This window comes from Paenibacillus sp. FSL P2-0173 (genome assembly GCF_038008045.1).
Taxonomy (GTDB): Bacteria; Bacillota; Bacilli; order Paenibacillales; family Paenibacillaceae; genus Paenibacillus; species Paenibacillus polymyxa_B.
The window spans coordinates 1-115,343 of record NZ_JBBOYK010000001.1 but is presented as its reverse complement, the minus strand read 5'-3'; the positions used below and the strand labels follow the sequence as shown (position 1 = coordinate 115,343).

The window sequence follows — 115,343 nt, the reverse complement described above, 5'->3', positions numbered from 1 at the left end:
GACGATATACTCGAATAGTTCTTTCGCTAATGCTTTATAATCCAATGGTCACAACACCTTCTCCCTAATACCTTATAGTATGAGATAATTAATCTTATAGTATAAGATAATAATAATGTCGGGTTACAAAGTCAATTAGAGAAAATATGGAATACAAAAAAACCTTCGTAACCAGCTTGCATTTTTACCAATTTTTCTACACAAAAGTCCAATGGAAATGACAAAAGAAAACTTGAGGAGCAGTTTGCAACAGATATGGAGAAATCTCATGAATCTTGAAAAGGACCGGATCAGTACGGCTCAAATAATATTACTTGGGCTTTTCTCACTTATCGGGGATATGTAAGAGACTGCTTCTAAAAGTAAAGCAGCAGCTCACTAGGACTTGAAAAATAAAGTCTTAGACTGCTGCTGCTTTTACCAACATTCACTTCTACCATTAAAATCAAAGATACTACTACTATTTTTAAAAGCATTTCTGATAGCAGCATTTCGCTGTTCAAGCAACCATCTCCCGCCACTCAACTGTGACCCATGATATCAACAAGATCAAACTATTAGGAACGGAGCGCTTTCCGAGCTACAAAAGGTGAATTTCCTTACAACCTAATAAAACCAGGATGTAAACAGATTGTTAACCGGTTTATAGATCATCATGACCAGAAGCAATGGGCTCGGCACATTGATTTTGTACAAGGAGCAGACCACTACACCAATGCCCGTGATCCAAAACAAGCCCCAGACCAGAAGGTCACGGCGCCTGCTTCCTCGTGTCAGCAAAGGCACATCGATGACCGCACAAACCGCTGCTGTTGCCAGAAAAAGCAGTAACACCATTGCGCTCACTCCTTGATATCTTCAATAAAAGATTTGTCTGTAATACCAATTCGGTTAATCGACACGCTGGCTTTGTAATGGATAGGTAGCGATTTTAGGTAATTGTCCCCTTTTTTCTGTTGTAGCCTAGCCCAAGCTTGGGGGTTGGCACGGTAGATCAACTGTCCAAAGCCCATAATATCCACATTATAGCGCTCATTAATTTGCTTAACTGCAGTTTTCATCCGCAAGATAATTCGTTCTTCCGATTTCCTTTCCAGCCCTGTAATAACGCGCTCTGCTTCCAGATTATCTTTGCTCATTACCTCTTCAACATTACACAAGGCCTTTACATGAATGTAAATATGTGGTTCACCGTCAATAATCTTGACTTTACGTTTGGTGTCTGTATGAAGTGCTTCAATGACGATGGGCCGTCCGTCGTCTCCTATTACAGAACCTGAGCTTTTGACAACGTTATTGGTGATATAATTGTAGCCAATCGTCTCGTTATCGCTTAACCACCCGATCATCTTATCCTTCCGAAATACAGCTATATTACTGTACTGTAATTTGGCTGTGGGCGAGCTATCTTCCACATTGCTCTTCTTTTCGCCCTCACTAACACTGCCTGACATCTTCACTCCAGTTAGCACCGGATTCTTCCCCTCGCACAACAAATCTTCAATAAATTGGTTCAAAGAAACAGCGACTGTTTTGCCCGATGTCTTATAAGATTTGTCCAGGGAATTATATAATTTACTTGCCGGTAATCTCTCTAGCGGGGTAAGGACCTTCAGAACATCTTCGGCAGTGGTGTCTTTGGCGACCATGGCATAGAAATCATTACGCGGCTCTCGGCTCCGCTTCAGCATATCAAGTGCCTCGCTAATTCCGGCCCGGGCAAGCTCCTCTCCGATCACCAGTATACGGATATGCCCATAGTAGCCAGCTCTCGCACTTTCCAGACTGTACTTGCGCTGGGCTTCATAAATCGTGGGGACCGTAAAGGTAGATACAATCACTGGCACCCCGGCACCTCCCGTCCCTCCCGCCGCCTGCGAGGCAATTGCTGAAGGAATAACCACCTGCAGTGTAACCTTATAGCCAGATTCAGCCTTATCTAGCCCCATTCCCAGCACAAAGGCCATTTCATTTAACTCCTGTCTTTCCCAGCAACCGCTGAGCAGCATAGGGACCAAAAGGGTAAGCAGCAGTCGCGAAACAGTTTTACGGTTTTTTGGGCTCATCTGCCGACTCCTTTTGCTTGGTTGTGCTTTGACGGTCAAGATTTTGAATCATACTTTCTGCCGGCCTTGTCTTTAAACGCGGCCAGGTAAAGCGGAAGATGGAATCCTTCAGATCATTTGAACGGTATGGACCGATCGGACTCATATAGGGCATGCCAAAAGAACGCAGACTCGCCAAATGCAGCACGATTAAAAAGATACCGAATAGTATTCCGTATAGTCCAATAAAGCCAGCTAGTCCGATAAGAACAAAGCGAATGATTCTTGCAGCGATCGACATGCCCGTCTCTGGTATCACAAAACTGGATATGGCCGTAATGGATACAATGATAACCATTGCTGATGAGATAAAGCCCGCGGCAACCGCCGCCTGTCCTATGACAAGTGTTCCAACAATGGATATCGCCTGCCCTATATTTTTTGGAATCCTCACTCCCGCCTCCCGCAAAATCTCATACGTTAATTCCATGAGTACTGCCTCCACAAATGCAGGAAAAGGAACGCTTTCTCTCTGTGCGGCAAGGCTGATAACCAGATTGGTAGGGATCATCTCCTGATGATAGGTCGTAACCGCCACATAAAATGAAGGCGCAAGCAACGTAATGAAAAAGGAAAGAAAACGGATGAACCGTAGCAAGGTGGCAATATCGGCCCGCTGATAATAATCTTCGGCAGATTGAAAAAAAGCGACAAAAAAGGTAGGCACCAACAGGACAAAGGGGGTTCCATCCACAAGAATCGCCACTTTGCCTTCCAGGATTCCCGCTGCGATAGTATCCGGCCGGTCGCTGTTATAGATCGTGGGGAACGGCGTAGCAGCCGTATCTTGAATAAACTCCTCAATATATCCGCTCTCCAGAATACTGTCCGTATCTATTTTGGCCAATCTGCGCTTCACCTCCTGCACCAGGTCAGGATTAGCGATGTTGGCGAGATACATAATGGATACACTGGTTTGAGTCACCTTACCAATTTGGAAGGTTTCTAGCCATAGCTGGCTATCTTTAATTTTCCTTCGAATCAGCGCCGTGTTTGTCCGCATATTTTCCGTGAACCCTTCCATCGGCCCACGTACAACTGATTGTGAGCTTGGTTCGCCTACATTGCGGTCCTCCCATCCAGGCAGTCCGATCCGTAGGGCGCTGGATGTTCCGTCAACCAGCACCATGATATTACCGGATAACAGCTCATGAACAAATTGCCCAAGGTCATGCGTGACGGATAGATCCCCCGCAATCAGCATACGTTTTCGCAAAAGCTCAATCTTCTGATTAGCATCAAGATCTCTCATTTGGTCAGGGGTACAACGTTCCTGAAGCGAAAATAATATGGAATTATGCAGAACCTGTGTATCCACAAGACCATCAATATAAAGCAAAGCGATATGCGTAGACTCATCCAATTCCAGCTTTTTAGTGATCAAATCGGTGCTTGTCCCGAGCAGTTGAACCAACTGCACCAAATTGTCCTCCAAGCGGTGTGATAATGTGCCAGTAATTGTATCCTTCATCTCACAACCTCCGCATTCCGTGAGCAAACTACAAATAGTATGACAGAAGAACTTGATAATTATCCCCTTAACATTCCTTTTCGACTATCAATTAATAATTATGTTATAAAATCACATACTAAAGGAAATGACAAAAGAAAACTTGAGGGGCAGTTTGCAGCAGATTTGGAGGAATCTCATGAATCTTGAAAAAGACCGGATCAGTACGGCTCAAATGATGTTACTTGGACTTTTCTCGCTAATCGGGGAAATGGCACTTGTGTATCCTGCAGCAATGGCAACCGGAGCCCACGAGGATGCGTGGATTGCCGCCTTGATTAGTATTCCGCTAGGACTTGCATGCGTAAAGCTGATGATATCTACATCAAATATTGATCCAACTAAAACGATTATTGAGCTTTCATTACAAGTATTAGGAAAATGGGTGGGTGGAGCTGTAGCGTTGAGTTATTTATTCTTTTTCCTGATTGCAGCCTCCACCTATATCAGAGAAATCGAAGATTTCATGTGCACACAGATTTACGAAGGGACACCCGGCGGGGTCATTCGCTTCATGGCGATTTTTCTGTTGGTGTATGGCTTGCGGCTGGGTCTTGAAACGCTGGGCAGAGCAGCCCAGATTTTTTTTCCTTTCTTTGCGTTTTTTCTGATTTGCCTAATCGTTCTCCTGTTCCCCGATGTCAAGATGGAGCGTATCCATCCTATTTTGAATACATCGTTTCCTGACATGCTGCACACCATTATGTTCGGTGTATTTTATCCCTTTGGAGAAATGTGCGTGTTCTTCATGGTGTATCCCTATGTCCAAAAACAAAGCAATACGAGCCGCAATATATTCATTTCTTTGTTGATCGGAGCTGTTGGACTCAACCTCATTTTGTTTCTCTCCCTAACAGTACTCGGGGCATATTTCTCAGAACACGAATTTTACGCTGCCTATATTCTTGCCCAGAGAATCAACATTGCTAATTTTTTGCAGCGGATTGAGGCTTTAATGGCCACCACGTGGATCATTAGCACCTATTTCAAAACAGCGCTTTTCTTTTACGCATTTGTTTTGGGGACAGCTCAGCTACTAAAGCTAAAATCCTATCGGCCATTGATCTTTCCAGTGGCATTTCTGATTTACGGACTGTCGCATCTGATTGCAAAAAATATTATTTTCTACGTCAAGGAGATCCCCGCCTACTGGGTAGATTGGGATTTCACCCATGCCATCGCTTTCCCGTTAATCCTGCTCGTTGTTTATCATATCAGGAAACGTATCAGTCACAACAACCAGCTAACGTAACTTTCGGGGCATATTCGGCAATCTTACGCACTTCTCCCTCCACAATTGCAAACCTTCTTCCATCTTCCATGCTCTCCGTGATCGCAGAGTTCATTCAATTAGACCTTTTGTAGAGTACCTTGATAGAGTACTTTACAGAAGGTCTAAAGGACGTACTTTTTTCTTAATCGACCAATTCAAAGTCCTTTATCGTTGCATTCGGTCTTAAAATCTTTTCCTGGTCAAATATAGCTAGCAGTTCATCATTTTTAACTTTGACAGGCCAATTATGATTAGCAAGAGCTCCTTTGCCCAAAGTAATAATATCGGCTGTACAATGTTCGACCATCTGACTTGCTTTAGATGGGTCTTCCAGGTGTCCATTAGCCATCACTGTAATGTTTCCATACTTCTTGGCAAGTTCAGTAAGAGATTGTCTACTACTGTCTGGAAAGGCTGGTTGCCAAGCCTCATATTCCGTGACATGGATATAATCAAGCCTCGACTGTCCTAACTGTTGGAAAATCACTTTTGCCTCTTCTTCTTTACCAGCCCACTTATACTCATAATCATTTACTTTCCCTTGGGAGATTCGAATCCCAACTATAAAGTTTTCTCCTACGGCTTGCCGAACTGCACTCGATACCTCAACCAATAAACGAACACGATTGCTGAGGGAACCTCCGTATTCATCCGTTCGCTGGTTTGTATAGTCCGTAAGAAACTCATCCAGTAAATAACCATTTGCACCGTGAATTTCTACGCCGTCAAATCCAGCTGATTTGGCACGATCAGCAGCATTCACAAATCCCTGAATTACGTTTTCAATATCTTTCTTCGTTGCTTCCACAGGCATCGGAAAAGCTCCTTCACCGCCATAAAACGCAAGTTGCTCTCCTTGTGGTTGCACTGCTGATGGAGCCAATTTATTTGATTCGAATCGGTTACCTTGAGATAAAGCACCCGCGTGTTCTAACTGAACAATAATTGCTCCGCCAGCCTTATGAACAGCTTCCACCACCTTTTCCCACGATTTAGCCTGTTCGTCAGTGGCCATCCCGGGCTGGTTGAAATAACACTGACTAAACAGCTCATCTGTATAGGTTCCGTTGCAAAGCCTTCTGGAGAAGCACTCGTGCGTGTCATAGGTGCAACACCTAATCGATTTTTCAGCACTATTTTTTAGTTCTACAAAATTAAATCGTCCAATCTTCCGTCCCGAATTTTGCTGACCCAAGCAGGATCAACCAATAATGCATACAGTCGGTCTTAGAACCCTGTAGTATACTGTGTAGGGATTGCAGTTTCTTTTTTCAATTTTGAAGCGGCTTCCAGTGACCAATAAGGATTTCTCAACATCCCTCTACCCACAGCAACCAGATCGGCCTCTTCATTTCCGATAACTGCATTCGCCAAAATTGGATCTTCTAGTCTTCCAACGGCCATCACCGGAATATCCAGAGCTTCTTTGATTTCTTTTGCCAAGGGGACTTGATATGCTGCGTGAGTTCCTGGTCTGCCCCATGCAGCTATAGGTCCCTCACCGCCAGATGAAATATCAAACATATCTACTCCTGCCTTTTGATATTCCTTGGCAAAAGCAATGCTTTCCTTAATACCATATCCACCTTCTACGTATTCTTTGGCAGAAATACGCATCAAGAGCGGCATATCTTCCGGCATCTCGCCCTTCGCTGCCTGAATGATCTCCCGACCAAAAAGGGTAAGGTCTTTACCGTATCTATCTTCCCGTTTGTTCGTAAGCGGCGAATGAAATTGATGAATCAAATAGCCATGTGCACCATGAATTTCAATGGTGTCGAATCCAGCCTTGACAGCGCGAGCTACAGCAGCACGAAATTTCTCAACTAGTCCTTTAACCTCTTCTGTTGTAAGCGCGCGAGGTTGTTTTGAATTTTCATCAAATGCAATGGCAGATGGCGCTACAGGAACTTCAGCATCTTCCGCCTTGCGTCCGGCATGCGCGATCTGGATTCCCACTTTGGCACCGTAGCTGTGACAAGCATCTACAATCCGTTTGAGAGCAGGAATCTGCTCATCTGACCATAAACCAAGATCAAAATCGGAGATACGACCATCCGGCTCTACATCTGTCATTTCAATCATGATAAAACCAGCTCCGCCTACCGCTCGGCTAACGTAGTGTATATAATGCCAATCTGTGGCGATCCCATCCTTTTTGTCAACCGAATATTGGCACATTGGAGGCATAACTACGCGATTTTTCAATTCCAAACCTTTAATTGTATAGGGACTAAATAAATCTTTCATGTGAGAAAGACTCCTCTCTGAGTTATATTATGAATACATCAATCAAATGCATGCACAAGCATATATATTAACATGTTTGTTTCATTTGTCAACTTTAGGTATGATTTCAAAACTTCAAAGTAAAATACGCCATTTACTCGTTGGTCCTCATCTTCAGATTTTTTGCAATGCATCAACAACTGAATCGTCACCAGTAATCAGATCAAAAGCTCGCTTGTATGTGTTCTTCTCATCTAAAGCTGCCACAATGGCACGGGCTACATCCTCACGAGGGATACTGCCATAGGTGATATTCTCCGCAGCAGCCTGCGCAATTAATTAATGTATCTGCACGGCCCAAATGGTCTATGGTGAAATTCACCAATGACTGAACTTCTGCATTGACATCTTGTTCTAATTAAATATTAAGTAACCGAATGGTTTAGCACATTACCAAATTAAAAAAACATGCGCATGCATTTAATTTAGTGAAAAAATTACTTGCTGTCAAGTTTTGAATGCAAATATGGATTGCTTATTTTTCAAAAAAATACGTGGATGATTTGAATAAACTTTGCTTTCTCTTTTCATTCTAAGTTCTCATCCTTTTCGGCACGTTAAACTGTGAGCGCTTCTGGTATCCACTAGGAAGCGCTCGTACTGTATATTAATTTGGATGTGGAGGTAAATCTACATTCTCATGCTCTTCATAAAAAAGCTCAATGCATTGGACACCCACTTCTTGGGATGAAGAACAAGCTGAATTTCCAGCTTGAGCTCGGCATGCTCAAAGGGTAACACCTTTAGCTCTTCCCGTTCAATCTCCTCCAGCGCAGCCATTAGAGGTAGAATGGATATACCCTCTCCAGTTTTGATGCTCCGTTTGATCGCTTCGGGATTACCCAGCTCCAGGCTCACGCGATAGGTGATTCCATTTGCTCGAAGCACTCTCTCCAACAGTTGTCTGTAGTTGCACGTATGCTCGGGCATAATCCACTCCGCATCTACCAGATCATCCAGGCCGATTCTCTCTTTAGCGATAAGCGGATGGTTCGGATGGACAATCAGTACAAGCGGTTCTTCTCGAATCGTAATCCACTGCAAGGCCGAATTGCTTGAATCGTCCGCGAGGATCAGCCCGACATCGGCCTCCCCTTCCCTGACCTGGTGCAAAATCATCTCTTCGCGATCCGTATGCAATCGTATGTTCAGATCAGGGTATTCTTTGCGAGTCGCCTGCATATACGGCGGCAGAAAATACGAAGCGATGGAATCCATAGTACCGATCGTCATGGAGCCCCCGCCCTGCTTAGCCAATTTTTCTTTCGATTGCTCAAAAAGCTCCAGCATTTGTCCGGCAAGCTTGAATAGCTCTTCCCCGGCGGAGGTAAGACGAATCTTGTTGTTGCTGTAGCGCTCGAACAATTTGACTTGATACGTTTTCTCCAGCTTTTGAATCTGGGTCGTGACGCTGGATTGTGCGTAACCGAGCACTTCTGCTGCTCTTGTAAAGCTTTCACGAATGGCAACTTCCCGAAATGTTTGAAGATAAATGAAATCCAATCTGGCCACCCCATCGGAAATTTTGATTAGAATCATCGTTTATTATAGATAACTCTGATGCTGTCTCCTATGTTACATTAGATTTAATTCAACGGGAAGGGATAACTGATGATGATGAACGAACAACATATTCATGGGATTTTCATACCGCTGATTACACCTTTTACACGTGACTATAAGTTGGACATCGATTCGTACCGGAAGTATGTTACCTATCTTGCAGGCCATGACATCCAGGGTCTGGTCGTTAACGGTACGACAGGAGAGTCGCCAACCGTATCCTGGGATGAAGTGAAGCAAATGGTACAGGTGACGCAGGATGTTCTGAAGAGCATGAACAAAACCATTCCGATCGTCATTGGCACGGGAACGAACGATACTTATTCAACGGTGCATCGGACGGAAATGGCGGCTGAATTAGGAGCGGATGCAGCCATGGTGGTCACTCCGTATTACAACCGGCCGACGCAGGAAGGAATCTTGGAGCATTTCCGTGTCGTATCTCGTGTAGGCCTGCCTGTGCTTGTATATGAAATTCCTGTTCGCACGGGCAGTCGCATGACAATAGATACAATACGCAAAGTGCTGGACCTGGATGGCGTAATTGGGCTCAAGGACAGCACGGGCGGTCTTGATCTGCTTTTAAAATTGACCCAGTACGAGACCAAGCCTGTCCTCTGCGGAGAGGATGCCTATTTCCATGCCATGCTATGCCAGGGAGCTGCCGGTGGTATGCTTGCATCCGCTCATCTCAATATCCAGGAGTATGTGGATATATACCAACGTTTTGTGGCTGGCGACATGAACGGGTCGCGAGACAGTTTCATGCTACTGGAACCGGTGATCCAGCATGTATTTGCAGAGCCAGCCCCGGCCGCGATCAAGTGGTGGCTTACCCAGAAAGAGATTATTGCCGCCGAGCAATTGCGTCTGCCACTTATGCCACTGTCGGATCAGGTGAAGCAGGGTCTCCTGAATTCAATCGTATCCTGATAAATCAGCTTATCTCAGACTACCCAATCATAACGTAGAAGAAGCATCTCCTGGACAGGAGATGCTTCAATTTTTAGCCGGAACTGACAACCTTCAGAAAAACGAATTTAAGAAGATACTCTCTATGGTAGAACGCTGTATCGGTGTTTTCATCCTAATGAGGTCCGCAATCTGAAAAGCTTACAAGCAATAGCTAGATGGTTGTTAGTAAATCCAGTTGCAGCATTAAGGGAATTCTTTATGTAAGCGAAATTATTGCAAAAAGAAGGCTGCCGGTGAATTTCACCGACAGTCCTTCTCTTCCAAGCAGTATACTCCTCACTCCTATTCGCTGGACAGCTCCTTGAGCGATTTGACTTTACCATGGGGATGCTGTTCTTGCTTTCGTGACTTCCAGGCTGCTTCTTTCCTTTTCTTCTGGTGAGCCATAACAGATATCCTCCTTTGGAAATTGTGATGTATACTACTTTCTTAAGTTGTCATTTCTCAGCTCTGTTCATTCATAAAACTAAATTCGTTGGATTTTTGTAATAATTCAGGGGTTCCAAACCGTTTCAAAGGAATAGCTGGGAGCATGGCTTCATGTATTCTGGGTTTGCTGGAGATTGCATTAATTGAGCAAACGGCGCTAACTCAAGCGCTGCACTGGGAACAATTTTTAAAAAAACAGCCGATTTCTCCTTAACATACTAGAAATCGGCCTTTGCCTTCCGAAAAGAGGATTTAGTACATATAATACAACACAAATAATCAGAAATATCGGTGATGCGCCCGAAAGATTGGAAGGTGTGTAAGAAGGCTACTTATCGGCTGAACCGCTAGTTTCCGAGAAATAGTTATGTAAGTGATAAAAAATTCATACATTAGCTGTTATTGTAACTCCCTAAAGGACATGTTTTTTAAGAGACTATGAAGAACTTGCATTCTTCATAGTCCTGTTTAATGAACTATTGATCAATTATTCAGCAAATGATGCAAGTGAACTGCCTTCCCACATTTCCCCCTTATTCAGTGTCCAACCATCATTATAAAGATTGTAGGCACCTTTATTAGCTGCGGGGCTCCATCCCTCATCCCAAGCTAAGAAATAAATGGTTTTCGGATATTTTTCTTTGATGGCATTGATAAATAAAGAATAATCCATACTACCATTGGTTGCCTGCGGACCGACTTCTGTGAAAGCAAAAGGCTTATCAAGAGCTGTTAGCTCGTCATATCCTTGAATCGAATAAGGATCTGAGAAATAAGCGTCTAATCCAACAATATCAACATATGAAGATCCAGGGTAAAAGTCTGTCTTAAAGTTTCGGTTGGCGTCTGGTGCGTATACCCATATCAGGTTGTCCAATCCTCTTGTATCGGTCATATAATGATAGACTTTTTTATAAAGCTGTTGATATAAAGTGATACGTTCGCTATCCTCTTGGTTATAGTCGGTAAGTCCCCACCAGAACCATTCTCCATTCATTTCGTGAAGAGGTCTGAAAAGAACAGGAACACCTTCATCTTCTAACTGCTGAAGGCCGTCGGCAATTTTGCTTAACATAGCGTCTAATCGCTGGCCCTCTTCAGTTGATGAGTCTAGGATTCTTTCATACTGACTGTTTGAGATTGGGGTTTTATAATTTCCAGAGTTAAACGCAGGGTTAGCCAGATGCATACTGATCTGAGGTATACCTCCGTTCTTCCAATGAGAGATTAAATCGGTGTTACAACTATAATCGATCGAATCGGCAATATTAGAAGTCTCCATCCATCCTCTTGAATAATCACAGCCATACACGGCAGGGGACTGTCCTGTTGCATTTTCAATTCGATTAGCTTCGGTCATAGAAAATGACGCATTTGTGTACCCGCCGAATGCTCCTGACACTACGCGGTTTTCCGATGACAGATTAGCGAGCCAGTTCATCACTTCCTTGGTTGTGGCTTGTCCATTAGGATTCACCGTATGTGCAGATGCTGTCTGTGAGAAAGTCGAAGCGATTAACAGAATCCCCAATATTCTTATGTACCACCTCCTCTCTAAAGGAACGGCTGGTCGATTTCTACCATCGTATTCATTTAATTGATTTCACTGTGATATTTCTCCCTATGACACTTCTGATTGCAATCTACATTATTTTTCATTCTAGGAAGTTGATACCAACTTCCTAGAAAATTTTACTTTTACGAATAAAAGCAGCTCAATTATATCGACCTCAAATGAATAGATTAAAATAGTTCTAAAAGAGTAAAAAATAGTTCTTATAACAACTATCATTCAACTTCACAAAGAATGTTAGAGATAAGAATATGCTTAAAGTAATATTTTCCTTTTCATTCTTATGAAAATATTCTTTTCAAATTATTGTTATTATGTGCTATATAGAAGACTTTATGCCCGCACATTTGACACGCCATGTTATAAAAATCAAAAGAAATAAATAGCGGCTAACCAACGTCTATCAAAATAAGTTGATTACATCTGAAGGCTTAGCGTAGATTTTCGCTAAAACAAAAAAGCCGCCAAAATGGCGACTTCTTATGCGTATATGTTGTTGTCTCTCCTTGCAGTGCTGAAGTCTGCACCTGTGTTCGATAAACCTATTGTTCCTCGTTAGCTTTTATTCTTCAACTTCAACAATGATGTTAACCATAGATGCATCGTGATTTTTAATGCGAAGTGGTGCTGTGAAAGCAGATAATATCTTTTTACCAATTAATGGTGCAGGGTTTATGTCTTCGTAAATGAGCATTGTCGGCTCTTCATATTTTTCATGGTCTAAGAAGGCATGGTGAACAAAATAGCCGTTTCTTTTGGCTTCTTCCAGATTTTCAATGCTCATGGTATCAATGGCCACAGCTTTGCAGTTCGGCAAATTTTTACGGATGAATTCCGCTGCTTTGGGAGAGACGGCTGGGAAATTATTAGCGTATTTCTCAAAATCCGTATCTCGGTGTTTCCAATAGCTTGTATTAAAGATGAGAATATCCGCTTCATGCAGCTCTTCATATTCCTGAAGCATTTCAAGGGTAATAAAGCCGTTCGGATCAAGAGGACAATCAATTAACAGCGGTTTTCGATAGATGAATTCTTCAATCGGAACAGCATCTATTCCCTTACCGTTATTTAAATGATGCCACGGTGCATCGACATGGGTGCCGACATGAAGATACATACTTAACACACTTCCATTCCAGGCATCCCCTTTGTCCAAACGCTCTCTAGGCTCTAACTTCACTTCTGGCAATCCTGGATAAACAGGCATTCCTTCATATATTGGGTAACCGATTTCAACGTATTTTGACATACTAAGATGCTCCTGTAATTTTAGTTTTAAGAATCCATTATAGGGGATATTCGCCTAATGTGTAGCTTCCGAAAAGTATAAGCGGAGTACAAACAGACAAACTGATAAAAAGACCATACCCCTACAGGTCAACTCCCTCATTTTAATTTATATTTTATATTCAATCGCCCTATCTTTCCTGAAATCGTACGACCACTTCTCCTTGATTGTCCTTTTAAGAAAGATAATATAAAAATAATAAACGATTATCCTAAGATATTAAAATAGGTATCTCTCCAAGCAGATTCTTTAAGTTAATAGAATCCCACGGCATATGCTCCGTTATACCTAATCCAACTACATCTGTTTCTTCAGATAGTTCTTTAATCAGATTAAGTAGCTGAGGCATTTGCATTGTTCCCGCAGGAGAAAAATTATAAGGTGCTTCAGGGTTGGCGAATAATAAAGAACGAAATGCTTTTGGGTCAAGCACATCTAAATCAAGGTGAATAGCTAGGTGCTTAATGCCACTTTCTTTAATCCACTCTCTTATAGATTCAGTACTATTCGTTAACTCTTTGGTTCCTGCAGTTTTAATTCCTAGTCTTTGAATCACTTCTGTGTCTGATTCTACAGGAGCTATACCTAGTCTTTGAAACGCTTCTGAAATGACTTCTGATTCTTGTTCTGTAGGAGCCGCTAATCCTGCGATAAAGACATTTTCAGGTTTTAGTGGGATTTTCACATGTTTTGTGAACTCCTCATCTCCTTCTCCCAAAAGATTTCCGAGCGGTAATGTATGACCGTTATCATAGCCCACATATCTAACTAAATCACTGTGAGCATCGATCCAAATTAAACCTAATTCCCCACCGTATCGTTCGTTCAAATAGGCAAATGGAGCTTGTTCCACTAAGCAGTCACCACCAAACATTACAATGCGATCTGGCTTATGAGCATCAATGATATGCTGAGCAGCCTCTAACTGTTCAAGTAGCTGTTTTCTCCCATTCATACCGTTTTCTTTTTCAAGCGGAGTACCCTTATAAGCTTGAACTGGAACATGAATAAGAGGTTGTTCATTATCCGGAGCTAGCCAAGCAAGCAGTTCGGCTCCAAAAGAGTAATTAGGATTGTTTCCCCCTTGCCATTGTGGCATTAACAGGCGTATTGTTTTTTTAGTCATGTTTTTCTCTCCTTTACTTCAAAAGTAAGGTTAGTATAAACTGAACACAAATAAAAACGTAGTACGCACTATTTTGATAGGTACTACCCGAAAGGATAGTGTAAACATGAGTATGGCTGAATTTAAAGGTAAAGTTAAAAATATTCAAGATACACCTTTTGGTTATACAGTTTCATTGATTGGTGGTAAATGGAAAATGGTTATTATTTATCTCCTAGCCGAAAACCGAACAGTTCGCTTTAATGATCTGAAAAGACAGATAGGGGCTATTACTTATAAAACATTGAGTTCACAACTAAAAGAATTGGAAGCGGATGGTCTGGTGAATCGAAAAGAATATCCTCAAGTCCCCCCTAAAGTCGAGTACAGTCTCACAGATAAAGCAGAAACGCTATTACCTGTTTTGGAAGGGTTATGTGAGTGGGGAACAAAAAACCAAAATAATTAAATCCAGTTTTCTACTAAAAATCCTGTATGCGAAAAATTGTCCTGTTTTCCAACACTGCTATCCCAAGTTAAACTCTATGGTTAACAGCAGTGACACTTTGTTTATTTAGCTCTAAATGCTGAAGATGCTGTATTCATATACTTCCTCTTATTCTCCAACCGAAGAGGAAAGGCGGCCTTCCATAATGGCTCTGATTTATTCGGTCGGCATCTTCGGGTGTCTATCGTGCGTCAGCAGAACGTTGATTCCCTGTTCCACGTCCGTCAGCTGTGTGTAACAAAAACCTTGTACGACAGGTGAATGCAGCAATGACTGGACATCAGCATGCAGCCGTTCTAGAAATTCTATTATCTTAATTATCGCTTCAAGCCAGATTTATCTCCCGAATCACTTCAAGCGGAACCTTCGGTTTTCGGTCTTCCGTCAACAATCCGTTGACTTCCTGCTGTACATCGGTTACCTGTGTATAGCAATAGCCCGAGAGATAGGGGGTCGCTTTAATTGCTCCGGTGACTGCACGGAAACGTTCGATAAAAGCTTCGACTGAATTCACCTGGTTTCCGTATCCCCAGCCCATGTCCGTCTGGAAGGCAATGCCGCCGAATTCGCTTATGATAATTGGTTGTCCCCGGTAGGCATATCCTTCTGCAAAGGCATATTTCCAATTGTTAAAGGAGATGCTGTTGTTTACAATGCTTTCCTTGTCCTGATATCGCTCCAAAAACTCTTCGCCCGTCTCCACATAATCATGAAGGGTTAAAATATCCGAGACTGTATGCTCCCATCCGTCATTGGTAATCACCGGACGATACGGATCAATCGTCTTCGTCAGATGATAGATGGTTTGCGTGAACTGCTGCTGCCTTACATCATGTCCAATGGTCGATATGCCCCACGATTCATTGAACGGGACCCAAGTTATGATGCTCGGATGATTGTACTGCTGCGGCACGATTTCCAGCCATTCCTTCGTAAAGCGGCTAACCGCCTGATCATTGAACTCAAAGGTCGCCGCCATTTCCGACCAGACGAGCATGCCTTTCACATCACACCAATATAAAAAGCGAGGGTCTTCCAACTTCATATGTTTACGAACCCCGTTATATCCCATCGCGGCTATTTTATCGATATCTTCGATAAGAGCTTCTTCAGACGGCGGAGTCAGATGTGTTTCCGGCCAGTAGCCCTGATCCAGAATCAGCCGCTGGTAAAGAGGACCATTATTCAATAGAACCTGTCCGTTTTCAATCGATATTTTCCGCATGCCAAAATAAGAATACACCCTGTCGCACTCTTTCTCATCCTCATACAGAATAAACTCTACATCGAACAAGTTTGGCGATTCCGGTGACCACAAGCACTGCTTCCATGGACCACCGGCTTCATGAAATACATGGACCTCTACCGTTATCCAGGGCCTGTCGGCAGATAGGCTGACCTTTTTCACATGCTGTCCTTTCAACGTAATCCGTGTCTCTAGGCGTAAATTATCTTTACCCTCGATACCCATGAGCTGAAAGTCAAAGCGGATCATATGACGGTCGATATCCGGTGTTATCTTGACCTCATTGATTCTTACCTCATTCACATATTCAATCCACACACTTTTCCAGATTCCGGTGCTCTGTACATAAAAGCATTCAAAGTTTTGATCCACCCAACGCTGCTTTCCCCGGGGCTGCGTGCAGCTCTGACTATCCTCCACTTTAAGCACGATGCTATTCTCCGAGTCGTAAGTGATATAGGGTGTGATGTCGAAAGAAAACGCAGCATAACCTCCTTCATGCTCACCAGCCATAAATCCGTTCACCCAGCATTTCGCTTTATAATCTACACCCTGAAAATGTAGAATTGTTCTTTTCGCTATTGCCTCCTGCGGGACCTTCACGCTCCTGCAGTACCAGATCACCGGATGGAAGGTCTCGACTCCGATCCCGCTTGCCTTGGTTTCATAAGTAAAAGGTACGAGGATTTTGGCTCCCTTCGGAAAATGATGATACCATTGCTCGCTTTCACCCACTTTGCCGTCGTCGAAGGCGAAATCCCACACCCCATTCAAATCCAGCCACTCTTTACGTACAAATTGCGGCCTTGGATAATTTTTGATATAAGCGTTTGTAGTCATACAGTTTCCACCTATCCTTTGATATATAATTAGTCACCTTAGCCTGATGACTTTACAGTGCATTGCTATCATCTGTAGGTCCGATCGTCATCCTTTACCTCCGCTTCGAAATACAAACAATAAAATCGATTTGTTACACTATTATTGTATCTTTAGGGGATTATATAGTGATGCATTTTTAATGTCAACGCTTTCAAGTTAATTTTATGTAACTAATAAACTGAATAAGGCTTTAGCTACAGAGCACCTGCAACTAAAGCCTATCCATTTCACCAATATCTCAATCCATGACATAATTCACAGTCATTTTGATATTCTGATCATAATCTCCAAATTGCTTTCCGAACAGGTTGAGCCCACCTTGATGCACCGCATCTGGCTTAATTCCGATCCGCAAACGCAATTTGTGGCTGTTTTGCAGGTTGAGCTGATCCAGTGTAACCGAGGAAACCTTCTCCATATCCAGCGCAGTCTTCTCTTTATCTACTCGCCAGGTCTTGAGCAACCCATACTGGGTAGACCACTCATACCACCAGGCAGGATTCAGCTTGCCGCGCCTGTCTCCAAAATCACCGGGACACGTCCACATGCCAATCTCCACGCCATTAACCCACAAGGAAATATCAGAAGGCCAATTGTTGTCATAGTTTGGTGCTTCAGAACACATTTCCATCGATAGCTCAAGCGATTCTATTCGCGCTCCTGCCGGTATTTCGAGCGGCATTAAATACTCGACATAGCCCTTGCGGAACCATATCATCTGGGCTCCGATATGCTTCGGGTGGAAAAAACTCGCCGGTTCGTCCTCGCGTATGATCATCCCGTCTGCATTGGCCATACCGCACGTCGGTGAAACCTCACAATCGCTATAATGACCGATCGGCATGTCCACTTCGTAGATCTGTACATCCCCTTTGGGTACTGCTTTTTCAAGATTTAGCGCAATATGAATGTCATCATAATTGCGGCTGCACATCTTCATCGCGCCGCGAGAGGCAGGCAGCAGCTCTGTATTAATCAGTCTAGCAGCCTCCAGAACCTTGATATTGTTGGCTACCGTAGACACCGGAAGTTGAAGAGCTTCCGCTATTTCTACAATATTAAGGTTTTTAGAAATCAAGAGGCGGAGAATATCAACTCGGGAACGGGTGGATAAAGCATGCGTAACCGTTACCAGCTTGTCCGGATCATCAAAACTAAGCTCAAGCATTGCATCACCCATCTCAATTTACTGTGATTATATTACAATAAGTTTACTTGTATGCTTTGAAACAGTCAATAATATTGTATTAAATTATTAATTTTGTATTAAATACCGATCATGTCCGATTTCTCTGGTTCAAGAACCCATAGGAAAGACAGCGATTTTTGAGCGGAACCCTGTATACAAATGCAACACGTTATTCCTTTGCTTTATGCAATAAAAAGCCGCTGATCTTCGGATTAAGATCAGCGGCTGATGCTCTCTTCATTTTAAACTTTCTTTAATACCCATACTCCATACGGTTCCAATGGTACGGTACCAGTAAGCCTCCTACCGGAAAGGAGTTCCTCCGTCTCAACACTCAGTTTAACCTGAGCCGTTTCTCCGCTGTAATTCAGTAGAAATACCAGCTCTTCTTGTACATCCGCACGAATAGCGACTTCTACCGTCGAAGGAGCTTTGCACCACCCCGCAAGCGGAGATGTCACCGGCAGCTGTCTTAGGAGCTCAGCCGCTAATGCTAGGTCAAAAGCTGCACCCCAATAGTAGACCAGTCCCTTGCCGACACGGTTGAGGGTCAAGGCCGGTTTCCCTTCATAGTAGCTTGATGCGTACTCTGCGAGTACTTCTACCGTATCAGCATGAACATTCAATATATCGTTGAAGCCTGGAGCCCAAAAATCAAGAGCTTGATCCTTAAATCGCACCGATACAGGTGATGCCGTCCCATTTATCATCGTAAAGTCCTCTACGTGGACGCCGCTCATTGCGGCTGCAGGGCCTGGGAGTGGCTGCATGCGGCAGTGACCGAACTCGTTCTTATAACCGGTGCGGCAGCCGAAGATCAGGATGCCCCCATCCTCTACATATTTCTGTAACATAGCTGCCGTACTGTCTCGTAGGATCGCCGGATGCGTGTATACCAGCACCTTGTAATTGGCCAGTTCCCGCAGCTGTTCTGATTCCATACCCGGACGGATTGTAACCATATCCGAAGGTATATGTCCATACTGCAGTGCCTTGTACCAGCCGAGCTCACTTTGCTTTGTCAAGGGACCATACCATTTATCCAACTCGCCATCCCACTCGTTATCATAGTCACGAAGTAGAGCAACCTCTGCCACGTAACGTTTGCCAAGAATCCGCCCTCCAACCTTTTGCAGCTCCTTTCCGACGCGGCCTGCTTCTGCGACCCGACGATTCGGCTGATTGTGATAATCATTAATTCCATGCCAGTACATTTCCGTACCAAACGTTGCCGTTCTCCAGCGGAAATACAAAATCATGTCTGCCCCGTGAGCAATGCTTTGGTAGGTCCACAATCGCATCTGCCCCGGGCGCGGAGATGGCATCTCCATCCTGTTCACCCATCCTCCTGGACCGGATTGCTGCTCCATCACGCAGAAATTTGGTGACATCCCTCTGACGTTACTTAAAGTAAGCCCCCACTTGCGATCCAGCAATGGCTTCTCCCCTTGGTCCGGATAAATGGTACTGAATTGAGGGTAAGAATCGTACGAGAAAAAATCAAGCAGTTGATCCGTCATTTTATGGCTATCCAAATGCCCGAATACACCGTTGGTTGTCACCCACTGATTAGGCGCCACTGACCGAATTATGTCCACTTGTAGCTTGGCAAACGAAATGGTGTTATCGGATATAAATCGCTTCTCGTCCAAAGCCTGATGAGGATTCGTTGACCCGGATACGGTCGGACGAGTTAGATGGACCTGATTCCAGCTGTCGTAAGTTTGATTCCAAAATACAGCCCCCCAGGCCTTGTTGAGTTGCTCCAACGTACCGTATTTTGCCTCTAGCCAGCGCCGGAAAGCCTGATGATCTGCCTCGGCATAGAAGACGTTTATCTCGCAGTTCAGCTCATTATCAATTTGCCACCCAATGATGGCCGGATGATCTTTGTAATGTTGTGCCATCTCTCTTGTAATACGTGCGCAAAGCTCCAAATAAACGGGACTGCTGTAGTTATAATGCCGACGCTGACCGTGTTGGAACGTGACCCCTTCCATGGATACGTTCAGCACCTCGGGATACTTATAAGTAAGCCATGCCGGTGGCGTAGCTGTTGGTGTGCCCATGATCACTTGAATCCCGTTCGCGTCTGCCTGCTCCAAGAAACGGTCAAACAGCGTGAATTCGAACTTTCCTTCCTCCGGCTCGAAGATCGACCAAGCAAATTCTCCAATCCGAATGATGCTGAAGCCCAGTTCCTTCATTCTTATGAGATCGTCCGACCACAACGATTCGTCCCAGTGTTCAGGATAATAACAAGCTCCTAAATGAAAGCGATCTAAAGATAAGGATTTCGGCATGCTCCAATTCTCCTTCAGTAGAAGTGATAGTACAAAAATGTGATTCTCTGATAATCGTATCTATTGTAATATAAGAATAAAAGGATTAGAATAACTCGATTTTGCTAATTGAATTACTTTTTTGCTAACTTACTCAAGGAGATGGATACATGATTAAAATAGATTGTTATCTTCCTTCACCCATTCTAAAAGGTATACTGTTTCCCGAATCGTTAGGGCATTACAAGAACTTCCCCAATCATGGGGAGCGAAGGAATGCAGGATTACTGAAAGATTACAATTTACATATCATTTTTGCAGGCAAAGGCGCTATTGTGCATGATGGGAAGGAAATCGAGCTTACCCCTGGCATGGGCTTTCTTTTCGGCAAGCATACGACGCAGCAATATCGAACTAAACCCGAGGATCCCTGGGATGTCCGATGGATTCATTTTGACGGGCAGGATGTAGATTCGCTATTACAAGGTCGAAGCATGCACGAACCGTATCTGTTCTCGCTCCACCGGCCAGAACGTTTAAAACCGCTGATGGAAGAAATGTTGCAACTTGCCCAAACTTACCGTCACGACTATGATGTACAGATCTCTTCCCTGCTTTATGAAGTCCTTCTGGAGATCGTCCATCATTCCCACCAAATTTTCGGCACCTCTCCCGGCGGCACCGTCCATGAGAGGATTCGTCATACGGCGGAATATATTCGTATGCATTGTCGAAACATGCTCGATTTGAAGACAATGGCTGCAACGTCAGGTTATAGCTCCTTTCATTTTAGCCGACTCTTCCATCAGATCATGGGTAGTACTCCAGCTCAATATTTGCTCCAATGCCGAATAACGCTGGCCAAACATTTGCTTGTATCTACGGCACTCACTGTAAAGCAGATTGCACTGGAAACCGGCTTTCATCAAAGCAGCTATTTTATCAAGAGATTTCGGGAGCATACAGGCATCACGCCGGAGCAGTTCCGCCAGCTGAGAAGGATGGGTTAGTACAATCCAAAAACTCCTTCAATAGCTGGGCGTGTGTGTATGGCAGCGTACAAATCGAAATTACAAATTATGCAGTTGAATAAAAGAATAAGCGGCCGCTTAGGACGTTTGGTTAACATGTCCTACGCTACCGCTTTTGTTAATGTTTTTTATTTCGCTTATATTTGGGATTAATTTGTCTGTTTGGATATCGCTCCGAAATATTCTACAACTACCTCACGGAATTCCAGAGCAGCCCGCGAAATATACCGACTCCTGTGCCATAATAAAGCGATCTCCCGTACCAATTCGTGATTTTCTACTTGGAGATACTTAAGATGTTCCCGTGAATTCCTTGCCGTGCTTGGTATGAAGGCTATGCCAATTCCAGCTTCCACAAGCGTACTAAGCCTTGCAGGTTCATCCCCCTCATACACATATTTAGGTACAAATCCTTCCGATTTGCATATAGAGTCCACTAAATCGCGAGTACCGTAGCCTCTCTTTACACCGACAAACCATTCATCCTTTAGATCTGTCAACGTTACACTGCTTCGATCTGCCAGCCGATGTCCCTTTGGAACAGCTACAAGGATTGGGTCGATAAACACGATTTGGCATTCGATGTCATCTCCCTCTATTGGAGGTGAGGACAAGCAAAAATCGACCTCGCCTCTATGAAGAAGCGTTACCATTTCCTGCGTAGTCAGCATTTGCACATGAAATTGAATATAGGGTCGCTTTTTCCGAAACTCTCGAAGGATATTGGGTAATGTGCTAGCGGTGGTCACCGCCAATTCGAGAGTGCCATGTTCCGGGCTGGATAAATCACTAAGCTCCTGCTTCCCCTGCTCCAATTCAAATAAAGCCCTCTCTGCACGGTGAAGGAATCTGCTTCCGAACTCATTCAATCGCAGTTTCCTCCCTGTTCGATCGAATAGAGGAACCCCCAGATCTTCCTCCAGGCGCTGAATCGTTTTGCTCAGCGACGATTGAGTAACATGCAGACTCCGTGCAGCTTCGGTCACATGTTCCAAACGAGCTACCGTCAGAAAATATTGCAGTTGAAGAAGTTCCATTATGATCCCCCATTCATTCCCCCAAGTCAATGAGATTATAACATCAAATGCGTTGGAATAAATAATCGGTTTCAAGTACGATGACATTAATTCGCTATGGGGGGACCAGAAATGAGCATTCGCAGCTGGTGGTTAATGATTTCAGTTGGTCTAGGGATACTATTGAACCCATTAAATTCTTCGATGGTTTCTGTTGCTATTCCAAGTCTGCAAAAAGTGTTCCAACTTGACTTTACAGGTGTTTCCTGGATTATTTTTTCTTTCTACATTGCAAGTAGCATCGCTCAACCTGTCATGGGAAAAGCCAGCGATTTATTCGGTCGTAGAAAGATATTTCTTACCGGGCTTGTTGTAGCCTTCATTGCATCATTATTGGCTCCATTATCACCAAATTTCGGGTGGCTCATCGTGTTCCGCATTGTGCAATCCATCGGAACAAGCATGATGGTTGGGGTTGGAATGGCTATTGTTCGAATTCATATTACAGAAAAACAAGCAACTGCGTTGTCTATTTTGTCCATATTCCTATCTGGAGCAGCAGCAATTGGCCCCTTTATTGGCGGAGTCTTGATTCATTGGTGGAATTGGCCTGCTATCTTTTTCATCAATATTCCGTTTGTGGTGGCCAGCTTTGTATTGGCTTGGAGGAATATTCCTAAGGATGAACTGCCAACATCCTTAGCACGCAACATGTCCTTTCGTAAATGGTTTGAATTGATTGATGCATCAGGGATTCTGCTCTTCACAGTGGCTTTGGTTACCCTACTCGTTGGATTACTCTCAGCACAATCATTTGGACATATCTCATTAGGAAATGTCATTGTCGGGCTGATAGGTCTCGTTGCGCTGGGGATATTCGTACGACATGAGTTAAAAGCGACATCACCCTTTATCCCTTTACGCACATTCGCCAAGTACCCTGCAATGACTTGGGTGAATGTTGAATTCATGCTCGTTAATGTACAATATTACTCGCTCTTTTTCGGGCTTCCGTCCTACTTGCAAATGGTACGTCATGTCAGCGAGTTCCAAACAGGCATTCTCATGCTAAGCTTAGGCTTGTGCTCGCTAATTACTTCTCCAATTGCAGGACAATGGATCGATAAATCAGGACCCAGACCGGCATTGCTGGTGTCCGCAATTCTGATGACATTGGGGTCAGTGTGGCTCGTGACATTGAATCCAACTTCACCGGTTATCAGCGTGTGTTTGGCTTTAGCTGCATTCGGAATTAGCAACGGTTTGAACAATGTAGGTATGCAAGCAGCCCTGTTCCAAAGTTCTCCAAAAGAAATAATCGGTGTAGCATCCGGATTATTTAACACATCCAGATATCTGGGAACCATTATCTCTTCATTATTGATAGCTATCGTAATGGGAGGTACGTTTAGCTTCAAGGGATTTCAAATGCTTGGGATCATCCTTACGGTAATTGCATTGTCTTTGGTATTCATGAGTCGGCGGCACCGGGAGTCAGCGCAATTGCATGAGTCGTAGGTTCACTAAGTTCATATCTCAAACCATTGCGCGGCACCCATCAGCATACACCAAATGTCATTTATTTGGCGTAAAGATCTACTACAACAAGTTTTAATTCAGCGACATTGCTACATAAAACTTCGCTACATTCAAACCACAAAAGCCGTAAATCTCCGGGGTTATTGGAGACTTGCGGCTTTTGTGGTTTGTTTAGATTGCCCCAAAGCCATTTGAAAGCTTTGGGGCCCAGTTTCCCTATTTTGAACTCGGAGCTTGTTTTTAATGCCTTGAGTGAAAATTAGGTGGACATTATTCCATTTTCGTCTGTTACTAGTAAATTCGCTAGCTCTGTTTCCAACAACGCTTTAACGGTTTCTGGATTTTCTTCAAAAGGAAGTTCCAGTGAGATTTGCAATACATTTTCCACATGCTGAACAGTAAAGAAAATGATTGGATCCCGATAGATGTCCCTCTCTTCTGGCTCGATATTTTTAAACAGCTGATATTTATCTGACGCTTCGCCAAGGTAATTGAAGACAATAGGTAGCTTATTCAGGCTATGCTTCAGATACCTGTTAGACTGCGGATACAACGAAGCCATTTCATCATTGTATATGAGATTTAGAAAATTCAGGTTACGCGATACGGCCAACTGCATACTGTTTCTGATCTCATGCCCATGTTCATCCGCATCTGTAAGCAGTACAGGGATTTGGTCTATAAATTCACCTATAATATCAAAATACTGCTTGTCCTCGTATGCCCGTCCATAATTGGTGAGAAGAATAGGAATCTCGTCCACTTGCAAATATCTGCGGAAAAAGCGGTTAGCTAGGCGTATAGCCAAGTCCCACATGTGTCCGATTGCGTCAGAATCATTCCAATCTGCAAGTTCTACTGTCACATCTGTGCCCGTTGTATGGTTGCGCTCATCAATTGCGAGGACTACAGCATCCGAAGCAGCAGCAAATGCGGACAAGTGAAATTTGTCAACAATCTCTTGATCGCCCATGCCCTGAGGTCCTTTCCGGACCTGACTCACATAATCACGGTAGCTTCCTGCTAGTTGCCCTTTTACATTGCTCATATCTTCATATGCACGGTACAACTCACTCTTAACGACCTCTCCGCTCATGCCATCATAGATGAGATGTGAACAAGGGAGCAGCAGCAAATGATCCCTTAAATTGAGGCGGACAAGCGCAATGCGATATAATAAGTTTCCGGTTGTTTCATAAGGGTTCATAAAGAATGCAGGCAATATATGTGAGAGTATACGATTTTGCATCTCTGCACCGTAGTTCGATAAATCTATCATTGGAATGTCCATGCGCTCCTTCATGGACAACATTTCCCATTCCCATCCGACATCCGTTTGGACCAACACACTTCTAAAGAGTTCATGGCGCTCTATCAGGCGTTGCATGATTGCAGATAACCGTTCTACATCCAGCAGGTAACTATCAAAAGGAATGACACCTCCTGAGGATTGCGGATGCTCCAAATGATAATGTTGAGCGGGAGCAAGCGCATAGCGTTGTAAAGGCTCTCCTGCCAGCATCGTGCTGTTCCATTGGTCATTCATCCGCAGCAGATATTCCAGCCATTCCTCAGCATGCCGCTTTGCAGCCTCATCGTCTACCATCATATCTGTGTACAGCTTTTCACAGTCAGGTACTTGAGCAGCTGCTTCAAAAGGAAGCAAATGATGTGGATGAAGATCAGGATGAAGGCGTGACAAAATGACTTTCTTCAGGGCCTCTGCTTGTATAGAATCGAAAGGATCTATGTGCAAAGTTAATTGATCTCGCCCTTCAACAGTTGTTGATTGGAAATGAGCATATACGTCATAAGCCTTTTCGATGATGTCGATTGCCTCGGCAATATCACGTATTAACATATCCGGCATCGAAGTGTCTGCTCGCATATACTCTGACATTTGGCGAATAGTCTGATATTGAAACACCTGATTAATCCCTATTTCAATGCCAACAGCCTCAGCCTGTGAAACCAATTGAATGGCTTTTAGGGAGTGTCCGCCTAAATCAAAATAGTTATCATCAATGCCAACAATACTGACACCCAGATTCTGTTTCCAAATATCTACCATATGCCGTTCCATGTCGTTTCGCGGGGCTGCATATTCAACACCTGTTTGAATGTCTCCTTCTGGCACAGGAAGCAATTTACGATCAATTTTTCCGTTAGTGGTCAACGGCATCTTCTCCAATTGAACAAAATAGCTTGGCAGCATGTACATCGGAAGATTGGGAACCAACGCTGCTTTAAGTTCCTGAATGGTCAGATCCCTATCAGCCACAAAATAAGCACATAAATCTTTTTGTCCTGATTCATTCTCACGAGCAATAACCACCGCTTTACGGATCGCAGGCAGGTTCATTATTTGCGCTTCCACTTCTCCAAGTTCAATTCGGTAACCCCGAATTTTCACCTGATGATCCATCCTGCCTAAATATTCAATATTTCCATCTGCCATCCATCGCGCCAAATCTCCTGTGCGGTACATACGTTTTCCTGGTTTGAAGGGGTCTGCTATAAATTTCTCATCTGTCAGCTCACGATTTCCCATATAACCTCGCCCTACTCCATCACCACCGATGTAGATTTCACCTGCAATTCCTATCGGAACCAACTTCCGATTCATATCCATAATATATACGTGCTGGTTAGCCATTGGCTTGCCAATCGGCACCGTATGTGTCCAAGCTGTCATCGTCTCCCCGTCAATGTCGTACGCAGTTGTGTCTACGCAGCACTCGGTAGGACCATAAACATTAGTTATTTGCGGACGATATCCGGGCCGGGTGCTCAAAAATGTTTTAACGAGATGACCGGGCAGCGCCTCTGCTCCAAAAATAAAATGCTGTACATTCAGATCTGCAACGGAGTCTTGCATTTCCGTCAGCATATGCATGTGTGCCGGTGTACCATCAGTAAAATCAATCCGTTGGGATCTGAAATAATCAGCCAAACGATGACCATTGGTGCTAATCTCTCTCGGCACCACGTGAAGCGCATGCCCGAGAAGCAGACATGGGAAAATTTGTTTCACTGATGCATCAAATACATACGGCGATAGCCATGCCATCCGCATTGGCGATTTGTATTTCTTATATACTTGTTGTCTAAATGCGGTTGTCATATTAACGACATTAGAGTGTTGAATCATCACTCCTTTGGGTTTGCCCGTTGTACCTGAGGTATACATCACATAAGCCAAATGGCCAGGGTCACATACTTCAGCCAAGTTGGAACAGTCTTCTGCGGATAGCCTGTGACTATCAGGTGAAATGACCAGCACATCCGACGGTACCTTCGCGGCCATTTCTGGCTTGGCAACCATAAGCCTAATATGGCTGTCTTGTAACATATAGAGCATACGTTCCTCCGGAAACTCAGGGTCGATAGGTACATATCCCCCACCAGCTTTTAAAATACCAAAAATCCCCACAATCATTTCGATAGAGCGCTCCATAATCATTCCGACCAATTGATCCGCCTGGACTCCTTCTGCTCTTAGCACGCGAGCCAGTTGGTTTGCACGCACATTTAATTCGTTATATGTGATCTGGCTATCTCCAAAAACTACAGCTACTTGATCTGGAGTCTTCTCTACCTGTTCTTCGAATAATTGATGAATGGTTTTTTCACATGGGTATTTCACCGCGGTATTTCCCCAGACATCCAATATCATTTCGATTTCCTGCGGCGTAATGATCTCAATTTCAGAAAGCTTTGTCTGTGGTTCATCTACAACAGCTTTAATCAACTGGATGAAGTGATCGGCCATTCGTTTAATCGTGCTTCTCTTGTACAGGCTATCGGCATATGTGAAGCTGAAAACCAAACCTTCAGAGCTTTCCATGGCCGTAAGTGTCAAATCGAATTTTGCCATATTCTGTTCGCCTGGGCACAGAGTAACCTGTAAGTCTTGGAATTCCGTCGTACCAGAGTCCATGTTATCTAGCTCAAAAAGAGTATCGAACAGCGGATTTCGGCTCAGGTCCCTCTGTACATTCAGCTTCTCCACCAGCAATTCAAACGGATAATCCTGATGCTCAAAGGCGTCAAGCACCTGGTCCTTTACTTCCTGAACATATTCATAAAATGACTTGTCCCCTTCAGGAAAGCTCCGCAATGCAAGCGTGTTGACAAACATACCGATGACCGGCTGCAAATCATGATGCTGTCTACCTGCAATAGGTGTTCCAACAACAATATCCTCCTGACCGCTGTACTTGAACAATAGAGTCTTGTAGGCTGCCAGTAATACCATAAATAAAGTAGCTCCCGCCTGCAAACTGATTTCTTTCAAACGGTCCACGTCCTGAGGTGAAATGGCAAAGGAAACAGTACTGCCCGAAGTGCTACGTGTTGCAAGTCTTTCAAAGTCGACTGGGATACCCAAAATCGGAATATCGCCGCTCATTTGCTTGAGCCAGTATTCTTCTTGTTTTTCCATCCATGAGCTACCAATATCTCCTTGCTGCCATACCGCATAATCCTTGTATTGAATTCGCAAGGCGGGCAACGTTTTTTCTTCATACAGTGCGGGCAGCTCGTTCAGCAATATACTCATGGATACACCATCTGAAATCACATGATGCATGTCAAACATAAACCAATGACGCTGTGGAGATTCTTGCAAAAGAGCAGCTCGAAGTAACGGTGCCTTCCCAAGATCAAAAGGTCTGATAAATTGTCTCATCATTGCTCTTGCTTCGTTCTCGCCGTGTCCCTGCATAACCTCCAAAGTGAAATCGATATGGTCGTGAATCCGTTGTACCAGTTTATCATCTACGAATTCAAAAGAGGTTCGCAATGTATCATGACGCTGAACTAATTGCTTAAGCGCTCTTTCTAATCTTAAAAAATTCAGTTCCCCTTCCATCAAAAGCATGGCAGACATATTGTAGTTATTCATGCTGCTCAAAACGTATAGTCTATTTTGAGTTATAGATGCTGGATAACTGTCTCTCAATTCGGCAACAGGAATCGCTGCAAATGGATTTGGAGACAATTCATAAACAGCCTGCGCCATTTGCTCAATTGTTGGAAAGTCAAATACATAACGCAGCGGTAACTCGATATTCAGTTCTTTGTGAATTTTTGCGGCCAACGCTGTCGCACGAAGTGAATGTCCGCCAATGGCAAAGAAATTATGATGAATTCCGACGGACGGAATGTCGAGTACCTCTCTCCAAATTTGTGCTAACTTCACTTCCATGGCAGTGCGCGGCGCTGCATATTCTGCAGTCAAATCAGCATGTTCCTCGAATGCCGGCAGTGCCTTGCGATCAATTTTCCCGTTCGGTGTCAGCGGCATGTTCTGCAGTTGTATAAAATACGACGGTACCATATAGTTCGGCAATTTTTCATTCAGCAAATTCAACATCATACTGCCGCTGATTTCTTTTTCAGCTACGTAGTAAGCAGCCAAATGATAGTCTCCCTGCTGATCTGCACGAGCCATGACAATAGATTCTTTAACACCGTCCACCTTAATAATTTGCGCTTCAATCTCACCGAGCTCAATCCGATACCCGCGGATTTTGACCTGATGGTCAATCCTACCCAAATATTCAATGTTCCCATCTGGCAACCATCGTGCCAAGTCACCTGTACGGTACATTCGCTCATAGCCAACTTCCTCTGCTGCAAACAGATTGGCTACAAATTTTTCTTTTGTCAGCTCTGGACGGTGTAGATAGCCGCGTGCCAGCCCCGGACCGGATACACACAGCTCACCAGGGACTCCTGCAGGTGAAAGATTTCCGTGTATATCCATCATATACACGCGGTGATTAGATACAGGCCGCCCGATGGATATGATTCCACCTAACTCAGAATTTTCTTCCGATACCGGCCAAAGAGACGTTGCAACGGAATTTTCGGTAGGACCATACGCATTGTAATAAGCCACCCGGTCCTTCCATTTGGACACCAGTTCTGCGGTAGAGGCCGATCCTGCTGTAAGCAAAACACGCAAATCAGGCATGCGATCCGGGTTCAGGTATACAGCATAGTTTGGCGGCAGCGTTGCAATTGTAATTTTGCAGGCAGCCATGTACTGCTCGAAACGTTCATAATTCAAAATAGTCTCGGAGGAAGGTATATACAATGTCGCTCCGCATAGTAAAGACTGGATTATTTCCGAGCATGACGTATCAAACGAATAACTGGCAAACATGACAACCCGATCGGACAAGCCAATACTCAACTTTTGCTCGAAGTAGGTTTTAAGATTACTAAGACCGTGATGCTCAAGCATGACTCCCTTAGGTTGACCCGTCGTCCCGGACGTATAGATGACATATGCTAGATCGTTTGGACCCGATACAGCCTCCAGATTCGAACCGTTTTGATGATATACGGACAGCATTTCCCCGCGTACATCCGCTTTTCTTGTATCGGAAGCAACTCCGTCCTGTTCACCGTCAAGCACCAACACCTTGCCTCCAAACAGCACCTTTTCCGTCAGGTGCTGTTGCGTTAACAACAGTTCGGTACCTGAGTCGTCTAACATGTAGCGGATGCGTTCCTCCGGATAGGTTGGGTCTATCGGGATATATGCTCCCCCCGCCTTCAAAATTGCCAATATGCCCACAATCATATCTACGGAACGCTCTGTCATCAGACTAACCAGACTATCGGCTTTCACGCCATAGCTGCGTAAAGTACGGGCCAACCGGTTAGCGCGCTCGTTCAATTCATGGTAGGTCAATTGTTGACCTTCAAAATATACCGCTGTCTGATCCGAAGTCTGCAAAACCTGTTCCTCGAACAGTCCGTGAATTGTTTGTTCACGCGGATACTCTGCCGTGGTATTTCCCCACACCTGGATGATGTGCTCCCGCTCCTGCATAGTCAACAGATCCATTTCCTCAATTAAACTATCCGGATTCGCTATAATTTGATCCAGCAACTGCAGTAGATGTCCTTGAATCTGCGACACACTCTGATGATCATATACCTGGGCATTATAGGTAAAATCAATCCGTAGCGTATCTCCCTGAAATACTATGATGCTTAAATCATAGCTTTCTTGCTCAGTATTGGCCTCTTCCAAAGTAGTCTCAAACACCATTCTATGGCCAAAGAGTGCCAGTTGTTGCACTTTCGTTGTAACCATTTCAGACATTGGTAAATGTTCATATACCGCAGATTCATCGGTTTGCTGCTGCACTTTTCTCATCAACCCGATAAAGTTCGCTCCTGCTTTGGTTCGAATGCGGACTGGTAAGGTGTGGTTACCCAGTCCAATTAAATGCTTCGATTCCAATATATCTGTCAAGGGACTTGATATGGAGCAAGCGAACACCACATCATCTGTACCGCTATACTTTTGCAATAAAATTCCCCAGGCTGTCTGCAGCAACGTATTTGTCTTCACCTGCTCATTCAGTGCAATTCGCTGCAGCGCCACCGTTCGTTCAACATTCAAATTAATCTCCAGATGCTCTGTCTGATATGGACTGCGCCCCATCAGATTGGCATATGGCAATTGAGGTGCTTCTTCATAGCCTTCGAGCAGAGTACTCCAGTAGCGAGAAGCCTTTAGGGTGTCCCTATGTTTTTTTAGAATCCCTTTGTCTTCTTCCGAAATCAGCGCCAATTCGCCCAGCTTAGTATTGGGATCGGCTACAACGGTTTTGACCAACTGTACAAAATGCCTTGCCATACTTTCTATCGTTTCCCGTTTAAACAAAGATGTAGCGTACAGAAATTGGAGCTGGATAGATGCTTCCTCCTCACTGACTTCAAGCGTCAGGTCGAATTTCGCAGAAACCTGCTCTATGCCAAAAGAGCGGAAGAACAACTTGTCCAACTTCACTTCTTTTTTCTCCACATTCTGCAATACAAACATCGTGTCGAACAACGGATTACGGCTCATATCTCGTTTCAGGTCGAGCTTTTCCACCAGCTCCTCAAACGGATAATCCTGATGCGCATATGCTTGCAGTGCACATGTCTTGGCGTCCTCAATGCAGTTATAAAACGTCTGTTCAGCGTGAGGATGATTACGTAATGCGAGCGTGCCGACAAACATACCGAGCATAGACTCCAGGTCAGCATGCGGTCTACCTGCAATCGGAGTACCGACAATGATGTCTTCCTGCCCTGTGTAATAATGCAACAATGCTGTGTATGCAGCCATAAGTACCATGTACAGCGTAGAATCCGTGTGCACCGCCAGTTCTTTTAAAGACTGGGTCAATTCCTGTCCCATTTCAAATTCAACAGCGTCACCTTTCGTACATCGTGTTGCCGGACGCTCAAAATCAGTTGGCAAATCCAGTTGAGGCAAATCACCACTAAATCTATTCAGCCAGTACTCTCCCTCACTCTTTATTCGCTCCTGCTGAGTTTTGCTATGCTGCCACACAGCATAGTCCGTATATTGAATACGCAGCGGAGATAATACTTCACCGCTATATAAGCGGGCAAAATCACCAGCTAATATTTCAATGGATACCCCGTCTGAAACGATGTGGTGCATATCAAGCATCAATAAGTGCTGCGGCTCCTGTCCTTCTTCGTCCAATCCCCATTTGACCAGCTTTACACGTAGCAACGGAGCGATCCTCAAGTCAAATGGGCGCACAAAGGAACGGGTATGTTCTTTTGCTAAATTCTCAAGCATAAGTTCATTGGATTCTGTCCGCAGTTCTGATATTGTGGCATATTCCAACTCAAAGTGAATCGTATCGTGCACCCGCTGCATCGGCACACCATTCACCAGTTCAAAGCTTGTCCGTAGGGCCGCATGACGTGAAATTAATTGATGGAATACCTCTTCCACCTGTTTCATATCTATCGGACCGATTACTCTCAGTGCTGATGTGGTGTTATAGCTTATTCCATCCGGATCCAGCTGGTGAAGCACATACATCCGTGTCTGTGCGAAAGAAAGCGGGTAAGTGTCGCGTTTTTCAGCCACCGGAATGGATGCATATGTGATTTGATCCTGTTCTTCAAGCAAGGCCGCCAATTGCTCGATCGTCGGTGCCTCAAATATGTTTTGCAATTCCATCGGTTTATTTAAATCTTTGCGAACTCTAGAAGTCAGTGTCGTCGCCCGTAGCGAATGACCACCAATTTCAAAGAAATTTTCGTTGATGCCTACTTGCGGTAGACCCAGTACATCCTGCCAGATGTCTACCAATTTTATTTCCATCCACGTTCGGGGTGCAACATGGTCGGCCAAACGATCTTCTGGTATCGGCAGTGCCTTTCGATCAATTTTACCGTTTGGCGTAAGAGGTACGTTCTGCAATTGAATGAAGTGTGAAGGGACCATATAATTCGGGAGTTCTTCATTTAGCATCTTGCGAAGCTCGCTCCCCGTCACTTCCCGTTCCGCCACGTAGTAGGCAACCAGTTCGTGTTGGTTTTGGCTGTTTGCATGTGCCAGTACGATGACCTCTTGCATGCGATCTGCCTTCAGCATAGCCGCCTCAACTTCACCCAGTTCAATCCGGTAACCGCGAATTTTGACCTGATGGTCAATCCGGCCCAGGTACTCAATGTTGCCGTCAGGCAACCATCTTGCCAGGTCACCTGTCCGATACATGCGTTCATAGCCCGCTTCCCCACCTACAAACGGATTGGTCACAAATTGTTCAGCCGTTAATTCCGGACGGTGCAGGTAACCGCGTGCCAGTCCTGGGCCGGATACGCACAGTTCACCGGGGATTCCAGATGGTGAAAGCTGTCCATGTGCATCGACCATGTACACGCGGTGATTCGGTACAGGACGTCCGATTGATATAGCCCCCCCTGCTTCGGGACCTCTTGGTACAGGCCAGACAGACGTTGCTATGGAATTTTCCGTTGGACCGTAGGCGTTAACATAGGTCACACCGTCTCTCCATTTAGTAACCAGCTCAGTGCTGGTCGCCGATCCGGCCGTGAACAGGATGCGTAGTTCCGGCATTCGTTCTGGGCTCAAATATATGGCATAGGTTGGGGGCAGCGTTGCAATTGTAATGTGATGATCCGCCATATACTGCTCAAACTTGTCATAGCTGAGAATGGTTTCTGATGTCGGGATACATAAAGTGGCCCCGTTGAAGAGCGCCTGAAGCATTTCCCAGCATGCCGCATCAAAGGAAAAGCTGGCGAACGATACAACACGGTCGGAACTGCTGATTCGCAATGTCTCCCTGAAATACGTATGCAGATTGCAGAGTCCACGATGCTCGAGCATGACTCCCTTAGGCTGGCCTGTCGTTCCAGACGTATAGATTACATACGCTAGGTTATGAGGACCGGATGTGGCTTCCAAATTCGGACCATCCCTGTGATATGCGGATATAGCTTTTCCTTTTGCCTCAGCCGTACTTGCATCCGCACTGCCTTCGCCCATTTCTGCATCCAACAGCAGTACCTTGTCCCTAAATTCCACTTTTTCAACCAAATGCTGCTGCGTTAACAGCAGTTCCGTACCTGAATCGTCCAGCATATAACGGATGCGGTTCTCCGGATAAGTCGGATCGATCGGAATGTAGGCGCCCCCTGCTTTCAAAATACCCAAGATGCCGACAATCATGTCAATCGATCGCTCTGTCATCAGGCCGACTAGGCCGTCTGCCATCACACCGTTACTGCGTAAAGTACGCGCCAGACGGTTCGCTCGCTCATTTAATTCACGGTAGGTCACTTGCGCTCCTTCAAAATATACAGCTACCTGCTCCGGTGTTCGCAAGACCTGCTCCTCAAACAACCCGTGAATCGTCTGCTCACGTGGATATGCTGCTGTCGTGTCACACCAAGCATCCAGCATTTGCTCGCGTTCCTGCGCGGTTAATATATCCAGCTCGCAAATCCGGCCAGCTGGATTGATCTTGATTTGCTCCAGCAGTTGCAGCAAATGCCCCTGGATCTGCTCTACCCTTTCATAATCATATACCTGGGCATTGTAACCAAAATGAACTCGTAGCGTCTCTCCCGGTAACACCACGATGTTAAAATCATAATTCGTCTGCTCAACCGCTCCTGCTCCGGTTATTTTAAAATCAGCTTCCTCCCTTTCACCTAATTGCTCAATTTGTTCATCCACCGGATAGTTCTCAAATACCATAATATGATTAATCAGTTCCACTTTTTGCTCTGCCTGTGCCTGAATCTCATAGAGTGGGAACGTTTCGTATGATCCCGAAGCAAGCGCCTGCCGCTGAGTTTGCTTCATCAGCTCTGTAAATGCAGTTGCTTGTCCGCCTTGAATACGGACGGGGACCGTGTTAATGAATAGTCCAATCATCTGCTCTACTCCGGCAATGTCCGCTGGACGTCCAGATACCACGCTCCCGAAAACGACATCCTCTGTGCGATTATACTTTTGCAACAAAACACCCCAGGCCGTTTGCATCAGCGTATTTATCGTTACCTGTTCTTGCTTTGCCAATTGCAGTAGGGCCGTTGTCAGGTCTATACCCAAATCAAATTCCAGATATTCGGCCTCATATCCCTGGGTCTTCCCTGTTTTGGCCTGCGGCAAAACCGCCGTCTCCTCATAGCCTCGCAGGTAACCGCTCCAATACTCCGCTGCTTCCTGACGGTTCTGTCCCTCCAGCCATTCGATGTATCGGCTGTAGGGTGTTACCACAGGCAATTGCGGTTGCTTCCCTTCTGCTAGGGCGGTATATCCTCCAAAGACTTCGTTGGTAACCAGCGACAAACACCAGCCATCCATTATGATGTGGTGGAAGCTCCATACAAAATGGTATGAATCATCTGATGTACGCAAGATAGATACACGCATCAGTGCATCCTTTGCCAGATCAAAGCCCCTCTGCTGATCTCGACGCGTGAACTCCTCGATATACTGCTCTTGCGCCGACTTCTCCTTCTCACGTATATCCTCTACGTACAGTTTTCCGCGTTTATTCCGGTACACCACTTGCAGCGGCTGGTCCTGCAAATCGCTCCGGAAGTTGGTCCGCAGAGCTGAATGACGCTGTACCAACAAGTCCAGACTGGCGGCGAATGCAGCGAGATCCAGCGCTCCCTTCAATTCAAAGGTGGACTGCTCCACATAGGCGATCGACTGGGAATCCAGCATGTTGTGAAACAGCATGCCTTTTTGCATCGGCGTCATGGGGTACATATTCTCAAGCTCTCCGTCAGGCTGAATCTGCTCCACCATCTGGTCCAGTTCTTCAAGGCTTAAGTCCGAAAGCAGCACATCACTTGGTGTCAATTCGGAGTGCTCCCGAGATGCACAATGCTGAACCACTTCCAGCACGTTCTGCTTGAATTGCTCTGCTAGTTGCTCAGCAGCATTTTGTTGGAGTGCCTTAATGTTGTATTGAATACTTAGTTCCAGCATGCCATCTGTAACGAGTCCTCCCACGTCCATAACACAGGACATTTGGGTCAATTCATGAGTATTAGCTCCGCTGGAATATGGAGAAAAATGCATGCCGCTATGCTGCAGTGTCTGATCAAATTCGCCCAAATAATTAAAGCTGATCTGTGGCTCGGCGTATGTTGCCCCGGACGGTCCATTCTGGCTGAGATATCTCCAGATGCCATACCCAATTCCTTTATGTGGAATGCTGCGCAGCATCTCCTTCATCCGTTTGATGTGCCCGGAGATATCATCTTCCCGGTTAATCCGCAGCAGTACCGGGTATTGACTCGTAAACCAGCCAATCGTCCGTGATATATCCGTATCTTTTATGATTTCTTCCCGGCCATGGCCTTCGAGAAGAATCGCAACCTTTTCACTGCCAGTCCAAGCGCTTAGCGTCTTGCCGAGTGCCGTCAACAACAAATCATTCACTTCTGTGTTGTACGCGCGGTGGGCTTGCTTCAGTAGTTGATCAGTCTCTTCCTTCGTAAGCCTCACATTTACGATACCCATGTCTTGCTGCGTAAACTTATCGCTATGCTCTTGGGACACTGGAAGTTGGGGCGACTCGGATGCCGCCAGTTCATTCAATTGCTCCCAGTATGCGTGCTCACTTTCCATCTCAAGGCTGTCGGCATAGGCTGACAACCGCTCCGACCAGACCCGGAAGGAGTCTGTTTTCGTCGGGAGCTGTATGGCTTCTCCACGTACAGCCTGCTCATAGGCATTCGACAAATCCTCCAACAGTATCCGCCACGATACGCCGTCTATCACCATATGATGAATAGCCAGTAGCAGATGGTCCCCATCAGCGCAGTGGAACAGGCCCACTTTCAGCAGAGGTCCTTCATCCAGTCGGATGTTACTCTGAATAGTGCTGGCCCAGGATTCTATAGCTTGACCCAATGTGGGACCGATCGGCACGTCTTTGAAATCGGCCACTTCCAGATCATACAGCTTTCCTTCCTTCACTCCGCGGTTCCACGCTTCCCAGCCTTGCTCTGCCTTGCGGAACACCATCCGCAACGCATCATGGTGCACCGCCAACTGCGTCAGTGCCTGGCGTAGCGGCTCTTCCTCGAATCCCTGCTCCCGGTGAAGCATAACCGCCTGATTAAAGTGGTCCGGCACAGGCTGCTCTTGTTCCACAAACCACTGCTGAATCGGTGTCAGCAGCACAGCTCCGCTGACCTCTTCCTGATCAGCTAATTGGGTATCCGACACACGCAGGTGCGTAGCTAGCTCAGCAACCTCAGGGTACTTAAACAAGTCTTTGATATCCAGCTTGTACCCTGCCTGCAGCAGGCGTGAGGACACCTGAATCGCCTTGATCGAATCCCCGCCCCGATCAAAAAATTGATCCGTCAATCCGACCGGACCGCCGCCCAGTACAGCCTCCCACACACGAGCCAGAACCTGCTCCTCTGCCGTCCGTGGAGCCCTATATTCCTGCGTAGAACGGGAAATCTGTTCTGGTGCCGGCAATGCCTTACGGTCGATTTTGCCGTTGGGTGTGAGCGGCATTTGCTCCATCTGAACAAAGTGCGAGGGAACCATATAATTCGGGAGTTCTTCACTCAGCTGCTTGCGAAGCTCACTCCCCGTCACTTCGCGTTCCGCCACGTAGTAGGCAACCAGTTCGTGTTGGTTTTGGCTTGTCGCATGGGCTAGCACGCTGACCTCTTGGATACGACCTATTTTCAGCATAGCCGACTCGACCTCGCCCAGCTCAATTCGGTAGCCGCGAATTTTAACTTGTTGATCCATCCGTCCAGCGTATTCCAATGTACCATCTTCACGCCAGCGAACAAGGTCTCCCGTGCAGTATAGGCGATCTCCGTCCACCCACGGATTAGCAAGAAATCTCTCAGCCGTCAATTCAGGACGGTTCAAGTAACCGCGTGCGACTCCGTCTCCGCCAACAACCAGCTCACCCCATGCTCCAATCGGCTGCAGGTTAAACGCCGAATCGACCACATACGCCGTCGAATTGCGGATAGGACGCCCGATCGGCACAGAATCAAGCTGTTCTTCCTTAATATGATAAGCCGTCGAAAAAGTAGTATTTTCCGTTGGTCCATAGCCGTTAATGATATTCATGTTCGGATTATCCCGTAACACCCGGTTAATATGCGGCGCAGACAGCACGTCGCCTCCGACCAGCAAATACTTCACATCTCCGAACAATTTACTGTCCTGCTGCGAAAGCTGATTAAATAGCGGTGTAGTCAGCCACATCATGGTGATGCGATGATCCCGTATGGTCTCCTTGAGCTTAGCTGCGTCCAAAAGATCATCCTTATGCACGAGTACAAGCTGACCACCGTTCAGTAGCGCCCCCCAAATTTCAAACGTAGACACATCAAATACAAATGCGCAAGTCTGCAACATTCGAATTGATTCATCGAACGGCACATAATCCGTATTACGTACCAATCGCACGACACTTTGATGCTCAACAACGACGCCCTTAGGCTTGCCAGTTGATCCCGAGGTATAGATGACATAAGCAGCATGTTCGCCCGCTCCATCTATCCCCAAATTGGAAGCATCCGAACTGTAGGACGTATCATCATTCAGATTGACAATCTGTCCATCAAAATAGCAACGATCCAGTAAATCTTGTTGAGTCAGCAGCAGTTTGGCTCCCGAATCCTCCAGCATATAGCGAATACGATCTTCGGGATATTGAGGATCTATCGGCACATACGCGCCTCCAACCTTCAAAATAGCCAACGTTCCGATAATCATATCCAACGAACGCTCCGTTAGAATGCCGACAGGCTCATCGGCCTTCACTCCAGCAGTCTGTAGCGTATGCGCTAATCGGTTAGCCTTCTCATTGAGTTCCCGATAGGTCAACGATTGATGATCCAAAGTGACGGCCACGTGATCTGGCGTACGTTCAGCCTGCTCCTCAAACAGCTTTTGGATTGTCTGATTGCGCGGATATACAGAAGCCGTGTCGTTAAACTCGCCTGTAATCTGTTGTCTTTCCGTCGTTGTCACCATTTCCAGTTCTTCAACGCGAATATACGGGTTGAACGAAATTTGCTCCAGCAGACGGGCAAAATGTCCATACAGACGCTCAAGCCTGGTTTGATCAAAGCTCAATGCGTTATACATAAAACGAATCTTGATGCCTTCTCCCGGCATCACGACAACATTCAAATCGTAGTTGGTTTGTTCTGTGACCACCACGTTCGAAATCGTGAATGGTTCCTGCCCATCACTTCCCAGCTGTTCTACCTGCTGTTCCACCGGATAATTTTCGAATACCATAATGTGCTTGATTAAATCCTGCTTCTGCTCGGTCAGTGCCTGAATTTCATATAGCGGGAAAGTGTCATAGGCATTGGCAGAAAGCGCCTGCCTCTGAGTTTGCTTCATTAACTCAGCAAATGCAGTTGCCGGTCCACCTTGAATACGGACTGGTATGGTATTAATGAAAAGTCCGATCATTTGCTCTACTCCCGCAATGTCCGCTGGACGTCCCGATACCACACTACCGAAAACGACATCCTCTGTGCGGTTATATTTTTGCAGCAAAACACCCCAGGCTGTTTGCATCAGCGTATTTATCGTCACCTGTTCTTGCTTTGCCAGCTTCTGAAGTTCCGCCGTCAGGTCTATACCTAAATCAAATTCCAGATATTCAGCCTCATATCCCTTCGCCTTCCCTGTTTTGGCCTGAGGCAAGACCGTCGTCTCCTCATGGCCCTGCAGATAACTACTCCAATACTCCGCTGCTTCCTGACGGTTCTGCTCCTCCAGCCATTCGATGTATCGACTGTATGGTGTTACCACAGGGAATTGCGGTGGCTTTCCTTCTGTAAGGGTGGTATATCCTCCAAAGACCTCATTGGTGACCAGTGACAAGCACCAGCCGTCCATTATGATGTGATGGAAGCTCCATACAAAATGGTATGAATCGTCTGATGTACGGAAGATGGATACCCTCATCAGCGTATCCTTTGCCAGATCAAACCCCTTCTGCTGATCCCGACGCGCGAACTCCTCGATATACTGCTCCTGCGCCGCCTTCTCCTTCTCACGTATATCCTCCACGTACAAATCTCCGCGTTTACTCCGGTATACCACTTGCAAGGGCTCATCCTGCAAATCGCTCCGGAAGTTAGTCCGCAGTGTTGAATGACGCTGCACCAGCAAGTCCAGACTGGCAGCAAACGCTACGAGATCCAGCGTTCCCTTCAGTTCAAAGATGGACTGCTCCACATACGCACTGGACCGGGAATCCAGCATGTTGTGGAACAGCATGCCTTTTTGCATCGGCGTCATGGGGTATATATTCTCAAGCTCTCCGTCAGGCTGAATCTGTTCCACCATCCGGTCCAATGCTTCCAGGCTTATACCCGGAAGCAGCACATCACTCGGCGTCAATTCAGAACGCTCCCGTGATACACAGTGGCGAATCACTTCCAACACGTTCTGCTTGAGCTCCCTGGCTAGTTTTACTACATTATCTTCCTGTAATACTTTTGTGTTATAACGAATATCCAGTTCAAGCATTTCATCTGTTACAATGCCCCCCACATCCAGGGAACACGGCATACGGGTCTGTTCGTTAACATCTGCTCCACTGGAGTACGGTGACATGCGCGTTTCGCTGTGCTGTAGCGTTTGATCAAATTCGCCCAAATAATTAAAGCTGATCTGTGGCTCGGCGTATGTTGCCTCGGACGGTCCGTTCTGGCTGAGATATCTCCAGATGCCGTATCCAATCCCTTTATGTGGAATGCTGCGCAGCATCTCCTTCATCCGTTTGATGTGCCCGGAGATATCATCTTCCCGGTTAATCCGCAGCAGCACTGGGTATTGACTTGTAAACCAGCCGACCGTTCGTGATATATCCGTATCCTTCATGATTTCTTCCCGGCCATGGCCTTCCAGAAGAATTGCAACCTGCTCACTGCCAGACCAAGTGCTTAACGTCTTGCCGAGTGCCGTCAGCAACAGATCGTTCACTTCTGTGTTGTACGCGCGATGGGCCTGCTTTAGCAGTTGATCAGTCTCTTCTTTCGTGAATTTCAAGCTCAAAGTAGCTGTGTTATTTATGGTCAATGGTTTTTTATTATAATCCAGCAATTCTGAAAGTTTTAAAGACTCGTATGCCGTCAATTCATTCAATTGCTCCCAGTATACGTGCTCACTTTCCATCTCAGGGCTGTCGGCATAGGCTGACAACCGCTCCGACCAGACCCGGAAGGAGTCTGTTTTCGTCGGGAGCTGTATGGTTTCTCCACGTACAGCCTGCTCATAGGCATTCGACAAATCCTCCAACAGTATCCGCCACGATACGCCGTCTACCACCATATGATGAATAGCCAGTAGCAGATGGTCCCCATCAGCGCAGTGGAACAGGCCCACTTTCAACAGAGGTCCTTCATCCAGTCGGATGTTACTCTGAATAGTGCTGGCCCAGGCTTCTATAGCTTGACCCAATGTGGGACCGATCGGCACGTCTTTGAAATCGGCCACTTCCAGATCATACAGCTTTCCTTCCTTCACTCCGCGGTTCCACGCTTCCCAGCCTTGCTCTGCCTTGCGGAACACCATCCGCAACGCGTCATGGTGCACCACCAACTGCGTCAGTGCCTGGCGTAGCGGCTCTTCCTCGAATCCTTGCTCCCGGTGAAGCATAACCGCCTGATTAAAGTGGTCTGGTACAGGCTGCTCTTGTTCCACAAACCACTGCTGAATCGGTGTCAGCACCACTGCTCCGCTGACCTCTTCCTGATCAGCTAATTGGGTATCCGACACACGTAGGTGCGTAGCTAGCTCAGCAACCTCAGGGTACTTAAACAAGTCTTTGATATCCAGCTTGTACCCTGCCTGCAGCAGGCGTGAGGATACCTGAATCGCCTTGATCGAGTCCCCGCCCCGATCAAAAAATTGATCCGTCAATCCGACCGGACCGCCGCCCAGTACAGCCTCCCACACATGAGCCAGAGCCTGCTCCTCTGCTGTCCGCGGAGCCCTATATTCCTGCGTGGAACGGGAAATCTGTTCCGGTGCCGGCAATGCCTTGCGGTCGATTTTGCCGTTGGGTGTGAGCGGCATTTGCTCCATCTGAACAAAGTGCGAGGGAACCATATAATTCGGGAGTTCTTCACTTAACTGCTTGCGAAGCTCGCTCCCCGTCACTTCGCGTTCCGCCACGTAGTAGGCAACCAGTTCGTGTTGGTTTTGGCTGTTAGCATGTGCCAGTACGATGACCTCTTGCATGCGATCTGCCTTCAGCATAGCCGTCTCAACTTCGCCCAGTTCAATCCGGTAACCGCGAATTTTGACCTGATGGTCAATCCGGCCCAGGTACTCAATGTTGCCGTCAGGCAACCATCTTGCCAGGTCGCCTGTCCGATACATGCGTTCATAGCCCGCTTCCCCACCTGCAAACGGATTGGTCACAAATTGTTCAGCCGTTAATTCCGGACGGTGCAGGTAACCGCGTGCCAGTCCTGGGCCGGATACACACAACTCCCCTGCTATTCCAGCAGGTAAAAGATGACCAAGAGCATCGATCATGTACACCCGGTGGTTGGGTACGGGACGTCCTATGGAAATGGTATCGATTGCTCCGGGGTGCTCCGACACCGGCCAAATGGACGTTGCTACCGAGTTTTCTGTCGGTCCGTAACCATTAAAATAGGAGACCTGATCCTTCCACTTGGTTACGAGCTCCATCGAGGAAGCGGAACCAGCGGTGAACAGAATACGCAGATCCGGCATTCGTTCTGGGTTTAGATACACGGCGTAGGTAGGAGGTAATGCTGCCACCGTAATTTTATGATCCGCCATGTACTGTTCAAACTGGTTGTAGTTCAGTATGATTTCCGAAGTAGGCACGTAAAGTGTCGCGCCACAAAATAGCGCCTGGAATATTTCCCAGCAGGCAGCATCAAATGCGTAGCTCGCAAACAGTAGGGCACGATCTGACGGACTTATCTGCAATGTTTCATCAAAATACGTTTTCAGGTTACACAATCCATGGTGCTCCAGCATTACACCTTTAGGCAGTCCTGTAGTACCTGAAGTGTATATGACATAGGCTAGATCGTTTGCTCCTGATACAGCCTCCAGATTTGACCCTTCCATGTGATATATAGTTGGATCTTCATCCAATACTAGGACTTTTCCTCCAAAAGCGGCCTCTTTGACCTTTTCCACAAGATGGCTTTGCGTCAAAAGCAGGTCTGCACCGGAATCGTCAAATATATAACGGATACGTTCCTCTGGATATGACGGATCGATGGGTACATATGCCCCTCCTGCTTTAAGAATAGCGAGGATGCCGACCACCATATCTATAGAACGATCAGTCATGAGCCCAACCAGCCGATCAGTTGTGGTGCCGTAACTACGCAGGGTACGAGCCAATCGGTTAGCACGTTCATTCAGCTCAGCATAAGTCAGACTGGAGTTCTCACAGACAACTGCTGTTGTCTTCGGTGTCTTTTCTGCTTGTTTTTCAAAACAAAGATGGATGGTATCACTAGAAGGATATGAAATCTGTACTCCGCTAAATTGGGATAAAACCTGACTTTTCTCTTCCGTCGTCAGAAATTCCAAATCGGAAATCAGTAGATCCGGCTGTTGAACAATCTGTTCCAGTCCCCGTTTAAGATGAGCTGCAATTAGCCTAATCCAATTTTCATCGTAAACCAGCCGATTGTAACTAAAAGTAACTTCATACTGTGATCCAGGAACGACAATCACATTAAAATCATAGTTGGTCTGTACAATATCCTCCACGTCGGTGACCTGAAGTGTATCAGGCCCTTTTTCCGCATGAATAAGCTCCTCTGAATAAGGATAGTTCTCAAAAACAACAATATGACGGACTAAATTTTGTTTCAAATCCGTGTGATTCTGAATATCTGCCAAGGAAGAATAAGAGTACTGAGTAGACTCGATGTTGGAGTTTTGCACAGATATAAGCAGATCCGAAAATCTCTGGTCCACATCACTGGTTATGCGTGTTGGTATTGTGTTAATGAACAATCCCACCATATTTTCAATTCCCGGAACTTCATCTGGTCTGCCGGATACTACGGACCCGAACACAACATCCCGGCTGTGGTTGTACATTTGAAGCAATAATCCCCATACCGTCTGAAATACAGTGCTGACTGTCGTGTGGTAGTGTTTAGCTATTCTCTCCATTCCTTGAGTCAATTCTTTCCCCAGCTTGCATGTGTAACGGTCTGCTTCGAAGATTGGATTCAATGGACGGTTATAGCCCGGTAAAATCGTTTCATTTTCAAGCCCATTTAAATACCCCTGCCAATAGGCTGTCGCTTCTTCCTTGTCCTGTTGCTCCAGCCACTGAATAAAACTGCTGTACGGATATACCGTATCCAATTGTGCAGGCACTCCGGACCGAAGGGAAGTATACATAGTAAAAAATTCCTGGGCTACCGTTCCCATGCACCAACCATCCATTATAATGTGATGAACACTCCAGACAAGTCTGGAAGACTCATCACTCCATTCAAACAGGGCAAGCCGAATCGGAACATCTTTTTCCAAGTCAAAACCCGCTTGACGCTCTACCTTTAAAAAGTCAGTAAAATGCTCTCTTTTCTCAGCTTCAGGAAAAACACTGATATTTTCGAAATGAACCGGCATCGCTTCACGTTCTTCCAAGACAATTTGAAGCGGACGTTCTGTTTCTTTATACATAAAAATGGTACGGAATATATCATATCGATTCATGAGCTGCTGCAAGCTTTGCTGAACCAAATGAACATCTAGCACTTCATTAAAGGTAATAACGGTCTGCTCAAAGTAAGCTTCTGATTTTGCGTCGAGGATGGAATGAAACAACATTCCCTCCTGCATCGGGGATAGCGGATAGATATCTTTAATATTTACCTGTGCCAAATCATTCACCTTTCCTTTATCCATGCAGAATTTGAGTTTCAACTTGCGGATATCCTTTATTTCAACAGATTTCCCAGCTTATCCGATAATCGGCTTGATATTTGTTCAAATTGCCCCATAGACAATTGATTATATGTAAAATCCGTAGGGCTGCGCTCCGCCTGATCCTTAGTGCAACAATGATGGATAATATTCAATAGATGTTTTTTAAAGCCGATCGTTAATCGCTCTACCGTCGCTGCACCATATTCAAGCCCGTTATATTCAAATTCAAACCGAAGGATTCCGTTCGTTATCATGCCGTTAATGTCAAATGTATTCGTCTTTTCCGCACGCGGGCTTCTCTCACCATTGGCTAAGTCTGCTAATCGAGAAATACGCCAAGGCATGTCTGCGCTGTTTTCTTCGTCGAATTGTCCCAAATAATTGAAGCTAATTTCCGGGAATGGTGCTGCGACTAGAGAAGCGGATTTAGTCTGGTCTTTGGTCAAATAACGTAAAATACCATAACCGATGCCCTTATTAGGCACCCGCCGCAGCTTATCTTTAACCATTTTGATCTGATAGGCCAAATTTTCGGGTCTGTTGACCTCGATTACAAAAGGATACAGGGAGGTAAACCAGCCGACTGTACGAGAGATGTCCAAATCTTTAATGATCTCCTCCCTGCCGTGCCCCTCCAGCAAAATCGGGATTTCGTTATAGCCGCTCCAATCATAAAAAGCCAGACCCAAGGCTGTAAGTAACAGATCATTCATTTCCGTATGATAGGCATGATGTACATGCTTCAACAGCTTTTCCGTCTCATCCCTGCCGAGTACCACCTCCGCTAGGCGTCGATCCTGTATCAGGCTAACCGCGATTTCATGATCCCTTGGCAATCGACGCATCCTGCGTGAATCTACATTGTTCCAGTAGCTGATTTCTTGGCGTACCTGTACACTTTCGGCGTAAGTAGTCAGTCCTGAAGCCCACTCTTTGTAAGTATCCGTCTTGGCAGGCAGATTCGGCATCTCACCGCGAGCTACCTGATCATAGGCGGTGCCCAAATCTTCCAGCAAAATTCTCCAAGACACACCGTCTACAATAAGATGGTGGATAACGATCATCAGATGATCTTCACCGGACAAATGGAATAAAGCCAAACATATGAGAGGACCTCGTTGCAGATCCAAACTGCTTTGCAGCTCATCGCCAATGTGTCGGATTTCTTCTTCAGGCTGGCTTGATTGTGTCAAATCATAGCTCGTTAATGTAAAGAACTCACCTTCGTTCACTCCCCTGTTATAGGCGGAGGCTCCCTTTTCCTCTTCCACAAAGATGATGCGTAATGCATCGTGATGGGCTACCAGCTTGTCCATAGCGTTTTTCAGCCATAATTCATTCCATCCTCTATCATTTTGCAGCATGACCGCCTGATTATAATGGTGACGATCTCTCCGATGATGCTGAAAAAAATCGAGTTGAATGGGTGTCAATTCTACCTCACCCTCTACAATCCCCTGGGGAATGATACGGGTGATTTTTTTTATAAACGGTGCTATCAAGTGAATTTCAGGGTAACGGAATAAGTCCTTTACTTCCATTTTTAGGCCTTTGGCATTTAAGCGTATTGCAATTTGCAATGCTTTAATCGAGTCCCCGCCAAGCTCGAAAAAGTTGTTGTGTAATCCAATTGGTTTAACACCGATCACTTCTTCCCAGATCAAAGCAATTGTTTTTTCCAATTCATCCTGTGGTGCCTCATATACGCTATCCAACGGTGCTATTTCATCTGGTTCGGGCAGATTGGATCGGTCTATTTTCCCGTTATGGGTCAATGGCAACTGTTCCAATACAATGATTTGGGCTGGAACCATGTAGACTGGTAACTGCTGAGCCAGTTTATCTCGCAGCATGTCTTTCTCAGCTGCACCTGCAACATAGGCGCATAAGTACTTTTGTCCCGCCGTGTCCAGTCGATCAACTACAACCGCCTGGCGTACTCCTTCCGTTTCGAGCAAAATAGATTCGATTTCTCCAGGCTCAATCCGGTATCCGCGAATTTTATATTGGTAGTCAGCTCGCCCGATAAAATCAATATTCCCATCTGGCTGCCAGCGCGCCAGATCCCCCGTACGATACAAGCGTCCACCGGGCGAGAACGGATCAGACACGAACTTCTCCGCCGAAAGCTCCGGTCTGTTCAGATATCCCCGCGCTACAGAAGCTCCACCAATACACAGCTCGCCCGTTACACCGACAGGGACCGGACGCATCTTGTCATCAACAATATATAACTTATGATTCGGTAGAGCTCTGCCGATAGGGACAATACCGGACAGAGGCAATTTTTCCAGCTCGTCCTCATAAAAGCTAGATTCGATTGCGGCTTCGGTAACTCCATACGTATTAATAATCCGCATCTTGCTGCCAAAACGGGTCAACATCTTACGGTAATCTGCAACAGCCAAGCTATCTGCTCCAGTAGTAAGCAGCTTTAGGGAACTGATATTTGTACCATGCTCATAGATGTAATTCAATAGTAGAGATAAAAGCACAGGAGGCGTCTCAAACGTAGTAATCTCCTGCTGCTCCAACAGTGTAGCCAGGGTAGCTGGATCATTTCTCACGTTTTCAGGACAAATGACCAAGGTACCTCCATTGACAAATGCCTTGGCCAAATCGCATGCAAACACATCAAACGACATGCTGGCAATTTGCAGTAGCTTAACAGGGAAATCTTTAAATCCTTGGCTGTGTCTGTAACCGAGTGCGGTGTTGACATATTGTTGATGTTCAACCATAACGCCTTTGGGCTTACCTGTGGTACCCGATGTATAAATGACATACGCCAAAGAGCTGGGCTCATATGTGGAGATATACTGCTTGTTCGAATCCATCTCGGGCTGGAGTGGCAAGGTAGCGAGATCGACTACCTCGCCCATAAAATCCATTGTTTTCAGCCAGCCCGTCAGGTGAGATTGCGTAAGCACAATCGTCGTTCCACAGTCACGCAGCATATATTCAATACGCTCTTCTGGATACACGGGATCTACTGGCACATAGGCAGCTCCGGCTTTCATAATTCCCAGCACCGCCACTATCATCTCAACAGACCTGTCAACCATGACAGCGACCAGACTCTCCCGTGTAATTCCACGCTTCTGCAAAAAATGGGCAAGAGCGTCCGCTCTATCATTGAGTTGTCTGTAAGTGAGCATCGTATCTTCATATATGACGGCTGCTAGTTCTGGTGTACGCTCCGTCTGCGCTTCGAATAGCCCGTGAAAAGTAAGTGCAGGAAACTGGACAGCGGGTCCGCTCCATATTTTCGTCAAATTAGCCTCTTCTTCGGTTGTTAACAGCCGAACGTCACGGAGGCAAACATCTGCATTGCTGGCAACTTGGAGGAAGACATGCTTCAAATGATGGGCCAGATGCTTCATCGCTTCACTGTTGTATACCTTGCCGTTATAGGACAATATGAAACTCATTGCCTTCTTGTCTTCAACTTCAATATTAAAGTCATACGGTATTTCTTCGAATAACCGGGCGTCCTCAATAATGAATCCAAGTTTGTCTTGCCAGTCCCGTCTCCCGATCATGTTTTCCAGCGGATAGTTCTCGAATACAACGATATGATCAAGCAAGCGTTGCTTGAGTGCAGATTGCGACTGGATTTCAGCAAGTGAACAGTATCCGTTCATCCTTCCTTGGACAGAGGCTCTCTGGACATCGCGCAACAATTCAACAAAACTCTTTTCTTCATTTAATCTAATTCGTAATGGAATAGTGTTAATGAACAATCCCACAATTCGCTCTACTTCATCCAATTCCGACGGGCGGCCAGATACCACCGTGCCAAAAACTACGTCCTTGCTTCCGTTGTAACGGCCAAGTACAATTCCCCAGGCGGCCAGAAAAAGACTGCTGAGCGTGGTCCCATTGCATTCAGCAATCGCACGCAAAGTGCTGGTCTCTTTTTCCGTCAGCGTCGTTCTATATTCCTGCAGCAGATAGCCGCCTTTTTCAGGAGTTGTAGCTGAAGTTTTTAGCATCGGAAGTCCAGCCGTTTGTTCGTAACCTTGTAATACAGAACTCCAGTAGTCCTTGGCCGCCTCCTGATCCTGTTCTTCAAGCCAGTCGGCATACCCGGTGTAAGGTCGTGGTTCAGGCAATTGAACGGAACGGCCTGTACGATAGGCCTCATAGGCCGTTAACAACTCGTCCATTATGATGCCAAGACACCAGCCGTCCATAATAATATGGTGAAAACTTAAAAGCAACGTATAAGCATCTTTATCCGTTTGGAGTACAGCCATCCGGATGAGCATATCCCTGCTCAAATCGTAATGGGTGTTACGGTCCACATCCATAAATCTACGAATAGCGTCGGCTTGCTCCTTTCCGGTCAGCTCTGTCATATTTTCGTAAGTAATCGCCGTGTTTCGCTTTTTAAAGACAATCAGCCGCGAACGAGAAGCGGATTTATGATAAATGTTCGAGCGCAGCGTTTCATGACGCTGAACCAGTAGCTGAAAGCTTTTTTGCAGGGCATTCCAATCCAAATCTCCCCGAATAGAAATACGTAATTGCTCGTAATAAGCCTGTGATTCTGGTTCCATCAGCGCATGAACGAGCATTCCTTCCTGTAAGGGAGTCAAGTTGACCACTTTTTCAATTTCAAGTCCTTTGATCATGGATATCCTCCTCGTACGAATCGTTATAGATTCTCATAAAACTGCCTCATGTCTTCAAACTCATCCAGATCCAAACCACGTGCTCCCACATCTGATGGTGTTAGTTGCCGTTCGGATTGGTCCAGACAATGCTGAATAATGCCCGACAAATGATGTTCAAAACGCAACAGAAGCATTCGGATAGTATCTGCTTCATACGCGTGATGGTTATAAAGCATGCAGATGGAAAGCTTACCGTCTTTCAGCCGCCCATCCAGATAGAGGGGATAGGCTAAATCTGAAATGCTACAATTCTGGCTGGACCCTAATTCAACATCCATAGGCGATGTATGAAAGTGAGAGGAACTGACCGATTCAGAATGAATCAAGCGGAAGCCAATTTCCGGGTAATACTTAGCATTAAATTCCGATCTGCCGGAGGTTGCAGAACCATATTTTAGTAATCCATATCCTAAACCCTGGTTGGGCACTTGCCGGACCGTCTCCTTTACGTTTCTGAGCAAAAGAGAACTGTCTTCCCCAGGCTCCATGTCCAAAACAAGCGGATATATGGAACCGAATTGACCTACGGTTCTTGAAAGGTCCGGTTTGTCCGAAGTCACAGTTTGTTGCTCCCGATCATAATGTTCAAATCCAATGGAAATCTTAGACTGTCCGGACCATTCCACTATAGTCAGTCCCAATGCAGCAAGCAGTAACTCAGCGGTCACTGTATTATAGGTTTGGTTAGCCCGTGTCAACAGTTGGCTTGTTTCCTCGTCCGAAAGCTGTATGATGCAATGTTCTACTGGACGAAGTGTTTCGGAATGTGCAGATGTCTTATGGTCCTTCGGTATAAATTCTCCATCAAAATTAACCTTATCCAGCCAGTAGAGTTTCTCTTTGGCCAGCTTTTTGCTGTCTGCATAGTCTTCTAGCCACCGCATCCAGGAGCGGTAAGAATCTGTTTTGTCAGGAAGCACTATCGGTTCCCCGTTGAGAGCTTGTTCATAGGCAGTTGTGAAATCCTCAAGCAGGATACGCCAAGATGTGGGATCAGCCACTAGCGGATCTACAGAAAGGAAGAACTGGTCGGAGCCCGACATCCGGAATAAGCCTGCGCGTACTCTGGGTCCCTCAAACATTCCATAACTATTTTGAATCTGGAAGCATTCGCTCTGTAATTGCTTGCTAGCTTCATGGTCATCATCTACTAGAGAGAACACATCAAGTGTGAACAATTCTTCATTTTCATCTCGGTATACAAGGATTGACGGTTCGTCGATCGACGCCTGACCAAGCCGTAATCCCTCGTGATGAGTAGTTAATGTTTGCAGCACAGACCGTAACAGATCCTCATCGAAGTCCGGGTTGCCTGCAAATAGCATGGATGTTGCCGTCCGCAAGGTGTAAAATGTGCCCAGTTCATTCAACTGCCGCTGAATCGATGTTATTGGAATCTCTCCATGTATCGAATTCTGGTCTGTGTAGCGGAACAAAGTTGTCACAAGCTTGCTGAGATCCTCAATGAACGGGTGCTCCATCAAAAGAGAAATGTCAAGGGAATAACCATGCTGACGCAGGCGTGAGGCCACCTGAACAGCCTTAATAGAATCGCCGCCAAGCAGAAAAAAATGATCTCGAACGCCTATATGATCACTTCCCAAAACGTCTTGCCATACCATAACCAACGCCTTTTCCACATCATTTCTCGGAGCAACATAATCCGTTTGCAAAGAGTCATGTCGGTCCGGCTCAGGTAACGCTTTTCGGTCCGTTTTTCCATTGGATGTAAGAGGAAGCTGCTGCATTGGCACCACATATGCTGGAATCATATAAAACGGTAGCTTTTGCTTGAGCGCATTCTGCACGTCCAGCGGACTTAATGGCTCAGAAGCCACAAAGTATGCACACAAATCCTTGTAGCCGTCTTTGTTCTCCCGCGCTACGACTACTGCTGATTGGATTCCGTCTATAGACAGCAACTGCGCTTCGATCTCGCCCAGTTCAATACGATATCCTCTCACTTTTACCTGTTGATCGATCCGACCCAGATACTCAATGTTGCCATCAGGCATCCAACGCGCCAAATCTCCTGTGCGGTACATCCGCTCATAATCCTCCGCTCCGCTGTTAAACGGATTGGCAGCGAACTTCTCCTTGGTCAATTCCGGTCTATTAAGATAGCCACGGGCTACTCCTATACCACTGATACAAAGTTCTCCCACCACTCCAATCGGCTGCAATCGCTCCGTACCTTCCTGTACAACATACAATTGAATATTATCAATCGGTTTACCGATCGGGATCACCGAGTGCTCTTCCACAGGCTCGCATTCAAAGAATGAAACGTCTACAGTAGCTTCTGTTGGACCATACAAGTTAATTAGTTTTGCGCTTCCAATCCCTGACATAATTCGATAGAAACGCGCCACCTGCTGAGGAGGCAATGCTTCACCGCTGGCAAATACATGTTTTAACGTTTTCAATTGTGCTTGCACCGTTTCCCTTGGTTGCTGCTCCAGATATTCCAGAAAAATATGCAGCATCGCGGGTACAAAATGAAGGGTGCTCACCTTGTCTTCATTAATCGTGTTCAGGATCTGTTCGGGAGACTTTTCTCCACCGATTGGCAACAAGCTTACTTTTGAGCCCACCATCGACCACCAGAACAACTCCCATACGGATACGTCAAAAGTAAAGGCAGTTTTTTGCAAAATCGTATCTTCTTCGCTCAGCCCATATCTATTGTGCATCCAGCAGAGCCGATTCACGACTGAGCGGTGCTCAACAATAACCCCTTTCGGTTTCCCTGTGGAACCGGATGTGTAGATGATATAGGCCGCATGGTTTGGTTCTGCTACAGGCGCAAGGTTGGAGGCATCTTCATGCCAGCTACTCATGCAGTCGGTCGTAGGCTCCGTCGATCTGGACGTTTGAGAAACCATGATCGTGGGAGCATAATCCAACACCATTACCTTGCAGTCCGCATATTGCTTCAGCTGTTCTGCAAACTGTGGTTGTGTCAGCACCAGTTGTGTTCTCGAATCTTCAAGCATATATTGAATTCTTTCCTGTGGGTATCCCGGATCAATGGGTACATAAGCTCCACCTGCTTTTAGAATTGCATAGATGCCAATCATCATCTCAGGTGAACGCTGAGCGATAATCCCCACCGGCTGATCCGGTCCCACTCCATCCGCCCGCAGCGTTCGCGCTAAACGATTCGCCAGCTCATTTAACTCTTGGTAAGTCATACACTTATCTCCAAATATGATTGCCATGTCATCTGGAGTCCTGCTAACCTGCTGCTCAAACCTTCCGTGAATCGTTGCATCCCGCGGAAAATAGGCAGAGGTGTTGTTGAACTCATATAGTAATAAGTGCTTATCTTCTTCTGTCAGCATATCCATGTCAGCCAAGCGAATTCCGACATCTTGAGTTACGATTTCCAACACTTTTATATAATGGAGGGCAAATCGCTCAATCGTCTCCAACTTAAATAGGCTGGTCGCATACTCCCAGGTTAAAGTTAACTGGTCTTGAGTTTCCGTTACATGTAATGAAAGATCGAACTTCGATACACCTAAATTAAACTCATTCGGTTGCAAACGAAGTCCGCCGAGTTCAATGACCTCTGTTCCCTTATTTTGCAGACTGAACATCGTATCAAAGATGGGATTGCGGCTTACATCGCGTACTCGATCCAGTTTGTCGACCAGTTGGTCAAATGGATATTCCTGGTGCTCCAACGCAAGCAGAGTGTTATGTTTGACGTCCTCCAGAAAAGCACTGAATGGCTGGGATGCCAGCGGTCGATTACGGAGAACTAAAGTATTCACAAATATGCCGATCATTGCTTCCGTATCCGCATGCCCTCTACCCGCTGCCGGTGTACCTACGAGGAAGTCCTCTTGCCCGGAGTATTTGCTTAACAGCACATTATAAGCTGCCAAAAGCACCATAAAGAGCGTTGCTCCCGTGTCTCTTGTCAATTGATTAAGTCTATCCGTCAGCTTGGATTGCACAATGAAGGTAAGGCTGTCCCCTGCGAAGCTCTGACTTGACGGACGAGCAAAGTCAGTTGGCAGGTCCAATACAGGGAGCTCGCCATCCAACGTGTCTAACCAAAATGCTTCATCCTTTGCTTGGCTGTCTCCGACATAATGTTGTTTTTGCCAAACGACATAGTCTTTGTAGTGCACGTCAACGGGGGCAAGTGGCACACCCTGATACCGCGTGCTGATCTCATCCATTAATACTGCCATCGAGAAGCCGTCTGAAATGATATGGTGCATATCGATCAGCAACATAAACTGGTCACGATGGATTGCGAACAGCTCAGCACGAATTAAAGGAGCCTTACTCAGGTCAAAAGGCTGAATAAACAGTTCACGGGCGTGATTAGCATCCTCTTCGGAAATTGGAGTAACAGGAATGTCCAGTGAAAGCATATCCTGTACCTTCTGCACGGTTTCCCCGTCTACTATCTCAAAATACGTCCGAAAGGATTCATGCCGTGAAAAAACCTCCTTCACTGCATCAATGAACCTGGAAACGTGTAACTCTCCCTCTATATGCAGTTGACCTGATACATGATACGCTGCACCTCCACCCAGTTGATCCAGCACATACATTCTTTTTTGAGCGGGAGATACCGGATAAAAGGGCTGTAAATCTGCCCGAACAAGCGGCTCAAACTTTCGCTTTTGTCCTCCTTTTACATGTGCAGCCAGTTGTGCAATCGTTTGCAAATGTAAAATTTGTACCAGCGGAATATATACTTCGAATTCCTTGTTAATTCTGCTTAGAAGAACAGTCGCTTTTAAAGAGTCTCCACCCATTTGAAAAAAATTATCGTTGTATCGGATATCAGATACATTTAAAACTTCCTTACATATAGATATCAGTTTGTCCTCAGTCATATTGCCGTCAGAAACCTGCTTCTGCGAGTCCTCTATCTTGATATCTTCTGGTTTCGGCAATAATTGAAAATCCGGCTTCCCATCAGCCAAAAGAGGGATGCTATCCATCAGAACCCAAAAGCGAGGTTGCCCATAATCAGGAAGTATTGAGCTAACACTCTCTTGCAGCTTCGCTATATCCCACGAATTAGAATTATTGTCCACTATATAAGCCACTAGATACGAAGAGTTACTGCTCTCACCGTCTTTTCGTGCCGTCAAAACACAGGCATCCAAATCCAGTGCTTGCAAAAGATGTTTCTCTATCTGCTCAAGATTCACGTGATGCCCGCGAATAAGAACATCTCGGTCGGCTGCACCGATATGTCTAATTCTCCCTCCAACCTCGATATAAGCCCATTCCAACGTCGTTCCCAGTAAACCAGCGGATGTGGCCAAATATACTTGTCCGATGGTACCCGTAGGAGACGGATGTTTATATTTGTCCAGGACACAAGGATAATTCCCTTTAGAATCCGCGTATGTCGCCCACACTTCCAGAAGCCGCTTCCTTTCCGTACTTCGAAGCAAAGACAGCGCAGATACACGCATTCCGTCTTCCTGCACAATCGAGCTCAGCAGATGTAAAAAGTATTGCGCCCATACTTCCATAGTGTCTTGTTGAAAAAGACTCGCAGCATAGTCAAAATCAAGCCGCAACTGCTGACCAGACTCCGTAACATTCAGAAACAACTCATATTGACAGGACAATATTTCATGCTCCAACAATTCTGTTTCCAGTCCGTAATAGTGAAACTCTGGAATGGGCCTATCCATATTGAACAATACTTTAAGGACGGGCAAATGGCTTAATCCTATCTGGGCAAGTCCGGCAAAGCTGTATTTCTGATAAGCATCCAGCGTATGCATTACTCGCTTGACCGTCTGTGTGAATTCCGTGAACGTTGCTCCAGAGTCTACCTCACAAATCACTGGAAGCAAGTTAACGCAGTTGCCAATTAGCGGGGACACACCCATATGAGATTGCCCTGCGGTTGGAATACCTACCATTATTTGATTTTGGCCTGTCAGTCTGTGCAAGAAAAGCTGAAAAACAGACAATAAAGTCACAAATAAGCTGTTGCCAAGCCGAATACTGACTGATTTCAGTTGCTTCACCAGAGGCGCATCCACCACAATGGTGTGCCGTGCTCCGCGCGAAGAAGGAGAACTGATGTTGCGTTGGATAGACGGCAAGTCAAGGGCGGGCAATGGCTTCGCAAGTACATCTGACCAAAAAGCAAGGGCAGCCGCTCCACCTGCCTCTAACTGGTTTTGCTGCCATGCTGCGAAATCTCGGAACGGAACAGGATCGGGAAGCGTGCAGTGTTCCCCCCGTACACAAGCGGAATAAAATCGTTCCAATTCATGGAAAAACACACCTATGGACCAGCCATCTGCAATCAGATGATGAAATGTAAATGCAGCGATGTGCTTCTCATTCGACGTTTTTAAAAGCTGGATACGGAATAAAGGTTCCCCCGCACTTATTGGGAATACGGTCTCCCTGTCCTTATCCATCCAAGCACGGATATCATGTTTCTGTTCCTCTACAGAAAGACTGCTGATATCATGTAGCGGAATGCTGACAGCCATTGCCGAGGCGATGATCTGCGTTTCTCCGTCCTCCCCCATAAAGGTGCGTAAGGCTTCGTGGCGTTTAACGATGCAATGGACAGCCTCATTAAATTCCTTAACATGTAGCGGACCCCGGAAACGCAGTAAAACAGTCTCATGAAGCGACTGCGATTCCTTTGAATCCGAGACTGAGGCGAACCATAATTGCTTCTGATCCGGAGTCAGCTTAATCGTCGATTCCTTAAGGTTTGCAGTTGCAGTTTCAGGAAAAAAAGCCTTATTTAGATCGTTCTCATGAGGGTGCAGATCCGGCAGAAATCCTCCTTTGCGCAGCTCATTAACGCTCTCTTTAATTGCCTGTACAATCCGCTCTATATCTTCCGAAGTATGAGCCGTTGACAAAAAACAGTTCCGGCCTTCCCATATATAAATTCCTTTATCCAGCATGTGATAGAAGAATAGTTCCAAGTCACCTTTAAGGACGAAACGGAACAAGGAACCGAAGTAAACGACCTTTATAGGTATCTGTTCCTCCGTAAAATAGTGATTCAGTTCTGCTGCGAACGCCTTCGTACGACTATTTAGCTCGTTATGCAATTGCCCCCTGTCCTTCTCCAACTGCTCTAGTACGGCTAGGGAAGCTGCCATAGCCAGGGGGTGATGGCAAAAAGTTCCCGCTACAAACGTCCGCTGTTGCTCATGCGGTGGATAAGAGTCATCTCCGAAGTTCCACATTCCTCCATCAATTCCATCCATGAACGATGCTTTCCCTGCCACGATACCGATGGGAAGACCGCCGCCAATGATTTTACCGTAAGTTACAAGGTCGGCTTCAATGCCGTACCACGCCTGCGCACCCCCCGGCTGAATACGGAAGCCCGTAATTACCTCATCAAAAATGAACGCGGCCCCGGATTGCTCCGTAATCTGGCGTACTTCCTTCAGAAAAGCTGCGGGCTGGAAATCAGGGCGACGACTCTGCACTGGCTCTATGAGAATAGCAGCCAGTTCATGGGCATTGGAGCGGATATATTGGAGTGACTCGTCCGTTCCATAGCTGAGCACAACGACATCGTCCACCATGTGCTGTAGTACACCAGGTGCGAGAGGAGTGGAATGTTGTTCCCTGCCATCCGTTGTTCCGCCCAATGCCAATACTCCGTCAAAGGTACCGTGATAGGAACCAGAAAAAATCACCACTTTTTCCCGCCCGGTGGCAGCCCGTGCTAACCGAAGGGCAACCATAATCGCCTCTGTCCCCGAGTTATATAGCGCAATTCGTTCCATGCCTGTCATTTGGCAAATTTTTTCGGCAATCTGCCCGGCCATATTGGACATCGGTCCAAGGCACATTCCGTTATGTATTTCCTTTTCTATCGATTCACGAATAAAGGATGGGTTGTGACCAAACAAATTGACCCCAAACCCCATCGTCAAATCAATATATTCATTACCATCCAGATCCCAAATTTTAGAACCCTCTGCACGCTGGGATATAATCTGATACACCATTTCCTTGTGAGCAAGCCTAAATCCGGCCACATTCCGGTTATTGGCGTATACAGACCTGTATTGCTGAGTATACTCTTTGGTCTTTCGTGTGCGCATCGTGTAATGTTCAATCAACTTTTGCAGATGCTTTTCCTGCCTAAGTGAAAGTGAATTATGGGCTTGTACATTTATTTTTTGATAGGGAACAAATGCTTTCGATTTTTTTCTGTCTGGCAAAACAGCTGACACGGAAGCCTGTACGGGGGAAACAGAAGTAACTGTGGCAGCTACCTCCTTCATCGCGGATGTCTGAGGTTCGACAGCAGTTTGTAGTGAAAGCGATTCAGGCATTGCCACTGGTGCAAGCCGAGATTGACACAGTATTTCCATCTGCTGCGACATGAGTTGAAGTTGCATTTCTAAAATTCGTTCTCTCCCCGCAAATACATCCTTATTTGATAGCTTGCTTTCTTGTGGTGCGGGGCCTTCTATAGGGATAGTAGATTTTTGACTCCAGCCCGACAAAACGGAAGGTACCGAAGAAGTGATACTAGACGACACAGCCAGCTGATGCTCCTCCGAATTCTGGAACAATTCTTCAGAGGTCGAGGCTATCCTATCAGCAATATAGTTTGTCAGCAACTCCAGCGTAGTCAGTGATTCAAAAAACTCGTTCATCGGGATATCCAAGCCAAACGTACTTTTAATGCTGTGTCTAACCTGAGACAGAAGAATAGAGTCTAAACCAAGTTCTAAAAAATGTTTTTGCGGCTCTAATTCGTCTGGACTGAGTTGGGATACACTTTCGATTATTTTTGACAGTTTATTAGTAATCGTAGATTTTTGGGGATTGGAAGCAGATTCCGTCGAAAAATACTCATTCACCATCTTTTCAGACTCCTTTACTATGGGGTATTCAAGGAATTAATTTTATCCTTTCCAACTGTGACGCTAGCCTAAAAAGCACGATATAACCTAGCTAGGGGTACAAGATAAAGTTCTCATAGGAAGGTAAATATGAACGGTCCACTGTATAAGGAACCATCCTTATACTAATAAAATATAATTATCCATCTGGTAAAACGAGGATCTAATTTGTTTTATTAAACCATTAATGGCTAAATTCTTTTATTCAACTTATTATGCAGGATATAGTTTTTTTCCAGTATTGATTCTTAAAAACTCAAATATTTTCTTTTACTCGCTGACATGCGTCCTCATAAAGTTTAAAAGTTATGATACTCAAAGCTTAAATTAAAGACACAATTTAAAAGTAAATGTTAGAATTCATCATCTAATTTATGACAATTTAATTCGATGAAGCTATACGCATTGTAAGAATTCACGATGACGAATAAAGTTATGTCTGCGCTAGTAAGCTTGAATACGGTTGCTCTGCCCTTTACGAGCAATTACAACCACTTGCAAAATATGACCTTTGTTGACACCTGTCGATTCAACGCAGCCTCACGGCCCACTTTCGATTTTCTTCCTCTCCGACTGGCTTTTTCATAACTGATACCCACACTACTAAAAATGCCAAGTCCTAAAAATAGAACCTGACATTTTATCAAATTTGGAGGGTAAAGACGCCGAAGTGCACTTTACTCAATTTTCCGGCAACATCAATACGGGATTGGACAGTTCACTTAACTTCTCTCATTAATATACGTTCGCGTATCAAGATGGAAGTCACTTCGTTTCTTGACATTAAGCGAACCAGAACTGCCTTTGATCCGGGGTTAGTGGGATGACCGTTTCATCCACGTCCACTGTCGATACTTCTGAAGGGTCGGCTATAGACACACTTTGCTTACCTGGACCTGGGCCTTTCCCGTTCGGGGTCAGATCAGGCAAGAATCCCCCTTTACGCAGCTCATCTACACTGTCCTTGACAGCTTGTATGATCCGCGCAATATCTTCCTCTGTATGAGCGGTCGACAAGAAGCAGTTCCGCCCTTCCCAGATGTAAATACCCTTTTCCAGCATGTGATAGAAGAAAAGCTCCAGATCACCCTTGAGTACGAAGCGAAATAGTGAACCAAAGTGAACAATCTTCATGGGTATCTGCTCATGGGTAAAGTAACTATTTAACTCTGCTGCCAACGCTGAAGTACGGCTGTTCAACTGATTTTGCAGCTGCTCGCCGTGGTTTTCCAAATAATTCAACACTGCTAGGGATGCCGCCATCGCCAGCGGATGATGACAGAACGTACCGGCTACAAAGGTTCGCCGATGCTCATTCTGAGGATAGGAATTATCTCCGAAGCTCCAGGTGCCTCCGTCAATCCCATCCATAAAGGCGGCTTTCCCTGCTACGATACCGATCGGCATCCCGCCGCCAATAATTTTACCGTAGGTCACAAGGTCAGCCTGTACACCAAACCACGCTTGAGCGCCTCCCGGTTGAATTCGGAAGCCTGTAATCACTTCATCAAAAATAAAAGCTGTACCGGATTGCTCCGTGATTTGACGAACCTCCTGCAAAAAGGCCTTCGGCTGAAAATCGGGACGACGGCTTTGCACTGGTTCCACTAGCACAGCAGCCAGCTCCTGCCCATGTGTACGTATATAATCCAACGATTCGTCTGTTCCATAATTGAGTACAACGATATCATCCACCATGTGCTGCAAGATACCAGGCGCCAGAGGTGTGGAATGCTCCTTATTATTGCCTGCACTACCCAACGCAAGCACACCATCATACGTACCGTGATAGGAGCCAGCAAAAATGGCTACTTTGGCTCGTCCAGTGGCAGCACGCGCCAAACGGAGGGCAACCATAACCGCCTCGGTGCCGGAATTGTACAAAGCGATCCGTTCTACACCGGTCAGCTTGCAAATCTTCTCGGCGACTTGTCCTGCCATGTTGGACATAGGTCCGACACACATGCCGTTCTTTAGCTCTGCCTCAATTTTTTCACGAATAAAGGCTGGATTGTGTCCAAACAGATTAACACCAAAGCCCATGGTCAAATCTACATATTCATTCCCATCCAAATCCCAAATTTTGGACCCGTCTGCACGTTGAGAAACAATTTGATAGACCATTTCCTTCAAAATAGGCCGGAATCCGGCTACATTACGGTTATTCGCGTAGACAGACCGATACTGCTGAGTGTACTGCTTGGTGCTTCGCGTCCGAGCAGTATAGCGCTCAATCAGCTCTTGCAGATGTTGTTCTTGGCGGTGTGAAAGCAATTCATGAGCTTTGACCTCCAGCTTTTTATAAGGTGTAAACGGTTTTGCTTCATGGCCTGCCTTCTTCGGAACAGCTAGTACAGGTGGAACAGTCGCTAATGCAGTTGCAACTTCCTGTTTGGTTTCAAAGCTCTCTGCGCTTCCTCTATTTGCTGACGACAAATCCCTTTCCGGTTGAAATGATTGGGAAACGGATGTCGGAGGAGTCGGTTGAGTTTGGAGCACATCAAGCTGCTGTGACATCACGTGCAGCTGCTGCTGCAAAATCTGCTCGATACCAGCAGAAGTCGCTATAACTGATGTGCTTTGAAATGGGTCTTGCCCGGACGTGACTATTCCATGAGGCGATGTACCAATTGCGCTGGAATCCTGCCCTGTCCAGGTTGATACTGTAGTAGCATCTACTCGATTAAGGGGTATTTTCGGTTGGATTTCCACAGCACCAACTGCTGCCTCGTCAGAAACGGAAATACTCACCTGTTCTGCGACGTAGCTAGTCAACAGTTCGAGCGTGGTCAGCGATTCAAAAAATTCATTCATTGGGACATCCAGGTCGAATGTATCCTTGATGCTGTGGCGGACCTGGGACAAATTAATGGAGTCCAGCCCTAGTTCTAGAAAATGTGTTTGCGGTTCCAGTTCCTCAAGACTAAGTTGTGACACATTACCGATCATTTTCGCTAATTTTTTTCCAATGGAAGATTTATACTGTTCAGTAAACGACGCTGACGTCGAATACTCATTCCCCATAGTTTCAAACTCCCTTACTATTGTATTTTTATAAACGGGTGCAGTCTGCTCCGCTCGAACCTGTTCTGGAACATGAATCCAGCACCTTTTCCTTTCAAACGGATACGTAGGCAGAGAAATCCTTTTGTACGGGTGACCTGCGTATAGCGTGTCCCAATCTATTTGTGCGCCCTGTACGTACTTCACTGCTACTTGCTCTAGTGCTTGCAAAGTGTCCGAGCTTCCGACGGCTGTTTCTGTACCACTACTGCTATCTACTTTTCCAATGTATACACCTTCAATGGCCTTGCCCTGCTCATAAAGCTGAAGTAATTTCGCTTTCAGAGCCTCCGCTCCTTCGGCTATCACAGCCACTCGGTATGTTAAGTGGCTTCTGCCCGTGTTAGCCGTATAGCAGACATCCTCCATCGGCAATTCTTCCTCACGTTCAAAGCGATCCACGTACCGTGCAATCAACTCACTTAAAGCTCCTTCAGTTCGCGCCGACAGTGTCAGTAGCAATGGCGATGATCCATTTTTTCGGTCGGTGGTTTCTTGGTCCGCACTCTTTTTCGCTATATATTCTTCCAGCACCACGTGGCAGTTTGTCCCGCTGAAGCCAAAGGAACTCACCCCGCATCTTCTCGGAAATCCGTCTGTCTTCCATTCCCTCAGTCTAGTGTTGGCATACAGCGGAGATTCTTCAAAATGGATGTTCCGGTTGGGTGTGCGAAAATGAACGAGCGGTGCAATCTGTTGATGCTTCATCGACAGCACGCATTTGATCAATCCCGCAATCCCAGCAGCTTCGTATAAATGCCCAATATTCGTTTTGACCGTGCTTATCGCCACAAACTGCTTGCGCTGTGTAAATCTACGGAATGCCTGGGTAATGCCCTTAATTTCAACGGGGTCACCCAACTTGGTGCCAGTACCATGGGCTTCAATATAGCTTACCGTCTCGGGATCGATCCGTGCATCACGCCACGCCTGCGAAATGACTTCTGATTGAGCCAGCGCATTGGGCGCGGAAATTCCAATCGTACTGCCGTCCTGATTAATCGCGCTTCCTTTAATCACACCCAGAATGTGATCTCCGTCTTTTTCCGCTTGGCGGAGCGGCTTTAAGAGAACGGCTCCAACGCCTTCGCCCCAGCCTGTACCGTCCGACTGATCGTCGAATGCTCGTGCCCGGTCATCGGAGGATTCCATGCCAATGCCAGCTTTCAACGGCAGCAAAATGGTCTTCACTCCACCGGCCAAAGCCATCTCACAGTCTCCATTCAAAATCGACTTACACGCCAGATGTACCGCTACGAGTGACGAGGAGCATGCCGTATCAATGGTCAGTGCTGGGCCTTTTAAATCAAGCAAATACGCAATCCGACTGGAGATAACGGACGGAAGATTGCCTATGCCAAAGTTTGGAAGCGCTCCTGGCTCCACTTCGGACAACAATCGTTCATATTCAAAGCTGGTTTTGGAGAATCCAACATACACCCCTACCTTTTTCCCCGACAGCTGTTTTCCTCCATAGCCTGCATCCTCAATCGTGCTCCAAGCAGTTTGCAGAAATAAACGTTGATTCGGGTCCATCAGAGAAGCTTCCCGTGGAGTCAGCTTGAAGAAGGTGTAGTCAAATTTGTCCACTTCGTCCAGATAGCCACCTTCGGCGATTTGCATGTTTCGGCCTTCCATATTCAGACGGGAAATAAAAGCTTCGGCATCCTTTTTTCTTTCATCGCTATATGGACTGATATGATCTGTACCGGAAGCTACATTCGCCCAAAACTGCTCCAGTGTATCCGCATGAGGAAACTTACCGGACATGCCAATGATAGCAATATCCAGGTCCTCTACCTCCTCTTTGGATTCCAATTGCGGTGCTGTGTTCACCTTATGACCTAAGCCCTGACTGGATATATATCCAGCTAGCTTGGCGATAGTCGGATAAGAGAAAAAGTCCGTTACCTCAATATGAATCCCGAGCTGTTCCTCTAATTGGTCCACGATCTGAACGAGTTGTAAGGAAGTTACGCCGATATCAAAGTAGCTGTCTTCCGTCCCAATTGACTGTACATTTAAAATAGCTTGGCAAATCCCAATCAGTTTTTGCTCGATCTCACCTTGAGGTACAGGGGCATCGTTCGCTTCCTGTATATTTCGAGCGGCCTCGGTTAGGGATGCCAAAACTACATCAAATTCTCCCTGCTCGTAGCTCTGAGCCAGCTTGTAGCGCTGAACCTTTCCACTAGTAGTTTTGGGAATACGGCGAATTGGAACTACATCTTGAATATGCCAGCCTCCCCGATAATTCAAATGGCTTTTCAGCCTTTGGACTGTTGGCAAAAATAACTCTATTTTTTTCGTGTGCATCACAAAAACAACAATACGATCCTGTCTAGTTTGTGCATCATGTACACCGCAGACAGCTACTTTCCCCAGATCCACCCCGTCCAGTTCCTCTGCAATCCTTTCGATATCATGCGGATAAATGTTCTGGCCGTTCACGAAAATAATATCCTTGGCTCTGCCTGTAATCACCAGTCGTCCGTTTCTCATAAAACCCAAATCTCCGGTAATGAGCCAGCCATCCTCTGTCTTGACCTTTGTGGTAGCCTCAGGATTGTTATAGTACCCGGCAGTCACATTTTTGCCGCAAATTTGGGTGTATCCGATTACATCGTCCTTTAGTACCTGATTTTGCTCATCACAAATGCGAACAGAGGTGCTGGCCATGGGGTAGCCCAAATCCGCAAACGTAAGACAACGCTTATCGGATGAATCTACTTCTTCTATAGGTTCACCTACATGTAGCTGCTGCCGATTTAAATGAATAGTAACAAAATTATCTTTATCCAAAGGTGGAGTGGAGACACCTACGCTGGCCTCTGCCAAGCCGTATACAGGATACATGATATTTTTTTTTAATCCATGTACACTCATGGCTTCCATAAATACATGGCAAAGCTCCACCGATATGGGCTCAGCCCCATTTAAAATCATGCGAACACTTGACAAATCCCAGTTATCCGCTGTTTTGGATTTATATTGATCAAGGAAAAATTTATAACCGAAGTTAGGAGAACAGATTTGAGTCACCTTATGCTCCGACACCTTTTTTAGCCATAATGAAGGACGTCTTATAAAAAGAGCTGTTGGCATAATGAGCTGCTTGGCATGGGCGATGATACAGGTTAAATGAAAAGCGATCAATCCCAAATCATGTGTGAGTGGCATCCAGCCCAGATACGCATCACTTGAAGTCATTCCCGTTTGACTGGCGATATCCCGAATATTGTATACGAGATTCTCATGCGTCAGCATGACTCCCTTGGGATCACCTGTCGAACCAGAGGAAAATTGAATAAACGCCAAATCCTCCGGTCTGGATTGATGAATGGTCCCTTTGTTCTGATCGGAATAATCAAAATCATGGCTAGAAAAGGTCGCTTCTTTCACAGAATCAAAGAAATCCAGCATCTCATGCTGATGAGAATACTTTTCTAACTGCTCTAATACTTTATGATCCGCAATCATGTAAGGGCAAGTAAGGGTACTCCAGATTTTAAATAGCTTCATTTTATGTTCATCATTATTCCCGATACTTACAGGTACGGGGACGATTCCGCCGAGCAGACAGCCCCAAAACACATTCACAAAGGTATGATTGTCTTCAATTTGCATAATTAGCTTATTGCCAGGCTGTACTCCTTTTTCCTGCAATTGATGAAGTACCTGCAGTGCTTGCTCCAGAAGCTGACTGTAGCTTACATACTCCTCCTGTGTATCACCCGAAATGAAAATAATTCCATTTTCAGCTCTACTGGCTCGGTCCTGAATGATTTCAATTAAAGTTTGAAACTGCTCCATCCTGATCCCTCCTCAAAAGGTCTAAAACTTCCTCCTGCTCTCCTGCAGATACTTGTTTGGTTTGCAATATCAGGCGAATACACTCCAGCGCTTCGCGTCTTAGTTCATAAGCAGAAGAAGATTTGCCCGATTCTATGCTTTTGAGTAACTCCTCCAACCTGTGAATAGGTAAAATAACCCCCTTTTGATACTCATCCTCATTCCAATTGGCATTGGGTGTAGACACCGCCAGCGCCAACGGTTTGACCAACCAATCACGGATCGAAAAACGACGTTCCAGCTCAATCCGATCCAAGTCTCTGTCCAAGGAAAGCACCTCAAAAGCGATGTTTGTTTCCTTTGCCAAGTTTTTCAGCACCGTTCGCGGTCCTAATTCAATTCCCTGCTTCACCCCATGTTTCTCCATATACTGCATCGTTTGTATCCACCGCACTGGATGGATCATTTGCAAATGCAAACCTTGACGAATGCTGTTGGCATCCGTATATGGCAGTGCTGTAACATTAGAAATGACAGGCCACAGCGGTTCATGAAACGTATATTTTTGCAATTCCAATGCTAATCGGTCAGCAGCATGCTGCATAAGCGGGCTGTGAAAAGGGCCGCTTACCTGCAAACGGGTAATTTGGAACCCACGTTGCTCTAATTGTCCCGCCACCGCAGCAACAGAGGCATGATGACCAGAAACGACGTATTGATAGGAGGAGTTATAACAAGCGATGGAAATAGGCTGACTGGTTACGTCATAGTGATCGCACAGCTCTTCTAGCAGATTTAAATCAGCCCCTCGAACAGCAATCATGCAACCCACTCCGGCCTCTGAAGCTTCTTCCATAAAGCGTCCCCGTTCTTGTACCACCCGCAAAGCATCGCCAAACGATAAGACTCCGCTGCTTACCAATGCAGAATACTCACCCAAACTATGCCCTGCAGAAAATTCGGGAATAATCCCAACATCGTGCATGTAACGTCTGAATGCGATTACACTAATTGTGAGTAGTGCAGGCTGGGTGTAGGATGTTCTGGATAATTGGGAGATGGGTCCTTTCATACATAAAGTTTTCAAATCATACCCCAAAATATCAGCAGCCTCTTCAAAAATGTGACCTGCCTCTGAAAAACCGTCATGCCATGCCGCTCCCATCCCGACATACTGAGATCCTTGTCCCGAAAAAAGCAAAGTCATGCGATTCATGTCCAACCCCTTTCCTCACCATAAAAAAGCGGTAAAACAAATGTTTTATGGGATTCAGATGTTCACATTCCTATGTATTTAAGATAGATACAGCAAAAACAACAAATTGTCTTGCCACAAACAAACAGTAATCGACATGTTAAAGTAAATCGTTTTTGAGTTTCATGATGTAATCAGAAATAAAAGTGTGTAAGTAGACTTGGAAGTGTAAAAAAATGGAGTGTGCTGGAAGTTCAGAGTTGATACTTAGAAACTTCAGCATCATAGATGAGTGTAAGAAATAGATTAAGGCTATTAATTTATTATAAACATTAAAATGAATTAAAGTACAGTGATATATACTACATATATTTTATAAACCAAAAGAATATCCTCTTTTGTTTAAAAAAAGGAATTGTTTTCAGCTTTTTAATGAATTTACATGAAAATTTCGTATTCTAAACTATTGACTCGCATCTATCGTTAAAACAAAAAAAGCCGCCAATTTGGCGACTTATTATACATAGTTGTTGTCCTTCGACAGTAATCGACGGTTAGGCGTCGTCATAGATACGTTACTAAATAAGTAGAAAACTCCAAAGCGCTTTATCTCCTTATGCAGTTTCCTTGATGGCTACAATGTGCAAGCGGCTAGTGTCGATTCTCCACTGACTTGGTTGTGGCTTCGTACAAACGCTGTAAAAGGGTAACAGCTTCAGCCCGTGTGACTTGCGCTTTGGGGCGAAGGTATCCTTCATTAGCGGTAAGGACCCCCATCTTGGTTAGGGTGTAGAATGCTTCTGCCTTTTGATCCTGGGAATCGCCATCATAGGAGTACTCTTCTCCAGTCTTGTCGATGTACAGCACCGGATAGTAGGCCGAGAAATTGTCATTGTAATTGGCCTGACGAACTTTCATATCCTTGTACTGCGCAGCTGCGGAAATCACTTCCTCAATCTCAGGATGAAGCGTCTGATTGGTATAATCCGTCCGAAGAGAGGCAATCATCATCACATCCCAGCGGGTCAATGGTTTGTCAGGCTTGACATAGAATTGATAGTTTGGATATTTCCCCCCAACACTTTCAGCATACGGCCAAACATAGTCCCCGTTGAATATTGCGGCAAAATCTTTATTCGCCCAGTGTTTACGCGCATCCACAAAGTCGGAAGATTTGCCGGAAGAATGATCGATTTCTGGAAAAAGCTTGTGAAACATATGTACAAATTCCGCTTTCGTTATAGTTTTGCTTGGCTTGAAGGTCCCATCTGCATAGCCCTTGACAACGCCCTTGTCGACCATGGAACGAATCGATTCGGCAGCCCATTCATATTTTGTTCCTTCCACATCTGAAAACGTGTTTGCCGCGAATGCAGATTGACCGAAAAACAGTGTCGTCGCAACCAACGGGGTGATAAGCCATTTCTTTTTCAACATCTCTTTCCACTTCCTTTAGGTAAAATTTATGTATAAAATAGTTCTCTAGACTCAATTTTATATCGGCATTTCAAAAGAAAATGATGATATTAGAGAGAAAAAAAGTACTGTTAAACAGTATTTTGGAATATCGACAATCAGTGTTTGAAAAATGCCATGGATACAAGTTCTAAAGCTTCTTCATATTCGGGTAGCCCGTCGGGAATTGAGAAAGCTTGTGGAGGCCTTAATGGGCCGATTTCTCCTGTATTACTCTTCCGACCTAAGCCTGTAAGTTCGACCCTGGCATCGATTAACCACTTCATGTAATCTGCCCACTAGTTAAAAAAACAGCCGAGCGCTCGGCTGTTTTTGATAGCGTTGAACTATCGTTTTTAATTAGCACGTGCATAATCGTTGTTACACTGAAGCCATTCATACCAAGCTTTCGAGAAGCATCTCATTTCTCTTACCGATTCAACGTAAACATTTGGCGACTGTTCCCATAATTTCCGCCACCAATCGCATGTATGCCACTGATTATCAACCTCACTAAGTGACAAGAACGGCTGCAGTTCCACGGGTATAACCCCATCAAACTCCATCTTTACCCCTGGCATTGCTATAGCCAATTTACCTCCTTCTTTAACTAGCGGCGCAAGATGGTCATCTAAGTACTGCTCATTCGCTCCAAAATATTGATACGCATCTACACTTATAACTGCATCAAAGTATTGTTCCGCAAAAGGCAAGTGGCAGGCATCTGCATGGATGGGGATAATTTGGCTTTCCAAACTAAACTCTCTGAATCTTCTATAGTTTTCAGTTGCACTAATCCATAAATCGACAGCAAACACGGTTATGCCAAACTTTTGCGCCAAATAGATAGAAGTAAGTCCGGTCCCACAGCCCAAATCCAGCACTCGCATTCCTTTCTGCAAAGGCAAATTTTTCGATAGCTCCTCGAGCATGATAATCGAACTAGGCCCCATTAAATTTGCTCTTATGAAATCTATGTCATCTAGATCTCGACGGATCATTTCTGCTGACCCCCTCCTACTTTCTTCATTTCATATTTCCAATAAAGCAATTCTTCATCTTTGTGATCAATTTGAAATCCTAACTTCAATAACAAATTCTTAGAGCTGATATTGTCAGGTACGCATCTTGCCGTTACGATTTGGACCTCTTCATGATTTAAGGACCACTCTATTAATTTTTGAGCGGCTTCATAGCAATAGCCTTTGCGGCGATGGCTTTCATTCGTTGCAAAACCGATCTCAATCATACCGTTCTGATCAGGATCTCCTAAAAAACCAATCCCTCCAACAATTTCTTGGGTATCCTTCTCCACAATGATCCAAGAGTCAAAACCTCTAGTGCCATTATTTTTTATCAAAAGTTCTCGAAAATAAGGTAAAGCTTCAAAGAAATCAGGACCCGGCCATTCATCACTGGTTTTATAACCCAAAGCTTCAATAGCACCTATATCACGTTGGGCTGCTGCTTCGATTAAATTAAGATCAAGTGTTTTTAATATAAGCCGATTCGTTTGAAGTTTCATGTATTGTCCACCTTTCTATTTACTTAGATTGAATCTTTCATTCAAGAAGTCTGGATGTATTTGACCAAATTGGAGTAATTCCCTTCTATCCCCCTTTGCTAAAAATTAGAAAAGGGCAGGAATGAACATACGTCATTCCTACCCTCATATCACCTGCTATTTGAGCCATAAAAAAAATCCGCGCTGAACCAGCACGGATTGGACTCATTATAACAGGTATCCCTAAGGATCTGGTAATATCCGTTGTTCTTAACTAATTCCGAAGCTTTCAAATCCCACCCGTAATACAAAAATTGGGCAGACGAATAGTAGGTGCATGAAAACCTCTTTTTATGGAATTGGATTAGTAAAGAACAGCTCCAGACAAAAAAATCTCTCCTTAGTGAATTACCCTTATTATACCAGGGCCAATTTTATCTGCCAACCTTTCACATGTTACAAAAGCGTTTCATTAGGACTATCCTGCTGGTTAGCTTAAAAGCAACCGAGTGATCGGCTGCTGTGGTAGCAGCAATTGCATCATGACCCTACAGGCCTTTTCCCCCTATAGCACGCAGTTTAATGGGCTCCGCTCCGATAATCAACGGTCGGCCGCGTTGTATCGACGCCAGTACCTCTTCGTTCTTAAGACTGGCTGCATGGGCATCTGCATCTTTCCACAGTTCGGTCACATACACCGCATTCGGGTCGTCGTCTGACACATTGACTATATACAAATAGCAGTCATTATTCGACTTCAACAGATCGGCCGCTTCTAGCAAGATGTCTGCAAGAGCGTCCCTTTGCCCTGGACGTGCCGTCAACTTTCCATACATAGCAAAATGGTTCATGATCCTCATCCTACCCTCGAGTAATGTTTGACTTCATCTTATCATAATGTTCCGCAATGTCAGCGCTAATTTCAGCAAGCTTCTCCACAAGCGCTAAAAAATAGTCGGTACCATTCCCCCATCCATACGGATTGGAGAACCTTTAAATGCAGATGCATAAGGACTACATACAAATGTAGCTAGTCTACCTATTTCAATAGGCTTGATAAATCGCTGTATTTCAGATTGAGGCAGGTTGGTAACCATAAAATCCTTCTCTTTTTCTAAAAAAGTCATATCTTCATGAGGATACATACTCTCAATGATTTGGTGCACATTCTCCGAGAGTGTTGGTCCTGGCATGATCGTATTGACTGTAACTTCTGTTCCTATTGTTAATTTAGATAAGCTTTTTGACAATGATAACAACATAGATTTTGTCATACAATACTGAGGCATTTGTCCTGAAGGCATAATTGCTTCTTCACTCGCAATAAAAATAATGCGGCCATAATCATTTTTCAACATTTTAGGTAAATAAAATTTTGATAATCCATTTGCAGCAAGAACGTTAGTGCGGAAGTATTTTTCCCATACTTCATCGTCTACGTCCTCATATTGCATAATTTCATAAATACCCGTATTGTTAACTAAAATATCAATATTGGGGTATTTTTCGAATAAAGCATCTCTTTGTCCAATATCCACAATATCGGCTGTGGCATTTTGAGGAGAGGTAGCTGGGAAATCTGACTTAATTTCATTTACAGTTCGTTCTACCTCTTCATAATTTCGTCCATTAATTAGTACATTAACACCTTCTTTGGCTAGTTCAATGGCAATTGCTTTACCTATACCTTTCGTTGATCCTGTAACTAAAGCTGTTTTATGGTTTAATCCCATATCCATAATACACTTCTCCTTTTTAAAACAGTCTTGTGCTCCGGATAGTGATTATATTATCTTGTCTGGATTGTCCAGTAACTAGTATAATGCGCCAAAGTTCTTGTTTAACACGCCAAATGACAAAACTCATTAGGAATTGAATCAATGAATAGTCGGCAGTCCTAGCGTGCTCCTGATATCGAGTTTGTACCTAGATGTTCAGTCCGCCAATTTGAAGGTGTATCACCCTCCCATAGGCGGAAGGCGCGGTAAAACGAGTTCTGGTCTTCATATCCAATCAAGAATGCCACCTCTTTAATATCAAGCGAGGGGTCTACCAAGTACTTTCGTGCCTGCTCATGTCTAGCTTGTGTCAACAGAAGCTTGAAGCTCGTGTTTTCGTCAGTAAGCCGGCGCTGCAAGGTACGATCGCTCATACCGAGCTCCTTCGCCACAGCCTGAATGTCGGGGCGCCCTCCTGTAAGGCTACGTTTCATGATCCATTTGACCATCTCGGTAATTGAGCGGTTGCGCTGCTGTTCATCCAACGATCGGTCCAGAACAGGAGTCAGGATTTCCAGCAACTCTTCGTTGTACGAGACAAAGGGGCGGTCCAGATCTCTTCGATGCAGCGTCAATCGGTTACGTTTTGCACCAATCCGGATACGACAGCCGAAGTAAGCTTCAAGCGCCTGTACATCGCCCATGGAGTGCGAAAATTCAACAAGCTGCGCGGTCAAAGGTTGACCTGTGCCCCGGCGTCCAATCTCCAGAAGACAAGCCAGCGTGATACCAACCAGCATCGGCGGACCAGATTGCTCGGGAGATAGCCATTCCAGATCAATTGTGCAGTGCTCGCCCTCCTCAGTGATATGTAGGCTTTCAGGGGGACACAGTTGTTTGTACCGAGCCATTCGGTTTAGAGCGTCGCGGTAGTCCCGAGCGTGGTAAGTCGCTAAGACGGTCGGTGGGTACTTCGCTGTATCAAAGACGGTCGCAAGCTTGATGATTCCTTGGGCAGTGTCACCAATGAGATCAGAATATGCCTGCCAGATCGCGAAATATTGGGCGGTGGTGACTACTGGTTCAGTAACAATGGTGATCGGCAATCGTGCTTTGCGAGCGACGTCGTGAGCGCCAAACCCTAATTGACATAATCCTGCCCACAATCCTGGCGGGATATTAATACGGTCAGAGGTATGAGACTTCATACATATGGGCCTCCTTTATATACTTACATATTCATTAGTTTTGGTTGCAATGGGGTCCCTCTTAAGTACACATAAGAATACTCTTAAGTACGTTAAGGTGTCTACATTAACGTAATAAGCTGCGGCAAATGTTACATCTTCTTGGTATCTGTGCTACTTTAACACCAAAAAAACACACCCATATGTTTATGAGTGTGTTTTTAAAACCTCAAACCACCGACACTCCTAGGAATGTCATTCCCTCCATGCTTCTTATATTTAAAAATTAAGGCTTCAAGAAAGGCCCGTTTTCACCGATCTTACCAGGAGCAGGATTACCCGGGAGATCAAGTACATATACCCTTAAGTTTCCTTTGCCCGAAACTGCCAGATTGAGCGTCCCATTCGTGACCTCTTTGACGTCTCCGGTAATAGCATCTTTATAAGTGCCGTTAGGAATATTCCGAAAAACAGCTGATTCACTAACAGTAACTAAAGCATAACTGTCTATGCCTTTTGATGAATCCGTATAACGTCGCTTGTACGCCATTTGTCCGCTTACATCCTTTGTAGAATACTGTCCTTTCTGCAAGGCAGGAATACTTCTTCGAATTTGATTCAGTCGCTGAATGTGCTTTACAAGTGGGTGCTGCAGGGTTTGAGCAACCGAACCTGAAGCAGAAGCTACCTGTCCGAAATCGGAGGCTACTACTGTACCTTCAATATGATCTCCATAGTAAGCACGTCCTGTGGTTGCTAATGGACACGTTGGACCACAGTCGATTGGCTTGCCTGCCTGAAATTCGATTTCTGAGCCGTAATACAATGTTGGAATTCCACGGAAAGTCCACATTAAACTCATATTCTCAGCCCATGCAGCCGTGCCCCCCGTATACCGGGTCGATGATTTGTTAGGTCCATAATCATGGCTATCTACATACACTACGTTATAGGTCGCATCGTTATAACTGTCATCCGAATCCTTGCCATTCCAAAATGCGTTATTCGCATCACTAAAATTCATATGCATCCTCATATCAATTACATTCATCCCGGAGGATTGCGAATGGTCCGGTTCATGATACAAATTCCCTTTGAGGAATGCATTATCAGATAAAGGCTGATTGGCTGTACCAAGATTATTTTCGTGTTGATATTGTTCCAACGCAGCTACTTCATCATTGGTGCTGTACTCTTTGCGCTCCTTCCAAGTGAAGAATTGAGCCGAATGATTCACAGAACCTCGGTTCCATTTATCGTTAACGAAAGCACCTACTTCACCGAACATATAGAAATTACGTCCTTTTTCACCAAACTTCTCAATCGCCCGCTCCTGCGCTGCAGGAAGAAAATGACGGTTCCAGGTAACGCGTGGAATGTGCACAGCGGTGTCTATCCTAAACCCGTCTACACCCATATCTATAAATCGATTGTACGCTTCAATTAAATAATCTTGGACAGGCTTCGACTCTGTATTAAAGTCAGCCAGATCCTCATGCAGCCAACAACTCCGTGAATCTTCCCCTTCCCAATTGCCGATCCAGCAACTGTGATAGTACTGTGAAGGAAACATGCCAGAGGTGGGGTTGGGCCATTGGCAATTGTAGGTTTTTGAGTTCATTGGGATTCCCCAATTCCGGCAGGTGTTGCCCTCCGGTTCCTTCGTTGACCATAGGTCACCGTTATACGGCTTGCCTGCGTCATTCTGCTGAAGGCCATCGTACTCGATTCCTTCTTGAGGTTCGTCATAGTACCAGGTCCACTGATTATCTCGAATACCGAATACTTTTGGCGTGAATAGACCTTTTGCACCCCAGCGGCTAGAGTGATTGTACACAACATCCTGTATAATTTTAATATCTTTGTCGTGTGCAGCATTAATCAAATCCTGGTATGTTGCACCTGGTGACTCTAACCTGGGATCCACTCGAAAAAAATCGTAACCATGATAGCCGTGAAAGTCATAGTCAGATCGATTCAATACAACCGGTGTAATCCAAATCGCTGAGAAGCCAAGAGCCTTGATATAATCCAGTTTATTGATTAACCCTTGAAAATCGCCCCTAAACATTGGATCACTGTTGGCTGCATTGCCGCTTGAAACATGATTCGCACCACCTCGGTTGTTCGAAGGGTCCCCATCATAGAATCTGGCAGTCATCACAAAGTAAATTGAATCTTCACGCATATCTGTTCCGATCGGACTTCCCTTTGAAGCAGGAGGTGATGAAGTTCCTGTTGTTGCACTCACCTCAATACTACTTTCCGAATTGTTGGCTGGTTCTGCTTTATCGTATGCCTTAACTGTATACGTATATGTCGTTTTCGCCTCCAATAATGAATCTTGGAAGGTAGTACGGGTCGTCGTATAGACCTTTTTGCCTTTAGTTCCTCCTGTGCGAGTGATCTCATACCCGCCGATTCCACTTCCACCAACATTATCAACAGAAGGATCCCATTCTAATTGGATTCGTAGTCCATCGGCATTGGCTATCAATAATTGAGGTATAGAAGGTGCTTCTAAATCAATAACCGGAGGGTTACACGGATTCTTAGCTCCGGTTGTTGTGACGATACCGTCTTTGACGGTACTTAAACCAGCAGCTAAATGATAATCAGCGCCTTTATTATTATCCCAGACAGAGCCGTTGTTAAATGCTGCTTTCATCGATGTTTTGGAGCCAAGATCAATAGTTTTTTTGGCCCAATCCAAGCAAGCGTTTTCATTCATGCTGATACCCGGCGGGGATGTCCAGGATGAACCATCGGGAGCATAGTGGATATTTACATCGCTCCAGCCACGGCTTTTCTTAAAATAGTAAACTATTGCTTGGTTGTCTGGAAGGGCTGTCAAATCAAGGTTCTTCGGCAGATTGGCATATGTTGCATCGGAGATATTCTGCTTGATGAGAGAACCGTTGCGATAGAGATCGTAATCTGATACTCTACTACCATTGGAGATGTCTTCGGAGGCTTTCCATGAAAGTTTTACTGATGTACTTGTAACGTTTTTAGGCGATTCATCAGCATTGATCGGCGTAACAACACTTACTGATGTTAATACAAGTATCCCCGTGATCATGAGTAAAAATAAGCGTTTCCAAGATCTTCGTTTATAACTCCTCATTCTCTACGTCCCTTCATCTATATTCTTCTGGTCGCACAGTACAATAAACGATCTCTCCCTTCCTCTTTCTCATACAAATGATTATGCTAGCACTTTCATGGATTATTTTATGTTTTTATGGAAGAATTTAGAGTGGAATATGTTGATTTATAAGGAGGAAATAACGGATTTTATGTAAAACATCTTTTTCTTTTTCGTGTAAATTAAACCTATTCAAAATCTCAGCAACTTAAAAATGATCAAGCAATAGAATTCGGTTGTGGAGCGATACCCGCTTGTGTTTTATGGTGGGCAAAATTATTTTGCTCACCATTTCAAAGGTTTCTGATTACTTAAATGCATCCCAAAATTTCATTAAATAAATCTGTTTGGTTCTCTCCAGGCTCCTATATATCTCTCTTATGACGGATCGAAAATAAAGCAGCAGATCTAAATAGTTCTTCGAATCACGCTTTTGGTTGCCCCCGCCTCAAAAATCGTCTCAATCAGCACCAATACACGGTGTACTTCTTCGCTTTTGATTGCAATCTCCGCTTTTCCTTCGATGGTGGAGACAAAATTTTCATAAAAGCTTTCTGCAGCAGCAGGTATTTTCTCAATCGGGAACTTAAGGGTGGATTCCTCAGATGGCGGCGCCATCGTTTTCGTCAATCCTTGACCTGCTTGAATCGGCTTGGGTTCCACGTGAGCGACATCTGGATTTCGGGTGACGATCTCTCCGCTCAAATCCCAATCCCTAATCACTGCGGTTCCTTCGGTTCCTTTAATATACCAGCGCGGCAGCTTTACGTAATTGGTTGTACCCACTTCAATGACTGCTGTCAGGCCGTCCTTGAACTCAATAAAGCTGGTAAAGCCGTCATCCACTTCAGTCCCCAAAATATAGCTTAGGGTAGCAGCTACGCTTTCTATTTTGCTGTCCGTAATCTGAAGCAGCTGGTCCAATAGATGTACTCCCCAATCCAGCAGCATTCCTCCTCCATACGCCTTTAGTTGCCGCCAGTCACCTGGAATCCCATTAGCCCCCTGAACTCGCGATTCCAGCTGGAAAAGCTCGCCTACGGTCTTATTGCCAATTATATCTTTGATAATTCGGAAGTCTTCATCCCATCGACGGTTTTGATGTACCGTAAACACACGATTTTCTTTCTTCGCCACCTCAACAATATCCAAGAAATCCGCGCTCGTTATCGTAACTGGTTTTTCGCAAATGACATGTTTTCCAGCTTGTAGCGCCTGGATCGCGATTTCCTTATGAACATCATTAGGTGTTGCTATCAAAACAATATCCACGGCCTGATCGGCCAGAACGGCATCCAGGCTTGCGTAGGTTTTATAGCCAGCAGCCGCAGCCAGTTCCATTCGGTAATCAACAATATCATATACACCGCCAACGGCAAGTTGCTGATTAGATTCGATCAATTGAACATGGTAGCTTCCCATGCCTCCATAACCGATAATGACTACATTGTATATACGATTGCCCATTTTCATCTTCCTCCACTTCTGATTTAAGCCTACCGCATATCAAGCGGTTACCCATGGATCCATAAATTTTAATGTCCTCGTAACTCTCCCTTCACTTCGTCGGATAGCTCTATCATACAAATCTCATGAAAAGCTTTCCTCCTCATTTCTTGCTGTATTATTCCCGAATATTGTCCTGCGGTATTTCAATGGTGATGTTCCTGTCGCTTCCTTAAAGAGATGATGAAACGTCTTTACACTACTGAATCCTGCTGCCTCTGCGACCTCAGTGATCGGATTGTTTTCATTCAACAAAATCCATTTTGCCTTATTCAGTCTGTAATCATTCAAAAATGCTACAAAGGTCATCCCCGTATTCTTCTTAAACAGTCTGGCGAAATAATAGGGACTGAAACCCATATAATCAGCGACATTCTTCAGCGAGATGGTTTCATGATAATGGCATTCCACATACTCAAAAATACGTTCCAGTTTATAAAGGGTGTCCTTTGATTGTGTTAAGGTTCTTTCAGAGATTTCAGAAAGCCTTGGCGTCATGCTTCTCGGCACTTCACGCATAATAAGAGTCAACATCTCAAACAGCTTGGCTTTGATCATATAAGCATGACCTTCGTGGTGGTTGACGTTCTCATCATAAATGCTTTGAATCAGAGGAAGCATTTTAGCTGCTGTTTCTTCTGGCCAGTTCCAGCTTGATTGCTCCATCTCCGTAAATATATATCTAAGAGGGCGTTTCTGATCACTTAATGTGGAAACCTCTTGAAAAAAGCTCAGATCAAATTGAATAACCACCCGTTCGCTGTCGGGAGAAGCCAAAAAATAATGAACATCACCCCCATTTATAAACTGAACTTCACCTTTTTTCATCCGTATCGAAATATCGTTAATTCCCAGATCCAAGGTTCCCTGAGTCACATAAATAATTTCAATTTCTTTATGCCAATGAGGATAGCAAAGCACGTCACCTTTATTAATAAAGCTCCGGAAAGGAAAATGTCGGTCAAGCTCCGGGATTTCCAAATAAAAATTCATTTTGGTAGACTCCTTTTGTTGTAAAGTTCAAAAAAGCCGTACACATGACTATTGATAATGATGCTGCACTGCATTCCTTCTTCTCCTCTTCATTTTTCTCCTTCTCAACTTTCGAATAAAATTCCCTCTCCCTTTTGAATTGTAAGCGTTTAACATTCTTTTTCCTACCCTATCAATCATAGTTGTATTAAGTAAAACCACTGTTAGGTATCCTTACTAACCTAATTTTGCAAACACAAAGTTATGCCTCAATTATGAGCGGTTTGGCGCCCGAAAACAATTTGGGCTGATCTTATTTCTCCCTTCCGCTTGCAGTTTCTTCAGATAACCAAGTTTCGCCTTAACTAGATTAAGCAAATACGTGTAAAATTGTCGAACGATTATTTTTACATTTTTTATATAAAGAGATATATACATTTCCAATAAAAAGGTATAATCTAGTAAAGCAACAGAATCCATATAAAAAATATAGACTTATGGAGGGACGGACCTTGAAGAGACTATTCGCTTTAAGTTGTGCTTTCTATCTGCTAATCGGCATTACTAGTGTGGTGCTTGGAGCATTACTGCCGGTTCTACTGCCTTACTATGGACGGGGGTACAGCGATGGCGGATTATTGTTGTTCCTTCAGTTTTTCGGATTTCTTGTCGGCGTTCTGTTCTCCCCCTTCATGGCTCTACACATCGGTCGCAAGTCTATGCTGTCCATTGCTCTGGTTAGTATCGTGGCAGGGTATGCCTTCTTGGGTGTACTCCCCTCATGGACCTGGGTTATCGTGATGACCATCTGGGTTGGCTTCGGCTCAGGCATCATTGAGTCGTCCATCGGAGCGTTCACGATTGAGTTCACCGAAGAGCAGAAAGCCGTAGCCATGTCCAAGCTGGATGTCTATTTTGCACTTGGTGCACTGCTCATTCCCGCAGTGGTAAGCCTGTATATCTGGCTTGGAATGTGGTATCTGACCTTCTACACCATCTCCCTTCTGACGTTTATTCTGGGACTGTTCTGGATTACCATGCCTGCTTCCTCCTCTTCCCACCTTATCCAAGCAGATCTCCAAACCTCTGAGCGATCGGTCGAACAAGCCCGGTACTCGGTACAGCACCGTGTGTTACTGGGAATATTCATTGTATTCTTCTTTGTTTACATGGGGCTTGAACTGGGGCTCATGAACTTCCTGCCCTCTATTCTGATCGAGACCCTGCAGATTCGGGAATCCGTAGCCTCGTTGGGTGTTAGCATACTCTGGATTGCGATGATCATCGGCCGCATGTTCTCAGGGAAGATTGCTGAGTCAGCAGGATATATTCCTTTCCTACTGTGGAGCGGAATCGGAACTTTCTGCTTTCTGGTTGCAATGGCGTTTGTATCCAGTCAGTGGGCTACATACCTTCTGATTTTTGGTGCAGGGTTATTCATGTCCGGTCTCTTCTGTATTGCCCTCGTCTATGCGAACCTGCTGATTCCGGGAATGACCGAGAGAACGACCAGCATTCTGATTGCGTCAGGCGGAATTGGCGGAGCAGTTCTTCAATATGTAACAGGCTGGAGCATGAGCGAATGGTCGGTGACGACTACCCTTTGGATTTTGGCGGCTTTCAGCCTAATTTTACTGCTGGCAGTCATTCTCTCGCATCTGTGGAATGGCAGGAGCAGACGGGTAGTTGACTCCCTTGTCCATCAGGGCAAGGAAGGATGAGATTCTTTATTCTTGAGGGAGGTGAGGCCCGCCGCGTTATGTTGTAGCAGGGCAGTACACTTTTTAAAGAATGTACTTAATGAGAATGTATATTCTGATATGGAGGGAAACATCGTGCATACCTTAACCAAAGAACGCTTCAGATACGGAAAAGGCATTACTCTGATTGACGATTCCGGTAAGGAATATTTGGATGGCGTGTCTGGCACCTTCAATCTATCGCTCGGTTATAATCACCCTCATGTCGTCACCAAGGTACAGGAACAAGTCGCCAATCTTGCCCACATGTCCTCATCCTTTACCGAGCCTTACGTCGAGGAAGTCCTGGATCATCTGATCCAGTATACGCCGAACGGCATCGACGCGGGATGGATGAGAGATATTACCGGCTCCACGGCGAACGAATGCGCTGTGAAGCTAGCCCAGAAATATACAGGAGCGCTCGATATAATCAGCCTGTATTTATCCCATCATGGGCAGACCCAGTTCGCAACAGGCATATCCGGCAACGCCTTCCGGCGGAGGAAATTTCCCAACTCGGCTGCAGCAAATTCCCTGCATGTACCTGCTCCCTACTGCTATCGCTGCCCGTTTAATTCTTCGCCTGACAAGTGTGGTTATCAATGCGTCGAAGCCATATCGGATGCCATTGAGTATGCAAGCTCAGGCTCTGTGGCCTGCATGATTATTGAACCCATCTTGGGCAACGGAGGCAATATCATCCCACCTGCAGGATATTTTAAGCGGCTCCGTCAGCTGTGCAACGAGTATGGGCTGATCCTGATCGCTGATGAGGTGCAGACCGGGATTGGGCGGACAGGCTACATGTTCGCAAGTGAGTTGTTGGATATCCAGCCAGATATCATTACTCTCGCCAAGGGTCTCGGCGGCATTGGTGTACCGGTAGCAGCGGTATTAATGCAGTCTCGTCTTAATGTCTTGGAGAAGCACGAGCACTCCTTCACCTCAGGCAGCAATCTAATCTCGGTTACGGCAGCCAAAGCCACGCTGGAGGTTGTATCTGAGCCTGGTTTTCTGGAAGCCGTTCGGTCCAAAGGAAGCCTGCTCGGAACCCTGCTGACGGAGATGGCCGACAAGCACGATTGCATCATCGGTGAGGCTCGCGGCGTCGGATTGATGTGGGGACTGGAAATTGTCGACGAGGATAATGCCCCAGATGCAGTTAAGAGCAATGCGATTATCGACCGCGCTTTTGCCGAACAGCAGCTAATTCTCAGAGGCTCCCGTTACGGTTATGGCAATGTGGTCAAAGTGAGACCTTCCCTCACGGCTACGGAAGATGAGATTGTCGAAATTGTTAAGCGGCTTGACACTGTTCTGACCACCCTACACTAACCATCTGCCTAACAGGCAAAAGGAGGACTATTTATGCTTGCACTGGTATACAAATCAGCTTGGGATGTCGCACTTGAGGAAAGACCTGTCCCGGAGATTAAAAAAGATAACGATGTACTCGTCCGGATCCGGGCGACAGGCGTATGCGGTACGGATTTAGGCATCATCAGTGGCAAATATCATGCCGTGCCGTCCACTATCCTGGGCCACGAATCAGCGGGGGATGTGATCGCTGTAGGATCAGCCGTCAGTTCACTGCAGCCTGGGGACCGTGTGGTGATTGATCCAACATATTACTGCGGTCAATGCGAAATGTGCCGGACAGGAAGACAGAATCATTGCACACATAAAGCCGTAACAGAGACCGGAGTCAGCGCCGACGGTACGTTCACCGATTATTATGTGACTGAGGACCGTTTTTTGTACAAGCTGAAGGATCATATCAGCTACGAAGAAGCGACGCTGACCGAACCGCTGAGCTGTATGCTAACCGGGATCAACCAGATTAACCTGCTGCCGAACTTCACAACCGTTATTCTAGGCGCAGGTCCGATCGGGATTCTGTACAGCTATGCTCTTGCTTCGAAAGGTGTAACTGGTTGCCTCGTTGACATCTCGGAGGAGCGGCTCGCCATAGCGGATTCCATTGCCCCTGAGCGATGGTCCGCGCACGCCACACTGGAGTCGGCCATTCATGAGCTAGCTCCGTTAAAGAATCAGGTGGACATGATTGTGGATACCACAGGAGTGGTCGGCACTGAGGTATTAAGCCAGCTTGCGAGCGGCGGGTATTTGATGCTGGTGGGGCTGAGAGATGGGATAAGCTCGTTTAATCCGAAAGAGGTCGTTGACCGTAGCCTTAAAATCATCGGCTCGATTGATTCTCTGGGCACGTTCTCCACGGCGCATTACCTGATTGAGCAGCAGATCATTCCCGCCAAAAAAATCATTACCCACTCGTATCCGCTTGATGACTACCATGAAGCCTTTAAGACACTTGGATGCAATATCAGCGAGCGGACACTTCAGCCTTCGTCTCAGGCGATCAAGATTGTGCTGCAATCGAATGGCTCGGGCAACTAAATTTAGCTACTAACAAGGGGGAGAATGGACATGACGAGCATTCATCATGTTACACCGACGAATCATGAATGCACAGGAGACCCATCAGCGTCCGTTCCAGTCAAAGCGGTCATCTTCGACATGGACGGGGTGTTGGTAGACAGCGAACCGATTTATTTTGAAGTTGAACGCAGCTCCTTTGCCCATTTCGGTGCGTCCATGACGGAAGAAGAGCACCATACCTATGTTGGAGTGACACTCGAATCTATGTGGCGTCAGGTACTGGACAGACATCAGCTCACCAATACGGTGGAAGAGGCCCTGACCTATCACCGAAAAAATGTGATGCAGACGATGATTGCACACGAGGGCCTTTTGGCGATCGACGGACTGGAACGGTGGCTGGACTGGCTGCAAGAGAAAGGGATTCCGGTCGCGGTAGCCTCTTCCTCTCCACGAGCGCTAATTGATCTCATTATGGAAAAGACAGGACTTGGCCGTTACTTCGACATTCGAATCACCGGTGAAGAGGTATTGCAGGGTAAGCCGGCACCGGACATTTTCTTATACGCCGCCGAACAGCTAGGCATTGCACCGGCCCATTGCATCGTTATTGAGGATTCACAGAACGGTGTCCAGGCAGCCAAAAGCGCAGGAATGCACTGCATCGGCTTCCACAACCCCGGCTCCGGCCGGCAGGATCTGTCCAGAGCCGATCGCTGGATTCTCAGCTATGACGACCTGTGGGCGATCAAAGAGAATCTGCCGTTCGATGAGAAGTTGCTTGCTAAGAGCAAGAGCCGAAATGTACCGGAAGGCATACCCCCTTTATAATCATATGGAATCGTCCAATCTTTACTATGATTGAGGGTATTAAATAATGCCCCTTGGAATATACACTGGAGAATGCATTTATCCTTCCCTGTGTGTACTCTAAGGGGCGTGCTTTACATCGAAGTGGTCTAGTTGAAACGAGTAATTTTCTCGGTTCGACACACAACCGTCGTAAAAACTGTCTTTTTGACATATAACTGATCTCCTGACGGTTTTAAATCCTCTATTCGTATGCAGCAAAACTTATATAGTAAAATGGGGTGCTGTTAACACCCCAAACTAGATTCATCGATATATATCCTGCTTCATCTGAACGGTAATTTTGCCGTATATTCAGCTCTTTCTGTCTTCTTCGGTAATTAGAGAACTGTAAGCCGGAATTGTAACTGTTCCTTTCTTCACCTTTACATTCTTTGAGGTGGAGAAGACCACTTTCCATTTACCCTTATCGAAATCTTTCATCTGCAGGGTAACCGGCTCTCCAGACAGGTTATGATATACATATAGTGTTTCTTTGCCTGAAGTACGTTTAAATGCGGTCACGCTGGCAGAACCTGCTTGTATAGGTTGCAGACTGTCGCTGCGTAAAGCTTCATGTTCTTCCCTCAGACGGATGAGTGTGCGATAGCTTTCCAGCAGGGAATCATCGTCCCTCAGCTGCGCTTCCACTGATACCTCGCCTGTGTTGTATTTGGGTTTCTCCCACGTCGTTTGACCAGGGCCATCTCCCTTGTACCAGCGCATAGGCTCACGAAGATACTCATCAGGCTTCTCTCCCTTCATGCCGATTTCTTCCCCATAATAGAGGAACGGCTGACCCGGAAGCGTCAAAAGAATGGAAGCAGCCAGCTTGGCTTTTCGCACATCTCCGCCCACTTCGCTTATGACACGGGTCTGGTCATGGTTGCTCAGGAACGGAGCATCGAGTGCCGCCTTATTATACGATTTGTACAGTTGCAGCGTTTTCTCGGCGAATGCCGCGATACCCTGATCTCGGCCGTTTTTCACGGAGTTCAAAATCGTTCCACCCAGGTCAAAATTAAACAGGGAATGGAGCGGTCCGTAATAAGGAGCTATGGTCTCCGGTTTGTCCCATACCTCTCCTGCCAGATATACATTTGGATTTACCTTCTCCATCTCGGAACGGAATTCATTCCACCATGCGATGTTCTTATCCGCACCATCCTTCGTCTGTCCTCTAAAAATATGCATCGCCGCGTCAAGCCGGAACCCGTCTGCACCCTGCTGCAGCCAATACTTGCCGACTTTGATCATTTCTTTGCGGACTTCGGGATTGTCAAAGTTCAGATCCGGCATGCCCGACCAGAATGTACTGTAGAAATACCCTTCGCCATTCGGGTTCTTATGCCATACCTGCTGACCCCACGAGCCCTTTTCTTCCAGATCTGTGTTCTCATCCGCCCATACGTAATAGTCGTGGTATTTGCTTTGTGGGTTGGCACTGGCCTCCTTAAACCATGGGTGCTCGCTGCTCGAATGATTGATAACAAGGTCCATGATCACCTTGACGCCCTTTCGGTCCGCTTCTTTCATCAAGGTGCGGAAATCATTTAGACTCCCATACTGCGGGTCCACCTGATAGTAATCAGTTACATCATATTTATGGTAGCTTGGAGATGGATTAAGGGGCATAAGCCAGAGGCCGCTGACCTGCAAATCCTTACCCGAATGGGGTTTGCCATCGTTTAAGTAATCAAGTTTTTGTGTGATTCCTTTCAAATCACCGTGTCCGTCTCCATTCGAATCATAAAAAGAATTGATATAAATTTCATAAAATACGCCGCTTCCAGTAGAAACCGGAGGCTTATGTCCGTTCATTTCCTGCTCTGCCATTGCACCTGAAGCGAACATCGTGAGCATAGGCACCGTTAACATGGCGGTGGACAATCTTCTTAAGCGTTTGTTACGTGTCAAAACAAATCAGCTCCTTTGATTGTTATGGGTGCGTTTTCATTATAAATAGAAACAATCCAAAAAAAGGGGATATTTATTATCTATTATGGTGGAAAATATCGATCTTATTGCTTTATCTCTGTATCGAACGAAAGAGGAGCAGACTCTATGTCTACTCCTCTTTCGGAAATTATTCTTTTTCTTAGATTTAGTACTTTCGATTTGCTGAATAAAAGATTGTCTGCTGTCGTCCAAATCAGTTCAGGAAATATATCTTAATTTAATGCGTTTTGAAGCTCTGTGCAGCGAAGACTTTACTGAATTTTCACTCTTGTTTAAGATTCTAGCCGTTTCTTTTATGGAGTATCCTCGGACTAAACGCAATTCAAGTACCGTCCTTTGCTCGGTATTACTTGCCATCAAAAGAATTCGATTGACCTCCTCCTGAATTTCAAAATCGAGGATATCCCAGTGATAATAAAGCAGTTCCTTGCGTAAGTTGTATTCATCCATCTTTTTTCGTTTTCTGATTAAATCTATAGCTAAATTTTTGGCAATTCTCAAAAGGTAAAACCGAATACGATCTTGAGGCAAGTCAGGTGAAGCTCTTATAAACCGAATAAAGCACTCATGCAACAAATCTTCGGCATCCTGTTTGTTATGCAATATCCTTAATAGATAGCCAAAGAGATCTGATTTGCAAGATAAATATTGATCCTCCACATCTTTAATATCCATATTACTGCTTGTCCCTTCTGTTTTGATTGGAATCGGTAAGTCACTTTATAGTCTTAAATTCATATCCCTGCTTTTTTAAATATGTTATGATTTCAGGCAAGGCTTTGGCAGTTTCTTCTTTCCCATAAGTGTCATGCATGAGTACAACTGCTTTTTCTCTAGTCCCCATGTTCCTTATGAATTCGCGAATTAATTGTTCAGCATTCTTAGGTGCACCTTCTGCATCTTTAGGTAACACATTCCAGTCAATCTGATGGTAATCCTTATCATGTAGAGCTTTGTCCAGCACTTCCATACCATTGGGATCATTTCTCTGCCATGTCATATGGCCACCTGGAAAACGAATTACTCTTGTGGAGAAATTCTGCCCCAATATTTGCTTTAAAACTTGATTTGTTTTTTCAATATCCTTCATAAAAATGCTCGAATTCACAGTTTGATTAGGATATAAATAACTGTAGTCATGTGAGTAGGTATGATTTCCGATAGCATGTCCTTCTTTAACTACTCTTTTTGTTATTTTTTTAGCCACTTCATTTTCTTCTACTGCCTTTCCTACCACAAAAAACGTTGCTTTCACATTTTCTTCTTTAAGAACATCCAATATCTTAGGCGTTACGGTGACCGATGGGCCATCATCAAAAGATAAATAGACTACTTTTTTACCGTCTATCCCCTCAGGCCGATGTCCTTGCATTTGCTGATTCAAGTATTTTTCAACAAATGCTGCATCTTCAACACCCGAAACATTTTTTAGAGGTGATTCGCTCCCTTTGGATTCGTTATTTAATACCGGCTGTTGTTTACTACTAAAGATATCAAAGAGTTTTAAAATAATTAGAACAATACAAATGATAATAATAAACAGTAGTCTTCTTCTATTTCTCTTCATCCGATGAGCTCTGGTTCTATTATGCGTATAGCTTTTTTCCATTAGTATATGTTCCTCCAAAAATCTAGAAGCTGTTTACGTTTCATTTTGCGACCATGTGCCAATTGAAATTATTCGTATCTCAATGCATCTATAGGCTTTAAACTTGCTGCTTTATAAGCCGGGTATACTCCAAATAGGATGCCTGTGCCCGCAGAGCTAAGAAACGAATATATAATAGGCGAGATCGTAAATTCAATGGTCATATGTGTCGTTGCTTCGATTATTTTGGACGCTCCTATGCCTGTTACAACTCCGATTGTACCTCCTAACAGACCAAAGATGACCGCTTCAGATAGAAATTGAATCATAATATCTCTCGGCTTAGCACCAATGGCTTTCCGAATACCGATTTCTCTTGTACGCTCTATAACCGAAACCATCATAATATTCATAATTCCGATTCCCCCTACCACGAGCGATATCGCGGCTACACCACCCAGTAAGCTGGTCATGATATTATCTACACCGGAAGCTGCACCTGCTGCCTCTGACTGACTCATAATTTGAAATTGATCCGGTTCCGAGGGTTTTAGCTGATGCGTCACACGCAAGCTTTCCAATATGTCTAGACGAGCCTGATCCATCAAAGCTGGTGACTTGGCAGACACGTCCAATCCCGTAATGTTTTTCTCACCCAGACGGTTCATCATGGTTGTAGCAGGGATGTAAATTTGTTCATTAGTACTATAGCTTAAGTTCGTAACTGGCTGAGTATTCAATACTCCGATCACCTTGAAAGGAATCTGTTTAATTTGAAACGTTCGTCCCAATACATTTTGGGTATCTCCACCAAAAAGACGTTGAACCGCTTGGCTTTCAAGAATGGCGACATTCATGCGTTTATCCATCTCATCGTTGGTAAATGTTCTGCCCTCAGCAAAGGAAAACTTTTTGACCTTATAGAATGAAGTGGAAGTCCCTACAATAGTAGCGTTATAGTTATATCGCCCCCACGCAGCTTTTGAATTGCTCGATATATTTGGCATCAATGCATCTATAGAATTCTTTTGTTCCAACGCCTCGACATCAGCCCAAGTAAACGAGGGCGTGTTGTCCAAATCTATTTCACCATCGACCATTGTCATAGCTGGAGCAACCATCAATACGTTATTCCCTAATTTATTAATTTCTGCTTTTATGCGGGCTGTAGAGCCGTTTCCGATCGCCATAATGGCAATAACCGCTGCCACCCCGATAATAATACCGAGAATCGTTAAAAAGGAGCGCAGCTTATTGGTCGTTAAACTATTAATTGATACACGGATCGTTTCCATCAAATTCATAGGCTCGCCATCCTTGATGAAATTCTTCTATTGGTAATGCTTTCATCACGCTCAATATCTCCATCCCGAAAGCTGATCAACCGCTTGGCATATTCAGCGATTTCCAGCTCATGAGTAACCAAGACGATGGTTTTCCCCTGCTCATTCAAACCCTGAAATAGCTCCATAATCTCGACGCTCGTCTTCGTATCCAGTGCCCCCGTTGGCTCATCCGCCAGCAGAATAACAGGATTATTCACCAACGCACGCGCAATAGAGACACGTTGCTGCTGACCGCCAGAAAGCTCGTTAGGTTTGTTGTACATCCGTTCTGCAAGGCCTACACTTCGAAGCGCCTCCACTGCTCGTTCCCGGCGTTCCTTGGCAGGTATACCTGCATACATCATAGGTAGCTCTACATTTGCTAATGCTGTAGTTCGGGAAAGTAGATAGAATTTTTGAAACACAAAACCCAGTTTCTGATTTCGAATCTCGGAAAGCTCGTTCTCACGAGCATCCAATATGGAATACCCATCCAGATAATACTTCCCGGTATCAGGATGATCGAGGCAACCAATGACATTCATCATGGTGGACTTACCCGAACCAGAGGGACCCATTATGGCAACAAACTCACCTTCGCTAATAGATAAATTCACACCACGTAGAGCCTGAATCTCCTGCCCGCCTACCTCATATATTTTTTTTAATGCTTTAATTTCAATAACGTTTTTATTTAATTGGACTTCGTTCATTGTGCCTGACCCCCATCAGGGTCCTGGCCCTCTTGACTGCCATTCGAACCAGCACCGTCCTGAGGCGGAATAATAATGGTCTCGCCTTCCTTAACACCTGACTTGATTTCGGCTTGATCCGCTGTATAAACACCCAGCTTCACAGGTCTGAATTCATAATCTGCAGGGTTTGCTGGGTTCTTCGCTACATATACTCCGTCCACTCCACCTTCGGATCTCAATGCAAACAATGGAACGGACAGCGCGTCTTTACGTTCAGCCAAGAGGAGTGATACATCCATGTTCATCCCCGGTTGCAGCCTTATTTTTTGGCTATCCAAAGACAATTCAATTTTGTATGTAGTCACATTCGATTCCGTCACCGGCTCTGGAGAAACGAAGCGTACTTCGCCTTTAAATTGTTTGTCCGGGAATGAATTCGAGTGCATTGTAGCCTGAAGTCCGGTCTTCAATTTAGCAATATCACTTTCGTTAACCTTGGCAAGAACCTTCATAACGCCTGTATTGGAGTTATTCATTACAATAAAAGGTGCAGTAGGACTAGTACCCACATCGCCGTTGACCTTCAAAATGATCCCGTCCCACGGTGCCGTAACCTGTAATTTGCTCAGGACACTTTTCTTCTGCTCTAATGCCGTTTCAGCCTGCTGTAAAGAAGCCTGTGCAGATTGGATGTTGGAAGCTTCAGGCGGGGACTGTGCAGCCTTTAATTGTATTAAAGCTGTTTTAAAGCCCATTTCTGCCTCCTCAATTGCCTCAGTCTGTTTGGTCTGTGCCTTCTTGTACTGCAGCTCCGCATTGCTCATATCCAGTTTTGCCTTATCCAGATTTTGCTTGGCTGTCGCCAGGTCACTTTCTGCTGCCGCATCATTCTGAACCAGATAAGCCTGGTCATCATAATCCTTCTGGGCCTTATCCAAAGTCACCTTGACTGCCACCTTTTGTGCAGCGGCTTCCTCTAACTCCATATCGTTCTTGGCTGTTTTAATCGCCATTTGTGCCTTTAAGACATTGGTTTTCTGGAGCTCGATATCATTGGTTTTGGGTCCGCGCTTGGCTTCCTCCAGCTTGGCCCTTGCAATCGCGACATTGGATTCGGCATCCTTAATTTGCAGCCTGGCATCCGAATCATCTAATCGTGCTAGAACCTGACCTGCTTTGACACTATCTCCTGCTTTGATATTGACAGCGATGAGCTTGGCACCCTCGACATTTGTAAAATTAATATTTACTTCCTTGGAAGCCTGAACGGTCCCAGTCACTTTAAGCGAATCCGTCATGTTTGTTTTCTGTACCTGTACAATCTGGTTCGCAGGACTCTCCACGGGCTTTTCCTGCCCCTTTTTCATATAAACAAAACTTCCAATTCCCGCTATAATGATCAAGACAAGAATACCTATAATCCCTTTCAATCTTTTTTTCCTTCTTAACACTTGCAATGCATCTTTCTTTTCTGTTTCCGACAATGTTATATCCCCTTAAAATGTATTTTTTCTAAACCCTATACGCTCCACGGTTTGTTTAAAGCATGTTGCAGCAGCGTTATTTGAACAATTAGTTCATCCTTATTCCGTTCAATTTGCTTCACTTTTAACTGATTCGTGGCTACCTCCGTACCTGTAGCAAATCCTCGTTCCTTTTTTTTACGAGATATATCTAATACTTTATTGGCGTTCTGTAGATTACTTTGCATTTGTTCGTATTGTTCATAACTCTGCTGTAAGTTAAAGTACATATTCTTCAGTGTTTCTGCTAATTGATCCTTGGTATTTTCCAATCCGCCTTCCGCTGAGTCTACATCAATCTGTTTAATTTCATAATCGTCAGTTCCCGAGTTCCACGTGTAATATTTAATTTCCATCTTTGCCAGCTTGACTGCCTCCTCCTGTCTCCATACCGAAGGACTCGCCGAGATGGCACGCGTCACAAGCGTATCTAAATTCGTGTTATCCATCTTCCGGTAAACAGGTCGATCCACCAGTTCATAGACCGTACCTTGAGGTTGGCCCATTTGTGTATTTAGTGAATCGATTGCTTTTCGCAGCGCTGCTTTTGCAATCTCCACATTCTTTTGTGCTTCTATACGAGTCTGAATAATCGTACTTTGATCACCTGGAGAAATTTTCCCGCGTTTGGCTTTCGCCTCAGCAGCTTTTTCTTCCAGTAGTGCGAGCGAAAGTGCATCCTCACTGCTCTTCACTTTGTTATCAGCCAGAAGTACATCATAATAGTTTTTCATTGTAATGTAGTCTGTCTGATCTTGGGCAAGCTCGATTTGCTTCTTGGATTCCAGATAAGAAACCGTCGATGAGGCATACCCTTTCCAAGCTGAACTACTAGCCGCATCCTCTTCACCGTTGCCTGCACCTGCTGGGATGAAATCCAAATTCTTACCTGCATTTTTTAGGTTAATCCGGTTACGATCTATCGCTTGCTGAGCCTCCTTCAAGCTAAAGCTATTAGATCGTGCCCATTGCTGTGCTTGACTCAGTGTTATTTTCACACTTGCATTGGAAACCTGCTGCTGCTCTGCATGAACAAAGGACTCTGAAAAAGAACTGGCCGATAAGGCCAACAACAATAAAATGAACATACGTTTTTTCATAGAACCCCCCTCTTTCTAAGTTTCATCAAGTATAATAAATACGTTGTTATATGAATTTTAATTCTTCCTCTTCATTACAATTTCTTTGCACAACTCCCCATCAAGGATGTCGTGAATTGAGAACTGCATCTTCTATCATCCGTGCAGATTCCAGAAGGGAGGTATAATCCTGCCCTCCTGCTATTCTTTCACACACGGCTTATCGCTCTTTACAGCATCTTTAAATCCAATTGACGAAGGTACAGGAAACGTACAATAAGAAAGGAAAAGAATTGGATTGCCCAAAAGCAAAGCATAATCTGAATAAGCGTAAGATGAAAGGGTGCTACATTTATTCCAGATGGTTCTGACATAAATAAACAAAGCACTACTCCTACGGATGATACGACTAATGGCAGAAGAAATAGGAAAGCAATTTGTCTGGATGCAGCTCGTCTCATTTCCCTTGAGTTTAATCCGATTTTCGATAAAGCTCGGTATATTTCCTCATCCCGTTGAAGATCTACATACAATCTGAAATACAACAGACTTACAGTGCTTGCCAACATAATAATGGCGATAAATCCGCCAATAAATTCACTAATATTCAGATCCATCTCCGATGTCAAATAATCCACTGCTCTAGAGTTAAGTACCCCTTTGTTCACCTTGTTGGCCAACACGGAATACAACCATATCTCCTGTTGAGTTTCAGAAGTTTCTAATGAAAGTTGACCATTCTTCCATTTTGGCACAAAATAATAAACAGATTTGTATGCTAATGGAACATTGAAGTACCGTTGTTCAACTAAATGGTCGTAAGTTCGATCTGAAACAACAAGTAACCTTCCTAGTTCAGAGATGATGTTTTCAACAAACTTTATGCTGTGGTCTATCTTCTGAGTATCCATAATCTGAATATTCATAATCTGAGATTTTCCTTGATTGTAAGTTAGCTTTTTTTCAAAAAAGGTTTTCTGTTCTTCTAAAGACATTCCATTAGAATCAAAAATGAAAAAGCCTTGATGATCCCGAAGTGCGGCTGTCTGTTTTAGTTCCTTAAACCTGGAAGTAAGAGCTTCATAGTTGGATTGTTTCATCACAGGTGCGAACTGTTCACGAAAGGGAAAGATCAGTATTTCACTTTTCGAATAATCTACCCCAGCCGTATAAAGATTTTGGTCAATCTCTTTTTCAAGCTCTCTAGAACTTACTACATCAGAAGAAAGTGCAAATGAATAAGATTGCTCCCTTAGAAATCTTTTTTGCTGCTGCATGGAGTCAAAAGTTGACGCTGCTCCTACACAGGAAATGATAGAAATTAAGGTAATCAATGAAAATAATCCAGCATTATTCCTAATTTTGTATGTGATCTCAGATAACCATAACAAACGTGTTCCGCTCCAAGACCATTTCCTGTTAGCTCTAAGCAGTTGAATGAATAGTACACATAATTGAGTATAAAATAAGTAAGTACCAATAAACCCCATTACAATTGTGTATTTAAATGTGTCTCCAACCGAATAGTGCAATATATAAAAAGAAAGAGTCCCTAAACGATACGGTGCCAGATAAATGTATGGTGGAAAATCAAGCTTCATTAAATATACAGCCGCTCCTATTAACGCTATCGCAAGAAAGGAAAGACTCCATGAAGCTTTTAATTCCTTTTTGAGCTGTGGAACCTTGTTAAAAAGCTGCTGTAATTTAAAATGGCGTATGAAGAAAACAGACACAAGTGAGATCAATATAAACAAAAACATAAAGCCAATTCCTGTGAAAGCCAGTGCTTTCCAAGGAAAATAAAACGTTAAATACATTCCTATGACATTGGAGCCCAAAAGCAGAAAGAATTTCGCTGAAATAAATCCTCCGATAATCCCAGTAACCAAGGATAAAAAACCTATAATTAGATTTTCATATGCCACCAAAAAATAAATTTGTCTGTGATGTGTCCCTAAAATGGTCAGTATACCCAATTCTTTCTTACGTGCAGCAACAAAGATATGGTTTGTGTATAATACGAAAAAAAAGGAAAATACAAAAATCAACAGATCAGCAACTTGTAATCCTTTTTTTACATTAGCTGCTGTGATTGCATTTGAGACATCCGGGTGAAAAATAAATATCGCATATACGAAAAAAATCGAAATCATCAATGAGCTGCTTAAATAATAAGGTACATAAGCACGTACATTGCGTTTGAGATTATTCCATGCTAACAGACGAAAGCTCATGTGCATGTCTACTTCCCCCCAAAAAGGAGAGCATATCTATGATTTCCTGAAAAAATATTTGCTGACTATGACTACGGTGGATTTCATTATATAACTCACCATCTTTTATAAAAATTACCCGATCACAATAACTGGCTTCCATTGCACCGTGTGTTACCAGCACGATTGTGGAATAATCTACACGGTGGATAAGTCCCAGCATTTCCATCACAACACGTGAAGACTTGGAATCGAGATTTCCAGTGGGTTCATCTGCGAGCAGGAGTGAAGGAGAGTGAATAATAGCCCTACCAATGGCTGCCCGTTGCTTTTGTCCCCCTGACACCTCATAAGGCCGTTTATCCAAAACATCAAAAATATCCAGTTTCTTCGCTACCTCTTCCAGTTTAAGCTCCATTTCCTTTAATCCTTTTTTATTCAGCATCAGAGGAAACAGTATGTTCTCTCCCAAAGTGAGGGTTTCCAGCAAATTATAGTCCTGAAATACAAGTCCCAGCTCTTTGCGACGAAATAAAGCCAGCTTATCCTTCTTGAGCTGATTTAAATTTTCACCTTTAATGCAAACCTCGCCAGAAGTCGGCATATCAATGGTCGAAATCATGTTTAATAATGTGGTCTTCCCACTACCAGACGGCCCCATAATACCAACAAACTCACCTTGTTTGATCGTTAAATGGATGTTGTTAAGGGCTCGGTAGGGAACCTTGCCATAGTATATTTTGGTGACTTGATCCATTCGTACAATCTCCATAATTCATTCCTTTCCTTTTCCTATGTTATGATCATAATCCATCCAGACAAGTGAAGCGATCGATTAACATTACAAAAACCTTAAATGTGTTGTAAGGTTTCTCATTTGTGAATTGAAAACAGGATTTGAACCGTCGTCCCTTCACCAACCGTCGATTTCAGTTGAATATCATGATTCAGTCTTTTGCAGATTTCAGACACCAAATAGAGTCCCATCCCGGTTGATTCACGATACTTCCGCCCATTTTCACCTGTATAATAAGCCTCAAATACCCGTTCTACGTCTTTTTTAGGGATACCAATCCCCTCATCCTGTACTTCCAACACAATGACATGCTCTCTTACGTCAGACATTAGTTTCAGACTGTGGGCATGACCTGAAGAGTACTTCACCGCATTGGTCACCAATTGGTTAATTATGAATCTTAGCCACTTGGCATCGGTAATCACACTCAACTGCTCGTCCACTTCATTGGAAGGATAAATTTCGTTGCGAATCAATAATCTTTTGTTATCATAAATCACATCACTAACCAGTTTTCGTAATACAACAGGCTCCACATGAAAGTCAGGTTCAAAGGATTCCAATCGTGACATATACAAAATCATGTCCAGTCCTTTTCCCATTCGATCAATCTCATCGTGAATCTGATCCGATTCGGGATCTATTTTTCCTTTAAGGATTAAATGAATAACAGAAAGAGGAGTTTTCATCTGGTGAACCCACTGATTGATAAACGTAATATGATCGCGCTGCTGATGCTCTAACTGATGAATTCGGGACTGATACAATCGGTAATATTGTAAAAGCAAATGTTGCAAAGAAGAGGCTAACGGATTAAGTACCTTCATCTGAATAAGCTCATCTAAATCTCTAATGTTTGCAGTGGATAATATGAGATATAAACCAGAGTACATGACATACCGGAAGAGCAAATAAACCAGCAATATGGAGGCCCCAAAAAAGACGGAATACAGGGCCGTCGACCAGTTGCGGTAACCATCCATCCAATAGATACTTAACACAAGAAAAAGTTGGATGATATTAAAAATCACCAGCGAAAAATGGTCACGCCAAAAAAGCTTCACCGTTCTTCCTCCTCACTCAAGTGAAGCCGATAGCCAGCCCCTCTAACCGTCTCTATGATATCCCCTAGTCCCAGCTCACTCAGCTTTTTGCGGACCCGAGTGACATAAACATTCAGTGTGTTTTCGCCCACATATTGGTGATCATCCCATAAAGCCTCTAAGAGATGAACTCTACCCACAACCTGCTTAGGATACGTCATCAATAGCTCTAGCAGTGCTGCTTCCTTCTGGCTAATTTCTACCTGCTTGTCATGGAATACAAGTTCCATAATATCGGGATATAGCGTCAAATCTGCCACTTTTAAGGAACGTGATTTTGGGGCAACAGCATAAGAGCCATAGGCACGTCGCAGATTGCTTTCTACTTTGGCTAACAGTACTTCGGGATAAAATGGTTTCGTAATGTAATCATCTGCTCCGTTTTGCAAAGCAATGACCTGATCCATTTTATCATCGCGTGCAGACACAAAAAGGATGGGACATGTAGACTGAGTCCGTATTTGCCTGCACCAATAAAATCCATCAAAGCGAGGTAGATTCACATCAAGTAGTACCAAATCAGGCTTTACCTCTTGAAAGATAGCTAGAACTTGATCAAAATTTGAAACGTTAATCCCTTGATAACCATATTTCTCAAGATAAGATTGGAGCAAGGAACTGATTTGAGGATCATCCTCTACTATTAATATCTTTTGCATCGTGTTTTCTACCTTCTTAGTGCTTGAATTTTTAACAACTGATTTCTCTATATAATGCCTTTATTCGATCGTTCAAGCAATAACAACAATCTAACCCCCTTGGTTGTAGATTTAGGAGGTTTTCATGGTGGTGTATATTGAATCCCGAATAATATGCATGGTGCCGAGCACCAGAGTGATTAACAATATAATTATAATAACGATAACGGTGACTGTTATAATGGTTCTTTTAGGAATTTTTAATGTTTCATTGAAACTTTGCTTTGGATCTTTCAAAATCTTCTCACTTCTTTCCTTGCCTAGCTGTTTACCAGCATAACAGCTTCTACATAATGAACAACAGTTGAAACTTACAAAAACCTTTATTTTGTTGTAAGGTTTCTGATTAGCCACAAACCATCGTCAGATTAAACTAGCGTATGTACATAACAAAAATGCCCGGCTAGAGAATCTTTTTTCTGATTCTCAAGCCCGGGCAGTTTATCCTCTCTATCCTTTTACAGCGGAACCCACCGTCATTGCCCGCTCCACTTGTTCACTCAAGAACAGATAGACTAGTACCATTGGTAGGGAAGCGATAGTCATAACAGCTCCCATGGCCCCCCAATCCGTGCTGTAGGAGCCCTGGAAGAAAAGCAAGCCTAGCGGCAAGGTCTTCATATTCTCATCAGAAATCAGAATATAGGCCAAAGTGAACTCATTCCAGTTGTTCAAGAACTGAAAAATGGCTACAGTTGCAATTGCAGGCATTGCAAGCGGCATAATGATTTTCAGGAACAGTCTATAAATATTAGCTCCATCCATACATGCCGCCTCTTCAATCTCCTTAGGAATTCCTGCCAGGAACCCATAGAAAATCATTGACGAGAAAGGAAGGCCAATTGCGATATAGGGAAGAATAAGAGCTCCATACGTATTCGTAAGATGAAAATCGCGAACCAGAATCGCCAGCGGTATCATAATAACCTGTAGCGGCATAAACATTCCTATGATCATATAAGTTCGGACAGCAGACCGAAACCTCCATCTCATGCGAGCCACTGCAAAGGCAAACATCAGTGCCAGTAAAAGGATGAACAGAGTCGAAATCGTTGATACGACCAAACTGTTCAGAAAGTAACGAGGAATATTAAATTGCGTCCAGGCATTGATGTAATTTTCGTAGCGAAAATGCGTTGGTAGTCCGAATGGGTTGGTAACAAAGATCTCATCATTGTTCTTCAACGAGTAGGAAACCATCCAGAACAACGGATAGATCGAAACAATCACATACAACCACAGCGGTATCTGCAGGACAGCTTGTCTGAACTTGCTCACAGCGGTTTTACTCATTTCGTTCTCCTTTTCAATACGCACCTCATCAGGCGGTTTGTCCGCGATCGAACAGCTTATTGATAACTAAAGTTGCCAGCAGCGAGATCAGTACAAGCAGCACAGATACAGCACACGCATAGCCATAGTTGCTCTCCATAAAAGCATAGCGGTAAATCATGAATGTCATTGTATAATTTGTAGTACCAGGTCCCCCGTTAGTCATAATCAGCATCTGCACAAAGGCGCCTATCCCAGAGGTAATCGCGATAATAAAGCAGAATTTGTACGTTTCCCTCATCAGAGGAAGTGTAACATGCAGATGCGCTCTCCATTTGCTGCAACCGTCAATCGTGGCGGCTTCAAAATAGTCCTCAGGTACTGACTTAACCCCTGCATATAGCAGCGCGAATTGATACCCCATAAACTGCCAGGCATTAACGAAGGCGATGGCAATAATTGATGCTGTCGGGGAGCTCAGCCAATTTTGCTGATACGGGATATTCAAAAGATCGAACAGCCGGTTGATCAGTCCGTTGGTCGGGTCGTAAATGGCGATCCACAGCTGGCACACCACAGTTACCGACAGAACAACCGGAATAAAATAAGCCGTTTTCAGTATTTTCCGCCCGCGTATACGCGGGTCTGCACAAATCAGCGCCAATAGCGTTCCCAGTCCAATCTGAAAGACCACCAGTACAATTGCAAATATCAATCCGTTCTTAAGCGAAGTGGAAAGTAAAGGATCGGAAAAGAGCTCCCGGTAATTACTCAATCCCGAAAAGATCGGCGTACTAAGGCCATCCCATTCATAAAAGCTACGAAGAACGGTCTGCAGAACAGGATAAATCAGGATCACACTGTACAGGATCAAAGCAGGGAGCAGAAACAGTGCCAGCGCCGGTTTGTTCCCCAAATATTTATTCATGTGTTGCTTCCACCCCTTATTTTCGGGACGGCTCCCCCCCAGCGACTTATGTCGCCAGAGGTTGCTTGTCCCTGGATTATCAGTTTTCTTTCTCCAATGTACTGTTCAGATTGTTCACAAAACCCTCTACCAAAAAGTTGTCCACCATCAGATTCTGGGTATTGTCATTGATTGTGTTCTGAATTTTGGTATTGCTCAGAAGCTGAGCATATTCCTTGGCGTTTGGCAGCAACTCTTTGGCGACTCGCTGCATCATTGCTGGAACATTGGAGGCGATTTGCTTATCCACTTTCGGCGAAACGATAGGACTTCCGAGTTGGGTATATTTGTACTCGGCTGACTTTGTCGCAAGGAATGCTGCTACCTTTACGGCAGTTTCCTTGTTCTCGCTACTCGACGATACTGCGTAACCCTGTGGCGAGCCTGCACCGTCGATAAAATATTTGGACTTCTCGTAGGTTGCTTCATCCTTTGCTGGCCAGTACATCCAGTCGACCTGGTCGCCCAGCTTTTCCTGTGAACTGTAAATTTCCCATTGTCCGTTCACAAACATGGCAGCCTTTCCCTGATAGAACAGGGACGATGCCTGATCATAATTGGTGTTCGTGGCATTTGCGTCGAACAATCCGGCTTGCTGCAATTGCTTCATCTGCTGTGCTGCCGTTACAAACGCTTCTGGCAATGCTTTTACACCTTTCTGATCAAGTGCTCCGAATCCTTGCGGCTGCTCTCTTGTGACCAGCCCATTATAAAAAGCAGTCGTAATCCACTTTTCCTTGGCAAAGATCGACATGGGCACATAACCTGCAGCTTTCAACTTTTTAGCTGCTTCGCCCATCTGATCAATCGTCTTAATCGGCGTTTCGATCCCCGCCTTCTCAAAAATCGACTTGTTGTAATAGATAAGCTGGAATTCAATGCCTGTATCCGGATAAGCATACATATGATTATCTGGAGCTACTAAACGAGATTCAACACCCGGATTAAGATTCTCCTTGAATTTAGCCGTTGTCTCATAGTTGTCCAGCACCTCGACATTTTTCGATTTTGCTAAAGTTTGCAGAGTTGGCCAATCCGTGAAATAAATGTCCGGCATGTTTCCTGTCGCTGCATAAGTCTTCAGCTTCTGATATCCGTCCTGAACGGCAGGATCCAGTTCAATCTCAACGTTTGGCATGTCCTTTTTGAGTTCTTCCACCGCATAATCGAACGGCTTGGTGGTATCGGCGTCAAAATGCTGCGCATATACCTTCAATTTGATCGTTGTGTCTCCCGTCCCGCCCTGGGAGGAAGCTGATTTATCTCCACCACAAGCGACCAATCCAATAGACATGGTGAGCACTAGCAAAGCTGCACCCCAACTTCTGTAAGTTCTTTTCATTTGTTTAATCCCCCTTATGCAGTGTGTTTTATGTTTGCGCTTTCATTTGCATGACTACAGTATACTCCCGCTTCTTTTCTTGATTAAGGAATAAAACGGGCATAATCAGTAAAAAACGGGACAAATAGAGCAGCGGTTCTCCGTATAGGAAAACCGCCAGGCTTAAATCGATGTTGTTCTGCCTCGCAGGTCAAGAGCTACCTTTTTTGGAGTTGCTCATATTCAGTCGGTGTCATGCCAAAGCGTTTCTTGAAGCATTTGCTGAAATAATTGGGGTCACTGTATCCAACACTTTCAGCGATTTCCGCCAACTTCCGATTTCTGTTCAGTAAGAGCTCCTTAGCCTTCTTCATCCGAATGTGTGTAATATGATCCACTATGGAGAAGCCGGACTCCTTACGGAAGACGCGCCGCAGATAGCTGGCATCGACGAAAACCCCGCACGAAACCTGCTCAGCAGACAACTCTGTGTCTGCATAATGCTCCTCGATATAGGTGATCGCCGCAGCAAAAAGATTGGAAGCCTTCGTAGAGTGCATATTCTCCATCAATTGGATCAGCCTGCGGTACAAAGCGAGCATCCATCCTTCAGCAGCCTCCCAGGAATCTAACTCCCGGAGCCGGTCGTAAGGAGACTTGTTCAAACCTTCATCCCATAGCCGATCATAAGGAATGCCGCGTTCACTTGCAAAGGAAAGTGCTAGAGATACGATTCCCATAAGCATCGCGTCCGCGTATTCATCCCCCCACTTATATATACTAAGCTGCTGGATTGCCTTACGGACTTCCTCTAACGTTTCACTGTCTTTCAATCGAAGGTCTAGCACGACTGCATCACGCAGATGGCCCAAATCAGGCATACTTGCTCTGCCGTGCAACGCTTCGCTACCATGACCCCACTCGGTACTTTCGCTCTCCTGCAGAAACACCGGTAGTTTCGGCTTAATACGTTCCAACATCGAGAGCATTTCTTCTGCATTGAACGGCTTCAACAAATAATCCTGCACTCCGGTTCGAACCGCCTTCTGTAGGTATTCAAATTCGTTATGTCCAGATATGAATACAATAACGATGCGTTCGAACTTGACTTTCAACCTCTCGGCTAATTCAATTCCATCAATGAAGGGCATATTGATATCTACGAGGGCGAGATGCGGCTGATACCGTTCGGCTTCTTGAAGTGCTTCCTGTCCGTTCCTTGCTTCGCAGCAAACCCGAAAGCCATGACTTTCCCAATCTATCTTTATACGCAGAAAGTCTCGGAACAGCGGCTCATCATCGACAATCATCACTTTATACATCTTGGTGTTCACTCCCCTTTGGCAGCATCGGCAACGACAGGTCAACAGTTGTTCCCTCCGCGAGAATACTTTGAACGGATATCCCATACTCCTCGCCAAAATACAGACTCAGTCGTTGCTGAACACTGTAGGTACCGATTGATCGTATTCCTTCTTTCGGTAAATGTCTGGACATAATAGTCTGAACTTGGAATTCATCCATCCCCACACCGTTGTCCTCCACCCGAACGATCACCTTATCACCCTGTTTAAAGGCAAAAATACGGATAAAACCTTTTGTTCCTTTCTTCTTAAGACCATGGTAAATCGAATTCTCGACAAGCGGCTGAAGCGAGAGCTTCGGGATAGGTGTACCTGCAAGCTCGGCAGGGATATCCACTTCATAGCGAAACACATCGGGATAACGGATTTGCAAAATCGTCAGGTAATCATCAGTAATCTGAGCTTCCTTTTCTAAAGTAATTAATTCCCGTCCCTTGTTCAGCACCATTCGATAAAAATCTGCCAGCGCTTTTGTAGTATCTCTAGCCTCATCATTACGATCTAACTCATTGAGTGCATAAATGGTATCCAAAGTGTTGTACAGAAAATGCGGTTTAATTTGGGCGCTTATCAGTGCGAGCTCATATTCACGCTTACGGTTCTGTTCCTGCCTTACCTCATCCAGCAGCTCCCAAACTCTTCTTACCATAAAGTTAAACGCTTCAGCAATCGTACCGATCTCATCCTCTGTGCGGACTGTCGTAACCGCTTGCAGGTCACCAGTTACTACTTTTCGCATGGCCCTAGTCAGATGTTCGAGAGGGCTAACGACCATTTTGGATAGAAAGCTAGCGCCCAGCCAGGAAAAAACAAGGCACAATATGCCGATTAAGAGCGACAATCTAACATTTTGCCGGACATCAGCCGTAAGCAGGCTAAGAGATACGATATTGACCAACTTCCAATCCATCCGGGTATAATCAGTGACCGTTACCAGATTGCCCTCATCCTCGAATGAGCACGTTCCTTGGGATGCATTAGGCGCACAACGTTGGATGGCCTCACCTAGCTGTGGATTCACCGGATTCATCAGCATCTCATTGTCTTCTGCCACCGCCACGCGCATTCCGTTATCTAAAAAATAATAAGATTTGGGCGCATCCGGATCGCTGGAACGGAAGTAATCGGACAAACCTTCTTCCTTCACTAACAGAAAAAGGGTTCCGTAGGGTTCGCCCGTGTCTATATTAATGACCGTCTTCCCCAACGTCAAAACCGGAGAGTTCGGATCTGGTGTTAGGAAATCCCTCTTCTCCATATCAAACCAGAGTGCCTGTCCATAACTTTCGGATTCCCTTACCCGCTTAAGCATGCTATAGATCTTGCGATCATCCCCGCTTTCGGTATAAGAGGCGAAAATTGTCCCTTCATTATCAATAAATACAGCGGCATCCACCTCACGAAAGATTGACAAATCAATGGATAGGCGGCTCTGCATCAAGTTTCCAAACTGAATAGACTCCATCGCAGTACCAGGTTTGGCACCGTATGAATCATACATCCGGTTAATATTCGTCACCATAATATTGGCCGCTGTTTCCACACTGCTGAATATGTAATCGGTCCGAGACAAGATAAGCTGAGACTCATCGACCACGTTGCTGGTGGTTCGGTCTATCAAAGAACGGCTGAAAAGCTGGTTGGACAACAGTCCAAGAGTAAGCAGAGAAACAATAATTAGCGGAAGAAATACCGTTATAACCTTGCTTTTAAAGCGAAGTCGACCAAACCACTTACGAGCTAGTGACAGAATATTCAACTAGGACCCCTCCGTCATCAAGAGAATATTCATCATGTTAACACAAACAATCTCTACAGTAGTAGATCAAAAATAATGTTAAAAAAATTCAATCGTCCATCTTGAAAGTGCTTTAAAGATGTGTTAGGATAAAGTCGATTTTTAGTAAAATTATTAACTAAAAAGGTGTGAGCTCTTTTGGCAACCATTAAAGACATTGCCCGCGAAGCGGGTGTGTCTGCCGCAACCGTTTCAAGGGTTTTAAATAACGATCTGTCACTGTCCGTAAGCCCAGACACCAAAAGCAGAATTTTTTTGGTTGCCGAGCAACTCGGGTATAAGCCTACCCGGCTAAGGCAATTAAAGCAGAATACGGAACGTGCTGGGAAAACGGTCTCCCTCCTGCTGTGGTGTTCTATTGAGGAGGAAAGAGACGATCCGTATTACGCCTCGATCCGCCGTGGAATCGAACTGCGCTGTGAAGAGCTTGGACTGACGTTGGGCCAGACCTTGCGAGGCCGCTCATCCATCGGCACCCTGCAGAAGGCGGACGGTCTGATTGTTGTGGGCGGCGTTGATCCTGAAGAGGTATTCAAACTTCATCCTGACAAGAACACCATTGTCCTTGTCGACCAGTACCATGAACAGCTGGAGTATGATTCTGTACGACTTCATTTCCGGCAAGCTGTTGATCAGGCACTCGGACATCTACTTGAGCTTGGCCACCGACAAATCGGATTTATCGGCGGTAAGAGCGACGGTGAGCGAAGAGCGCATTATTTTGAACGATTCATGCGGGAACAGGGGTTGTACAATCCTCAATTCGTCCGTATAGGTGCCTGGAGTACCGCGGATGGTTATCTCATGATGAACGAGCTTCTAACCCAACAGGAACGACCGACGGCCTGCTTCGCTGCAAGCGATCCGCTCGCTATTGGTGCCCTCCGCGCCCTTCATGGACATGGAGTCAAGGTACCAGAGGATATGGCTGTTGTCGGCTTCGACGACATTGAGATGGCAGCCTTCGTGCAGCCTCCGCTAACCACCGTCCGTGCCTATCCTGAACAGATGGGAAAGGCTGCCGTGCAACTGCTCTCTGAACGGTTTGAGGGGCGTGAACCACCTGCGTATAGCGTGATCGGGACTAAGCTTGTCATTCGGGAGAGCTCATGCAAAAAAGGCTAAAATCAGTACTTGAGAGCCTTATTGTCATTGATCAGTATCCTTACGTAAAACAATAATGATAACCCCCTAAGGAGTGAATATCATGAACATTCATGTTAACGAGGCGCTTGGTTTGTTTCATTTGCAGTCCAAGGATTGCAGCTATATTATCCAGCTTGTAGAAGGATATCCCGCACATGTCTATTGGGGAGCTCAACTTCATCATGACCAAAGTCTCGCAAGTATATTGGAGCTTAGGGAGCGTTGCTCCTTCTCTCCCACTCCCGTTTCTTCCAGCCGTACAATTTCTTTGGACACGCTTCCACAGGAATACCCCCAGTATGGAACAAGCGACTTTCGTCAACCAGCTTACCAGGTTGCACTTGCGGACGGGACTCGGACTACGGAGCTGAAATATAGTGGTTACCGTATTGAACCGGGTAAACCAAAGCTCGAGGGACTTCCTTCCGTCTATACCGAATCGGATGATGAAGCCACAACCCTCTTTTTGATCCTTGAAGATCCATACTCTGGGCTTAAGACTACACTGCTCTATACTGTATTTGCGAATCACAGTGCCATTGCGAGGTCTACTCTTTTTGAACAAAAGGGAAGCGCTACCATGAATATTGAACACGCCATGAGCGCCTCAGTCGACTTCGCCGATTCCAACTACCAAGCTCTCTACTTACCTGGAGCCTGGGTTCGGGAAAGACATATCCAACGACGCGATCTCGGACCTGGTTCCATTCGACTCGAGAGCCGAAGGGGTTCCAGCAGTCACCAAATGAATCCATTTCTGGCATTGCTTCGTCCTGATGCGACTGAAGACCGTGGGGATGTGTACGGTTTCAGTCTAATCTACAGCAGCAACTTCGTCGCACAGGCGGAAGTAGAGCAGTTCAATCAGACTCGTGTAAGTATCGGAATCAATCCCTTTGACTTCTCCTGGCGGCTTGAGCCGGGTCAGTCATTCCAGACTCCTGAAGCCGTATTGGTCTTTTCCGAAGAAGGTCTTGGGGGCATGTCACGCACCTATCACCGACTCTATCGCACACGCCTGTGCCGGGGGACTTACCGTGACAAAGAGCGTCCTATTCTCGTGAACAATTGGGAAGCCACGTATTTCGACTTCGACGCCGATAAAATCGAAGCAATTGCCAATGAAGCAGGCCCCCTTGGAATTGAGCTCTTTGTTCTAGATGATGGTTGGTTTGGTAAGCGCGACAACGACGACAATTCGCTTGGGGACTGGTTTGAAGATCGCCGAAAGCTGCCTGGCGGCCTTGCCGACCTGGCCAAACGGGTTAATGAACAAGGATTACAGTTTGGCTTGTGGGTTGAGCCGGAAATGGTATCACCTGATAGTGAATTGTATCGTAACCATCCCGACTGGTGCCTGCATGCGGAAGGTCGGCGGCGGACGGAAGGCCGATCCCAACTGGTGCTCGATCTCTCCCGCAAGGAAGTATGCGACTACTTGTACGAGACGCTTAGCTCCGTATTCTCGATCGCTCCGATTACTTATGTCAAGTGGGACATGAACCGTAATATGACGGAGATTGCTTCGGCTACAGCTCCTAGCGAGCGACAAAAGGAAACTGCGCACCGTTATATGCTCGGACTTTACGATCTTCTGGAACGTCTGACTTCCCAGTTCCCGGACATCTTGTTCGAAAGCTGTTCCGGAGGCGGTGGACGATTCGATCCCGGAATGCTCTACTATATGCCGCAGACATGGACCAGTGACGATACTGATGCCATTGAAAGATTGGCTATCCAGTATGGCACAAGCATCGTGTATCCGGCCAGTACCATGGGCGCACACGTATCGAATGTACCGAATCACCAGGTGGGGCGAATCACCTCCCTCGCTATACGCGGCAACGTGGCAATGAGCGGGAATTTTGGCTACGAACTTGACCTAACTGCCTTTACAAATGAAGAAAAGGAGCTCGCTGCCAAACAAATCGCCCAGTATAAGGAAATTCGTTCCCTTGTACAGCAAGGAGATATGTATCGACTCCTTAGTCCATTTGAGGGCCGAGGCGACACGGCCTGGATGTTCGTTAGCGAGGACCAGTCCGAAGCTTTTGCCGCTTACTTCCGTGTACTAGCTGAACCAAATGGCCCCATCCGGCGACTAACTCTAAAAGGACTTGATCCAAATAAAAAGTATATAATCGAACACGGGGCGACGGGCAACTCTGCAGTCCATACGGGTAATACCTTAGTGGAAGATGGCGGTTCCCCCTTCCGCGTAGCATTTGATGGAGAAATTTTCGGAGGTGACCGCCTAATGAGAATTGGGCTTGTGGTCTCCGATCTCACTGGAGATTTCGCCAGCTCTACCTTCCGCCTTAAAGCTGTCTCCTGCTAATCATGGACCAGCCAGTGACGATAAAAAAATTTAAACAAGGCAGGCCGATTTTCCGGCCTGCCTTGTTTTATAACTTTGGTCCTTGTAGATTAAAGACACACAAGAGATTGCCAAGCAATTGATCATTTAATAGCATCCTTGACTTTGATTCTCCATATCATATGATCAGAGCCTGCTCCCCAATAATCTTTTAATAAATAATCAGGAGTTCCAAATTTCTTTTTCCATATTTTCTGCGCAATACGATATCCACTATCTGTAGTCAGGGTGAACAAGTACAGTTCCTACCTCGCACAAATTTTTAAATGTAGCATTGGTAGATTTACTTATTAGTTCACTTACTGGTCCATATTCAATAGAACCTATTATATGATTCCCATCTACAGCGATTAAGAAGTATCGTTGTTCACCGTGACTCTCAAAGTCACGTTCCAAATATACCCTCTTAGTCTCAATTTCCTCATCTATGTCTTCCAGCATATGACCAATGCCTTCTTTAGCAAACGTGTCTATAATCACAATTCTAAACAATTCATTTATCTTTTCGATGTCCTTAATTTCTGGCCTTCTGATTTCGACATTATTCATCTAATTTCAGCCGATGTACGATTCAGTACGAGACGCTTTGAAAGCACACGATTCGATAACTCCATCAGGCTTTTTATTTCATAAGTGGGTTGAATGCCAGACACGTTTGTTTTCCCAGCAGGGTTGAACCAGCAGGTATCGATTCCGTATTGGTTCCCTCCTTGAATATCCGAGGTCAAAGAATCACCGACCATGAGAACCTTACTTTTATCTGAAATGGCTAGCTTAGTAAATGCATAATCGAAAATACCAGCTTGTGGCTTTTGGCAACCCACTTCCTCTGAAATAATTACCTGCTCAAATACATCACGCAGCGGTGAAAGCTGAATTCTGGAGGTTTGCACCTCTTTGATTCCATTCGTAATGATCGCCAAACGACAATCAGACAGCATATCACATAATTCAACCGCTCCGTGCATCAAAAAAGCACCTTCACCCAAATAACGTAAATATGCTGCACTAAAGGCGTCTGGATTGAAATCTAGATCATGAATAGTAAATAATCGCTTAAACCGTTCCACACGCAGTTGCGCTGAGGTAATGTGTCCTTCCTCTGCTTCTCGCCACAACGCACTGTTGATTTCATCATAACTAGCTTTATACTCAGTGGCCCCTAGTGGCAATCCAAATTGGGTAAACGTATTATGTAGCGCATGACTCTCTGCCTTTTTAAAATCAAACAGCGTATCATCGACATCAAATAAAATAATTTCGTATTTCATAACGACCTCCATATCATTGCTTTACTAAATTGTTCAGTTCTATGAGTCTTAGAATTGTTTTCTGATAGGGCATAAAAAACGGGAATTAAACTATCAATGTAACATGATCTCCCGGTTATTATACAGATCCTAGTTAAGCCGTCAAGTCACGACAACCAGGATGAAGTAATATTACCCAACAGTTTATTTACTTTGTTTGTTTTATCAGATAAATCGAGATCGTATCTTTCTTCTAATATTTTGTCAATCTTGTTTATTGTTTATCATCTTCTATATGTTTTTGATTTTCTGGCTGTCCTAATTGAAATTAAAAGATTACCGTTGGAACCTATGATAACAATATTTCGCTAAAGTTGGATATTGGTGACGAACATGAACTGATTGACGATTTGAGCTAGTGAGAAGCGCATGCGTTTTGCCAAGCCGCTGACATATCGATTTATAAAAAGAGGAGAATGCTTCCTCAAGCTGCCCCTGATGAGACAAGCCTATAGGTAACCATTCTCCTTTTAAAAATTTAGTCTAATTGTTCTCCATTCGTAGCAATAACATTTTTATACCAATAAAATGATTTTTTCTTTATGCGACGTTTTGTACCTCTGCCCATATCGTCCTGATCTACATAAATATATCCATAGCGTTTTGACATTTGATTAGTTCCGGCGCTAATCATATCGATACAGCCCCAGCTCGTGTAGCCAAATATATCTACACCATCTGCAATTGCTTCTTTTACTTGTTTAATATGTTCTTTTAAATAAGAAATACGATAATCATCCTCAATTTTATCGCCCTCCTCTAATACATCTAAAGCGCCATATCCATTTTCAGCAACAAATAATGGTTTTTGATAAAGATCATACAATTGGTTTAAAGCAGTTCGTAGACCTTTAGGGTCAACCTGCCATCCCCAATCACTTGTTGGCAAATAAGGATTTTTAACTCCTCCTGTAAGTAGATTTCCTACCGCCCCTTCGATTCTTTCTGGATGTGCGCTGACTGCGCTAGACATATAGTAGCTAAAGGACACGTAATCAACCGGATAATCTCTCATAATTTGTTCATCTTCGGGTTCTGTTTCCAGTACTACATTCTTTTCTGCAAGCATTTTAGCTGTGTAAGCAGGATAATAGCCTCTCGCCTGAACATCTGTAAAGAACAATGAGGTACGCTGTTTATCTACTGTAGCTTGAACATCATCTGGATCACAGCTATAAGGAACAAGTAACTGATAACTAACCATGCATCCTACCATTGCTTTAGGATTACTCTCTTTGCATGCTTTGGTTGCAAGAGCACTTGCTACAAATTGATGATGAGCGCCTTGAAATTTTGCTTGTTCAATATTAGGGTGATTTTCCTCAATAACCCCTAGACTTACATATGGGTGATGGGTCACACAGTTAATTTCATTAAAAGTCATCCAATATTTCACTTTGTTTTTATATCTGTCAAATACAGTTGAAGCAAAACGAACAAAGAAATCTATTAGTTTACGATTCACCCAGCCACCATACTTTGTTGAAAGATGTAGTGGCATTTCATAATGAGATAAGGAAACAACAGGCTCTATTCCATACTTATTCAGTTCATCAAAAACACGATCATAAAACGACAATCCTTCCTCATTGGGTACTAACTCATCACCATTCGGAAAAATACGAGTCCAAGCAATTGACATGCGATAAGCTTTAAAGCCCATTTCTGCAAATAATGCGATATCTTCTTTATAATGATGATAAAAGTCTATCCCATGTCTTTTGGGATAATATTTTTTACTTGCAGGATCTTGAGCTTCTTCTATTTGCTTATGAGTCATTAAATGCCACTGATCTGACCATTGCTCTTTCGGCATCTTTTCATCAAACGTATATACATCAGCCAGAGAAAGTCCCTTGCCGCCAACATCACTTGCTCCTTCTAGTTGATTTGCAGCCGTTGCTCCACCCCACAAAAAATCTTCTGGAAATTTTGTTTTCATTTGAAACATGATAACCCTCCTATTAGTACATAGATCCTATGTCAACAAACTATTATTTTTATGAACAGAAATGCATTAAGAAACTCTAACAGGCTTTAATTGATGATCTCATCTTAGCTTGCAAGCGCCTTCTGTTCTTCTTTATATTTCTGATTGTCCATGATCTTAAAGAACGGGAAGTAAATAACAAAGGATACAGCAAACAAAATAAGCTGTAAGACGATCCCCGAGACACTACCAGTCATCAGATATCCGCCTATAAGTATTGGCATTGTCCCAGGAGGCAACACACCAATGGGGCTCGCTACCCATCCATAATACATAGATAGATAGGTTATCAACACGCTAATAACTGGTGTTATAAGAAACGGAATCAAAATGATTGGGTTTAATACGATTGGCATACCGAAGATTAACGGTTCATTGATATTAAATAGTCCGGGTCCAATGGCTAGTCGTCCCATTTGCTTCAATTGTTTACTCTTAGAAAAGAAAAACATTGCGAGCACAAGACCAAGTGTTGCACCGGATCCACCGATAAAGATAAGATATCTAAATTCTGCCGTAACAATATTATCGACGGGTAATCCTGCTGCGTAGGCAGCTGCGTTCTCTGATGTCAACTGTAACCAGATAGGTAACATGACAGAACCTACAATTGTAGAACCATGTAACCCAATCGCCCATAACAAATTGATTAATAAGAATACAAAGATTGTACCAACTAGGCTTGTACCAACATTGGTTAAAGGTTGTTGTAGAAGTTTTGCGACGATAGTGTGAACGTTTTCAAAATGAGTAAAGTTTTCAACAAGTAAACGTATAACCCATACACTCACGATGACAATAAAACCTGGAATAATTGCTGTAAAGGATTTTGCAACAGTGGGCGGAACTCCATCTGGCATTTTGATAACAATATTCTTTTGAACGACCCTACGGTAAATTTCTGTCGAGAATATTGCAATAAGCAATCCTACGAATAAGCCTTGACTCGAAAAGTAATTAACATTCATTGCTGTTGTGACCACTTTATCTACCGTAAAAGTTGTATTAGGCGTGACAACAAAATACGAACATAATGCTACAGCCCCTGAAGCAAGTGGGTCCACTTTATAACTCTCAGCTAGCCTATATCCGACAGCAAAGGTAGCAATTAATGCGACCAGATTAAATGTACCATTGTAAGGATAAAGTAAGGTTGCTTTGATATCTGGATGAGCTTTTAAGAAGTTTATATAAGCTGGAATTGGCAGATTTGCTAAGATTAGAAACACGGAACCGATAATAATAAATGGGATTGTTAGAACCATTGCATCGCGAAGTACTTGTAAATGCCGTTGACCAGCAATTTTGCCTGCAATTGGCATTACCTTTTCTTCTAAAAACTCAGTTATTTTACCCATAACATCGTGTCCTCTCCCGAAGATGTAATTTCTTGTAGCGATGCCACTTCTATTTGGCTTGAACAATCTCTATTTTGAACGCTTATATAGCTCGATCATTTCTGTAACAAGCAGTGAAATGGTTTCTACACTCATGAGTTGGTCTTCTGCATGCATTAATATCAGTGAGAAATCAAGTTGCTCTCCATTTGCTTCTCTTTTTACTAATGAAGAATGCGCTCTATGTCCTTCTCTAAAAAATTGCTTTGACTCTTCTAACTTTCCTTCTGCTAATTGAAATTCTCCTTCTTTTGCCGCATAAAGTGCCTCAATTACTAAGCTTTTAGCTGTACCTACGTTACTAATAATGTTAAACGCCACCGTATAGTATTCTTCTTTTACCATAACTTCTCCCCTCTTATCTTTTATTGTTTAGTAACAAATTCTTAATTCAAATCCTTTGTTATTTGCTTTTTATTAACTGTAATGCATCTTCTAACACTTTTTCACCGTTCATCATACCGTAATGTTGCATATTAATAGCTTCAATAAAAATATTTTTATCTGCCAATTTAGTTTCTAATTGCTTTTTCAAATATTTCACCTGAGGCCCTAATAATATGACGTCTACATTTCTCTCTTTCAAAGTAAATTCAATTTCAGAAGCCGATTTGGCAAAAATATCTACTTTTATGCCTTTTTCCTCAGCTGTTTTTTGCATTTTCGTTACTAATAAACTTGTACTCATTCCTGCTGCACATACTAACATAATTGTATTCATAATCTTTTCCCCCTTAAATTCCTTCATTTACTGAACAACTTAAGTTTACAATTAAATCGCTTTCTTTTTAACCGAACCTTTTTCCAAAAACAATAGGAAACGTTTGTGGTGTAATAAACGGCTCCTTGTTGTTTCAGTTTAGTAACTGCATGATTTCTTCCACGGAGTCTTTGGCAAGAATTCGTTGGACGATCTCCTTATTTTCTATAAGCGAACCGAGTTTCTTATACATGTTTTCTAAATCGACATTGTTTCCTTCTTTAATGTTTAACAAACAAATCAACTGTACCATTTGCTTATCGTTCCATCGAATTGGGCGTTTTAACGTACATATGGTCCAGAAAGTTTCTGTCGTAACGGGAAGAGTCGGATGTGGAATGGCTACTAGATTACCAAAACTTGTTGGAGCCAATGCCTCCCTTTCTAATACTAAAGATACATAATCATCAGGTACAAGACCTTGTTTAACCAACTTACTACTTAAAAAATGAATAACGCTTTCCTTTGTTGTTAATTCTTTTTTCACAAACACCCGGGATGGATCAAGATAAGTATGAGCTTCTCTTTGCTGTTCTGAAGAGGATAAGAGGTTCCTGATTCGATTTAGATCCTTATCATCTAAAAAGGTATTTACTACATAGACGGGTATCCCTATATCCTCTTTGATCGGAACTGTACTGATTATAAAATCTATAGAGGATAAATCGGCTTCTGCTAATTTATAATAACTGATTGTATTTACAATTTGTAACTTATTTTCAAATGAATTAATTAATCGATAATACAGTAATTTTGCGCTTCCGACACCTGAAGCACATACAATAATCACTTTTTTTATCTTGTTGTTTTTATTTTTCATTCTTTCTAAAGCAACTCCAATGTGTAAAGCTATAAAAGCTACCTCATGTTCTCCAACTTCTAAATTCAAAAAATTATTAATACACTTGCTGGCTATAAGAGCTCCTTCAAATGCCGCTGGATAATTTACTTTAATTTCATTTAATAAGGGGTTTCTAATATTCATTTTGTACCTAAGTCTGTTCATTGCAGGCCTAATGTGAAGTGTGAGTGCTTGAATGAATTCAACGTCATGATTGAAATCCCAATTTAATTCTTTCTGTAATTTATTCAGAATACAACTCACAATGGATCCGACTTCATCCAACTTACTGTACTCTGACAAACTTTCTTTTGGAAGCAATTTAGTACCCACCAAATGGGTAATAACATAATTGATCTCCGAATCAGGAAATAGCAATCCTGTAATGTCTTCTATTTCTTTGACAATTTCATGGGCCACTATTTCTTCGAAAGGGTAGTCTTTTTGTAAATATACCGACGGATTATCAATTAAAAATCCCTCTTCGATTCTCTTACAAGCAATAATTAAATGAATAGCAAGGTTTTCTAAAGAAATATCTGATATTTCAATTTTGTATTTGTTTACTTTTTCGATTATTACTTCTTTAATTTTCTTGTATTCCTTTTTACCAAATAAAGGAAAGTCCTCATGAGATTGATCGAAGTTTTCTTCTCTTTTGTATAAATAATTTGATAAACATGTTCGTTTCATAAATTCATCACCCTCTATATACAAGCCGTAGTGGGGGCGATTTACTAAATTCAGGTTGTACTTTTCCAGTATTTTTCGCACTTCTTTTAAATCGTTTTGTATTGTAGATTTAGATACAAACATTTCTTCTTCAATAGTCACTAATTTTATATAGCTATTTTCTAACAAGAAACGGCTCAACAAATAAATAACTCGGTTATCTTGTTCAGAAAAGTCAATTGTAGAATGACTGAGTTTATCATTAGTTAAGTCATTGAAATTTTGATTAAACAAATCTTTATCGGTAATTTTTATGTCGTATCCTTTTCCCCTAATCAATTCTAAATTTAGACCCATTGGAGCAGACTTAATTTGTATATATTTCAAATCATTACGTATGGTTCGATCACTAACATTTAATTCTTTAGAAATCCATGCAGCAGTAACAGGATGATTAGAACTAATTAAGTATAAGAGTATTTCTTTTTGCCGTTTTGAAAACAATCTTATCCCTCTTTCTTTAAACTTACTTATTAAATTTAAGTCATAGAAATGACAGACGGAGTGTCATTTAGAATTCACAGTATTACTAATTTTATTCTCTGTCAAACAAACTCACCGAACATGGCAGTGACATCCGAAGAAAACACTCGATATAAGCTCTGTTTGGGCGCAGCATGAAGTCAATTGCTAATGACCTTATTAAACGTAATTACAAGTTTCGTCAACTCCATGTTATACGCCTTTCCTAAGCTCAGTTATGATCTTTGTTAACATCAAAAAAGTCGACTCCTTATTAAATAGGAATCGACCGTTTAAAATCCTAGTGATCTTCATTAATCCATTTGGCTAATGTTTGATCAAAACAATGAGGTTCTTCAAACATCGGGTTATGCCCACTATATTCAAAAATCACTTTTTTCACGTTCTCGTAGGTGTCATCGACCCTATCCCATAATGAAACAGGTGCAACCAAATAATCATACCTTCCCAAACCAATAAATACGGGTTTATGGATATCCGCCAGGGATTGTATCAAATTCATGTTACCGAAAGCTTCTCCCCATAAATAATCAATGATAGGCATGTTCGTGTACACATCATTCCACGTGTAAGCCGCATCATAGGCATAATCATAAAAGCTTTGGGCTCCCATTCGTATACACATGTGAACAAATCTTCCATCAGGGTCTCTTTTGATATCTTCCTCTAATAAAACAATGTCCTTTTCAAAACGTTCCTTTCTTTCTGGACTGGCCGTTTCATAAAAGAATGAAGCGCTTTGCCGCTGTCTTTCCTGGCTGTTCGTAGGTGCTGAATTTAAAAGCACCACTTTTTGAACATAGTCCGGGTATTGTTTAGCATATTCCAAAGCCATAAAGGCATGCCCGGAATGTCCTAATATGATAAATTCGTTTAGATGAAGGCATTGTCTTGCTGTTTCTATATCATTAATAACTTTATCCAAAGTATAGTCTTCTAGTTTTAAAGCTCGAGTCGGTTTTGCAAACCCTCTATGATCCAGAAAAATAAACTGAAACTTTTTATATAAATGGTCTGAAAATAAGCGAGGATAATATACACTACTGCCGATCACCAATATCGGCCTTCCGTTACCTGTTATAGCATATTTCAGCTCAAATCCATCACTAATAACTGTTGATAAGTGCTCATTTATAATCTCCTTTTCTTTTTTAAATCACTCCCTTTCCTTTGTGTAATTCCCTTGTATTCTCCATAGGACGTTCCAACACTTCAACTCACCTCAGAAAGTACATTTATTTTTATGAGAAAAGTTTAACATGTTTTTTTCAAAAACAAAACTGGTTTACTCTTGTCTTACTTGTCTTTACTTATGGGATTCATACTTCATTTTTGACAAGCACATCTTTTTGGAAACAAAAAAACCGCGATAATCGCGGTTTTTTATGTAGAGGTCATACTTTTATT

General features: G+C 44.4%; 64 protein-coding genes and 1 pseudogene (1 of these 65 running past the window's edge). 11 read left to right on the top strand and 54 right to left on the bottom strand.

Features of this window, described 5'->3' with window-relative positions; all coding sequences use genetic code 11:
• The 5 genes from MKX30_RS00325 to MKX30_RS00305 form a co-directional block, all read right to left on the bottom strand.
• Positions 1-45 carry the beginning of a MarR family winged helix-turn-helix transcriptional regulator gene (locus MKX30_RS00325; RefSeq protein ID WP_160790024.1) on the bottom strand. 366 nt of this gene lie to the left of the window's left edge, so 45 of the gene's 411 nt are visible here — the first part of the coding sequence; its start codon is at positions 43-45; the stop codon falls past the left edge of the window.
• Between the two features lie 311 nt (positions 46-356).
• On the bottom strand, positions 357-503 hold the full coding sequence (locus MKX30_RS00320) for a hypothetical protein (protein WP_258296893.1): 147 nt from the start codon (positions 501-503) through the stop codon (positions 357-359).
• Between the two features lie 103 nt (positions 504-606).
• On the bottom strand, positions 607-837 hold the full coding sequence (locus MKX30_RS00315) for a hypothetical protein (protein WP_023988612.1): 231 nt from the start codon (positions 835-837) through the stop codon (positions 607-609).
• A gap of 5 nt (positions 838-842) precedes the next feature.
• Complete coding sequence (locus MKX30_RS00310) at positions 843-2,066, bottom strand: Ger(x)C family spore germination protein (protein ID WP_341062272.1); 1,224 nt, start codon at positions 2,064-2,066, stop codon at positions 843-845.
• Positions 2,047-3,576, bottom strand: a complete 1,530-nt coding sequence (locus MKX30_RS00305; protein WP_028541285.1) for a spore germination protein — start codon at positions 3,574-3,576, stop codon at positions 2,047-2,049. The genes MKX30_RS00310 and MKX30_RS00305 overlap by 20 nt, the downstream gene beginning before the upstream one ends.
• A gap of 178 nt (positions 3,577-3,754) precedes the next feature.
• On the opposite strand from MKX30_RS00305, the gene MKX30_RS00300 reads away from it, so the two are divergent.
• Entirely contained in the window at positions 3,755-4,867 is a 1,113-nt protein-coding gene (locus MKX30_RS00300) for a GerAB/ArcD/ProY family transporter (RefSeq protein ID WP_023988609.1), read from the top strand.
• Between the two features lie 163 nt (positions 4,868-5,030).
• Here the strand turns inward: MKX30_RS00300 and MKX30_RS00295 are convergent, their stop codons facing one another.
• From MKX30_RS00295 to MKX30_RS00285, 3 genes are all read right to left on the bottom strand, one after another.
• Positions 5,031-6,083, bottom strand: a complete 1,053-nt coding sequence (locus tag MKX30_RS00295) for an NADH:flavin oxidoreductase (RefSeq protein WP_341062271.1) — start codon at positions 6,081-6,083, stop codon at positions 5,031-5,033.
• A 32-nt stretch (positions 6,084-6,115) separates the two neighbouring features.
• Entirely contained in the window at positions 6,116-7,138 is a 1,023-nt protein-coding gene (locus tag MKX30_RS00290) for an NADH:flavin oxidoreductase/NADH oxidase (protein WP_053325445.1), read from the bottom strand.
• A 669-nt stretch (positions 7,139-7,807) separates the two neighbouring features.
• Entirely contained in the window at positions 7,808-8,689 is an 882-nt protein-coding gene (locus MKX30_RS00285; RefSeq protein WP_445671558.1) for a LysR family transcriptional regulator, read from the bottom strand.
• Positions 8,690-8,791: 102 nt separating this feature from the next.
• On the opposite strand from MKX30_RS00285, the gene dapA reads away from it, so the two are divergent.
• Complete coding sequence (gene dapA / locus MKX30_RS00280) at positions 8,792-9,673, top strand: 4-hydroxy-tetrahydrodipicolinate synthase (RefSeq protein WP_071559634.1); 882 nt, start codon at positions 8,792-8,794, stop codon at positions 9,671-9,673.
• Positions 9,674-9,997: 324 nt separating this feature from the next.
• Here dapA and MKX30_RS00275 read toward each other — a convergent pair whose 3' ends face one another.
• From MKX30_RS00275 to MKX30_RS00260, 4 genes are all read right to left on the bottom strand, one after another.
• A complete protein-coding gene (locus MKX30_RS00275; protein WP_023988604.1) occupies positions 9,998-10,102 on the bottom strand; it encodes a DUF6254 family protein in 105 nt (34 codons plus the stop codon).
• Positions 10,103-10,631: 529 nt separating this feature from the next.
• Positions 10,632-11,684: a glycosyl hydrolase gene (locus MKX30_RS00270; RefSeq protein ID WP_071558741.1), complete on the bottom strand. Its 1,053-nt coding sequence runs from the start codon at positions 11,682-11,684 to the stop codon at positions 10,632-10,634.
• 595 nt (positions 11,685-12,279) lie between these two features.
• Complete coding sequence (locus tag MKX30_RS00265; RefSeq protein ID WP_279833664.1) at positions 12,280-12,966, bottom strand: cyclase family protein; 687 nt, start codon at positions 12,964-12,966, stop codon at positions 12,280-12,282.
• 250 nt (positions 12,967-13,216) lie between these two features.
• Positions 13,217-14,131, bottom strand: coding sequence for an arginase family protein (locus MKX30_RS00260; protein ID WP_341062268.1), 915 nt, complete (start codon positions 14,129-14,131; stop codon positions 13,217-13,219).
• Between the two features lie 106 nt (positions 14,132-14,237).
• Here MKX30_RS00260 and MKX30_RS00255 point away from each other — a divergent pair, with 106 nt between their 5' ends.
• Positions 14,238-14,579 (top strand): winged helix-turn-helix transcriptional regulator, encoded by a 342-nt coding sequence (locus MKX30_RS00255; protein WP_013310350.1) that lies wholly within the window; start codon positions 14,238-14,240, stop codon positions 14,577-14,579.
• Between the two features lie 364 nt (positions 14,580-14,943).
• Here the strand turns inward: MKX30_RS00255 and MKX30_RS00250 are convergent, their stop codons facing one another.
• From MKX30_RS00250 to MKX30_RS00240, 3 genes are all read right to left on the bottom strand, one after another.
• A complete protein-coding gene (locus tag MKX30_RS00250) occupies positions 14,944-16,704 on the bottom strand; it encodes a glycoside hydrolase family 2 protein (protein ID WP_053325441.1) in 1,761 nt (586 codons plus the stop codon).
• Positions 16,705-16,984: 280 nt separating this feature from the next.
• On the bottom strand, positions 16,985-17,914 hold the full coding sequence (locus MKX30_RS00245) for an ArsR/SmtB family transcription factor (protein ID WP_023988598.1): 930 nt from the start codon (positions 17,912-17,914) through the stop codon (positions 16,985-16,987).
• Between the two features lie 263 nt (positions 17,915-18,177).
• Positions 18,178-20,238 carry a beta-galactosidase gene (locus MKX30_RS00240; protein ID WP_028541290.1) on the bottom strand — a complete coding sequence of 687 codons (2,061 nt, stop codon included), beginning with the start codon at positions 20,236-20,238 and terminating at the stop codon, positions 18,178-18,180.
• A 149-nt stretch (positions 20,239-20,387) separates the two neighbouring features.
• Here MKX30_RS00240 and MKX30_RS00235 point away from each other — a divergent pair, with 149 nt between their 5' ends.
• A complete protein-coding gene (locus MKX30_RS00235; protein ID WP_023988596.1) occupies positions 20,388-21,227 on the top strand; it encodes an AraC family transcriptional regulator in 840 nt (279 codons plus the stop codon).
• A gap of 170 nt (positions 21,228-21,397) precedes the next feature.
• Here the strand turns inward: MKX30_RS00235 and MKX30_RS00230 are convergent, their stop codons facing one another.
• Positions 21,398-22,285 carry a LysR family transcriptional regulator gene (locus MKX30_RS00230; protein WP_023988595.1) on the bottom strand — a complete coding sequence of 296 codons (888 nt, stop codon included), beginning with the start codon at positions 22,283-22,285 and terminating at the stop codon, positions 21,398-21,400.
• Positions 22,286-22,396: 111 nt separating this feature from the next.
• Between MKX30_RS00230 and MKX30_RS00225 the strand changes: the two genes are divergently transcribed.
• Entirely contained in the window at positions 22,397-23,782 is a 1,386-nt protein-coding gene (locus tag MKX30_RS00225) for an MFS transporter (protein ID WP_341062267.1), read from the top strand.
• Between the two features lie 280 nt (positions 23,783-24,062).
• On the opposite strand, the gene MKX30_RS00220 is transcribed toward MKX30_RS00225, so the two are convergent.
• The 14 genes from MKX30_RS00220 to MKX30_RS00155 form a co-directional block, all read right to left on the bottom strand.
• Positions 24,063-45,086: a non-ribosomal peptide synthase/polyketide synthase gene (locus MKX30_RS00220; protein ID WP_341062265.1), complete on the bottom strand. Its 21,024-nt coding sequence runs from the start codon at positions 45,084-45,086 to the stop codon at positions 24,063-24,065.
• Positions 45,087-45,100: 14 nt separating this feature from the next.
• Positions 45,101-49,726, bottom strand: a complete 4,626-nt coding sequence (locus tag MKX30_RS00215; RefSeq protein WP_076295917.1) for a non-ribosomal peptide synthetase — start codon at positions 49,724-49,726, stop codon at positions 45,101-45,103.
• A 23-nt stretch (positions 49,727-49,749) separates the two neighbouring features.
• Entirely contained in the window at positions 49,750-58,623 is an 8,874-nt protein-coding gene (locus tag MKX30_RS00210; protein ID WP_445671557.1) for an amino acid adenylation domain-containing protein, read from the bottom strand.
• A gap of 825 nt (positions 58,624-59,448) precedes the next feature.
• A complete protein-coding gene (locus MKX30_RS00205) occupies positions 59,449-65,541 on the bottom strand; it encodes an aminotransferase class III-fold pyridoxal phosphate-dependent enzyme (RefSeq protein WP_341062263.1) in 6,093 nt (2,030 codons plus the stop codon).
• Positions 65,516-66,736, bottom strand: a complete 1,221-nt coding sequence (gene fabD, locus MKX30_RS00200) for an ACP S-malonyltransferase (RefSeq protein ID WP_338533581.1) — start codon at positions 66,734-66,736, stop codon at positions 65,516-65,518. Before fabD ends, MKX30_RS00205 begins: the two co-directional genes overlap by 26 nt.
• Positions 66,737-67,366: 630 nt before the next feature.
• Positions 67,367-68,152, bottom strand: a complete 786-nt coding sequence (locus tag MKX30_RS00195) for an S-layer homology domain-containing protein (RefSeq protein ID WP_279836326.1) — start codon at positions 68,150-68,152, stop codon at positions 67,367-67,369.
• A gap of 374 nt (positions 68,153-68,526) precedes the next feature.
• Positions 68,527-69,171: an SAM-dependent methyltransferase gene (locus tag MKX30_RS00190; RefSeq protein ID WP_080751617.1), complete on the bottom strand. Its 645-nt coding sequence runs from the start codon at positions 69,169-69,171 to the stop codon at positions 68,527-68,529.
• Entirely contained in the window at positions 69,168-69,695 is a 528-nt protein-coding gene (locus MKX30_RS00185; RefSeq protein ID WP_023988591.1) for a GNAT family N-acetyltransferase, read from the bottom strand. The genes MKX30_RS00190 and MKX30_RS00185 overlap by 4 nt, the downstream gene beginning before the upstream one ends.
• Positions 69,696-70,222: 527 nt before the next feature.
• Entirely contained in the window at positions 70,223-70,525 is a 303-nt protein-coding gene (locus tag MKX30_RS00180) for a putative quinol monooxygenase (protein ID WP_023988590.1), read from the bottom strand.
• A 93-nt stretch (positions 70,526-70,618) separates the two neighbouring features.
• Positions 70,619-71,413 (bottom strand): SDR family NAD(P)-dependent oxidoreductase, encoded by a 795-nt coding sequence (locus MKX30_RS00175; RefSeq protein WP_068938430.1) that lies wholly within the window; start codon positions 71,411-71,413, stop codon positions 70,619-70,621.
• 158 nt (positions 71,414-71,571) lie between these two features.
• Positions 71,572-72,600: a helix-turn-helix transcriptional regulator gene (locus tag MKX30_RS00170; protein ID WP_053325430.1), complete on the bottom strand. Its 1,029-nt coding sequence runs from the start codon at positions 72,598-72,600 to the stop codon at positions 71,572-71,574.
• Positions 72,601-72,865: 265 nt separating this feature from the next.
• A complete protein-coding gene (locus MKX30_RS00165; protein ID WP_341062261.1) occupies positions 72,866-75,706 on the bottom strand; it encodes an alpha-amylase family glycosyl hydrolase in 2,841 nt (946 codons plus the stop codon).
• A 429-nt stretch (positions 75,707-76,135) separates the two neighbouring features.
• The gene (locus MKX30_RS00160) at positions 76,136-77,200 is read right to left on the bottom strand and encodes a Gfo/Idh/MocA family protein (protein ID WP_028541302.1); all 1,065 of its coding nucleotides are present in this window, start codon (positions 77,198-77,200) and stop codon (positions 76,136-76,138) included.
• 117 nt (positions 77,201-77,317) lie between these two features.
• Positions 77,318-78,226 carry an AraC family transcriptional regulator gene (locus tag MKX30_RS00155; RefSeq protein ID WP_023988586.1) on the bottom strand — a complete coding sequence of 303 codons (909 nt, stop codon included), beginning with the start codon at positions 78,224-78,226 and terminating at the stop codon, positions 77,318-77,320.
• Positions 78,227-78,717: 491 nt separating this feature from the next.
• Here MKX30_RS00155 and MKX30_RS00150 point away from each other — a divergent pair, with 491 nt between their 5' ends.
• The 4 genes from MKX30_RS00150 (at position 78,718) to MKX30_RS00135 (ending at position 83,178) form a co-directional block, all read left to right on the top strand.
• The gene (locus MKX30_RS00150; RefSeq protein WP_028541303.1) at positions 78,718-79,926 is read left to right on the top strand and encodes an MFS transporter; all 1,209 of its coding nucleotides are present in this window, start codon (positions 78,718-78,720) and stop codon (positions 79,924-79,926) included.
• Between the two features lie 114 nt (positions 79,927-80,040).
• Complete coding sequence (locus tag MKX30_RS00145; RefSeq protein WP_023988584.1) at positions 80,041-81,282, top strand: aspartate aminotransferase family protein; 1,242 nt, start codon at positions 80,041-80,043, stop codon at positions 81,280-81,282.
• 33 nt (positions 81,283-81,315) lie between these two features.
• On the top strand, positions 81,316-82,365 hold the full coding sequence (gene gutB1, locus MKX30_RS00140) for a 2-amino-2-deoxy-D-mannitol dehydrogenase GutB1 (RefSeq protein WP_028541304.1): 1,050 nt from the start codon (positions 81,316-81,318) through the stop codon (positions 82,363-82,365).
• Positions 82,366-82,395: 30 nt separating this feature from the next.
• A complete protein-coding gene (locus tag MKX30_RS00135) occupies positions 82,396-83,178 on the top strand; it encodes an HAD family hydrolase (protein WP_341062260.1) in 783 nt (260 codons plus the stop codon).
• Positions 83,179-83,511: 333 nt separating this feature from the next.
• Here the strand turns inward: MKX30_RS00135 and MKX30_RS00130 are convergent, their stop codons facing one another.
• The 16 genes from MKX30_RS00130 to MKX30_RS00055 all read right to left on the bottom strand — a co-directional run bounded on the left by MKX30_RS00130 (position 83,512) and on the right by MKX30_RS00055 (position 102,861).
• Positions 83,512-85,113 (bottom strand): alpha-amylase family glycosyl hydrolase, encoded by a 1,602-nt coding sequence (locus MKX30_RS00130; protein WP_023988581.1) that lies wholly within the window; start codon positions 85,111-85,113, stop codon positions 83,512-83,514.
• Between the two features lie 240 nt (positions 85,114-85,353).
• Entirely contained in the window at positions 85,354-85,830 is a 477-nt protein-coding gene (locus tag MKX30_RS00125) for an RNA polymerase sigma factor (RefSeq protein WP_023988580.1), read from the bottom strand.
• 40 nt (positions 85,831-85,870) lie between these two features.
• On the bottom strand, positions 85,871-86,764 hold the full coding sequence (locus tag MKX30_RS00120; protein WP_028541306.1) for a polysaccharide deacetylase family protein: 894 nt from the start codon (positions 86,762-86,764) through the stop codon (positions 85,871-85,873).
• Positions 86,765-86,832: 68 nt separating this feature from the next.
• Positions 86,833-88,047: an ABC transporter permease gene (locus MKX30_RS00115; protein WP_028541307.1), complete on the bottom strand. Its 1,215-nt coding sequence runs from the start codon at positions 88,045-88,047 to the stop codon at positions 86,833-86,835.
• On the bottom strand, positions 88,044-88,781 hold the full coding sequence (locus tag MKX30_RS00110; RefSeq protein ID WP_025723380.1) for an ABC transporter ATP-binding protein: 738 nt from the start codon (positions 88,779-88,781) through the stop codon (positions 88,044-88,046). The genes MKX30_RS00115 and MKX30_RS00110 overlap by 4 nt, the downstream gene beginning before the upstream one ends.
• Positions 88,778-90,247, bottom strand: a complete 1,470-nt coding sequence (locus tag MKX30_RS00105) for an efflux RND transporter periplasmic adaptor subunit (protein ID WP_339202137.1) — start codon at positions 90,245-90,247, stop codon at positions 88,778-88,780. Before MKX30_RS00105 ends, MKX30_RS00110 begins: the two co-directional genes overlap by 4 nt.
• Positions 90,248-90,282: 35 nt before the next feature.
• Complete coding sequence (locus MKX30_RS00100) at positions 90,283-91,386, bottom strand: TolC family protein (RefSeq protein WP_023988575.1); 1,104 nt, start codon at positions 91,384-91,386, stop codon at positions 90,283-90,285.
• A gap of 209 nt (positions 91,387-91,595) precedes the next feature.
• Positions 91,596-93,608, bottom strand: coding sequence for an ABC transporter permease (locus MKX30_RS00095; RefSeq protein WP_341058480.1), 2,013 nt, complete (start codon positions 93,606-93,608; stop codon positions 91,596-91,598).
• Positions 93,574-94,353: an ABC transporter ATP-binding protein gene (locus tag MKX30_RS00090; RefSeq protein ID WP_341062258.1), complete on the bottom strand. Its 780-nt coding sequence runs from the start codon at positions 94,351-94,353 to the stop codon at positions 93,574-93,576. The genes MKX30_RS00095 and MKX30_RS00090 overlap by 35 nt, the downstream gene beginning before the upstream one ends.
• Positions 94,354-94,454: 101 nt before the next feature.
• Positions 94,455-95,441, bottom strand: a complete 987-nt coding sequence (locus MKX30_RS00085; RefSeq protein WP_264453787.1) for a sensor histidine kinase — start codon at positions 95,439-95,441, stop codon at positions 94,455-94,457.
• Positions 95,438-96,139 (bottom strand): response regulator transcription factor, encoded by a 702-nt coding sequence (locus MKX30_RS00080; RefSeq protein WP_023988571.1) that lies wholly within the window; start codon positions 96,137-96,139, stop codon positions 95,438-95,440. Before MKX30_RS00080 ends, MKX30_RS00085 begins: the two co-directional genes overlap by 4 nt.
• A gap of 489 nt (positions 96,140-96,628) precedes the next feature.
• Positions 96,629-97,471: a carbohydrate ABC transporter permease gene (locus tag MKX30_RS00075; RefSeq protein WP_025723644.1), complete on the bottom strand. Its 843-nt coding sequence runs from the start codon at positions 97,469-97,471 to the stop codon at positions 96,629-96,631.
• A gap of 28 nt (positions 97,472-97,499) precedes the next feature.
• On the bottom strand, positions 97,500-98,378 hold the full coding sequence (locus MKX30_RS00070) for a carbohydrate ABC transporter permease (RefSeq protein WP_341062257.1): 879 nt from the start codon (positions 98,376-98,378) through the stop codon (positions 97,500-97,502).
• Between the two features lie 79 nt (positions 98,379-98,457).
• Positions 98,458-99,759, bottom strand: a complete 1,302-nt coding sequence (locus tag MKX30_RS00065; protein WP_341062256.1) for an ABC transporter substrate-binding protein — start codon at positions 99,757-99,759, stop codon at positions 98,458-98,460.
• Between the two features lie 197 nt (positions 99,760-99,956).
• On the bottom strand, positions 99,957-101,060 hold the full coding sequence (locus MKX30_RS00060) for a response regulator transcription factor (RefSeq protein ID WP_341062255.1): 1,104 nt from the start codon (positions 101,058-101,060) through the stop codon (positions 99,957-99,959).
• Positions 101,053-102,861 (bottom strand): cache domain-containing sensor histidine kinase, encoded by a 1,809-nt coding sequence (locus tag MKX30_RS00055; RefSeq protein WP_341062254.1) that lies wholly within the window; start codon positions 102,859-102,861, stop codon positions 101,053-101,055. The genes MKX30_RS00060 and MKX30_RS00055 overlap by 8 nt, the downstream gene beginning before the upstream one ends.
• A gap of 177 nt (positions 102,862-103,038) precedes the next feature.
• Between MKX30_RS00055 and MKX30_RS00050 the strand changes: the two genes are divergently transcribed.
• Together MKX30_RS00050 and MKX30_RS00045 are read left to right on the top strand one after the other, a co-directional pair.
• The gene (locus MKX30_RS00050; RefSeq protein WP_025723649.1) at positions 103,039-104,025 is read left to right on the top strand and encodes a LacI family DNA-binding transcriptional regulator; all 987 of its coding nucleotides are present in this window, start codon (positions 103,039-103,041) and stop codon (positions 104,023-104,025) included.
• Between the two features lie 82 nt (positions 104,026-104,107).
• Complete coding sequence (locus tag MKX30_RS00045; RefSeq protein ID WP_341062253.1) at positions 104,108-106,384, top strand: alpha-galactosidase; 2,277 nt, start codon at positions 104,108-104,110, stop codon at positions 106,382-106,384.
• A gap of 122 nt (positions 106,385-106,506) precedes the next feature.
• On the opposite strand, the pseudogene MKX30_RS00040 reads toward MKX30_RS00045, so the two are convergent.
• From MKX30_RS00040 to MKX30_RS00005, 8 genes and pseudogenes are all read right to left on the bottom strand, one after another.
• Positions 106,507-106,972 (bottom strand): annotated as a pseudogene (locus tag MKX30_RS00040) (GNAT family N-acetyltransferase).
• Positions 106,969-107,694, bottom strand: coding sequence for a YjjG family noncanonical pyrimidine nucleotidase (locus MKX30_RS00035; protein WP_053325417.1), 726 nt, complete (start codon positions 107,692-107,694; stop codon positions 106,969-106,971). Before MKX30_RS00035 ends, MKX30_RS00040 begins: the two are co-directional and overlap by 4 nt.
• A gap of 517 nt (positions 107,695-108,211) precedes the next feature.
• Positions 108,212-109,684 (bottom strand): glycoside hydrolase family 1 protein, encoded by a 1,473-nt coding sequence (locus tag MKX30_RS00030; RefSeq protein ID WP_341062252.1) that lies wholly within the window; start codon positions 109,682-109,684, stop codon positions 108,212-108,214.
• Between the two features lie 104 nt (positions 109,685-109,788).
• A complete protein-coding gene (gene celB / locus MKX30_RS00025; RefSeq protein WP_023988562.1) occupies positions 109,789-111,081 on the bottom strand; it encodes a PTS cellobiose transporter subunit IIC in 1,293 nt (430 codons plus the stop codon).
• Between the two features lie 69 nt (positions 111,082-111,150).
• Positions 111,151-111,465 carry a PTS lactose/cellobiose transporter subunit IIA gene (locus MKX30_RS00020; RefSeq protein ID WP_023988561.1) on the bottom strand — a complete coding sequence of 105 codons (315 nt, stop codon included), beginning with the start codon at positions 111,463-111,465 and terminating at the stop codon, positions 111,151-111,153.
• Positions 111,466-111,523: 58 nt separating this feature from the next.
• Complete coding sequence (locus tag MKX30_RS00015) at positions 111,524-111,841, bottom strand: PTS sugar transporter subunit IIB (RefSeq protein ID WP_023988560.1); 318 nt, start codon at positions 111,839-111,841, stop codon at positions 111,524-111,526.
• 133 nt (positions 111,842-111,974) lie between these two features.
• Complete coding sequence (locus MKX30_RS00010; RefSeq protein ID WP_341062251.1) at positions 111,975-113,897, bottom strand: BglG family transcription antiterminator; 1,923 nt, start codon at positions 113,895-113,897, stop codon at positions 111,975-111,977.
• Positions 113,898-114,216: 319 nt separating this feature from the next.
• Positions 114,217-115,071 (bottom strand): alpha/beta fold hydrolase, encoded by an 855-nt coding sequence (locus tag MKX30_RS00005; protein ID WP_341062784.1) that lies wholly within the window; start codon positions 115,069-115,071, stop codon positions 114,217-114,219.
• Between the last annotated feature and the right edge of the window lie 272 nt (positions 115,072-115,343).

Coding starts and splice junctions, on each gene's coding strand:
- MKX30_RS00175 (WP_068938430.1), bottom strand. CDS start 71,413: ATGGATATGGGATTAAACCATAAAACAGCTTTAGTTACAGGATCAACG.
- MKX30_RS00170 (WP_053325430.1), bottom strand. CDS start 72,600: ATGAAGTCTCATACCTCTGACCGTATTAATATCCCGCCAGGATTGTGG.
- dapA (WP_071559634.1), top strand. CDS start 8,792: ATGATGAACGAACAACATATTCATGGGATTTTCATACCGCTGATTACA.
- MKX30_RS00065 (WP_341062256.1), bottom strand. CDS start 99,759: ATGAAAAGAACTTACAGAAGTTGGGGTGCAGCTTTGCTAGTGCTCACC.
- MKX30_RS00120 (WP_028541306.1), bottom strand. CDS start 86,764: ATGGAAAAAAGCTATACGCATAATAGAACCAGAGCTCATCGGATGAAG.
- MKX30_RS00245 (WP_023988598.1), bottom strand. CDS start 17,914: ATGCTTGAGCTTAGTTTTGATGATCCGGACAAGCTGGTAACGGTTACG.
- MKX30_RS00075 (WP_025723644.1), bottom strand. CDS start 97,471: ATGAGTAAAACCGCTGTGAGCAAGTTCAGACAAGCTGTCCTGCAGATA.
- MKX30_RS00205 (WP_341062263.1), bottom strand. CDS start 65,541: ATGGAGCAGTTTCAAACTTTAATTGAAATCATTCAGGACCGAGCCAGT.
- MKX30_RS00230 (WP_023988595.1), bottom strand. CDS start 22,285: ATGGAACTTCTTCAACTGCAATATTTTCTGACGGTAGCTCGTTTGGAA.
- MKX30_RS00240 (WP_028541290.1), bottom strand. CDS start 20,238: ATGCCGAAATCCTTATCTTTAGATCGCTTTCATTTAGGAGCTTGTTAT.
- MKX30_RS00045 (WP_341062253.1), top strand. CDS start 104,108: ATGAACATTCATGTTAACGAGGCGCTTGGTTTGTTTCATTTGCAGTCC.
- MKX30_RS00030 (WP_341062252.1), bottom strand. CDS start 109,684: ATGTTTCAAATGAAAACAAAATTTCCAGAAGATTTTTTGTGGGGTGGA.
- MKX30_RS00290 (WP_053325445.1), bottom strand. CDS start 7,138: ATGAAAGATTTATTTAGTCCCTATACAATTAAAGGTTTGGAATTGAAA.
- MKX30_RS00305 (WP_028541285.1), bottom strand. CDS start 3,576: ATGAAGGATACAATTACTGGCACATTATCACACCGCTTGGAGGACAAT.
- MKX30_RS00115 (WP_028541307.1), bottom strand. CDS start 88,047: ATGAATTTGATGGAAACGATCCGTGTATCAATTAATAGTTTAACGACC.
- MKX30_RS00070 (WP_341062257.1), bottom strand. CDS start 98,378: ATGAATAAATATTTGGGGAACAAACCGGCGCTGGCACTGTTTCTGCTC.
- MKX30_RS00035 (WP_053325417.1), bottom strand. CDS start 107,694: ATGAAATACGAAATTATTTTATTTGATGTCGATGATACGCTGTTTGAT.
- MKX30_RS00155 (WP_023988586.1), bottom strand. CDS start 78,226: ATGAATTTTTATTTGGAAATCCCGGAGCTTGACCGACATTTTCCTTTC.
- MKX30_RS00255 (WP_013310350.1), top strand. CDS start 14,238: ATGAGTATGGCTGAATTTAAAGGTAAAGTTAAAAATATTCAAGATACA.
- MKX30_RS00300 (WP_023988609.1), top strand. CDS start 3,755: ATGAATCTTGAAAAAGACCGGATCAGTACGGCTCAAATGATGTTACTT.
- MKX30_RS00180 (WP_023988590.1), bottom strand. CDS start 70,525: ATGAACCATTTTGCTATGTATGGAAAGTTGACGGCACGTCCAGGGCAA.
- MKX30_RS00250 (WP_053325441.1), bottom strand. CDS start 16,704: ATGACTACAAACGCTTATATCAAAAATTATCCAAGGCCGCAATTTGTA.
- MKX30_RS00100 (WP_023988575.1), bottom strand. CDS start 91,386: ATGAAAAAACGTATGTTCATTTTATTGTTGTTGGCCTTATCGGCCAGT.
- MKX30_RS00160 (WP_028541302.1), bottom strand. CDS start 77,200: ATGAAAATGGGCAATCGTATATACAATGTAGTCATTATCGGTTATGGA.
- MKX30_RS00185 (WP_023988591.1), bottom strand. CDS start 69,695: ATGAAACTTCAAACGAATCGGCTTATATTAAAAACACTTGATCTTAAT.
- MKX30_RS00315 (WP_023988612.1), bottom strand. CDS start 837: ATGGTGTTACTGCTTTTTCTGGCAACAGCAGCGGTTTGTGCGGTCATC.
- fabD (WP_338533581.1), bottom strand. CDS start 66,736: ATGAATCGCATGACTTTGCTTTTTTCGGGACAAGGATCTCAGTATGTC.
- gutB1 (WP_028541304.1), top strand. CDS start 81,316: ATGCTTGCACTGGTATACAAATCAGCTTGGGATGTCGCACTTGAGGAA.
- MKX30_RS00165 (WP_341062261.1), bottom strand. CDS start 75,706: ATGAGGAGTTATAAACGAAGATCTTGGAAACGCTTATTTTTACTCATG.
- MKX30_RS00260 (WP_341062268.1), bottom strand. CDS start 14,131: ATGACTAAAAAAACAATACGCCTGTTAATGCCACAATGGCAAGGGGGA.
- MKX30_RS00125 (WP_023988580.1), bottom strand. CDS start 85,830: ATGGATATTAAAGATGTGGAGGATCAATATTTATCTTGCAAATCAGAT.
- MKX30_RS00090 (WP_341062258.1), bottom strand. CDS start 94,353: ATGGAGATTGTACGAATGGATCAAGTCACCAAAATATACTATGGCAAG.
- MKX30_RS00110 (WP_025723380.1), bottom strand. CDS start 88,781: ATGAACGAAGTCCAATTAAATAAAAACGTTATTGAAATTAAAGCATTA.
- MKX30_RS00135 (WP_341062260.1), top strand. CDS start 82,396: ATGACGAGCATTCATCATGTTACACCGACGAATCATGAATGCACAGGA.
- MKX30_RS00060 (WP_341062255.1), bottom strand. CDS start 101,060: ATGTATAAAGTGATGATTGTCGATGATGAGCCGCTGTTCCGAGACTTT.
- MKX30_RS00215 (WP_076295917.1), bottom strand. CDS start 49,726: ATGATCAAAGGACTTGAAATTGAAAAAGTGGTCAACTTGACTCCCTTA.
- MKX30_RS00235 (WP_023988596.1), top strand. CDS start 20,388: ATGATTAAAATAGATTGTTATCTTCCTTCACCCATTCTAAAAGGTATA.
- celB (WP_023988562.1), bottom strand. CDS start 111,081: ATGGGTAAAATAACTGAGTTTTTAGAAGAAAAGGTAATGCCAATTGCA.
- MKX30_RS00310 (WP_341062272.1), bottom strand. CDS start 2,066: ATGAGCCCAAAAAACCGTAAAACTGTTTCGCGACTGCTGCTTACCCTT.
- MKX30_RS00020 (WP_023988561.1), bottom strand. CDS start 111,465: ATGGTAAAAGAAGAATACTATACGGTGGCGTTTAACATTATTAGTAAC.
- MKX30_RS00265 (WP_279833664.1), bottom strand. CDS start 12,966: ATGTCAAAATACGTTGAAATCGGTTACCCAATATATGAAGGAATGCCT.
- MKX30_RS00095 (WP_341058480.1), bottom strand. CDS start 93,608: ATGCACATGAGCTTTCGTCTGTTAGCATGGAATAATCTCAAACGCAAT.
- MKX30_RS00080 (WP_023988571.1), bottom strand. CDS start 96,139: ATGCAAAAGATATTAATAGTAGAGGATGATCCTCAAATCAGTTCCTTG.
- MKX30_RS00015 (WP_023988560.1), bottom strand. CDS start 111,841: ATGAATACAATTATGTTAGTATGTGCAGCAGGAATGAGTACAAGTTTA.
- MKX30_RS00275 (WP_023988604.1), bottom strand. CDS start 10,102: ATGGCTCACCAGAAGAAAAGGAAAGAAGCAGCCTGGAAGTCACGAAAG.
- MKX30_RS00190 (WP_080751617.1), bottom strand. CDS start 69,171: ATGATCCGTCGAGATCTAGATGACATAGATTTCATAAGAGCAAATTTA.
- MKX30_RS00225 (WP_341062267.1), top strand. CDS start 22,397: ATGAGCATTCGCAGCTGGTGGTTAATGATTTCAGTTGGTCTAGGGATA.
- MKX30_RS00195 (WP_279836326.1), bottom strand. CDS start 68,152: ATGTTGAAAAAGAAATGGCTTATCACCCCGTTGGTTGCGACGACACTG.